The organism is Coleofasciculus sp. B1-GNL1-01 (assembly GCF_040220235.1).
Classification (GTDB): Bacteria; Cyanobacteriota; Cyanobacteriia; order Cyanobacteriales; family Coleofasciculaceae; genus Coleofasciculus.
In genome coordinates this window covers 1-115,343 of the sequence record NZ_JAVJTO010000055.1, presented here as the reverse complement: position 1 = coordinate 115,343, position 115,343 = coordinate 1, and the positions used below count along the sequence as shown (strand labels likewise).

The 115,343-nt window shown below is 45.7% G+C and carries 103 protein-coding genes, 1 tRNA gene and 4 pseudogenes (1 of these 108 running past the window's edge); 55 read left to right on the top strand and 53 right to left on the bottom strand.

The genetic code is table 11. From position 1 onward, the window contains the following. Window positions 1-2,086, bottom strand: the 5' portion of a protein-coding gene (locus RID53_RS14450; RefSeq protein ID WP_446388764.1) for a pentapeptide repeat-containing protein. It extends 1,058 nt beyond the left edge of the window; the window shows 2,086 of its 3,144 coding nt (coding positions 1-2,086); it begins with the start codon at window positions 2,084-2,086; its stop codon lies off the left edge, out of view. 350 nt (window positions 2,087-2,436) lie between these two features. Between RID53_RS14450 and RID53_RS14445 the strand changes: the two genes are divergently transcribed. Both RID53_RS14445 and RID53_RS14440 read left to right on the top strand, forming a co-directional pair. Next, the gene (locus tag RID53_RS14445; protein WP_446388763.1) at window positions 2,437-3,351 is read left to right on the top strand and encodes a ParA family protein; all 915 of its coding nucleotides are present in this window, start codon (window positions 2,437-2,439) and stop codon (window positions 3,349-3,351) included. Next, window positions 3,344-3,886 carry a hypothetical protein gene (locus tag RID53_RS14440; protein WP_446388762.1) on the top strand — a complete coding sequence of 181 codons (543 nt, stop codon included), beginning with the start codon at window positions 3,344-3,346 and terminating at the stop codon, window positions 3,884-3,886. Before RID53_RS14445 ends, RID53_RS14440 begins: the two co-directional genes overlap by 8 nt. A gap of 53 nt (window positions 3,887-3,939) precedes the next feature. Here RID53_RS14440 and RID53_RS14435 read toward each other — a convergent pair whose 3' ends face one another. The 4 genes and pseudogenes from RID53_RS14435 to RID53_RS14420 all read right to left on the bottom strand — a co-directional run bounded on the left by RID53_RS14435 (window position 3,940) and on the right by RID53_RS14420 (window position 5,038). After that, window positions 3,940-4,191, bottom strand: a complete 252-nt coding sequence (locus tag RID53_RS14435) for a helix-turn-helix domain-containing protein (protein WP_044209099.1) — start codon at window positions 4,189-4,191, stop codon at window positions 3,940-3,942. A gap of 24 nt (window positions 4,192-4,215) precedes the next feature. Continuing rightward, window positions 4,216-4,437: pseudogene (locus RID53_RS14430) on the bottom strand (helix-turn-helix domain-containing protein); the annotation flags it as partial. Between the two features lie 53 nt (window positions 4,438-4,490). Then, window positions 4,491-4,736 carry a helix-turn-helix domain-containing protein gene (locus RID53_RS14425; protein ID WP_006103275.1) on the bottom strand — a complete coding sequence of 82 codons (246 nt, stop codon included), beginning with the start codon at window positions 4,734-4,736 and terminating at the stop codon, window positions 4,491-4,493. 56 nt (window positions 4,737-4,792) lie between these two features. Then, window positions 4,793-5,038 carry a helix-turn-helix domain-containing protein gene (locus RID53_RS14420; protein ID WP_446388761.1) on the bottom strand — a complete coding sequence of 82 codons (246 nt, stop codon included), beginning with the start codon at window positions 5,036-5,038 and terminating at the stop codon, window positions 4,793-4,795. Window positions 5,039-5,387: 349 nt separating this feature from the next. Between RID53_RS14420 and RID53_RS14415 the strand changes: the two genes are divergently transcribed. Together RID53_RS14415 and RID53_RS14410 are read left to right on the top strand one after the other, a co-directional pair. Next, window positions 5,388-5,897 (top strand): hypothetical protein, encoded by a 510-nt coding sequence (locus RID53_RS14415; RefSeq protein ID WP_446388760.1) that lies wholly within the window; start codon window positions 5,388-5,390, stop codon window positions 5,895-5,897. Between the two features lie 218 nt (window positions 5,898-6,115). Further along, entirely contained in the window at window positions 6,116-7,003 is an 888-nt protein-coding gene (locus RID53_RS14410; protein ID WP_446388759.1) for a hypothetical protein, read from the top strand. Between the two features lie 84 nt (window positions 7,004-7,087). Here the strand turns inward: RID53_RS14410 and RID53_RS14405 are convergent, their stop codons facing one another. Together RID53_RS14405 and RID53_RS14400 are read right to left on the bottom strand one after the other, a co-directional pair. Further along, window positions 7,088-7,879: a tryptophan-rich sensory protein gene (locus RID53_RS14405; protein ID WP_446388758.1), complete on the bottom strand. Its 792-nt coding sequence runs from the start codon at window positions 7,877-7,879 to the stop codon at window positions 7,088-7,090. A gap of 36 nt (window positions 7,880-7,915) precedes the next feature. Then, window positions 7,916-8,470: a response regulator gene (locus RID53_RS14400; RefSeq protein WP_446388757.1), complete on the bottom strand. Its 555-nt coding sequence runs from the start codon at window positions 8,468-8,470 to the stop codon at window positions 7,916-7,918. A 302-nt stretch (window positions 8,471-8,772) separates the two neighbouring features. Here RID53_RS14400 and lipA point away from each other — a divergent pair, with 302 nt between their 5' ends. Next, complete coding sequence (gene lipA / locus RID53_RS14395; protein WP_446388756.1) at window positions 8,773-9,702, top strand: lipoyl synthase; 930 nt, start codon at window positions 8,773-8,775, stop codon at window positions 9,700-9,702. A 76-nt stretch (window positions 9,703-9,778) separates the two neighbouring features. Here the strand turns inward: lipA and RID53_RS14390 are convergent, their stop codons facing one another. From RID53_RS14390 to zds, 4 genes are all read right to left on the bottom strand, one after another. After that, window positions 9,779-10,015 carry a hypothetical protein gene (locus tag RID53_RS14390; RefSeq protein ID WP_446388755.1) on the bottom strand — a complete coding sequence of 79 codons (237 nt, stop codon included), beginning with the start codon at window positions 10,013-10,015 and terminating at the stop codon, window positions 9,779-9,781. Between the two features lie 160 nt (window positions 10,016-10,175). After that, entirely contained in the window at window positions 10,176-11,198 is a 1,023-nt protein-coding gene (locus tag RID53_RS14385) for an acyltransferase family protein (RefSeq protein WP_446388754.1), read from the bottom strand. A gap of 305 nt (window positions 11,199-11,503) precedes the next feature. Continuing rightward, a complete protein-coding gene (locus tag RID53_RS14380) occupies window positions 11,504-11,953 on the bottom strand; it encodes an SRPBCC family protein (RefSeq protein WP_446388753.1) in 450 nt (149 codons plus the stop codon). A gap of 166 nt (window positions 11,954-12,119) precedes the next feature. Then, entirely contained in the window at window positions 12,120-13,589 is a 1,470-nt protein-coding gene (gene zds, locus RID53_RS14375) for a 9,9'-di-cis-zeta-carotene desaturase (RefSeq protein WP_446388752.1), read from the bottom strand. 430 nt (window positions 13,590-14,019) lie between these two features. Here zds and RID53_RS14370 point away from each other — a divergent pair, with 430 nt between their 5' ends. Together RID53_RS14370 and RID53_RS14365 are read left to right on the top strand one after the other, a co-directional pair. After that, a complete protein-coding gene (locus RID53_RS14370; RefSeq protein WP_446388751.1) occupies window positions 14,020-14,805 on the top strand; it encodes a hypothetical protein in 786 nt (261 codons plus the stop codon). Window positions 14,806-14,836: 31 nt separating this feature from the next. Continuing rightward, window positions 14,837-14,962, top strand: a complete 126-nt coding sequence (locus RID53_RS14365; protein ID WP_446388750.1) for a hypothetical protein — start codon at window positions 14,837-14,839, stop codon at window positions 14,960-14,962. Window positions 14,963-15,380: 418 nt separating this feature from the next. Here RID53_RS14365 and RID53_RS14360 read toward each other — a convergent pair whose 3' ends face one another. Next, window positions 15,381-16,574: an extracellular solute-binding protein gene (locus RID53_RS14360; protein ID WP_446388749.1), complete on the bottom strand. Its 1,194-nt coding sequence runs from the start codon at window positions 16,572-16,574 to the stop codon at window positions 15,381-15,383. A gap of 447 nt (window positions 16,575-17,021) precedes the next feature. Between RID53_RS14360 and RID53_RS14355 the strand changes: the two genes are divergently transcribed. Beyond that, entirely contained in the window at window positions 17,022-17,423 is a 402-nt protein-coding gene (locus RID53_RS14355; protein ID WP_446388748.1) for a hypothetical protein, read from the top strand. Between the two features lie 197 nt (window positions 17,424-17,620). Here the strand turns inward: RID53_RS14355 and cobT are convergent, their stop codons facing one another. The 5 genes from cobT to RID53_RS14330 form a co-directional block, all read right to left on the bottom strand. Next, window positions 17,621-18,856: a nicotinate mononucleotide-dependent phosphoribosyltransferase CobT gene (gene cobT / locus RID53_RS14350; RefSeq protein WP_446388747.1), complete on the bottom strand. Its 1,236-nt coding sequence runs from the start codon at window positions 18,854-18,856 to the stop codon at window positions 17,621-17,623. 48 nt (window positions 18,857-18,904) lie between these two features. After that, entirely contained in the window at window positions 18,905-19,867 is a 963-nt protein-coding gene (gene cysK, locus RID53_RS14345) for a cysteine synthase A (protein WP_446388746.1), read from the bottom strand. Window positions 19,868-19,932: 65 nt separating this feature from the next. After that, window positions 19,933-20,376, bottom strand: coding sequence for a DUF4278 domain-containing protein (locus RID53_RS14340; protein ID WP_446388745.1), 444 nt, complete (start codon window positions 20,374-20,376; stop codon window positions 19,933-19,935). Between the two features lie 213 nt (window positions 20,377-20,589). Further along, window positions 20,590-21,423, bottom strand: coding sequence for a DUF2232 domain-containing protein (locus RID53_RS14335; RefSeq protein ID WP_446388744.1), 834 nt, complete (start codon window positions 21,421-21,423; stop codon window positions 20,590-20,592). A gap of 134 nt (window positions 21,424-21,557) precedes the next feature. Beyond that, a complete protein-coding gene (locus RID53_RS14330; protein ID WP_044208048.1) occupies window positions 21,558-22,265 on the bottom strand; it encodes a Crp/Fnr family transcriptional regulator in 708 nt (235 codons plus the stop codon). Between the two features lie 456 nt (window positions 22,266-22,721). On the opposite strand from RID53_RS14330, the gene RID53_RS14325 reads away from it, so the two are divergent. From RID53_RS14325 to pgsA, 4 genes are all read left to right on the top strand, one after another. Further along, a complete protein-coding gene (locus RID53_RS14325) occupies window positions 22,722-25,073 on the top strand; it encodes a hypothetical protein (RefSeq protein WP_446388743.1) in 2,352 nt (783 codons plus the stop codon). 369 nt (window positions 25,074-25,442) lie between these two features. Continuing rightward, window positions 25,443-27,173 carry a hypothetical protein gene (locus tag RID53_RS14320; RefSeq protein WP_446388742.1) on the top strand — a complete coding sequence of 577 codons (1,731 nt, stop codon included), beginning with the start codon at window positions 25,443-25,445 and terminating at the stop codon, window positions 27,171-27,173. Between the two features lie 555 nt (window positions 27,174-27,728). Further along, window positions 27,729-28,415: a sugar transferase gene (locus RID53_RS14315; RefSeq protein WP_446388741.1), complete on the top strand. Its 687-nt coding sequence runs from the start codon at window positions 27,729-27,731 to the stop codon at window positions 28,413-28,415. 345 nt (window positions 28,416-28,760) lie between these two features. Further along, window positions 28,761-29,318: a CDP-diacylglycerol--glycerol-3-phosphate 3-phosphatidyltransferase gene (gene pgsA, locus RID53_RS14310; RefSeq protein WP_446388740.1), complete on the top strand. Its 558-nt coding sequence runs from the start codon at window positions 28,761-28,763 to the stop codon at window positions 29,316-29,318. Here pgsA and RID53_RS14305 read toward each other — a convergent pair. Further along, window positions 29,264-30,199, bottom strand: a complete 936-nt coding sequence (locus RID53_RS14305; protein ID WP_446388739.1) for an NAD-dependent epimerase/dehydratase family protein — start codon at window positions 30,197-30,199, stop codon at window positions 29,264-29,266. The genes pgsA and RID53_RS14305 overlap by 55 nt on opposite strands. A 700-nt stretch (window positions 30,200-30,899) precedes the next feature. Between RID53_RS14305 and RID53_RS14300 the strand changes: the two genes are divergently transcribed. Both RID53_RS14300 and RID53_RS14295 read left to right on the top strand, forming a co-directional pair. Continuing rightward, on the top strand, window positions 30,900-31,655 hold the full coding sequence (locus RID53_RS14300; protein WP_446388738.1) for a gamma-glutamyl-gamma-aminobutyrate hydrolase family protein: 756 nt from the start codon (window positions 30,900-30,902) through the stop codon (window positions 31,653-31,655). A gap of 175 nt (window positions 31,656-31,830) precedes the next feature. After that, a complete protein-coding gene (locus RID53_RS14295) occupies window positions 31,831-32,403 on the top strand; it encodes a hypothetical protein (protein ID WP_446388737.1) in 573 nt (190 codons plus the stop codon). A gap of 202 nt (window positions 32,404-32,605) precedes the next feature. On the opposite strand, the gene RID53_RS14290 is transcribed toward RID53_RS14295, so the two are convergent. Next, on the bottom strand, window positions 32,606-32,935 hold the full coding sequence (locus RID53_RS14290; RefSeq protein WP_446388736.1) for a hypothetical protein: 330 nt from the start codon (window positions 32,933-32,935) through the stop codon (window positions 32,606-32,608). A gap of 62 nt (window positions 32,936-32,997) precedes the next feature. On the opposite strand from RID53_RS14290, the gene RID53_RS14285 reads away from it, so the two are divergent. Together RID53_RS14285 and RID53_RS14280 are read left to right on the top strand one after the other, a co-directional pair. Next, the gene (locus RID53_RS14285) at window positions 32,998-34,341 is read left to right on the top strand and encodes a CmpA/NrtA family ABC transporter substrate-binding protein (protein ID WP_446388735.1); all 1,344 of its coding nucleotides are present in this window, start codon (window positions 32,998-33,000) and stop codon (window positions 34,339-34,341) included. 336 nt (window positions 34,342-34,677) lie between these two features. Next, entirely contained in the window at window positions 34,678-35,166 is a 489-nt protein-coding gene (locus RID53_RS14280) for a hypothetical protein (RefSeq protein ID WP_446388734.1), read from the top strand. Window positions 35,167-35,330: 164 nt separating this feature from the next. Here RID53_RS14280 and RID53_RS14275 read toward each other — a convergent pair whose 3' ends face one another. Beyond that, on the bottom strand, window positions 35,331-38,396 hold the full coding sequence (locus tag RID53_RS14275) for a poly(A) polymerase (protein WP_446388733.1): 3,066 nt from the start codon (window positions 38,394-38,396) through the stop codon (window positions 35,331-35,333). A gap of 205 nt (window positions 38,397-38,601) precedes the next feature. Between RID53_RS14275 and RID53_RS14270 the strand changes: the two genes are divergently transcribed. Next, window positions 38,602-39,981: a hypothetical protein gene (locus RID53_RS14270; RefSeq protein ID WP_446388732.1), complete on the top strand. Its 1,380-nt coding sequence runs from the start codon at window positions 38,602-38,604 to the stop codon at window positions 39,979-39,981. On the opposite strand, the gene RID53_RS14265 is transcribed toward RID53_RS14270, so the two are convergent. Together RID53_RS14265 and RID53_RS14260 are read right to left on the bottom strand one after the other, a co-directional pair. After that, on the bottom strand, window positions 39,953-40,102 hold the full coding sequence (locus tag RID53_RS14265; protein WP_446388731.1) for an RNA repair domain-containing protein: 150 nt from the start codon (window positions 40,100-40,102) through the stop codon (window positions 39,953-39,955). The genes RID53_RS14270 and RID53_RS14265 overlap by 29 nt on opposite strands. A gap of 207 nt (window positions 40,103-40,309) precedes the next feature. Beyond that, complete coding sequence (locus tag RID53_RS14260; RefSeq protein WP_446388730.1) at window positions 40,310-41,002, bottom strand: histidine phosphatase family protein; 693 nt, start codon at window positions 41,000-41,002, stop codon at window positions 40,310-40,312. Between the two features lie 249 nt (window positions 41,003-41,251). On the opposite strand from RID53_RS14260, the gene RID53_RS14255 reads away from it, so the two are divergent. Continuing rightward, on the top strand, window positions 41,252-41,731 hold the full coding sequence (locus RID53_RS14255) for a GNAT family N-acetyltransferase (protein ID WP_446388729.1): 480 nt from the start codon (window positions 41,252-41,254) through the stop codon (window positions 41,729-41,731). A 152-nt stretch (window positions 41,732-41,883) separates the two neighbouring features. Here RID53_RS14255 and RID53_RS14250 read toward each other — a convergent pair whose 3' ends face one another. After that, window positions 41,884-42,741 carry a bile acid:sodium symporter family protein gene (locus RID53_RS14250; protein ID WP_446388728.1) on the bottom strand — a complete coding sequence of 286 codons (858 nt, stop codon included), beginning with the start codon at window positions 42,739-42,741 and terminating at the stop codon, window positions 41,884-41,886. Window positions 42,742-43,199: 458 nt separating this feature from the next. On the opposite strand from RID53_RS14250, the gene RID53_RS14245 reads away from it, so the two are divergent. The 5 genes from RID53_RS14245 (at window position 43,200) to RID53_RS14225 (ending at window position 46,448) form a co-directional block, all read left to right on the top strand. Then, window positions 43,200-44,570 (top strand): AAA family ATPase, encoded by a 1,371-nt coding sequence (locus RID53_RS14245; RefSeq protein WP_446388727.1) that lies wholly within the window; start codon window positions 43,200-43,202, stop codon window positions 44,568-44,570. Beyond that, complete coding sequence (locus RID53_RS14240; RefSeq protein WP_446388726.1) at window positions 44,557-45,186, top strand: TIGR02646 family protein; 630 nt, start codon at window positions 44,557-44,559, stop codon at window positions 45,184-45,186. The genes RID53_RS14245 and RID53_RS14240 overlap by 14 nt, the downstream gene beginning before the upstream one ends. 36 nt (window positions 45,187-45,222) lie before the next feature. Beyond that, window positions 45,223-45,354: an element excision factor XisH family protein gene (locus RID53_RS14235; protein WP_446388725.1), complete on the top strand. Its 132-nt coding sequence runs from the start codon at window positions 45,223-45,225 to the stop codon at window positions 45,352-45,354. Further along, complete coding sequence (locus RID53_RS14230; RefSeq protein ID WP_446388724.1) at window positions 45,342-45,677, top strand: XisI protein; 336 nt, start codon at window positions 45,342-45,344, stop codon at window positions 45,675-45,677. The genes RID53_RS14235 and RID53_RS14230 overlap by 13 nt, the downstream gene beginning before the upstream one ends. A gap of 132 nt (window positions 45,678-45,809) precedes the next feature. Next, window positions 45,810-46,448: a hypothetical protein gene (locus RID53_RS14225; RefSeq protein WP_446388723.1), complete on the top strand. Its 639-nt coding sequence runs from the start codon at window positions 45,810-45,812 to the stop codon at window positions 46,446-46,448. Between the two features lie 150 nt (window positions 46,449-46,598). Here the strand turns inward: RID53_RS14225 and RID53_RS14220 are convergent, their stop codons facing one another. After that, window positions 46,599-46,775: a hypothetical protein gene (locus RID53_RS14220; RefSeq protein ID WP_446388722.1), complete on the bottom strand. Its 177-nt coding sequence runs from the start codon at window positions 46,773-46,775 to the stop codon at window positions 46,599-46,601. Here RID53_RS14220 and RID53_RS14215 point away from each other — a divergent pair. Continuing rightward, on the top strand, window positions 46,774-46,995 hold the full coding sequence (locus RID53_RS14215) for an addiction module protein (RefSeq protein ID WP_446341623.1): 222 nt from the start codon (window positions 46,774-46,776) through the stop codon (window positions 46,993-46,995). The two genes, RID53_RS14220 and RID53_RS14215, sit on opposite strands and share 2 nt — an antisense overlap. A gap of 97 nt (window positions 46,996-47,092) precedes the next feature. On the opposite strand, the pseudogene RID53_RS14210 reads toward RID53_RS14215, so the two are convergent. Both RID53_RS14210 and RID53_RS14205 read right to left on the bottom strand, forming a co-directional pair. Then, window positions 47,093-47,347: pseudogene (locus RID53_RS14210) on the bottom strand (DUF5615 family PIN-like protein); the annotation flags it as partial. A 183-nt stretch (window positions 47,348-47,530) separates the two neighbouring features. Next, window positions 47,531-47,884, bottom strand: a complete 354-nt coding sequence (locus RID53_RS14205) for a DUF433 domain-containing protein (protein ID WP_446388721.1) — start codon at window positions 47,882-47,884, stop codon at window positions 47,531-47,533. Between the two features lie 50 nt (window positions 47,885-47,934). On the opposite strand from RID53_RS14205, the gene RID53_RS14200 reads away from it, so the two are divergent. The 5 genes from RID53_RS14200 to RID53_RS14180 all read left to right on the top strand — a co-directional run bounded on the left by RID53_RS14200 (window position 47,935) and on the right by RID53_RS14180 (window position 52,195). Further along, entirely contained in the window at window positions 47,935-48,129 is a 195-nt protein-coding gene (locus tag RID53_RS14200; protein ID WP_446388720.1) for a hypothetical protein, read from the top strand. A gap of 239 nt (window positions 48,130-48,368) precedes the next feature. Beyond that, complete coding sequence (locus RID53_RS14195; RefSeq protein WP_446388719.1) at window positions 48,369-48,995, top strand: Uma2 family endonuclease; 627 nt, start codon at window positions 48,369-48,371, stop codon at window positions 48,993-48,995. A gap of 105 nt (window positions 48,996-49,100) precedes the next feature. Further along, window positions 49,101-49,880, top strand: a complete 780-nt coding sequence (locus RID53_RS14190; RefSeq protein WP_446388718.1) for an RNA ligase family protein — start codon at window positions 49,101-49,103, stop codon at window positions 49,878-49,880. A 224-nt stretch (window positions 49,881-50,104) separates the two neighbouring features. Beyond that, a complete protein-coding gene (locus tag RID53_RS14185) occupies window positions 50,105-51,259 on the top strand; it encodes an AAA family ATPase (RefSeq protein WP_446388717.1) in 1,155 nt (384 codons plus the stop codon). Window positions 51,260-51,508: 249 nt separating this feature from the next. After that, window positions 51,509-52,195 carry an NYN domain-containing protein gene (locus tag RID53_RS14180; RefSeq protein WP_446388716.1) on the top strand — a complete coding sequence of 229 codons (687 nt, stop codon included), beginning with the start codon at window positions 51,509-51,511 and terminating at the stop codon, window positions 52,193-52,195. 441 nt (window positions 52,196-52,636) lie between these two features. Here RID53_RS14180 and RID53_RS14175 read toward each other — a convergent pair whose 3' ends face one another. Both RID53_RS14175 and RID53_RS14170 read right to left on the bottom strand, forming a co-directional pair. After that, window positions 52,637-54,283: an acetolactate synthase large subunit gene (locus RID53_RS14175; RefSeq protein ID WP_446388715.1), complete on the bottom strand. Its 1,647-nt coding sequence runs from the start codon at window positions 54,281-54,283 to the stop codon at window positions 52,637-52,639. 236 nt (window positions 54,284-54,519) lie between these two features. Next, window positions 54,520-55,884, bottom strand: a complete 1,365-nt coding sequence (locus tag RID53_RS14170) for an NAD-dependent succinate-semialdehyde dehydrogenase (RefSeq protein WP_446388714.1) — start codon at window positions 55,882-55,884, stop codon at window positions 54,520-54,522. A 495-nt stretch (window positions 55,885-56,379) separates the two neighbouring features. On the opposite strand from RID53_RS14170, the gene RID53_RS14165 reads away from it, so the two are divergent. Continuing rightward, window positions 56,380-56,697 carry a P-II family nitrogen regulator gene (locus RID53_RS14165; protein ID WP_446388713.1) on the top strand — a complete coding sequence of 106 codons (318 nt, stop codon included), beginning with the start codon at window positions 56,380-56,382 and terminating at the stop codon, window positions 56,695-56,697. A 364-nt stretch (window positions 56,698-57,061) separates the two neighbouring features. After that, on the top strand, window positions 57,062-58,183 hold the full coding sequence (locus RID53_RS14160) for a hypothetical protein (protein WP_446388712.1): 1,122 nt from the start codon (window positions 57,062-57,064) through the stop codon (window positions 58,181-58,183). Window positions 58,184-58,214: 31 nt separating this feature from the next. On the opposite strand, the gene RID53_RS14155 is transcribed toward RID53_RS14160, so the two are convergent. After that, a complete protein-coding gene (locus RID53_RS14155; RefSeq protein ID WP_446388711.1) occupies window positions 58,215-59,324 on the bottom strand; it encodes an endonuclease/exonuclease/phosphatase family protein in 1,110 nt (369 codons plus the stop codon). A gap of 602 nt (window positions 59,325-59,926) precedes the next feature. Here RID53_RS14155 and RID53_RS14150 point away from each other — a divergent pair. Then, on the top strand, window positions 59,927-61,171 hold the full coding sequence (locus tag RID53_RS14150; protein ID WP_446388710.1) for an HhoA/HhoB/HtrA family serine endopeptidase: 1,245 nt from the start codon (window positions 59,927-59,929) through the stop codon (window positions 61,169-61,171). A 57-nt stretch (window positions 61,172-61,228) separates the two neighbouring features. Here the strand turns inward: RID53_RS14150 and RID53_RS14145 are convergent, their stop codons facing one another. Continuing rightward, window positions 61,229-62,026 carry a DUF2887 domain-containing protein gene (locus tag RID53_RS14145; RefSeq protein ID WP_446388709.1) on the bottom strand — a complete coding sequence of 266 codons (798 nt, stop codon included), beginning with the start codon at window positions 62,024-62,026 and terminating at the stop codon, window positions 61,229-61,231. Between the two features lie 152 nt (window positions 62,027-62,178). Here RID53_RS14145 and RID53_RS14140 point away from each other — a divergent pair, with 152 nt between their 5' ends. Then, complete coding sequence (locus tag RID53_RS14140) at window positions 62,179-62,547, top strand: formylglycine-generating enzyme family protein (protein WP_446388774.1); 369 nt, start codon at window positions 62,179-62,181, stop codon at window positions 62,545-62,547. Window positions 62,548-62,724: 177 nt separating this feature from the next. On the opposite strand, the gene RID53_RS14135 is transcribed toward RID53_RS14140, so the two are convergent. Beyond that, entirely contained in the window at window positions 62,725-63,291 is a 567-nt protein-coding gene (locus RID53_RS14135) for a Uma2 family endonuclease (protein ID WP_446388708.1), read from the bottom strand. Between the two features lie 51 nt (window positions 63,292-63,342). Then, complete coding sequence (locus RID53_RS14130; RefSeq protein WP_446388707.1) at window positions 63,343-63,777, bottom strand: SRPBCC family protein; 435 nt, start codon at window positions 63,775-63,777, stop codon at window positions 63,343-63,345. A 242-nt stretch (window positions 63,778-64,019) separates the two neighbouring features. Between RID53_RS14130 and RID53_RS14125 the strand changes: the two genes are divergently transcribed. Then, the gene (locus tag RID53_RS14125) at window positions 64,020-65,411 is read left to right on the top strand and encodes a malic enzyme-like NAD(P)-binding protein (RefSeq protein WP_446388706.1); all 1,392 of its coding nucleotides are present in this window, start codon (window positions 64,020-64,022) and stop codon (window positions 65,409-65,411) included. A 326-nt stretch (window positions 65,412-65,737) separates the two neighbouring features. Then, window positions 65,738-66,832, top strand: a complete 1,095-nt coding sequence (locus tag RID53_RS14120; protein ID WP_446388705.1) for a WG repeat-containing protein — start codon at window positions 65,738-65,740, stop codon at window positions 66,830-66,832. 56 nt (window positions 66,833-66,888) lie between these two features. Here RID53_RS14120 and RID53_RS14115 read toward each other — a convergent pair whose 3' ends face one another. The 6 genes from RID53_RS14115 to RID53_RS14090 all read right to left on the bottom strand — a co-directional run bounded on the left by RID53_RS14115 (window position 66,889) and on the right by RID53_RS14090 (window position 73,973). Further along, on the bottom strand, window positions 66,889-67,794 hold the full coding sequence (locus RID53_RS14115; RefSeq protein WP_446388704.1) for a DUF4340 domain-containing protein: 906 nt from the start codon (window positions 67,792-67,794) through the stop codon (window positions 66,889-66,891). 214 nt (window positions 67,795-68,008) lie between these two features. Beyond that, on the bottom strand, window positions 68,009-69,820 hold the full coding sequence (locus tag RID53_RS14110; RefSeq protein ID WP_446388703.1) for a Gldg family protein: 1,812 nt from the start codon (window positions 69,818-69,820) through the stop codon (window positions 68,009-68,011). A gap of 156 nt (window positions 69,821-69,976) precedes the next feature. After that, window positions 69,977-70,777 carry an ABC transporter permease gene (locus tag RID53_RS14105; protein ID WP_446388702.1) on the bottom strand — a complete coding sequence of 267 codons (801 nt, stop codon included), beginning with the start codon at window positions 70,775-70,777 and terminating at the stop codon, window positions 69,977-69,979. Beyond that, on the bottom strand, window positions 70,777-71,877 hold the full coding sequence (locus RID53_RS14100; protein WP_446349212.1) for an ABC transporter ATP-binding protein: 1,101 nt from the start codon (window positions 71,875-71,877) through the stop codon (window positions 70,777-70,779). The genes RID53_RS14105 and RID53_RS14100 overlap by 1 nt, the downstream gene beginning before the upstream one ends. A 479-nt stretch (window positions 71,878-72,356) precedes the next feature. Next, window positions 72,357-73,016 carry a restriction endonuclease subunit R gene (locus RID53_RS14095; protein ID WP_446388701.1) on the bottom strand — a complete coding sequence of 220 codons (660 nt, stop codon included), beginning with the start codon at window positions 73,014-73,016 and terminating at the stop codon, window positions 72,357-72,359. Between the two features lie 72 nt (window positions 73,017-73,088). Then, window positions 73,089-73,973 (bottom strand): sugar phosphate nucleotidyltransferase, encoded by an 885-nt coding sequence (locus tag RID53_RS14090; protein WP_446388700.1) that lies wholly within the window; start codon window positions 73,971-73,973, stop codon window positions 73,089-73,091. Between the two features lie 68 nt (window positions 73,974-74,041). On the opposite strand from RID53_RS14090, the gene RID53_RS14085 reads away from it, so the two are divergent. Further along, window positions 74,042-74,623, top strand: coding sequence for a DUF1802 family protein (locus tag RID53_RS14085; RefSeq protein WP_446388699.1), 582 nt, complete (start codon window positions 74,042-74,044; stop codon window positions 74,621-74,623). Window positions 74,624-74,946: 323 nt separating this feature from the next. On the opposite strand, the gene RID53_RS14080 is transcribed toward RID53_RS14085, so the two are convergent. From RID53_RS14080 to RID53_RS14070, 3 genes are all read right to left on the bottom strand, one after another. Then, entirely contained in the window at window positions 74,947-76,134 is a 1,188-nt protein-coding gene (locus RID53_RS14080) for a D-Ala-D-Ala carboxypeptidase family metallohydrolase (protein ID WP_446388698.1), read from the bottom strand. A gap of 310 nt (window positions 76,135-76,444) precedes the next feature. Further along, window positions 76,445-76,600: a hypothetical protein gene (locus RID53_RS14075; protein ID WP_006103253.1), complete on the bottom strand. Its 156-nt coding sequence runs from the start codon at window positions 76,598-76,600 to the stop codon at window positions 76,445-76,447. 288 nt (window positions 76,601-76,888) lie between these two features. Continuing rightward, on the bottom strand, window positions 76,889-77,704 hold the full coding sequence (locus tag RID53_RS14070; protein ID WP_446388697.1) for a TIGR01548 family HAD-type hydrolase: 816 nt from the start codon (window positions 77,702-77,704) through the stop codon (window positions 76,889-76,891). A 147-nt stretch (window positions 77,705-77,851) separates the two neighbouring features. Here RID53_RS14070 and RID53_RS14065 point away from each other — a divergent pair, with 147 nt between their 5' ends. Beyond that, window positions 77,852-78,151 (top strand): 30S ribosomal protein PSRP-3, encoded by a 300-nt coding sequence (locus tag RID53_RS14065; RefSeq protein WP_446388696.1) that lies wholly within the window; start codon window positions 77,852-77,854, stop codon window positions 78,149-78,151. Window positions 78,152-78,200: 49 nt separating this feature from the next. Then, window positions 78,201-78,437: a hypothetical protein gene (locus tag RID53_RS14060; protein WP_446388695.1), complete on the top strand. Its 237-nt coding sequence runs from the start codon at window positions 78,201-78,203 to the stop codon at window positions 78,435-78,437. Here the strand turns inward: RID53_RS14060 and atpC are convergent. The 3 genes from atpC to RID53_RS14045 form a co-directional block, all read right to left on the bottom strand. Beyond that, a complete protein-coding gene (atpC, locus tag RID53_RS14055) occupies window positions 78,413-78,823 on the bottom strand; it encodes an ATP synthase F1 subunit epsilon (RefSeq protein ID WP_446374764.1) in 411 nt (136 codons plus the stop codon). The two genes, RID53_RS14060 and atpC, sit on opposite strands and share 25 nt — an antisense overlap. A 345-nt stretch (window positions 78,824-79,168) precedes the next feature. Then, the gene (gene atpD / locus RID53_RS14050; RefSeq protein WP_446388694.1) at window positions 79,169-80,617 is read right to left on the bottom strand and encodes a F0F1 ATP synthase subunit beta; all 1,449 of its coding nucleotides are present in this window, start codon (window positions 80,615-80,617) and stop codon (window positions 79,169-79,171) included. Window positions 80,618-80,837: 220 nt separating this feature from the next. Then, the gene (locus RID53_RS14045; RefSeq protein WP_446388693.1) at window positions 80,838-81,893 is read right to left on the bottom strand and encodes a choice-of-anchor L domain-containing protein; all 1,056 of its coding nucleotides are present in this window, start codon (window positions 81,891-81,893) and stop codon (window positions 80,838-80,840) included. A 399-nt stretch (window positions 81,894-82,292) separates the two neighbouring features. Between RID53_RS14045 and RID53_RS14040 the strand changes: the two genes are divergently transcribed. Next, the gene (locus RID53_RS14040; RefSeq protein ID WP_446388692.1) at window positions 82,293-82,850 is read left to right on the top strand and encodes a hypothetical protein; all 558 of its coding nucleotides are present in this window, start codon (window positions 82,293-82,295) and stop codon (window positions 82,848-82,850) included. Between the two features lie 123 nt (window positions 82,851-82,973). Here RID53_RS14040 and RID53_RS14035 read toward each other — a convergent pair whose 3' ends face one another. From RID53_RS14035 to RID53_RS14005, 7 genes are all read right to left on the bottom strand, one after another. Further along, window positions 82,974-84,176: an HhoA/HhoB/HtrA family serine endopeptidase gene (locus tag RID53_RS14035; protein ID WP_446388691.1), complete on the bottom strand. Its 1,203-nt coding sequence runs from the start codon at window positions 84,174-84,176 to the stop codon at window positions 82,974-82,976. A gap of 174 nt (window positions 84,177-84,350) precedes the next feature. Beyond that, window positions 84,351-86,606 (bottom strand): CBS domain-containing protein, encoded by a 2,256-nt coding sequence (locus RID53_RS14030; RefSeq protein WP_446388690.1) that lies wholly within the window; start codon window positions 86,604-86,606, stop codon window positions 84,351-84,353. A gap of 32 nt (window positions 86,607-86,638) precedes the next feature. Continuing rightward, window positions 86,639-86,776: a hypothetical protein gene (locus RID53_RS14025; protein ID WP_446388689.1), complete on the bottom strand. Its 138-nt coding sequence runs from the start codon at window positions 86,774-86,776 to the stop codon at window positions 86,639-86,641. Between the two features lie 168 nt (window positions 86,777-86,944). Beyond that, window positions 86,945-87,904: a fused MFS/spermidine synthase gene (locus tag RID53_RS14020; protein WP_446388688.1), complete on the bottom strand. Its 960-nt coding sequence runs from the start codon at window positions 87,902-87,904 to the stop codon at window positions 86,945-86,947. 85 nt (window positions 87,905-87,989) lie between these two features. After that, window positions 87,990-89,261 (bottom strand): RNA-guided endonuclease InsQ/TnpB family protein, encoded by a 1,272-nt coding sequence (locus tag RID53_RS14015; protein ID WP_446388687.1) that lies wholly within the window; start codon window positions 89,259-89,261, stop codon window positions 87,990-87,992. A 327-nt stretch (window positions 89,262-89,588) separates the two neighbouring features. Next, a complete protein-coding gene (locus tag RID53_RS14010; protein ID WP_446388686.1) occupies window positions 89,589-89,984 on the bottom strand; it encodes a hypothetical protein in 396 nt (131 codons plus the stop codon). Window positions 89,985-90,220: 236 nt separating this feature from the next. Beyond that, complete coding sequence (locus RID53_RS14005) at window positions 90,221-93,016, bottom strand: TIGR02921 family PEP-CTERM protein (RefSeq protein ID WP_446388685.1); 2,796 nt, start codon at window positions 93,014-93,016, stop codon at window positions 90,221-90,223. A gap of 92 nt (window positions 93,017-93,108) precedes the next feature. Here RID53_RS14005 and RID53_RS14000 point away from each other — a divergent pair, with 92 nt between their 5' ends. Continuing rightward, the gene (locus tag RID53_RS14000) at window positions 93,109-94,197 is read left to right on the top strand and encodes an MFS transporter (RefSeq protein ID WP_446388684.1); all 1,089 of its coding nucleotides are present in this window, start codon (window positions 93,109-93,111) and stop codon (window positions 94,195-94,197) included. On the opposite strand, the gene hemW is transcribed toward RID53_RS14000, so the two are convergent. Continuing rightward, window positions 94,181-95,443, bottom strand: coding sequence for a radical SAM family heme chaperone HemW (hemW, locus tag RID53_RS13995; RefSeq protein WP_446388683.1), 1,263 nt, complete (start codon window positions 95,441-95,443; stop codon window positions 94,181-94,183). The two genes, RID53_RS14000 and hemW, sit on opposite strands and share 17 nt — an antisense overlap. A gap of 421 nt (window positions 95,444-95,864) precedes the next feature. Here hemW and RID53_RS13990 point away from each other — a divergent pair, with 421 nt between their 5' ends. The 5 genes from RID53_RS13990 (at window position 95,865) to RID53_RS13970 (ending at window position 103,157) form a co-directional block, all read left to right on the top strand. After that, on the top strand, window positions 95,865-96,944 hold the full coding sequence (locus RID53_RS13990; protein WP_006103287.1) for a PIN/TRAM domain-containing protein: 1,080 nt from the start codon (window positions 95,865-95,867) through the stop codon (window positions 96,942-96,944). Between the two features lie 185 nt (window positions 96,945-97,129). Next, window positions 97,130-97,351: a ferredoxin-thioredoxin reductase variable chain gene (locus RID53_RS13985; protein ID WP_446377911.1), complete on the top strand. Its 222-nt coding sequence runs from the start codon at window positions 97,130-97,132 to the stop codon at window positions 97,349-97,351. Between the two features lie 256 nt (window positions 97,352-97,607). Further along, window positions 97,608-99,671 (top strand): serine hydrolase domain-containing protein, encoded by a 2,064-nt coding sequence (locus RID53_RS13980; RefSeq protein ID WP_446388682.1) that lies wholly within the window; start codon window positions 97,608-97,610, stop codon window positions 99,669-99,671. 215 nt (window positions 99,672-99,886) lie between these two features. Then, a complete protein-coding gene (locus tag RID53_RS13975) occupies window positions 99,887-101,275 on the top strand; it encodes a hypothetical protein (RefSeq protein ID WP_446388681.1) in 1,389 nt (462 codons plus the stop codon). Between the two features lie 169 nt (window positions 101,276-101,444). Then, entirely contained in the window at window positions 101,445-103,157 is a 1,713-nt protein-coding gene (locus RID53_RS13970) for a helicase HerA domain-containing protein (protein WP_446388680.1), read from the top strand. Here the strand turns inward: RID53_RS13970 and RID53_RS13965 are convergent. Further along, window positions 103,146-103,388 (bottom strand): hypothetical protein, encoded by a 243-nt coding sequence (locus RID53_RS13965; RefSeq protein ID WP_446388679.1) that lies wholly within the window; start codon window positions 103,386-103,388, stop codon window positions 103,146-103,148. The genes RID53_RS13970 and RID53_RS13965 overlap by 12 nt on opposite strands. A 416-nt stretch (window positions 103,389-103,804) precedes the next feature. On the opposite strand from RID53_RS13965, the gene RID53_RS13960 reads away from it, so the two are divergent. The 10 genes and pseudogenes from RID53_RS13960 to RID53_RS13915 form a co-directional block, all read left to right on the top strand. Next, window positions 103,805-104,950: a serine/threonine protein kinase gene (locus RID53_RS13960; RefSeq protein WP_446388678.1), complete on the top strand. Its 1,146-nt coding sequence runs from the start codon at window positions 103,805-103,807 to the stop codon at window positions 104,948-104,950. Window positions 104,951-104,982: 32 nt separating this feature from the next. After that, window positions 104,983-105,792: pseudogene (locus tag RID53_RS13955) on the top strand (serine/threonine protein kinase); the annotation flags it as partial. Window positions 105,793-105,960: 168 nt separating this feature from the next. Then, entirely contained in the window at window positions 105,961-106,722 is a 762-nt protein-coding gene (locus tag RID53_RS13950; protein WP_446388773.1) for a type IV pilin-like G/H family protein, read from the top strand. A 310-nt stretch (window positions 106,723-107,032) separates the two neighbouring features. Then, window positions 107,033-107,947 carry a histone deacetylase family protein gene (locus tag RID53_RS13945; protein WP_446388677.1) on the top strand — a complete coding sequence of 305 codons (915 nt, stop codon included), beginning with the start codon at window positions 107,033-107,035 and terminating at the stop codon, window positions 107,945-107,947. 186 nt (window positions 107,948-108,133) lie between these two features. Continuing rightward, on the top strand, window positions 108,134-109,279 hold the full coding sequence (gene gshA / locus RID53_RS13940) for a glutamate--cysteine ligase (protein ID WP_446388676.1): 1,146 nt from the start codon (window positions 108,134-108,136) through the stop codon (window positions 109,277-109,279). Window positions 109,280-109,458: 179 nt separating this feature from the next. Further along, the gene (locus tag RID53_RS13935) at window positions 109,459-109,920 is read left to right on the top strand and encodes a tRNA (cytidine(34)-2'-O)-methyltransferase (RefSeq protein WP_446388675.1); all 462 of its coding nucleotides are present in this window, start codon (window positions 109,459-109,461) and stop codon (window positions 109,918-109,920) included. 993 nt (window positions 109,921-110,913) lie between these two features. Continuing rightward, window positions 110,914-113,532, top strand: a complete 2,619-nt coding sequence (locus RID53_RS13930; protein WP_446388674.1) for a peptidoglycan DD-metalloendopeptidase family protein — start codon at window positions 110,914-110,916, stop codon at window positions 113,530-113,532. Between the two features lie 274 nt (window positions 113,533-113,806). Then, a tRNA-Met gene (locus RID53_RS13925) sits at window positions 113,807-113,879 on the top strand. Window positions 113,880-114,272: 393 nt separating this feature from the next. Then, window positions 114,273-114,854 (top strand): IS607 family transposase, encoded by a 582-nt coding sequence (locus RID53_RS13920; protein WP_446388673.1) that lies wholly within the window; start codon window positions 114,273-114,275, stop codon window positions 114,852-114,854. A 164-nt stretch (window positions 114,855-115,018) separates the two neighbouring features. Further along, window positions 115,019-115,343, top strand: a pseudogene (locus RID53_RS13915) (RNA-guided endonuclease TnpB family protein); the annotation flags it as partial.

Genomic DNA, 115,343 nt, shown 5'->3' with positions numbered 1-115,343 from the left:
CATAGCCAAGTAGGTCATAAATTTCCCAATTCATATCATCTCTCGACACCTCATACGAGGTTTGATGCTTGCCCCCTTGTATTGTCCATGCTTCTAAACTTTCTCGCAGCCGTTCAGCAAACAAAAAATCACTAAAGCTTTTGTGTACAAACTCAACTGAACCATCTCGTCCACTGGTCGGTTGTAAGTAAAAAGTGGCAAGAATATTTCTCAGAGGATTTTCCTTGTCCTGAGTCTGTGATCTTTCTAAAACTTGAGTATACTCTTCACCTTGGCGACGTAACCGTTGTTCAATCATAGCGATTGATGCATATTCTCCACCAGACTGGACGACACAGAGTCCAGCTTCAGCCAGAATTATTCGCAAATTTTGTACATCTAATTCTGTTAGTGCGGTATTTAAATTGTACCCTTGGTCAGAGCGTTGTTTAGTGAGAACCCAATCAAGAGACTGTTCATAAATCAAAATCTTGGTTTCAACACTACTACCTTGCTCAAACATGGCATTATTTAACTGATTATCCCGATGCATGGCTGCCAAGAGATATAGTAGTAACGGCTCTCTAGCCAATTCTCGTACTCGGTCTGGCAAACGTTCATCTTGTAAAAACTGGCGAAATTCCGTAGTTTTTTCAGTTCCTACCTGAATTTGCCACTTATCAAGCCATTTCTTCTGGCTTTTGTCATCCATGGGTATGATTGTCACACGCTCCAGATTATTTGGCATCGACAGCTCAATGCTTGGACTTTGTAAGGACAAGGATCTGCCAGTAATCAAAACTCTGTGTCCCTTTTCACTATTCTCGTGGCAACGTTGTTGAAATTTTGCCACTTGGGTGATGAATTGTTTTAAGCCTCTATCACTTCTCCCTTGCAATAGCAATTCATCGAAGCCATCCAGCAAAAACAAAAATCGAGTATTGCCATCTGTTAACCAACCACTATCACTCGTAGCAAAATCCCAGCCGATAGCTGTTTGTAGGGTTTTTTCTAAATCCTTGTCAAAGGTTGTGATATCGCGTAACCGGATTAAAATCGGTATCCAGATGGGATACAAGTGCTGTCTGACCCAATCGGCAAACATGCGACAAAATACACTCTTCCCCCGTCCAGGTCCACCTTCAATGAACATGACCTGGTTCTGTTTACCAGAATCTTCAAGTATCTTCTGCGTCCATTTCTCTATATCAATTGGTTTTGACCTTTCATCCAGTTCACCACTTTGCTTTACAGGTTGTACCTTCAGCGATACATAGATATCTTGGAACGTAAATTCTTCATCAAATACTCGCTCAATTGGCTTCTGCTTGATTTGCTTATCCAGATAGTTGTCAATACTCTGATATTTTGCCAAGTCTCGCCGCCAGCCATCACGATAAAAGTCGGCTAGGCGTTTGACTGAATCTCCTGCCTCAACTAAGGCTTGTATCATATATCGGTGAGTACCGTGAGCAACCCGCCTTGATAAAAGCTGGGCTTGAGTTTTATTTAGTCCTGCCTGACATAACCGAGCGGTTAACACCTTGTTGAAATCGTGCGCTAACTTGGATTCATGAAAGCACAAAAGTGCTTTTTTGGCTTCTGACTCATCCAACTCAAGCCTCTGACCTAAACGTCTAATCTGCTTGACGATTTCTGCTGAAGTTCGAGTTTTACCAATTCGGTTTAACTCTGACAAAGTGTGTTCAGGTAAAAACTCATAAGTTTTTTGTAAACTTTCTAAATATGCCGCTTGGCTCACAAATGCCACACACTCTTCTAGAGAGAGTTCTCGCTTAGTTTGTTTCAGGTAAAATGCTAGTAGTCCGGTTGCCAAGGGGATGAACGGTAAGCTTGCTCCCATAATTTGAGCTGGAGGTGAGTTTAATACCTCTAATAGTGAGGAAAATTTCCCCATCCATGGGGCTAATTGCCGGACGTTGCTCCCTTCTTCTTTGAGTGTCTTCGCCAAATCCAAAACGGCTTTTGCCGCCTCGGTTCCACTCTTTAGTGTTTCTGAACCACTCGTTACTTGATCGACTGAAAGCAACTGATCAACGTCAGTATTCAAAACCTTCAAAATGTTTTTCCAGAGCTTGCTTGCCATGGCTATTTATATTATCGATAACCCGTTCTCATAGGGTAGCTACTTTTTCTAGGGGTTGTCACCCTCTACAAACTTTGACAACCAAGAGGAGTCAAACCGAAAAATGTATCATAGAATACAAAAAAGGGGGGATTCTACCTTGTCCTCCTGATCCTCCGCTCCCCTAAAGTCTTAACCTAACACTCCTCAATCTCCTGATCTTAAGCGAAATTTTAACCTTGCTGTCTCCAGAAGTATAAGCTATAGTAAAGGGAAAATCTGTGACTCACAACCTCCATTTTGGATTACACCAGTTGTATTACACAGTTGCCGACTTTTGAAAGTACTATATATCATATCTGTTTTTTTAAATGCGTACAATTGCAATCCATACGTCAAAGGGAGGCGTTGGCAAAACTACTTTAGTGATTAACCTTGCTTATGAACTAGCCAAACTTAACTATAGGGTTTTAGTGGTTGACTTGGATGATCAAGCTAATGCTAGTCTTTCTTTAGGTGTTAACGAAGCTGATAAACTAGATAAAGCTTCTAGCTTTGAAGAATTTAAAATAATTTTAGAGACTTTCAAGCATAGAAAAGAGCTCATAGATTTTTTATGTGACTACGAGTTACCCAGCTTTGATTACCAAGAATATATAAGACCATCTGCTCTAAATGCAGATCTAGAGGATATATCTACCTGTAGTGGTATAATCGACGTATTACCGGGTAGTTATCGAACTACAGATAAGGCAATTAGTAACTTGCTAATGCCGCAAACACGATTGGATACAGCACTTCAAACACCAGGCATCGCTAGTAATTATGATTATGTAATCATTGATACACCTCCAAGTTCAACTGATATTGCTAAGGGGGGCTTAATTGCAGCTCAGTACCTACTTATTCCAACTCAGCTAGAGTATCTATCAGTATATGGTATCAATACACCACTAGATTTCATGCGGCTTGTTCGACAACAATTTGCGAATAAACGAGGTATGGTTCTGGGAATAGTCCCCATGATGACGCAAAAAAGATCACGACTTAATAGTATGGTGAGAAAGTTACTGGAAAAACGACTTGAGAAGGAGGATAACATACCGATATTACCAGAAATCCATCGCTCTGACTATATCAGCCAAGCGTCGAGGGCACGTAAGCCGATTTCTCTATTTGCTCAACAGCAATCGAAAGCTGAAAATATCGCCGAAGAATTTATAGAATTGACTCAGAAAGTTTTAGAAAGAATAGAGGTTATTGAAAAGGACAATAAAAATGATTGAAGATTTTAAACAGATTGAAACAAAACCTTATTTAGTGGCCGTGAACCAATTAGAAGTTCCTCCGGGAAAACCTGAAGTTTCAAAAGCAGAACTTGAAAATATTTCACAGGCATTACAAACATGGAGTACTAATTTCTCTCTTCCAATTGCTTGCTTAACGGATCAGGACAATAGCTATCGTCTCTTGACGGGTTTACCTATCTATCAAGCGGCTGTAAATTCAGGAATGCAGCGAATTTGGGTATTTTTGATTTCGGCAGATCAGAGGGACACTGAAAAAGCCATTGAACAAGCTCTGTTACAGTCAAAACTCAATCAAATCATTCTTGATTCTCAAGATATGACGAACTTCATCAATTTCCTCAATGATCAGAAATCGGATCTTACTCAAATTTATGGTATTGGGGATAATTATGCAAAGCAAATTATTAGTAAACGCCCTTATAAAGATCTAAAGGATTTGCAAAAAAAACATGGTAATAAGCGACCCTTGAATTGGGCAAAAGGCTACAAAAAGATGAAAAGTGCAATTTAGATTCACTTCTAATCTTTAATGCCTAATCCTGTTTGGCTTGGCTAGTCATACTACTACTCTTGGTCAACTAATTCACCCTCATCTGACTCATCCAGATACACCCGAATAAACTCCTCGGCTGCTGCTGGATTAATTTTATTCAGCCCCTTCCTAATTTCGAGAATGGCATCACCTCCTGGATCTCGACTTTCATTGACCCAATGGTGAATTGTTGATCGCCCAATACCCATTGCTATCGCCAACTTATTTTGGCTAATGTTGTAGGCTTCCAACACCTGTCTTAAAGATTTTCCTGCCTTTCGCATGGTTTCTATAGTGCCAGAGGCAAATGACTCATCTAAATACAAGCCAATAAACTCCTCGGCTGCTACCGGATTAATCGTATTCAGCCCTTTTCTAATTTCTAAGATGGCATCACCTCCTGGATCTCGATTTTCATTAACCCAACGGTTGATACTGGAACGCCCAATACCCATCGCCACCGCCAACTTATTTTGGCTAATGCCATAGGCTTCTAACACTTGCTTTAGTACTGTCCCTGCTTTTCCCATGCCTAAATTTTGTCAAAGGCTCATGAAGGCGAAATGCTAACAAAACACCTTCTCTAAGAGTGTTCCTCATCCTCCTCTGACTCATCCAGATACAAACGAATAAACTCTTCTGCTGCTGCTGGATTAATCGTATTCAGTCCCTTCCTAATTTCTAGGATGGCATCGCCGACGGGATCTGCCACCTCATAAACCCAGCGGTGAACATTAGAACGCCCCACTTGCATTACCACGGCTAACCGATTTTGGGTAATGCCATAACGTTCCAAGACTTGTTTGAGTGCTTTGCCTGCTTTTCCCATGCCTGAGATTGTGTCAAAGGCTGACAACCGGGTAAATGGTGGACAAAGCCCGTTCCCTACAACGATTCCTCACCCTCATCTGACTCATCCAGATACAACCTAATGAACTCCTCGGCTGCCGTTGGATTAAGCTTATTCAGCCCTTTCCTAATTTCGAGAATGGCATCACCTCCTGGATCTCGACTCTCATTGACCCAGTGGTGAATTGTTGATCGCCCAATACCCATTGCCACCGCCAACTTATTTTGGCTAATGCCGTAGGCTTCCAACACCTGTCTTAGCGCTTTTCCTGCTTTTCGCATGGTTTCTATGGTGTCAGATGTACATGACTCAGTAAATGTTTACAATTGCGGACATTTGAGATAAGCTAAGAATGTTTGCGATTGTAAACATCACCGTCAACTTGAAAAGCAGTTAAATCCTTATGACACAAGAGTTTCTTCCCAACCCAACCCCCAACCCGCACACCCCTCTCCCTGCCAATCCACCATCAGAACCTAATCGAGTCCCCCTAAAAGTTCTAGTCAAACGATAGACAAAAGAAGGCTTTTCTCGACTCGAAGCCATCTGGCAACAACGGCAAACTGATTTGCGCGATCGCTATGTCACAATGAGAAAATCTTGGCACACACGATGAGGACGCTAACCCTAATGTTCAGAATCGGTAAAATACTCACCGCTTTATCACTCTCGCTATTTCTACTCGTAACGGCTTGTGCCGCACCATCCACCGCACCCCCACCCTCAACCGAAGCGCCTCAAACTAGCACTCAGCAACCCACTCAGGTTCCCACAGGCGAACCTTTGGCTGGGGGGCAATTTAATAAATTCTTCCCCGACGCTAGCGGTGATTATAAACGCATATTTGCCCAAGAGAAAACTGGATTTGCCGAAGCCAAGTTGAAACAGGATGGCAAGGATGTGGCGGTGCTATCGATTAATGATTTAGCTAATAACCCCAGTGCGGCTAAGAAATTCCAGGATAGCACTAAAACAATTGCAGGCTATCCCGGTGTAGAACGGGGGAAGACACAAACCGCGATTCTAGTTGGCGATCGCTTCCAAGTCAAAGTCCAATCCCGTGACGACTCCTTTACCCCTAGCGATCGCGAGGCTTGGTTGGAAAAGTTTGACCTGCAAGGATTATCCCAACTCAAATAAAATTGGTCATTCGTCAAAACACTGATTTCACAGATTTATTGTCCAGATTCGGGTAGGGGATGAAAGCTTAGTTACACTGATTACACAGAGAGTTAGTTCTCTATCATTGATCATTGGTCATTGGTCATTTGTCATTGGTCATTTGTCATTTGTCATTTGTCATTGGTCATTGGGAACAAATTAAAGATATCATTGAAACGATTTATAGGAGAGTTTACATGAGTAAATCTATTATTGAATTAGTTGATAACTTACCTGAAGGTGGACTAACCGTTTCCGTCTTGAAAGCCTTGGACTTTGTTGCTCCCGGTGATTGGCAAAATGTGGTTGGCTTTGAAAATACCGTGCGTGAGGTTACAGGGGAAGATGATCCGGCATTAATTCAGGATATTAGTGAACGCGCTCTTTGGCTCTATAACGACAAGTCCCAAGGCTATCAACGGGCAATTTGGCTGTTCCAGTCTGTTGATAGTGCAGATTTTGCTCTCGGTGCGGCAGCTTTAGCTAATAAAATCGGTGAACGAGTTTCGTTTCTGGGATTTTTAAATCGACTTACGCCCAAAGCTGATACGGCACAAACCATCGATCTGTGTTTAAAAGTTGTGGCAGAATTGGTGGCGTTTTGTCAAATTAACGGCATTCCTGGAGACAGTATCGGGGATTTTGTCAATGCTTTAGCCGATTATAGCGGTGAGTCGATGATCCGGATGGCGGGACTTATTTGTATTGATGGTTTGATTCCTCTAGGTCCTGATTTCATTCAAGCCGCACAATCCACACTTTCTGGATTAAGTCCCTCGCGCTTAGAGCAAAATTCCACTTTCCAACAAATCAGCAGCTTGATTCCGGGAGAGAGTTCTGAAGGGAAGCTGAACTTTATTGGGGAAAGCTTCGATGCGGTGAAAGGTTGGATGGGGGGTGTGGTTGCAGCAAAAGGATTGACCCCCCAAAAGGTGGTTAATCACCTGCAAGGATTTGTGGAAATTGCGGATGATAAGTTGGATTATCTGGCTGCATTTTTAGACACATCAACGAATTATTACGAACATACTGGCACTCAAACCGTCGCCCGCCGTTTAATTGAACGAGCTGCGGCTGAAATTTGATCAATAAATTCCCCGTTCAATCTATAAAAAATAGATGGCGAACGAAATTTACGCCTACATAAACAAAGTCCGCCTGCGCGGACTTTATGTTAGTCTTGATCTCTGCTTGCGGTAACGTTTCAACCCAGCGAATAACACAAGTGCGATCGCGAATCCCCCAGCGACTCCGGAAATCAGCAGGGTATCCGTATGACGCACCGCGATCGCACCATAAGCCCAAGCAATCACGAGGGGAAAAGCAATATCCGATCGCTGAATAATCACCGTTGCTGTAATCGCCGCCCCGACAAGTAGGACAATTGCCGTCCACAGCGAGGAGTCAATCCCCCAGCCATTCCAGCCAAGGTCATAGAGTACAATTGCCACATTCAGAATTGTGGCTACGCTGATCCACGCCAAATAGATACTCACGGGAATGTGAATGTACCATTTCTCTTTCCGAGACACCCTGATAGAACCAATACCCAGCCGCCAATACACTCGAATCAGTGGCACTAAAATCCCCAGCATCGCCACCAGCGACAGCGCAAACTGGCGATACTGGAACAGAAACACCCAAACAATCTGGGCAACACTCGCCAGCACTAAACCATAGCCCATCTGACGCAGATAAGTATTGTGCCGCTGGTTGGGCAATACCTGATAAATCCCCAGACTAATCAAACTCAGATAAATGATCCCCCATATAGCAAAAGCATAGCTGGCTGGGATAATCTTAATTTCTCCAAAGAGAGTATTGGAGATGTCGCCGATTGTTAGTCCACCAATCGGCGCGATATTTGCCCAGACATTAATGCCAAAAGCGGCAAGAATAGCACTCAATGTGAGAACTTGCCGGAGGCGATCTGAGTTTAAATAGGAATTGAGCCGTTTCATAGTCTCACCGAGTTGAAATCTCGGTTATGCTGAAGGTCACTTGAGTTTTTGCTTAATAAATGACACGAGTTGTCCCATTTGTTTTTTCAATCCATCAACTTCTGACTGTAAATGTTCAATTTTTGTATTTAAGGCTTGAACTTCGTCTGATGAAACGCTAGGAGCTTCACCCGCAGGTGCTTCTTCTTTGGGGGGCGGAGCCATAACGGGGCGTTTTTTCGCCTTCGCCATTGCTTCCTTAATTGCATCAACCAGTTGTTTCTTTTCAAAGGGCTTTTCAACGAAAGCAAAATACTCAAACGGCTCCGGTATCTTCTCCGTTACTTCTTCCTTACGACCTGACATTAATACTAAAGGAATACTCTGGAGAGTCCCGTCACTTTGAATTTGTTGAAAAACATCCCAACCACTCATTTTAGGAAGAAGAAAATCTAACATAATTAGGTTGGGATGCTCCTGACGGATCTGATTAAGACCTTCAATACCATCTTTGGCTTCTAACACTTCAAAGTTACCGGGCGGCAACATTTCTTTAACACGCATCCGGATAACTCTACTGTCATCAATAACTAATATTTTATGGCTTGCCACGACTGACTCCTTTGGAAAGGTAAAAGAAAAACGTCTTCAGCCCAGGTAGACCAGACCCCATAACTCCACTCAGACAGACCTTATAGAGTCTGTTTGCGGGAAAACAACGGATGACCGACCGACACCTGTAACTCTTTTGCTGTTTTGAGATTGAACCCAAAAGCACTCGTTGTCCATGATTCTAGAGTAATCTGCTTGGTTGGTTGAGAGCAAAACTCGGATCAAATCAGAGTCAGAGTAAAATGCTTTACCATTTTTATCGTACAGAGTAACACTGTTGCTGATAGCTCACCACAATTATTATGGATTTGCCGACTCAACCCAATCTGTCTGCTAAAAACCTTTGGCGAGAGGAAATTACTGCCCTACCCAGTTGGTTGCGACGCCCCATTGGTAATGCCAGTGATATCTCCACGGTGCAGCGCATCGTTAAACAACGGCAAATTCACACGATCTGTGAAGAGGGGCGCTGTCCCAATCGGGGGGAATGTTATGCTAACAAAACGGCGACTTTTTTGCTGATGGGTCCAACTTGTACCCGTGCTTGTGCATTTTGTCAAGTGGATAAGGGTCATGCTCCCATGCCTCTTGATCCGGAAGAACCCCAAAAAATTGCTGAATCGGTTCAGTTATTGGGATTGCGGTATGTGGTACTGACATCCGTAGCGCGAGATGATTTACCGGATCAGGGGGCGGGTTGGTTTGTTGCCACAATGGATGCGATCCGGCGATTGAATCCAGAGACCCAAATTGAGGTACTAACGGCAGACTTTTGGGGCGGGAGAGGTCAGGAGAATCAAACGCCAACCGAGTTGCAGCGCCAACGGGTGAAAACGGTGGTGCAGGCGCGTCCAGCTTGTTATAACCACAATATTGAAACCGTCAAACGACTACAGGGACAAGTGCGCCGGGGCGCCCAATATGAGCGATCGCTGGATGTTCTCCGCATCGTCAAAGCCCTTGACCCGACAATTCCCACCAAGTCAGGATTAATGTTGGGACATGGCGAGACAGAAGCCGAGGTAATCGAAGCCATGGAGGATTTGCGCCGTGCTGAATGCGATCGCCTCACCCTAGGGCAATATATGCGTCCCTCTCTGGAACACCTGAGAGTGCAGCGCTATTGGACACCAGAGGAATTTGAGCGACTGGGTGCGATCGCCAAAGACATGGGTTTCACTCATGTCCGTTCGGGTCCCTTGGTTCGCAGTTCCTACCACGCAGGCGAGTGACCAGCACTAGTGAAATTCACCAGGAGGACAAGGGAACAGGGAACAGGGAACAGGGAACAGTAAGTGATTGGATTCATCAAGCCTTGTCGTGTGTCGTTCGTCCACCGAGATTCAGCCCTGGATCGAGAGGAGCACCAGTTCCATAAGATTCAGTCGCTTCCTGGGGGAGGTTGGAAATAACGGCTTCCTCAGTATCTTCATCGTCTACAGGTGTATCTGAAACCAAGTCAGTATCTTCGATGGGTACATCAGAAAGATTTCCGGCTTCTTTTTGATTGATTTCATTGTTTGCTTTAGGAGTCATATCAGCCATAATGTTTTTGTGAATCCTGCGAATACCTATAACTGCAACCTATCCTAAGATTCAAGTTAATCGAATCTGCAAATAGGAGGAAAATTCATCAGTTTCGATCGTGATTGGGTTTTGAGAAAATAGTCTTGACTCAGATACTGGGCGAACGGCACAACAGGTATTAAACGAGGCGAAACATATATCGAAGCCGACTTCGTTGGCAAATCCGATACAGTGCGATCGGCGCATAAATACCTATGGCTGTGCCAAGGATAAGGTGCGCGATCGGATTGGTAAACCCGAAGACATATTGGAGAAAAATTCGTAGTGATGCCGAAGCGATTGTATGAGCCACAAATATTTCTAGCGACAAACTTCCCCATTGTTTCACAACGTCAATTCTATTAAACCGATCCAGGAAAATCGCTAAAGCAACTGAGGCGGCGATGCCAAAGATAGCCACTATAGATGTCAGTAATTTGACCGCTATCAAATTGAACCCAACCGCTAATCCCACAGTAGAAAATCCACCAATTGTAACCATGAGCAAAGTTTGAGTTTTCCATTGACTCAACTGTGACATAAATCGACTACTGCCTACTACCGCACCTAAGGCGAGGTAGATAGCATAGCGGCGGACTGAATATAAAACCCTCCACGAACCCAAGCCAACATCAGCAATTTGCGTCAAGTAAAACAAAAACGCCAAAATTAAAAATACTCTGGAAGAAACATTGAGTTTGTGGACAATTGCATAGACCACCATGATGACAAACAAAGTGTAGAGAAACCAATATTGCATCACAGGTTGGTAGATAATTCGCCACAAGTTACTCCAGGAAACTGAACTATTGGTATAACTCGATGCTATAGCCTGAAGGACAGTCTGAAGCACTGACCAGACAAAGTAGGGGTAGGCGATAACCTTAAGCTTACTAACGACAAACTCTCTTAGCGGTTTGGAAGCTGAACGCTCAATAAATAATCCTGAGAGGTAAAAGAATAGTGGCATGTGAAAGGAATAAATCCACTGATCAATCGAGACAACTATTATTGAAGTCTCAAGGATTGAGCTATTAACTAAACCTCGGAGCGTATGACCAAAAACGACTAAAAATATTCCGATACCCTTGGCATAATCAACCCATTGCACCCGCTGTTTTGTCGCTAATGGAGTTTGGGTTTCTCTAGAGATATTAGCCATCAGCCAATCCTCAACTCAGGGTGCATATCTATGGGAATGTTTAATTGTACCGAATATCAATCATTTTTGGATTTGGGTCAGATTTTAACAGATCTAACAAATGGTTAAAGAGGAACGAGGATGCTTCGCTTTTTTTTGCACGGAAGGGGGAGAATTCAAAGCCTCTCTCCTTGCAGGAGAGAGGTTTGGAGAGAGGTTTTCCAGATTCCGACCAAAAGTAAGGTTATAAGTCAGTCCGCGCAGGCGGACGCAAGTTTGTGTAGCAGCGATTTCAATCGCCTCCTCTTGCTCAACAATCAACGTTCTTAAGTTTGGATTTTAAGTGCATAGTCCCGAAACCGCTCCAAATCGGCTTGAATCGTAGACTCGACAATTCGACCTAAAAATAAACCATCCATCAACTTACCCAAAATGCCGGGAATGTCGTAAGCCACCGTAAGTTTAACAACACTACTTCCGTGGCGATCATAAAAGCGTACTGCACCCCGATTCGGTAAACCATCAACCGATTCCCACTGAATAATCTGATGGGGAACTAATTTCAGAATGCGAGAGATCCAGCTAAATTCAAAGCCACCGCTGGCGAGTTTCCAACGGGACAAATCTGGATTATCTTCCAGGACTTTTACCGAGTCAATCCACTTCATCCAGCGAGGCATTTGTTCTAAATCAGACCAGAGGCTCCAAACGGTTTCCATTGGCACCTCAACTTCAACCTGTACACTGTGTTCTAGCCAGTCAGAGTTATTTGTCATTTGTCATTTGTTATTCGTCATTTGTCATTTGTCATTCGTCATTCGTCATTCGTCACATAATTCTTGTACTTGGTTGGGGCGGGTTTAGTTGCATCTGGGTGAGGGAAGAAACGATAGTAGTAAAACCCGCCCCTACATCCCGGATTCCCCAGTTCTCAGATATCTTTTAAATGGTACTAACTAAGGTTGGTTCTACAGGTGTTTGTGCATGTTCTAGAATCGCTTTAGCCGCACGCCGCCCGGATAGAGTCGCGCCTTCCATACTATCGATGTAATCTTGTTGGGTGTAGCTACCCGCCAAAAAGAAGTTACTCACTGGAGTTTTTTGGTTAGGGCGATAGGGGTCCATGCCCGGAGCTTCTCGGTAAAGCGATTGAGCTAATTTAACCACACTGTACCAGGTCATGTTCAATTCCCGCGAAGAGGGGAAAAGTTCGTGGACTTGCTGGAGGACATGGTGGGCGATGGATTCGTTATTTTGCCGGATAAATGGATCACCGGGCGTTAGGACTAATTGCAACAGTGACCCTTGCCCTTCTTTGTAATAGTCACCGGGACTGGTTAAGGCTAAGTCAGCGAAGCAGGAGAAGTCTGCATCGGGAGTATAGAGGAGATTATCCATCCCCGTCGCTTGTGCCAGTTGCTTGCGTTTTTGAGCATCATGGAGTTCTGTCACCCAGCCATCAAACCGCAGTTGTACGGTGGCGACAGGTACGGTATCTAGCTTGTAGATATTGTCAAACTCTGACCATTTGCGCCATGATTCTGGCAACAGACGCTGTACTCCTGGCACATCGGCGGCGCAAACGTAAGCATCAGCGGTAATGGTTTCTTCGCTTTCACCTTGGGCGATGACTAAACCTGTCACGTTAGCTGAGTCTCCTGTCTCGGTGTAGAGGATGTCTCTCACTCGTCGCCTGGTATAAATTTTTGCCCCTCGCGCTTCCAGGTAATTGATAATCGGTTGATGTAAGTATTCATTCGGCGAACCTTCCAGCATCCTGAGAACGGAAGCTTCTGTTTTTGCAGCAAAGAACTGGAAGATTGTCAACATGCAGCGGGCAGAGATATTCTCGGTATCGATAAAACCGAGGGCGTAGGCAATCGGATTCCACATCCGCTTTAAGCTGCCGTTAGACCCCCCATGCTTGCGGAACCAGTCGGCAAAGCTAATTTTATCCAAGTCGCGAATCGTTTGCATTGCCCCGTTAAAGTCGATCAAGCCGCGTACTAGGGGACTGGTTCCGAGTGCGATCGCGTTTTGTAGCTTATCCTGGGGTGATAGCTGAGAGGTGGTGAAAAAGGCTTTGAGTCCATTAAACGGCGCTCCGGTGATAAAGCGAAAGTCTAGCTCCCCCGTGCGCCCACCCCGATTAATAAAGGTATGGGTATGTTCCTTGAGACGTAGGTTCTCCAATGCCCCTACCTTCTGCATCAAGTCAAACAAGTTGTAGTAGCAGCCAAAAAAGACGTGCAACCCCATCTCAATGTGATTGCCCTCGGCGTCTACCCAACTGCCAACTTTGCCGCCCACGAATGGACGGGATTCAAAGATTTCGACCTCATGTCCGGCATCGACTAATTCTACAGCCGTCGCCATTCCGGCAAGTCCTGCCCCAACGATCGCAACGCGCATCGTAGCCCTTCCTTTTCAGTTTTCTTTACAGATTGTAATAGAATTTGGGTTCCAAATGCAGCCTATCGGCTTGCGATCGCCGTTGATCCCAGTTTTGTTTGCGGGGATGAAATCTTGATAAAGTTGGCTAAACCGACTTGCTGATGTCAGCCAATAGGAATTAGAATGTACACAGTGTCTTACACGTTATACATTGCGTATTACAGACTTACCAGTCTACAAAAATTGGGTAACGTGAATATCTCGCCAAAGAGAAAGCAGGCAAGATTACTCAATCAGAACATCAGGGTTGCTAATCAAAGGTAAAACACCAGTCACAGTCCTTTTACCGACTTAGGGTCTTAGACGTGAGCCTAAACCTAACCAAGCCGACAGGCAATAGCAGTTTTAATGTCACTGTTTTTGCTCAATCATTCTTAATGCAACTCAAATGTGTTTGAACAACAAAGAACTTAAAAGAGAGGAAGAGAAAGTATTACTATCTTCCCTAGCGGTTGAAGTCGATACGATTTTTTTGAAGCTTCGTAAAGCGGATCAAGTCATTCGCCATGAACTGAGCTTACTCGATCATCCCAACATTCAAGCATTTGAGAAGAGTCAGGTTGAGCCAATTAATGTAGAACAATTAAAAAAAATTATTTATAAAATTCCGCCTCAACATTTATTGGTGGATGAGTATGTTCTCTACATGCTTGACAGCAAGACAACGAGCATATTCGGTCTAGTTGAAGATTATAATCATTTCCTGGAACGTCGCCAGAAACTGCAACACAGCAATGATCAGAGTGATCTAAAGAATGTTGATGAAAATTTAGTTTATGCGATTCGTCGTTTGGGGGCGATGATCTATCATTTAAATATTCACTTAAATTTGCTAACGGTCTTGTTAGTTAAAGCCCCGTTTTTTACCAATCATCAGCAAATAACTATTAACGAAAGCAAAGATAAGTCAGAAAAAAAGCTGCTGGATGACTGGGATAAATGGCACGACAATGTTCGGTTTCTAGAAATCACTATTGATGAACCTTATGCGATTGTAACGTGGGCGATGGAAGAGCTTGGTGGAGATGCCATTCTCCAGCATGAGCAAGGCAATTGGCAATTGATGACGATTAGCACAAGCCGATTCGATGCTAAAGCCTTTGAACCCGTGAATATTTCCTCAGATGCAGCTCAGCGTCTGCTCAAGCGTCACTACCAAAAACTGGGATTCTAAATTGATTGGACTTTGGACAAAAACAATAAATTTGCGTAATTTATTTGCCAAGGCATTTAGGGCAGAAAAATTAGATGTAGGGGCGGGTTTAGGGACAATTGTAGGGGCGGGTTTAGGGACAATTGTAGGGGCGGGTTTAGGGACTAAAGTCAGCTAAGCTGTCATGCATTTAAAATGGCAATGGGTAGCGAGCAAGATGCTCGCACTACAAGGATTTCGCCATTATTGACATTAAGGTTTAAATGCCGAACAGCTTAGTCACCACTAACGGAACAACAAAACCCGCCCTCCCCACCAATCAATGAACAACAAAACCCGCCCATCCCCCACTGAACGGCAATCGATTAATCCCCAACTGGACAACCCAACCCACCTTATTTTCAACCGCGATGGGGGTAACTAACCCGGATTTGGTATTGTTTTCAATGACAAACTCCGCCGTTAACTTTTATTGTCCCTACCTACTTACCGTGTCAAAGCTAAAGGAAGAATCGAGCTTACTAGGGATACCTTTTCTTTGAACCCGTTTCAACGGGTTTCAGCTTTTAGCCCCAACTTTAGTTGAGGGCTTAAGTCTAAACAAATTGCATTGTGCGAATTTCTTGCCACAGTTCCTGATACTGTGCCATAGCTTTTGAGGGTAAGGGATATAGAAATTCACTGGCTTCGAGTATAGAGGGTTCGGGCAAGAGTACCGAACTCTTTCGCAGTGAGTCGGGTAGCGTAGCCGGATTCAGGGTAACCAGTATTGGTGAAGCCGCATGACTTAATAAAGAAATGTCGATCGCGGATTGTTGTCGCCAGCAAAAATCAATCCATTGCTGAGTTAATGATTGGGACGTTTCTGGTTCTGGCGATTTAGCAGCCGTCTTTTGCACAGCAGGTTGTACCCACACATCTGCCCAAAGAGAGGTTCCTGAACGAGGAATGACAGCTTGAATTTGGCGATCGCGTCCGCGCAGGGATAGGATATCGGTAGACCAACCCACCGCTAACCAGGTATCGCCTAACACTAAAGGTTCTAGATAGTGATTTGAACTGTAGAGTTTAACCTGTTTATGCAGGTCTAAGAGTTCAGTTTTCAGATTGGGGACTTGACTCAAGTTTGCGGTATTATAGGAAAATCCTAATTTTTTTAAGGTCAACCCAATCACCTCTCGCAGACTATCAAGTAACGAAATGCGATCGCGTAATTCTGGACGCCATAAGTCACTCCAATCTGTAGGTGTCCACCCTAATTCCTCAAACTTATCCCGGCGATAGGCAATTACTACTGTCCCCCAGCGATAGGGTGCGCCCCAGATTAATCCCGATTCGTCAAGTTGTCCTTGGCGATTGCGTCTGACAATCTCTTGCCAACGCGGGGGTAACTGTTGCCATCCTGGTAACGTTGACAGCTTTAGGGGTTGAATCAGTTGCTCACTGATAGCAGATTCTAACCAATAATCTCCTAGTGTGACCAAATTGGCGATCGCGGGAGGTTTGCGACTAATCAGAGGCAGGGAAAACCTAGGCGAGGATTCTGGGTTTTCTGATTGTCGTTTCCACACCCGAAGGTTCTGGTATATATCCTTAAGCTGGGCTTGTGGGTCAAACTTGAGCCTCACGGGTGACTCTAGGGTTTGGCGAAATTCAGCCAATAACTGAACCGGAATTGAATTTTGCAACAGTCCTACATTTAAAGCCGTTGACTGTCTAGTGCCACACCCAGACGCCAATTGCCCCAGTGCTAGGGCGCTAGCGCCCATAAGAAAGGAGCGTCGTTTCATCCCAAAATCTGCTGAATTGAGTAAAAATACTACATTGTATACGCTTGCTCCCAACAAACTAACACAATTTTGGTGTTCTGTGAGACTGACAGCCAAAGAATCTATTTGCTATACAAGTGACCAGTGTTCCGTAACTCGTTGAGTAAATCTGGGAACTTATCCAGAGTTCGGACTGAGTTAAAGGCGCAATTGTAAATAAAACCTTAAATAGTTAGATTGGCGACATTACAGGAAGACAAAGCGAACATCTGGAAAAAAAGGCGATAAAAGCCCCAGATAAATCATTTTGGGGGTTGACTTAATGGTTGAAACTTGTGCGCTATGAACAATTAGCAGGATATCGGGGTATGAATTGTCTCAAATCGTTAAATGAATCCGCAGGAAGGTAGCCTTTGAGTGTAAATTGACTAGCATGAAATAGAACTCGTTATGGAAATTGGTAATCAGATGGATACAGTTCAACAACAAATCAGCGCCCTAAATCATAAAGTTGATGCCATATATCAAAGTATTGAGCAACTCAACCACAAAGTTTCCCAGGGTTTACCTGAAGTCCAGCCGATGCCAACTGTAGAGTCTGAGCTACAGGCATCAACCGCCAAGGTTAATGACATCCCCGTCTATGCGAATCCCCAACTGCTTGACTCCGTAACGGAATACAAAGATATCCTGATTGAGGATACTGGTGAAGTTGCTCAATTTCATACAAATCACAACAGAAATCCTAATCCAGAGAATCCCTTGTCTGCTGATGTGCAAGTGCAACGCCTCACCGCCCAATTGACTGCTGCTTACAATCGCATTGCGGCTTTAGAAGAACAGCTTCTCGCCCGCCGCATTCACTCGTAAACCAGGTTCGGTTTGGTTAAGGAGCTGGGAAGCAGGGGGAGCAGAGGGAGCAGAGGGAGCAGAGGGAGCAGGGGGAGAGAGGGGAGAAAGCCTTTAATTTTAGCTTATCCGAGTGGAGCATTGCTGTCCCTAACATACTCCCAGATGCTTGAGCTTGAGTTGACACCAATGCTCTAAACTAAATTAAATGCTCTAAATTAATGGTGTTGAGCCAGAAGTGCTTCAATGGCTTGCAGTAATTGACTCGTGTTCCATCCTTGGTAAAGATGAGATGTGATCGCACATCCTCCCGCACCGACACCTTCCTTGACATATCCTTGTTCGTAAGCCCGTAGCTGCGGATAACGTGACTTGGCAAAACTTAAGTCGGTTGCCAAAAGGGGAACACCACCGATCGCTCGTGCTAATCCTACCGTATCACCCGTGGGATCATCTGCTACCCAGCGAGTTGTACCGATAACTATCTGCTGAGGGTGCCATGACAAAGAATTAAGACTACGACGATAAGCTCTAATTTTGGCTCCCTCAGCTCCCCTAGCTTCCCCAGCTCCCCCAGCTCCCCCAGCTTCCCCAACTTCCCCAGCTCCCCCAGCTCCCCCAGCTTCCCCAGCTTCCCTTGCTTCTTGAAGAAGCGCCAACACCCGTGCTAGTGCGTAAACTGCTAGCATTTGCGTCCCTCCAGCTAACAAAACACCGACGCTTTGACTTGCCCCTATCACCATTCCGGCGGCTGTAATTTGCATGGGATCACCTACGGCGGCAACTAACTCGAAGGGATCAATGAATTCTGCCTGTTTTGTTTCCCAACCAGCCTGTTGTAGTCCCATCCGAACAATTTCTGCTTTTTGCAGATGATTACAGTGAGGATGGCTGCTATTGACTTTACCCATGGCGGCAATACCCAAACCTGTCAACACACTCAAAGCCGTTGTGGTTCCGCCAACGACGCATTCAGCAATCATTACATATCCGCTTGGGGTCAGAGTTGCCAGCTTTTGACCCCAAATTAAGCCTTGCTCAAATAGCTGTTTTACAGTATTGATGGGCAAGGCTTTTCCGGTGGTTAAACAGTTAGCGGGTAACCCCCCTAAGTTTATGGCGGGAACAGCAGGCGGTTGAGGTAAACCCGCATTGAATAGATAAACCGGAAGCTGACAAGCCTCAACAACAGCACGAGAAATCAGGACAGGGGATGCCCCAGCATCCAAGGGAGGTAGAGGATACTGAGGATTGGCAGTAAAACCATTAACTAAGAATTCAGCATCCGCGATCGCAGTATACTTCCGATCCTCTGGAGTTGCCCCAGCCGCAGAAATGCCGGGGATCAACCCTGTTGCCGTAAATCCTAAAATACAAGCGAGTAGGGGAGGTTGCCCCCTATACTGCTGCAACCATTGATTTCCTTGAATGAATTGGGTATGGATGCGGATCAATTACAAATGACTCTTGACAAATGACAAATGACAAATGACCAATAACCATTAAACGAGGACAGGTGTTTCGGGTTGATCCAGTTCTCGAAATAAAGGTGTACTCAAATAGCGTTCGCCAAAACTGGGCTGTACCATAACAATTAACTTACCCGCATTTTCTGGACGTTTCGCCACCTGAATCGCGGCACATAAAGCGGCACCGGAGGAGATTCCCGATAATAACCCTTCCTCTCGTGCCAAACGGCGACCAAAAGCGATAGCATCTTCATCACTGACTTGAACCACTTCATCAATCAGGTCTGTACGCAAAACTTGAGGAACGAAGCCAGCACCAATCCCTTGAATCTTATGGGGTCCAGCTTGCCCGCCAGAGAGAACTGGACTACTGGTCGGTTCAACGGCGATCGCGGTAAAATCGGGTTTACGTTGCTTAAGCACTTCGGCAATACCCGTAATCGTACCACCAGTGCCAACACCAGAAATAAGAATATCGACCTGACCCTCAGTATCTGCCCAAATTTCTTCAGCCGTTGTCTCTCGATGAATTTTGGGATTAGCTGGATTCTGAAACTGTTGCAGCATAAAAGCTTCAGGAGTGCTTTCGGTAATTTCGTTGGCTCGGCGAATTGCTCCTTTCATTCCCTCGCTTCCGGGTGTCAGCTCTAGTTTGGCTCCATACGCTTTCAGCATAGATCGCCGTTCCATGCTCATCGTATCGGGCATCGTCAAGATTAGCTGATATCCTTTAGCGGCGGCTACCATCGCTAGGGCAATACCTGTATTCCCCGATGTTGGTTCCACTAACACCGTTTTTCCCGGATGAATCTGACCCGCTTCTTCGGCTGCCTGAATCATACTCATCCCGATGCGATCTTTCACAGAAGCGGCAGGGTTCATTCCCTCCAGTTTCACCACAATTTGTCCTACACATCCCTCGGCTTGAGGAATCCGGTTGAGCTGAATTAGGGGAGTGTGACCAATTAATTCTGTGATATTATGAGCAATCCGCATAGTTTCTCCTTATCAACGACTCGTCACTTCAGCTAATCCCGCAGGAGCCTCACAGTTAATCTATCTTATCCTGTTACTGTTTTGTGATCGCTAACGTTAACCCCTCGATATTTCAAGGGTAAGAGAGTTGACGTAGCCGGAGGTTTCACCAAATGGTGAACTCTCAAAGCCTGACCCCGATATTTTCCGATCACCTCATCTTCCGTTACCTCAACCTGGGCAGGGGTTAGGTCATAGTTAACGCCTCGATACACCAGCTTAACGTTATGCTCATCTGGCAATGACGACTCGGTGACGGGCTGAGACGATGAAGAACTGCGTCTATGATTGCTAAAAATGACTAATGCCAGCAGCAATAATTGAATTTGCCAGGGGGCTAAACATAACGTTACAACTAAGCTAACTAAAGCAATGGCAGCGGCAAGATAAGCCATTTCATTAGCCAATTGTTTAAAAAGATACGCAGTGACGAGGAAAATCCCCAAGGGAATGATAAACAATAAAGACATATCAAGTGACCTGTAACCTACTGTAATCTGTTATCTTAGCGAATTACCAACGTATCAACAGGTGAGCCAACTCTGTTGTAGCAATATTGACAGATAAGTAGTCGGACTTTCATTAAAGTTGATGGTAGGGAGCGTCATTCGTCATACTCGCTCCCTTGAGAAGAAAGCTACGTCATTCTTCTTATGTAAGGGTTTGAGGCGTGTTTACAAAAATTAATAATCCAGCAAAACTTGTACCCACTGAGGCGGACGAGGAATAGGATTTTTCAGGCGATCAAAGATGAGTAACGCCACCAGATGAACCACAAATAAATAAATGGCGTTATTGATCACAATTGCCACAATTGCCACCACCTGAATTAACATTAAACTGGGTTGAGCGAGTAACCCCAGCTTGACAAACCCCCATTCCACTAATTCGGTAATTTGAGTCATCACATAAACCCACAGATCCTCACTCAAAAGAATTGAGAGCAACCAAAAGCGAAAAAAGAATCCCAAAGTTCCCAGTAGCGTACCAATCCCAATGGAAAATAACCAATTGGCTTGACGTTTCCACAAGGCGCCCAACTGAACGCCCATCAAACCGTAGGGAATCAAAAACAGGATACTGCGGGTTGGTCCTTGTAGCACCGACAGCAATAACCCTGAAACCAGTGCCGCCATCCAAGAGGCTCGATTTCCGCGACGCATGTACACCAAGGCGATTGGCACCGGGAAAAACATCTTCAGGACTGGACCGAGGGGAAAATAATAATTAATGAGCCAAATCAAACTCGCTGTACTGGCGAGGAACGCCGTTTCCACCATGACGACAGTGGTATTGAATTGTCGCTGTTGTGCCTGAGATTGTTGACTCGCTGAATTTTTGTCCTGATTAGGGATTAGCCTTTCAGGTCTAGCATTGGTTGATGGTTCCGTCTCTGGCGCTAGTTCCTCCACTAAATCCCATTCGTCATTGACATTTTCTGAGTCCTTTGAGGAGGATTCAGTATTCTGATCGGGATTAGGGCGAGGCGCTTGGGCATCCTCAAAAGAATCGCTCATGCAGCTTTTATCAACGCTTGATCAACCTCCACTTTAACGCCCCTTTCACCTCGACATGATCGCCTGATCCCCTTGCGTAGGTAAATCTGCCTCAAACCTTACCAATGATGAAGAACATAAGACAAATAACACTTCTAAGCAATAATGCGTTCTAATGCCGCCAGATCCGGGATAAACATAATATCGTGTTCTCGCTTAATCAAGCCTTTTTTTTCCAGCTTCGTCAAAACTCGCGTCACTGTCTCCCGTGCCAATCCACTCAAACTGCTTAACTCGCGATGGGGTAAGTTGGGAATCTCAGTGCCTTGCTGTTTAAGTTTACCCTGACCCTCTGCCAAAAACAGGAGCGTGTCTGCCACTCGCGAGGTACTATCCGACTCTCTCAGGCGGAGACGGCGATTAACTTGGCGCAAGCGCTTTGCCATAAGCTGAGACAAACGAACCCCGGCTAAAGGTTCATCATGAATAAGCTGGATAAAATCCTGGGCAGGTATACTGCCAATCGTCGTGGGCGTTAGGGTAATCACATCGGTAGAACGAGGTACCTCATCCAGCGCCGCCATTTCGCCAAAAATTTCCCCCTTCCCTAAAATGTTGAGGGTCACCTCTTTCCCTTCCAGGTTATAGGTACGAATTTTTGCCCAGCCCTCCAAAATGAAGTAAACTGAGCCACCCCAGTCATTCTCCAGCAAAATAACTCGATCCTTGGGGTGGCTGCGAGTAACAACATGAGAAGTCGCTTGATTCACACTGGCTTCTGGTAAGCCAGAAAATAAAGGAGCAGTGCGAATCAACTCATTAACATTAGAGTTCATTTCGTGTGAGCTGTATCGATCATCCATGAAGCCAAACCACATTGTATACGCCGTGGACAAGTACGGCGATTTGTTATCCTCAAAAACTTAAGCAGGTTCCTTGCTGTTTCACAACAGACACAAAATTGAGTCTTTGTGGTACAAGCGCCCCTCATCACCCCATCCAGACCAGCCATAATGGCAGATACAAGGGACTTATGTCCTGATCGATGAACGGCGCTATACTCCCTCGAAGTGCCTTTAATTCTAATCCTATTGGAAATTCAAGCTAATCAGCCGGAGATTGGTACACAGCTATTATGCTGCATATTGAGGGAGATTTAACAACTTAGATGCCTGTAATCAGGACTTGAGAGGACATCGGTTAGCCAGAATACGTTTTCAGACTAGGCTAACGGCAAGGGTTCATGTTCCTACATAATAAAAGCAGGCGATCGCAATAACTCCTGCGAAGCGTGAACATAAGTTGTCAGGCGTTCCACCGTGACTAAACAGAAGAAAATCCAATCGCTGATTGCTGATATTGACAGTCTCCTTGCCAAGTTTGGCTCCCGTTTCCCTTGGTCTAAACCCAACGATTTAGCCCGCGATCGCGAAATCCTAAAACGGGTGCGTAGCTATCTGCTGTCGATGCAGTCAGACGAAATGGCAATGTCGCCATCCCCCGAATCAGCCGTTACACCAATTGTGCAGGCGGTTGCTCAAGAAATGGAGAGTATCCGCCAACAGGTTACAGAACCCTTGCAGACTGAATTGTCAGCATTACGTCAACAGCGAGAGTCCTTAACTCAAGACATTCAGCACCTTGAGCAGAAAAAACAGCAATTGCAAAATACTGTTACCGCGAAAGGGGGCGGACAAGAGCAACCTCTCCCAGAATTTGCTCAGGATTTAATTCACCAGTCAACCGAACGCCTGACCCAGCAACTGGCTCAAATCTTACTGAATTTAGAAGCTCAACTGCTCAACGCTTCATCAACATCGGACTCACCCGGGCAACCTGCCTCTGGAATAATGTTGCCACAAGAACGCTTGGAGCAACTGCGGCAACTGCAACGAGAGAGCGATCGCATGTTGCTCAATCTCGATGCCAACCAACGGTCACTCTTTGATGCACTTGATCGGGATCTGCATGGGTATCAGCAATCTTTGTCTCAAGGACTTGACAAAATGCATCGCTTGAGCAATCAAGGAGAGCTATTATTTACAGCCCTGGTCAATCGCCTCGCCCAGCTATTGGGACGAGAAACCTCAACCTTGGTGCAATCGTCTCAACCTTGGTCAGAGGTGACAGAATTATCCCAGTCAATGCCCGATTCAACGTCATCGACATCAAAACAAGAGGGCATTTTTGTGGGCATTGATCCGGTGTCTCAGCCTGAATTCAATGTGACCCTATCTGCCAACGCTTTAACCCCATCCCCACCAACTCAGGCTCAACTACCGTCTAAAATTGCTGATCAGCAATGGACTAAAGAACTCGAAACAGAAAATTTAGCAGACAATCCCCTAGACGCCTTGATTGGCTGGGATATGGATACCTCTATCTCAGAAAATGATTCAAACTTTCAAGACCTAGATTTCCTCTTAGGCATCGATAGTACGCCGGAGTCCACAACACCATCATCCCCCTCAGCCCCAATCTCTCAGGCGGATGACACGCAACCTGTAGAACCAGAGGTTGCCGATCAAACTGAAGTCGAGAATCGCCACCATGAAATTGATGAGTTGTATAACACCTTATTTGGCACAGACGCAGTCCTAGACTCCAATACCCCTGCTTCAGCCAATACCGTCGAAGTGACGGATGCAAATACCTCAGCAACATCAATCACCACAACGGAAGGGCAAGATGAGCGATCCTCGGATCAGGCTTTCGGTGAGACTGTATCGGTGGAGATTGCTGATTATCTATTTGACGGATTCACTGATCCCGCCGATGAACCGAGTTCAGCCGAACCCTGGATTGAAGGCATCAATCATGATCAACTATCCTGGGAAACCTTATTATTTGAAACGCCAACACCTGACGCCCCGATTGAGTCAGAGGTAGTCGCCACGCCAGAACCCGCCACTTATTTTTACCAGGAAAGGTTCAGCAAGTCTCAAGATGTTAAAACAATTACCGCCCTAACCGATTTACTCGATGAAATGGGGATCAGTTATTCCTCCCCCCTAGCCGATACTCCATCCATCGCAACGACTCGTGAGGAAGAATGGTTTTCGGAACACCCCGGAGAAACCGATTCCTCCGTTACCTCAGTTGAGGATCACTATATTCCCGCCTCACCCGATGAAGATTTGCTGGTTAGCGATGAATCGCAACAGTTTTCCGGTCAAGAGATTAGGCTAGACCAAAGTACCCTCCAGCAGCTTAGTGAAGACCTACACAGCTTTGAAGCTGAAGACCATCTGAATATTGTCCCTCAGCCGTCCCCGTCTCGCGATCGCACCGTTTCACCGCCAAACTTCGATTTGGACTCAATCCAGTCATTGCCCATGTCAGAGGAGTTGTTGGCAGAAGATTGGGAAGAGTTTGCCCTCCATGACCTATCCCAAGAGGATGTTATCTTCCCAGATTGGCAACAGACAACCCCAACTGACCGAGACTCTCGCGAACCTGATCCCTTGGTGAGTGACTCGGAGAAAACGACGCCACCACCATCCCCAGAGTTGGACGATGTTTATGATGATTTGTCTGAGGAATCGATTGACTTAGAGCAAGACAATGTGGTAGAAGAATATGTCTTGGAAGACTCCGTGACTCCTGATCAACATTCCGTGAGCCAACCTCAAGAAACGTCTTTAGAGGATGGCGAACACAATAGGGATTAGAGTAGGGACACGGCAGTGTCCATTGGTGTCAACTTAAGCTCAACCCCTCGTCCCCAGCCCCTCTCCCACGCCAGCCCTCACCCCCAGCCCCTCTCCCAAGCTTGGGAGAGGGGAGCAAGAGGGGAGCAAGAGATCCGGTTCCCCTTCTCCCGTGCAACAAAAACGAAGTATCCTCTGTCATCCCCCCTCTTGTAGGGGGGAACGAGGGGGGTCGGGAGAAGGGGTTAGGGGATGAGGGGGAAATGTCGAGAAGTAGATAGACACAGCTTAAAATCTTGCCAGCATTGGTTTTCTCGCCTGTAGTTGACACGGGTGGACACTGCCGTACCCCTATAGGTAGGTAATGTGACTTGATCATCAAATTGGCTAGTGGATACCAATAATCCTCTCTGGTACTTAGGAATTGATTTCGGCACCACGGGGCTGTCGGCTGTGGTGTTGAACAAAAACACAGGTCAGCACTACCCTTTATATTGGCAACAGGAATCGTCAACCACCAATCATGATTCAGGCGATCGCGTATTTCGCTTACCGACACAAACCTCCGCGAGTCCTACCGTGGTAAAAGCAGCAGGAATAAGGGTGTCCACGGTTAAACCCTATTTACCGTTGGCAATTCCTTACTATTGCCCAGAACATCGTCAGTGGGAACCAATGTTAGCGTTACCCGATGGACGGGTTCCTCTCTATTGGGTACGGCGATCCTTACAGGCAATGTTAGCCACTTTAACCCCAGAGACGGTTCGCACCAAGGTGTCATTGCAGGTAGGGGCGATGGGTCTAGAATCCGAATTACTAGCAGACGCTTTGGCACAACTGGCAGGTGTTATTGTCAGTTATCCAGCCGATTGGGGCGATACCTACCAGATTAATGTCCGAGAAGCCGTATTAGCTGCCAAGTTAGTCAAGGAATCGCAACAAATTGTCTTTTTAGAAGATGCGATCGCCTCCCTCTTGGCCGCTTTTCCCACGGCTGAACCCGCCTCTTCCCCCTTGAGGTCTCAATCTACTACACTTGGGCGTGGCTGGACGTTGGTGATCGATAGTGGCGCAACCACCACGGAATTGGCATTAGTGGATTTGCCTTACAATCCCCGCCAATTAACCTACGCCGATTTTAAACTTCAAAGTTGGTCTTACGCAGGTCAGGCTATTGATCAAGATATCGTTTGGCAGTTACTCTACCCGCAGATGTCTGAGGCGCAATTAGCACAACTGAATCTTAGCCAGGATTTAGAACCCCCCTTACCCGGTCAACCTGACCCCAAACGACGCGATCGCGCTTTATTCGAGTTACAGCATTCGGTGTTAGGACAGGCGCTACTGAAAGCGGCTGAATATTTGAAGCTGATTTTGCCACACAAAACTGAATTTACCCTGGAATTGGGTGCGTATCGATGGACGGTGCAGCAAAAAGACTTTAACAGTGCCGTTATCACACCGTTTATTGAACAACTCAACCAACAGGTCAACCGATTGCTGATTCAAGCCGGACAATCCCAACAGGCGATCAGTCAAGCTATCTGTACGGGAGGAAGTGCTAAGTCAAACAGGGTGAAGCAGTGGCTTCAGGACAAATTGCCTAACGCTACACTGATTCAAGACAGTGAATTTCCCCAAACTTGGGTCGCTACCGGACTAGCGAGGTTACCCCTGTATCCTCATGTCTTTAATCGCTTCCAGCAACAGTATAGTGACTACTTTCTGCTGTCAGAACTGCTAAAGGCGTTTCCCTCAACAGAGAAGGAATCAGGAATTCGAGATTACACTCTGGCAGAGATTCGGCAACGCTTAGAACGTCAAGGTCTCAACACAGTCGCCTGTAATGAACGGTTGCTGGGGTTTTTGGATGGTGAGTTACCGTCAGGGTTAATCCCGGATGGCGATCGCCTACGGGGGTTCTCTCCAGCTTCTCTCCCAGATTTTCCTGATGCTGATCTGGCTGATGTCAACCTATTTTCACCCGTAGGCGATCGGCTTTATCGTCCCAATTTCCAACAACACGAGCGTCTACGTCAATACCTTAAACTGATTGCATCCAGTCTATCTCAAACGTTTGATGAGCCTTTAATCATTAATTTTAATCATTGCTATAAATAAAAGCTATCAACATACTTTAGAGACGTTGCATATAGCGTCTTCTTATGAAACATAGATAAAAACCCTGACAAAATAGCGAACGAGACGCTCACACTACAACTGTTCTCTGTTTCCCATTCCCTATTCCCTATTGCCTCTCCCTACCACAAGACTTATTTAGCAGCCCCTACTTATTCAGTAACCTCTAAATCAGTTGTGAAATGATAACCCTTACTGGATAAGGGTTTTAGCGCCATTTATGTTCACGCCTCATTTAAACGGGCTATGACTATATAATCTACATCTTAAGATAGATGCCAAAGGTAAAGTCATTACTTAGACCCTAGATCGCGCTTTCAGCTTTGATTAGAAATTGTTAGATGGCGTAATCCTCGTTAATCTCAATCCATAATCTTCATCATATCTTCATAAAAACTGCATTCAGTCGCTATAGAATTGTAAAGAATTCGTGAAGTGTATCCAACGGACTATTTTTTTTTGGCAAACCTCTCAATAATATAGAACATGATAATCGGCTAAATAACTTACAACTTGTAATACAACTGAGTTTGCACTGTGTTTACTACATCAAACGGTTCCACACCCTTACCGGGTGATCCCCCCCAGCTCCAAAGTTCCTCTCGATTAATTGTGCAGCACCGATCGGCAACCTGCAAAATTAAACGTCTCATTGATATTCTGGGAGCTGTGGTTGGCTTGTTTCTGACGGCAATTCTCGCCATACCAATTGTGATCGCCATCCAGATTGACGATCCTGGTCCAATCTTCTATCGTCAACTTCGTTGTGGTTTACGAGGTAAATCCTTTCGCATCTTGAAATTTCGTTCAATGGTTGTAGATGCTGATCGCAGGCAACATTTGGTGCAAAATCAGGCAAAAGGTCATATCTTTAAAAATACCAACGACCCTCGCATCACTCGTGTAGGTCGGTTTTTGCGGCGCACCAGCTTGGATGAATTGCCTCAATTTTGGAATGTGCTTAACGGTGAGATGAGCTTAGTCGGGACTCGTCCGCCCACCCTGAATGAAGTACAGCACTATAAGTCGCATCATTGGCAACGATTGAGAACTAAGCCAGGAATGACTGGAGAATGGCAAGTCCATGGTCGCTCTAGTGTGATTGATTTTGAAGATATTGTGTCGATGGATCTAGCTTATCAGCGCAAGTGGTCTCTTCTCTATGACTTCCAGCTCATTCTGAAAACGATTGCTGTAGTTCTGAAGAAGCAAGGAGCGCATTGAACCGACGTGTATCTCGGTTTAAGTTGCTATTGCCGAAAAAATTCTTTGTAATTTTTCAATCCTTAATATTTAAACAACATCCAGCAATTAAGATTTTCTAATCCTAACTCGATTAAACTAAAAAAATAATGTTCAGGGACAATTGTAGGGGCGGGTTTAGGGACAATTGTAGGGGCGGGTTTAGGGACTCAATTCAGCTAGTCACCGATAACAGAACAGCAAAACCCGCCCTCCCCACCGATAACGGAACAACAAAACCCGCCCTCCCCACCGATAACAGAACAGCAAAACCCGCCCTCCCCACCGATAACAGAACAACAAAACCCGCCCTGATTCATAAATCTGATGACACTACCCACATGGATTACATTTTCTCGATTACTCGGATTGCCCTTTATTCTATACGGACTGCATGATCCCACAGATCAGACGCGCTGGATTTGTCTGGCAATCTTTCTCATCGCCGCAGGTACGGATTGGTTAGATGGTTATCTGGCGCGAAAACTGGATCAAGTTACGGATTTAGGAAAATTTCTTGATCCGTTAGTGGATAAATTATTAGTCTTAGCCCCCCTTTTAGCCTTAATCGAATTGGGTCAGGTTCCCGCTTGGGGGGTGTTTCTGATTTTAGCGCGGGAATTAGCGATCGCGGGTTGGCGAGTGAACCCCAATTTGACCCAGGAAATTAGTGGCGCAAATATTTGGGGCAAACTCAAAACCGTAACTCAAATTACAGCAGTTGCCCTATTAATTGCACCACTTCCGCAGGTGTGGGAGATGCCATCCCTTGTCCTATTTTGGTTATCGGTTGTCCTCACCCTAATTTCTGGCGGAATTTACCTTTTACCTCAACTCGCGGCTAATATTTGGTCATCTAAGGAGAAATCCACCTCCGCTTCATGACGTCCAGATGCTAGGTAATCATTTTGGAATGAGTCCTTAAGTCCCGATATCAAGTCATATTCCGGTTCCCATTTGAGTTGAGTCTTGGCTTTCTGGACATCAGCAAAAAAGTGTTGGGTTCGCAGGGGGAACGCTTTGCGCTTGCCAAAATCAAATTTTTTGGGATTGTAATGTAACAGATCGAAATCCTTGGGGGATTTGCCCGCCGCGACAATACAGGCGTTTGCCAAGCCGTCAAAGGTGACATAACGATCGCCAGATACATTGTAAATTTGTCCAATGGCTTGCTGGTTTCCTAGTACCATAGACATGGCACGGGCTAAATCTTTACAATGTCCCAGTTGTGTGATATATAGACCACTACTGGGAATTAGGATCGGGCGATCGCGAACAATGCGGTCAAAGAACCAGGCTTCTAAGTCATTATAGTTTTGAGGTCCATAAATATAGGTTGGACGAATCGCCGTAAAGGGAATTCCCTGGGCGTCTAGATACGCTTCCGTCTCATGTTTCCCTTTGTGACGACTTTTCGGATCAACAGAATCGCCTTCTACATGGGGCATTTGGTCAGATTGTAAATAGACACCTGCCGAACTCATATAGACAAAATGCTGTACTTTGTCTTTAAATATCTCAACTAGGGGTTGAGTGTCACTGAGTTCCCGCCCGTTATTATCAAAGATGGCATCAAACGTTTCTCCAGACAGCTTTTCCTTGAGTTGGGTAGCGTCTTTGCGATCGCCATGAATCTGTTGTACCCCTTCAACAGGGGCAGGTTTATTCCCTCGGTTGAACAGTACCACCTCATGTCCTTGTTCAACTAAGATTTTGGTTAAGTAGACTCCAATGAAGCGAGTGCCACCCATGATTAAAATTCGCATGATTATCCTTCGTCATTCGTCCTTCGTCATTTGTCATTTGTTCTGGGTTACGGGTTTGTCACCTCAAAAGTTCTGATCCAAACCACCACCACAGAATTAGTAATCTGATCGCCTCTGTCTGTTGAAGAGCGATCGCATTGCCTAGATTACAGCATTGCCATGGTTCAAGACTACTCTATCGATTTTACCCGCTACCTGCGATCGATTTGCTGTGTCTATGAACAGTTTTTGCTAGAACAAGCCAAACAAGCCCTTTTTAACCCCTAGAATACGAGTTCGTAGTCAGCGCTTTAGCGCTTCTGGCACGCTTCGTGCCTACTACAAACTTTTCTAACCCAAAAAAGTTCTAAAATTAGAGAGTACAATCCTAATCTATCAGTGCAGTGACTAGCCATGACTCAATAAGTTTTATTTAGCCAGAAAAAATGAGACGTTCTCGTTCTAGGGAAATAGGCATAGCCATACCCTCTACAGATTTTGCTTAAGCAAAAACCACAGTTCGATTCCCGTCAACTAAAACCTGATGGCGGAGATTAACAGCGTAGCCGTTTGGGGTTGATGCGTTCCCTTGCTCATTTTCTTCCCTGTAGCTGGAATTCATCGCTGAGAATGCAGTGATTCTATCAATTTATTCCGTAAAAATTGTATAGGCTAAATCAGAAAACCCTTATCGACACTTTCCTTGATGAATCCAAAGCCGATGACACAGCCAATCATTGGAATTACTACCTATAACGACAAGCCAACGGGAAATTTTTATTCCCCAGCGGGTTATACTCAGGCAGTCCAGTCTGCTGGAGGGATACCCATTTTGCTTCCGCCTGTTCAATCTGATCCTGCGGTTTTGCTGAACCAGGTGGATGGATTAATTTTTACAGGTGGGGGTGATATTGATCCCGATTTCTACAACGGTTCCTCTCATCCGACGATTTATGGCACTGATCCGGAACGAGATCAGGCTGAATTGGCACTCGCGAAACTAGCATTGGCGAAACACAAGCCTGTTTTGGGGATTTGTCGCGGCTTAGAAGTGCTGATGGTAGCGAGTGGGGGTGATTTAGTTCCCCATCTGCCAGATGAATTTGGGGAAGATATCTTGCATCGCGAGGAAATGCTTAAACCGAGTCAGCATACGGTGCGGATTTATGCCGATAGCCAACTGTCTGGAATTATGGGAGAGGAGGAACTTACTGTTGTCTCTTGGCATCATCAAACCGTGCGTACAATACCTTGTAGTTGGCAGATTGTCGCTAAAGCCGAAGATGGCTTAATTGAAGCATTAGAACATAAACAGCATCCTTTTGCGATCGCGCTGCAATGGCATCCAGAACTATCCCTCCCAGATTCCAGACATTTTTCCATTTTCCAAGCATTGATTCAAGCCGCAAGCTTTGATCAAGACGCATTAAACTCGAATAGTTTTCATTTGCAAACAACAGGCTGGGGATGTGGATGAACTTACCTAAACCGTGACGTTTTTTGGGATAATTGCCAATTTTAGGATAATTTATGCAAAAATAAAATAATTTTGATTCGTTAAATGCATAAATTATCCTAATTTCATGCCTAAATATACGAAACTGCAAGGTATAGCACTCTTCGATTGAGTGGCAGACATTGCAGTAGGTAATATGATTAATCGATTCATTCCGGAGGAACTGGCGATCGCGCCTGCGTATCCTGCCGGATATCCGCCCCATCTCATCTTGAGAGAGGTGTCCATTGATGGCAATACCTCCGTCCAGATTTGGTCGCCCAAATCTGACGCTATCTTGCTGCCTGAAGAGGTAAACCTACTTAGGAGCGATCGCCTGCGCGTGGAAGTGATATGCTCTAGATTAGTGTGGTTACTTGGAGCCAATTGTTCAGAAAATGATGACTATTTAGGGACGAACGACAAGTTAATTTATCAATGGGAAGATGTCACCTATTTTGCGGCTAAATATGGGTTTAAACCGAACGTTATTGACTTACTGTTTTGTCCTTCAACGATTCGCCCGATTTATGGATCATCAGTCCAACGATGCGGCATCCAGTTGCCGAACACACCGATACAGTGGGTCATGGAACCAGCGTGTTGGGAAATATTTTTCCTGGAAATTAAACCCGTGGTTGGGGGATTTAAGGCGGAACCGCGTAGCCAACTTTTATCGGTTATCGTTTGGACAGGTCAACCGATTAGTAAAACGGTAGTCGATACCTGACTGATCGGATAAGCTGTCATGCATCTAAATTGGGTATTAGTAGCGAGCAAGATGTTCAAGGTAGCGAGCAAGATGCTCAATGTAGCGAGCAAGATGTTCAATGTAGCGAGCAAGATGTTCAATGTAGCGAGCAAGATGTTCAATGTAGCGAGCAAGATGTTCAATGTAGCGAGCAAGATGTTCAATGTAGCGAGCAAGATGTTCAATGTAGCGAGCAAGATGCTCGCACTACAAGGATTTTGCTATTATTGACGTTCAAGATTGAATTTTTCTCCCCCATCTCCCCCATCTTCCCCATCTCCCTCATCTCCCCCATCTCCCTCATCTCCCCCATCTCCCCCATCTCCCCCATCTCCCCCATCTCCCCCATCTCCCCCATCTCCCCCATCTCCCCCATCTTCCCCATCTCCCTCATCTCCCCCATCTTCCCCATCTCCCCCATCTTCCCCATCTCCCCCATCTCCCCCATCTCCCCCATCTCCCCCATCTCCCCCATCTTCCCCATCTCCCCCATCTCCCCCATCTCCCCCATCTTCCCCAAACGCGGTAGATTCAAGTCAGCATCTATAATTTATTGGGTGAGAATACAAGAACATGAAGCGCCGCCATTTTCTCAAATACACCAGTCTGGCAAGTACAGGATTAGCCTTTGCAGCTTGCAACTCGGTGAATTTGTCCACTTCCGGAAAGAATAACTCATCTGAATCCTCCTCCGTCTCAGATGTTGACTTTGGCAAACTCGAAAAAACGTACCTCAACCTCGGCATTATTCCCATTATCGAAAGTGCGCCCCTCGTTATCGCCCAAGAATTAGGCTTTTTTGCTCGCTATGGACTGAATGTTAGCCTGAGTAAGCAAGAGAATTGGAATCAAATTCAGGATGGCTTACTCGACTACCAGTTAGATGCGGCTCAAGCCTTGTATGGAATGCCAATGATGGCACAATTAGGCTCAGAATCCGCCCCCATGATTGCCCTGATGGTACTCAATCTCCATGGCAGTAGCATTACCTTATCTCCCAAAGCCTGGGACGCGGGAATTCGACCAGCGATTGAATATTTCACCTTTCAGGAGTTTGCCGATTCCTATAGACAATATGTTCGCAAATTCCAGGAACCGCCTATCTTTGCCACAGAGTCGAATGCTTCGATGGATTATTACATTAGCCGCTATTGGTTAGCGGCGATGGGAATTAATCCGGAAAGCGAGGTTGAATTTATGGAGATTGCCCCCTCCCAAATGATCTATAAAATTCAAGCCGGGGTGATGGATGCCTATAGCAGCAGTGAACCCTGGAACCAACAGACAGTTTTGCAGGGAAATGGATTTATCGGCAATATCTCTCAGAATATTTGGACGGGACATCCGGGAAATGTGCTAGCCACAATGCAAGCTTGGGTGGAGGAACATCCCGCAACCGCGAGAGCTTTAGTTGCGGCGATTCTCGAAGCCTGTCAGTTTTGTGAGCAAGCCCAAAATCGCCGCGAAGTTGCCCAAATTCTTGCCCAAAGCAGGTATCTGGATACGGATCAGGAATTTATAGAACCGACTTTATTGGGTAACTATAGTTATGGTGGTTTTGATAACCAGGAACGGTTGGAAACGATTCCTAATTTCTATCGGTTTTATGGTCAAAATAGCGATGATCCAGAAAAGCCGAATCCAGTTAACTATCCCTGGCGTTCTCATGGGATGTGGTTGCTGACTCAGATGATTCGTTGGGGTCAAATTGAGCAACAAGATTATCCCAAGGATGCTGATGAAATCCTGGAGGAAATTTATCCGTTAGACGTTTATACAGAAGTGGCGGAGGCATTAAAGATTGAGCTACCCAGTGATCCGATGAAAGTAGAACCTGCTACCGTTTTTATCGATCAACGCCAATTTGATCCGAGTGATCCGATTGCTTATCTGAATAATTTTGAAATTCAGGCATAAGCATAAGGAACCCCTTTTTTGCCCTAGCGACTAGAAGTCGCAGCTACACAAACAAAGTCAGCCTGCGCGGACTAGCTTATAAGGGGGGTGGCTAACCCGGATTTGGTATTAGATGCAAAGCGCTGTGTTGACTGGGTGAACGGTACTTTTGTAGAGACTTATCACGAGACAGAAACAAGTGCCGCCTTGTCCATTTATTAAGAGGTTAATTCAGATAAAAAATTAATTGATTTTAGCTTTACAGTAAGCCGATATTTTGTTATTCTTTTTAGTTGGGATGGTAAGGCATAAAGCTCCCTACCAGCCCGTCAAATATTGATCAGGAGTAATCGGATTATGTCTACCCGAAAAGAAGGTGTTTATTGGATTTTCGCTGAGAGATGCGGTTTGAACGATATTCCAGGATCTTCTTCCTACGATAGTTATATGAAATCGTTATTGATTTGTGCCAATGGCGATAATGAGTTAACTCAGGCGGAACGAGATTGGATTGTTGGGTACGCATCAGCCCTTGGCGCCCCTGATCAAGTGGTTGAAAAACTCAAAACTTACCCGGCGGATGAGGCGGATGAAGACATTGATTCAGTTATTTCTAGAGATGCCGCAGCAAATGCGTCTCGACGCTATCTTGTCTATGACGCGATCAGGGCTTGCTCAGCGGATGGTGAATATAGTAGCGGAGAGCGGGAAACTGTTACCAAAATGGCAGCTAAAGTTGGTGTTGATGCAGAAATTGTAAAGCAGATTGAAGAGATTTGTACTGAAGAGGCTAAACTCCGGGAAAAGCGATTAGCACTGCTATTCCCGACAGGTAGTCCCCTCTAGATAGTACCCTCTTTTATCCGCCTCTATCTTAAACTACCTGAAAGCCTTATTAAACAAGGATTCTACTGTTAATATATTCCCGGCTAACTTGACAAATTTCCACAAACATTTACAGATTGTCGTAGATTCTAGTATCGATTTTGATTACTGGACTGGCGCTCTAGTTATTTGGCAGGCAGGTTTACATATTGGACAAGTGTAACGCGATCGCACGCCACACACTCCAACATACTGCCATTAGAATCAGCATTGAACTGAAGAACAAAATCTCGACCAACCTGCTCAATTGCAACATCATCAAAGTCTTGGGAAGAGTTTAATCCTAACACCGCGCAAATCCTGTTTTGCCCTTTCAGAATCCCAGTCCAAGGTCTAACATACAGATCGAGTTGCTGTTCCAGAGCGATGACCAATCCGATCGCATGACCTTCCAGCCACCCGCAGCAAGCTGACAAGCGATCGTTGTTGTCACAGGTTGCCGTCAGCACCAAGAACGAATCGGATTGCGTCGGTAAATCAGCTATCTCGAAAAGAGCGTCCCAACCTATTTTGCCAGCCAACACTTGCTCTGAAATAGCGGCCCCTCGCTCGAATTCGCGGCGCAAAATCTGGGCAGTTGATCGCGTGACATTACGAGCGCTGTTTTGACAGGGTTCAATGGAGGTGATGACAGGTAGCCAGTCATAGGGCAATTTCTGGTATTGTTTACCTGCTGGGGTCAAGGCTACAGGCTGACTCCAATCCTGTTGGTTGAGTACCTGGAAAAAATGAGCAAGTAATGCCTCAAGCCCTGTATCCGCACCCGCTTCGGGAAAACGAGTGCAACTCCAAGCCGCCAGCAATGCCCAGGAAAAGCTACCCAGAAACCCCCAAGCATTGCCGTGAATCTGGCGTGCCTTCGCCCACGCCCGCACTGCCCTCAAAAGCTGCCGGAAAGACGCTAGCGGTACAGACTGGCGTACTATAGCTGTAAGGATATCAGCTTCCAAACAACCCACCAGTGCTTTCCAACTCACTGGATCAAAAAAGGGTCGTGCTGCCTCTGTGAACGGCTCAACTGTGCCTAGATCAGAAGGATAGCGGGCATACAGGAGATCAACAGACACGCCTTCAAATCCCATCCTTAACAGAGGTATCTTGGCAGATGAGACGACTTGGGCGCGATCGCATAATCCCTCCAAGCGTTGTCCCACGCTTTCCAAAAACGCCTCCCCAGACAGATACGCGGGAATCAGGCAAAGAACATCTAAATCGCTTTGCGGACTCTGCACGCCCAAACGTGCCGAACCTACTCGATGCAGGGATACCGGGAAACCCAAACACTCGGCACAAGCTTGCTCGACTAATGCCAAAATGGTTTCGCGATGCTGGCGTTGCTCCTGACTCAGCTCGGGTTCGAGGTGGTTCAGTCGCTGCATTAGGTTAGTTGTCTCTTCCCCAGCTTCCCAGACGCGCCATGGCGCGTCTCTACAATCCTTGCTCTCTTGCCCTAAATGCACCCTGTATCGCACCTCAAACGGCTCATCACCGCGACGGCTAATCAGGGCTACGGAGTTCACGAGAAAACTCACTGGATGCCAGGAAGGAAGCTGGGTTTTGGCTTCCTGTGCAGTGGGAAACTGACCGACGCTCAGATGCGGTGTAAACCCTGCTGCTGACTTCTGGCTTTGCTCGTCGCACTGCAGGAACAACTGCTGGAGAACGGCTTGCAACTGATGGAGTGCATCTGGGGGTTGGGCAACGGGGCGCAACCATGCCGTACAGCTAGAGCGGTGCTTGAATGCCTCAAAGCTGGTGAGCGTTATCTCAAAGGGTTGCCATTGGGCAAGTGCAAGTGCGATCGCTTGCGCTGCTTCTTCAAAATACTCCTCTGGCACAAAGCCATACAGCAAATTGATGTGCGGCATCCAACGGTGGAACCTGCGATCATATCGGTGGCGAATTGCTTGAATCGCAGGTAACACATCAGCCGAGGGAATCACCACAACTGCACTCCGATAGACTGGCGGCACTGTCTGCAACGCTGCTATTGTGGGCGTTGAGTAATCCAAAACGGCACGGATGCCGAAATGATCGGAGGGGTAAAGGGTTCCTTGGGTATCCGCTACAGGTTCGCAGGCAAACAACTCCATCGAACGAGGCATCCAGCACCCATCTTCACTGCGCTGTAAGATGCGATCAAACCGCGCCGCCTCACCGTTCAAACTCATCAATGTGGCTAGCGGGTTACGTTCTGGGTCAAAGGTGTAGCCTGGATCATCAGGATGCAGCAGCGTCCAAACATCGACAAAACCGCTTTGGCTCAACTCCTCCTCTGGCTCATCCCCTCGGCTGTTGAAATCTCCAACAATGAAACTCTCTCCTGGCAGCGTCTTGAGATACTCCAGTAATACAGAACGTTGATTTGCCCGGACTTCAAGAGCATTGCGGGCGCGATTGCTGGTCAGATGCACGACGGCTAAATGTAGCGATCGCCCGTTAATCTGCCAGGTTCCCACCAGCACCCGCTTGTGCGCCGAATACTGATGCTCGACCAGCGTAAACGGCAGTCGCGATAGAAGCAAAACACCATAGGGCTTTAGAGTTTGTCCTTCGGGTGATTCAGAAATGGTGTAAGAGTGTACCCAATCCTGTTTTAACAACACGTCTAGCAGGGGTGGCGTCGCTTCTTGTAGCGCGATAATATCCGCATCGCATCGGCGCAGATGTTCTACAATCACAGGCAGGCGTTGTGCTGTCTGGATGCGTTCCTGCTCGTAGCTGTCGCACAGCACGTTAAAACTGGCAATGGTCAGCGTACCTATTGTTGTCTCTGTTGACGGTTGGTCAGTTGGTTGCCAACCTTGTGAACTGTACTGGTAGGCCGATCGTGGCTTGAATAGTAGGTGTTGGCTTTGTGCAGGAGGTGTGACTGTAGCCCAATGTGTCTCCTCTTGGGGATGCGCTAGAAAGGCAGCATCAGGCAGTTGTCCTGCCGAGAACAGATCCAAGTGCTGGTCGCGATCCCAAACGATTTCCTCCCCGCAGCGTATATAGCGGATGCGATGCAATGGGATGTCTCCATCGGTTGACCAAGAGGTAAATGGTTTTTCGCGGATACCTTCTTCAGACCTGCGCTCGATATAGCCGATGGCAAAGGCGCTGCGGTCTAGACGTGCATCCCAGAGAATGCGATCGTAGATCTCGCGAATCGTCGCCATTTTTTTCTTCTGGACTTTTTGCTCTGACATGGCTACGCCAAGGGGTGTGATGTATGCTGCCTTGTCCCTCTGGAAGCAACGGTGCTACGATTTGCCTGAGGCAAAGTCTGAGCGATCGCTAACGAAACAATGAGGGGTTCAGGTGTGTTACTAATATACTACAATAGTATTTGGTTGCCACGAAAAGCTAAGTGTCAGCCAATTTATTGCAATTTAAGGTTCTAGAGTTTCTGCAATGCACCCTATCTCTCAAGAGTACTTTAATGCTCTGTGCTATGTTCGCGATCCGCTTGTCAGAGGAATTAAGCCGGAAACAGAGGCTTTTACTATTAATAAGGAAGTCGAGTGGTACACTGACGAACGAAAAATTCTTATTGCAAATATATTCATCGATAAGTTTGATAACGATTGGAATTTTGTAATTTTTGGTCGAGACACACGCAAAAATTACCGTTGCATCTACACTGGAGTTAGCTTTAATTCTATTGAAGATGCACGCAAGGAGCTTGAAAAAAAGTTAACTGAGTTTAGTCAGGAAGAGCACGAACAATATCCTCAAGGAGATGAGGATAGTCCGCCTCAATACATCTATAAACAAATCGTTGCACCAGAAAAACTACATCCTTATTTCCGCTACTTGGTTGAAGAACCTAGATTTGAGGCGGCTCGAAATCTAATTGAAGAGATTATTTATACATTCACTGATCCCGATGGTAATTTTATTCGGGACTTTCAAACAAGTGGTTTTGATTCAAGACTCTGGGAAATTTTTCTATATGTTTATCTTCATGAGTCGGGCTTTAAAATAGATCGTTCTTTCAACGCTCCTGATTATGTTGTAGAGCGATTTAATCAGATAATCTGTATTGAGGCTGTTACCGTCAATCCTAGTAGACACAAACAAGACTTGCCAGAACCAACGAGTCAAGAAGATTTAGACGAACGGCTTAGGCATTATATGCCTATCAAGTTTGGAAGTCCTCTTTACTCAAAGCTAAATAAGAAATATTGGGAAAAGGAACATGTCCGTGGTAAGCCATTGGTAATTGCGATACATGATTATCACCAGACCGGATCAATGGTTTGGTCAAGAACTGCTTTGTCGGACTACCTCTATGCTAAACGCATCAGACTGACAAAGGATAGTAACGGCAATAGCAGCATAGTTAAAGAAGATATTGATTTTCATGAGTATGAGGGAAAAAGAATCCCATCAGGTTTTTTCAAACTTCCAGAGACCGAGAACATCAGCGCAGTTTTATTTACCAATAGTGCAACTATTACAAAGTTCAATAGAATGGGAAAGCTTGCTGGTCTTGGTAGTCAAGCTATCAAAATGATTAGAGTTGGCAAGCTCTTCGATCCAGATCCAGAAGCATTTGAACCAATTCCTTTCTCAATTGATATCGATCATCCATCATATCGAGAAACATGGTCAGAGAGTATAGTAATGTTTCATAATCCAAACGCTTTATATCCTATAGAACCAGCATTATTTCCAGATATTACACACATAAGACTTCATGAAGATAATTACCAGGAAATCACTAGACCTTATGAAGTAATGTCATCAGTAACTATAGTTATTACACCCACGGATAAGTTTGCTCAATAGACATACGCTCGATATAGCCGATCGCAAAGGCGCTGCGGTCTAGACGTGCATCCCAGAGAATGCGATCGTAGACTTCACGAATCGTCGCCATTTTTTTCTTCTGGACTCTTTGCTCTGACATACCTTCGCCAAGGGGTGTAATGTATGCGGCCTTGTCCCTCTGGAAGCAACGGTGCTACGATTTGCCTGAGGCAAAGTCTGAGCGATCGCTCACGAAACAATGAGGGGTTGAGTCGTACTACCAATATACTACAAGCTACTGTTCTAGACAAAGTTATCTATTTGGCATTTGGTAACACTTTGGTTACTTTCCCCCCTAAAAGATAGGTCATGAAGGTTGATCGCCTGCATCACTCGCCACTGTTGCATCGGGTGTTGCCGATTCTAGCTCCGGTGGCAGATGATTGGTGATGAAGGAACTCCAGTGAGGTATCCCACTTGAGTCAAATTCCATCTGCAAAATTGATGCATTCGGTACTCGAAATCCTCGGGAAAATCCTAAAAGCCGACGCATGGCAACGGCATCAATTACCGTTGGGTTAGCCAAAATCTGCCACAGCATCGCTTTGATAAAGAATCCATGTGAAAAGACAACCACAAAACCGGATTGTTGTTGCAACTGGTTCAGAGCATTTCGGACTCGTTCCATCAGTTGAACCAACGATTCAGCGTTGGCTCCATCCACATATTCAGGGTCGCAGCGATCCCAATAAGCTTTGCTCAGAGGTTTGCGAATCAAAGGTGTGGTTGGTTGGTCGAGCGGTAGGCTTAGATAGGTAAATTCCTGAATTTGCCAAACCTCAATGGGTGTATGTGGAAATTGTTCAATCAATGGCTGAGCCGTGAGTTGCGTTCTCAGATAAGGTGAAGTCACAATTAAGTCTGGAGACTGTTTCACGGTGGTTGGAATACATTTTGATTGTCGGTAGCCCAATTCACTCAAGCCATTATCATGCGGTCCGATGGTTGGCGACCCAGCATTAGAGCAACTTTCAGCATGACGAATAATCCAGATAGACACGGTTTGATATTCCCTCTTGTTATACCTAACGTAATGGGTTGTAGTTGATTGCTTCCCCTAAACCTAAGCGTTGGTGTACTCATCCTTTATCTCGTCTTTTCGGCGCTAACTGAGATGGGCACCAAGTTTCCTTGGAAGAAATAGCCGTTGCTTCTGCTAGGTAAACATTCAAAGCCAAGCTATCCGATTTTGTAGCATATTGTAGTATAACCGATAAAGCTTGCAGAGTTAACTGGAGTTCATCTGGGAATGCAAATTGAACCATACGACCCTCGCCACCTGGATGCTATTATTCGTCTTTCGCTTCGGGCATGGACTCCGGTCTTTGATTCGATTCAGAACGTGATGAACGCTGATGTGTACCAGGCATTCTATCCCAATCATTGGCGTGTGAGTCAGCAAAAAGCTGTCGAGGATGTCTGTGCTGCGGAAGATACGAATGTATGGGTTGCTATCGATGCCGATTCTACTGTGGGCTTTGTAGCTGTGAAACTACACTCAGAGGACAGCATGGGTGAAATCTACATGGTTGCTGTCGATCCAGACTTTCAAGGTCACGGCATTGGTAGTGCTTTGATAGAATTTGCTCTGGCTTGGATGAAAGATGCTGGGATGTCTATTGCTATGGTTGAAACTGGAGGCGATCCTGGTCATGCCCCAGCCCGTCACACCTATGAAAAGGTAGGTTTCGAGCTATTACCAGTTGCCAGATACTTCAAGAAGCTGTGACGTCCTCCTACACCGATCCTATGGGTACGGTTGTAGGCTTCCTTTGTTGCCGCTTTATACCAAATCCGGGGAACGCTACCCCCGTTATTACCCAGTCCGCGCAGGCGGACTTTGTTTGTGTAGCAGCGATTTCAATCGCCTCCTCTTGCTTGTCAACGTCGCGCTAACCCAGCAAAGACGGCACTTGTTGCGAACATGATTAAGCTATAGATGGCGGCTGGAATAGCCATGCTTGGCGTGTTCAAAAGAGTTGGTGCGCTGGCAATGGTAATGGCTAAAGTACCGTTTTGAATACCGACTTCTACCGTAATGGCTTTGGCGCTGCGGATATCTAGCTTAGCCAAGGTGGCGAGTGCAAACCCCAGTAGCATTGTACTCATGTTTAAAGCGAGGGTAACCCAGCCCACTTTCAAGAAGAAGCTGGCAACATTAGCGCGTTCTGCTGCCAACAAACCCACGATAATTAGGGCTAAAAAGAATAGAGAGAGCCACTTGACCCACTTTTCCACATAAGCCGCAAAACGAGGAGCGTAGTGGTGAATTACCATGCCTAATATCACTGGAATCAGGGTAATGACAGCAATTTGAATGACCGTCGTCAAGAAGGGTAGCTCTAGGATAGTAGCCTCCCCCAGAAAACGCTGCATCGCTAGGTTAACGACCAAAGGAATCGTAAATACTGTAATCACGCTGCTAATTGCCGTCAGCGTAATCGATAGGGCAACGTTACCCTGTACTAAGTAGGTTACCAGGTTGGATGTGGGTCCGCCAGGGCAAGCCGCTAAAACCATTACGCCAACCGCCAATTCTGGAGAAAGCGGGAAAAGGCTAGCCAGTAAAAAGCCTACGGCGGGCAGCATGATAAGCTGAGCAATGAGTCCAAGAATTGCGGCTAATGGTTCAACCAGTACCCGCTTGAAATCATCAACTGTCAACCCTAATCCCATACCCAGCATAATGATAAATAGGGCTAAGGGAAGAAAAATTGCGGTTAAAACGTTTGATTCCATTGCTCCTGTACACACTACTTACGTTGACAGCGCCCTTAGATAAGGCAAACTTTTTACTGTTTGCCACGAGTGAGTTTCACGTCCGTGCTACACACTCACCAGCCTGTAAAGTTTTGCAACAACTAGCGGTATTTTTGCATAAAAACCAAACGAGCGCTTCAAAAAGAGCAGTGTACTGATGACCCACTCAGGTTTAAGGCACGTCGCCGTTGAACAATACCCATGCACCCAATATGCGATCGCGCGATCTTGTCGGTTGGGTTGAAGGATGAAACCTGACACTCATCACTGCTTCTCCACCTCAAACAAGAGTGCGATCACTCAATCGAGTCATGAGACTGGGATGAAACTGGCTACGTGCAACTGTTTTGAGACCATAATAGGGGTAAGTGCCTTCAAGTACCGTTTGAGGTACTGTTGTCAATGTCGAAAACCTCAGAGGTTTGAACGTTACCGCTATGGAAATCCAACGGGTTATCTTAAATAACATTGGGCTATTTGAAAACCTGGAAATTCCTTTAGCACCCACCGAGCAAAATCCCAGCAACATCACTGTCTTTGTGGGTAATAACGGCGCGGGTAAAACCTCTGTATTGAAAGCCTTAGCTATTTCCCTGAGTTGGTTTACTGCTCGTTTACGTACAGAAAAGGGTAGTGGTAACCCTATCCCGGAAGATGCCATACTTAACACCGCCAACGCCGCCAGTATTGAAATAGAAATTTGTGATGCTTCTGGAACATCAGACAATCCGAATCAAAACGAGATCCAGCATCACTTCAAGTGGACTTTAGCCAAAAATAGAACAGGACGTAAAGCCCGGTACACTAGCCATCTCAACGACTGCACTCGCTTAGCCAATCGTTACCGTGATGCCCTTACCCGTGATCACAAAACTAGCCTGCCCATCATTGCGTTTTACCCTGTCGAGCGCGTTGTACTTGATATTCCCCTAAAAATTAGGACAAAGCATACCTTCTTGCAACTCGATGGTTACGATAACTCTTTAAGTCAGGGGGTTGACTTTCGCCGCTTTTTTGAGTGGTTTCGGGAACGGGAAGATACCGAAAATGAATCAGCAATGCCTGAAGATGTTCTCAACCAACTGAAACCACTATTGGAAACCAATCCAGACGCATGGCAACGGTTAAACGAACTCAATGCCTCAGCCAAAGATCGGCAATTAACCGCAGTTCGCACCGCCATTCGCCGATTTATGCCCCAGATGGACAACCTGAGAGTCCGTCGTAAACCCCGTCTCTACATGGCGATTGATAAAAACGGTGAAACCCTGAATGTCGCCCAACTTTCACAAGGCGAAAAATCTCTCATGGCTCTGGTTGGTGATATTGCTCGCCGTTTAGCCATGCTGAACCCTGCTTTGGAGAATCCTCTAGCAGGAGATGGTATCGTCTTGATTGATGAAGTCGATTTGCACCTGCATCCCTCTTGGCAACGCAGCCTGTGCGATCGCCTAATCGCAACGTTCCCAAATTGTCAGTTTGTGCTGACTACCCATTCACCTCTGGTGATCAGTGACTGTAAAAATGTTTTGGTTTACACCTTAACCAATGGTGAATTGCGACAATTGCCCTCTCAGTATGGGCAAGATGCTAATACGGTCTTATTAGATGTTATGGATACCAGCATCCGTAATCAGAAAATTGATGCTGAACTGAACGATCTGCTGGATGCCATACAAGATTCAAAGCTAACCGAGGCTCAACAACGACTCGCCAAATTAACTGAGGAACTACCCGCAAATCATCTGGAATTGGTCAAAGCAAAATTGCTGATCCGTAAACAAGAATTGCGTCATGCGAACCATTAGTAAAGGGACTGAACCCTCCAGCTTAACAGTTTGGAAACGAGCAAACCCTCACGGACGCTACAACCAGTTAACCGAAGAGATTCGCCGAACTATTCGGCAATATGCTCTATCAGAACAATTCTACCTTTGTGCCTATTGTTGCCAGCGCATCCAAGATATTGATGCTTGCCACAATGAGCATATAGAAGCTCAAAAATTGAATCCTAGACGCACAGTTGACTTTTCAAATATTGTCGCCAGTTGTAATACCTCTAATCAATGCGGTGATGCTCATAAATCTCAACCCCTACCCCTAACTCCTCTGATGATAGAATGTGAAACAGAACTTCGCTTTAAAATTAGTGGTCGGGTAGAAGGGTTAAGCGAGCGGGCAACCGATACGATCCGAGTCTTAAACTTGGGAGATCACGAAAAACATAACCGTGCCTTGATCGAAAAACGCAAGCAATTGTCTAATGCTTTATTATGGACAAATGGTATAGACCCCGATGAAGGCTTAGAGGATGAAGAACTTTTAGAGATGTTAATCGATGAGCTATCACAACCCCAACAGAGTCAGATGGAACCTTTTACTCCAGTGGTAATTAATATCTTGCGAAGTTGGCTTCAATCTTGAAAACAACTCTTTAAATGGTTATGAATCAGCCTATACTTGGCAGTTCCAGTTGATGTTTACCAAACGTTTTTCAATACGAATTTACTCAAACTGCACCTGCAACGGTATCAGGTCTTGATAATTGTGTATGATCCAGTTAATGAGGTGATAGTGCAATGGACAAGGTAGCTCAATATCGGGAGTACATTCAGACATTACTGAGCCAGTACGCCAAGGATGATGTTTCGGATGATGAGGTCGAAGTGCAACTTATCTTGGACACGGAGCGGGATCATTACCAATGGATGAATGTGGGATGGCAACAGCTTAACCGAGTTTATCGTTGTATTGTCCATTTTGATATCAAAGACGGAAAAATTTGGCTTCAGCAGAATCTGACAGACCAGAATCCTGCTGAGGATTTGGTTGGAATGGGTGTCAAGAGAGAAGATATTGTGTTGGGTTTACAGCCTCCTTACAAACGGCAGTACACAGACTATGGTGCTGCTTGAACAATGCCCATGCACTCAATATGCGATCGCCCGATTTTTTCGGTTGGGTTGAAGGATGAAACCCGACAAGGATACTTGAATTTTGTCCATCTACTTAATACCAAATTAAAGTCAAAAAGGTAATCTGTTATTGTGTCTTTTGAATCCTACAAAAATCTTGGGGAAGTCCTCAAAGAGTATGAGATTACTTCCTCAGAAACAAACTATATTATCGAAAGCAAAATTGATATTCGAGAATCATTTAGAGAAGATTTAGAATTTTGCCTGAAAGAATTAACCTTTGAGGAGTCAGAATATGCGATTTGTGAAACGATTATTTTTCCAGTCCTCAAAGAGCTTTATCGGCTTTATCGAGATAAGTTTACTTTGTGGAGCCACAAGTCACTAATTTATAATGAAAAATTATCCGGTGTACCTGACTATATCATAGCCAAGCGATCGCCTCTAGGAAAAGAAATATTTGAGCAGCCGTTTTTTGTCGCTGTTGAAGCTAAACGGGATGATTTTACTAAAGGATGGGGTCAATGTTTAGCTGAAATGGTGGCGATTCAGAAGATGAATGACCAATCTGAACAGCAGACGATATACGGAATCGTATCGAATGGTCAGCTTTGGCAGTTTGGCAAACTCCAAAACAATCGTTTTACCAAGAATTTTGCAGCTTATACGATATATAATCTCGAACAACTTTTTGCAGCACTAAATTATGTGTTTAGGCAATGCGAACTGGAATTAGAGGCAATAACATCTGGGTGTAGGGACAATTCATGAATTGCCTCAGAAAAGATCCTGGGTGAGCGATCGCCCGATCTTGTCGGTTGGGTTGCGGGATGAAACCTGACACTCATCACTGCTTCTCCACCTCAAACAAGAGTGCGATCGCTTAATCGAGCCATGTTGGATTTCACGTTACCGACTGATTCACAAGCAAGGACTTGACAGACTCAACCCAACTTTTCTAGATTGCTCTAACCATCGAGCCAGTTCTTGACCTGCACATTTTGCCGCCTCAAGCACATCCGCCGTTGAGGAGGAAGCAATATCGTTATCGGTGATAAACTTGAAGCAAGACACCGATTGCGATGGTGAGGTCAGCATGAACACAGAGTTCACTCAAATGTTTGAGTTAACCCTCTCGGAAAAACTACAACTGCTGGAAGATTTATGGGACAGCATTGCCCAAATTCCAGAGCAAATTCCTGTGCTTGATTGGCAAAAAGAAGAGCTGGCAAAGAGAAAGGCTTCCTATTTGCAGAATCCTGGCTCAGGTAGTTCATGGGAAGCAGCTAAGGAACGAATTCGCAACGGACATATTTAACTGGAGGAGAGCGAGAAAAAGACTTTAACTTGTTCAAACAATGGGCGTACAGTCATACTGGAACGTTTCGGCAGGTGCTGGGCGATCGCTACATCCTCTATGGCAGAGGTAAATAAATAATCCGATCCTGATACTCATGGTCTTCGGAAGCAAGAGCAGCTAAAATTAATTCTTCGAGATTTCCACCAATGCCTAGATCGGGATTGAGAATAAAAATACCAGGTATGTGGCGATTTTGAGCAAGATGATCGGCTAAATGTACAGGCATAGAAGCACGATTATTAGTCACCAAAACAAACCCATTGGCTTCACACCAGCATAAAATTTCAGGATCTGGCGTGCTTTTGGGAGGATTAAGCTGTTCGGCATTTAAACCTTAATATCAATAATCATGAAATCCTTGTAGTGCGAGCATCTTGCTCGCTACTAATACCCAATTTAAATGCATGACAGCTTACCAGGCTCTCCTACCATAAGAACAATTAATTCAGGATATTGCCGCAAAAGTTGAGTTTGATAAACTCGATCGACGTTCTCATCTAAAAGATACTTCAGTGCCACTTGCTTTCCTCATTGCTTCTCTTTCTGCTCTCAGTTTCCGCAGTTTTTCAGAAACAGGTGGAGGATTGTATTTTTGTTCCTCTCGCATCCTGCGACCATGCTCAATCCAATTAGCAAGGTAGGTACTGACTGCTTCTTTGTTGTGCAGATAGTATAGAATCGTAGCGTAGACTTGTTCTAAATCTAGGGTTCGATAACTCTGGGCAATTTCCTCTGGGGTGCGACACCGATGGATGAAATCATATAAAACAGTTTCAATCCCTATTCTTGTGCCTTTTATCCGAATGTCATCAGGACTGAGGAAATCAAAATAATCTTCTAATTGCATTTTTCCAGGCTTATAGATTCATAGGAGATAATACGAGGATAGCGTTGGCGATGCCGAAGGCGGTTCGCGTAGCGACCATCGCTCAACTCATAGAACTGCGATCTCAGGGCAAACAACTATCTAACTACCGCCATACCATACAGCAAACACGCCGTCTTGTACGACTCCTTTCCCGATTATTTCTTAGAAAAAGTCTCTTCGTCTATCGTTCAAGTTGGTTAGTCTCCGCTCAACCGGAACCTTAGATGACTGAATTTTTGGTTGGTTTCTAGTCGAAAGTTTGTCAATATTCTGGGGCAAAGCAATCAGAGGTTTGATTCGTCCTATGTATAGCAGTAGACACATCGATTAGGACTTTCGGCACCATTGTAGAGACTAAAATGCAACGTCTCTACATAAATGATGTGTCCTAACCGCCATGGCGGTTGCTATATCACATACTCGATTTGGTAGACTTAAGGCATTAATTGGACTCAGTTGACCTATGACCATTGCAGTCGATCCGGCAATTCAACAGAAGCCACTTAGCTTTGACGAGTTTCTCGCTCGTCATGGTAGCGATAACCGCTACGAACTGATCGACGGAGAGGTGTTCGATTTGGAACCAACAGGTTTACATGAAGAAATTGTAGCCTTCATTAGCGCAAATATCTGTGTCCAGATTGACGCAATAGGCTTACCTTGGTTTGTCTTTCAGCGGGGACTATTGCGCCCTTCTAACGTTGGTATGACAGCATTTCGACCTGACGTTGCAGTTGTTGATCGAGATGAACTCGTCAAAGAACCGCTTTGGTCTGAGCAATCAATCCTAACGCTAGGCAGTTCGATTAAATTTGTGGCAGAAGTAGTTAGTAGCAACTGGCAAAATGATTATGCCCGTAAGGTCGAAGACTACGCAGTTTTGGGCATTTGCGAATATTGGATAGCAGACTATGCAGGATTAGGTGGTACTCGACATATTGGAAAACCTAAACAACCCACTCTCTCTGTCTGTAGGTTAGTGGATGGGGAGTATGAAATTCAGCAGTTTCGGGGCAATCAGACTATTGTCTCTCCAACCTTCCCAGATTTAAAACTAACGGCTGAACAGGTGTTGAAGGCTGGTAGGTAATATCAAAAGTTGGGTATAAGTCCGTCTTGAAACATTCCCTCGTGAAGCCAGAAGCTCTCGGTTCCGCTACGCTAAACCTGAAGTAGTTCACGCTTCTGTTATTTGATGTACAAATTCCCTCGCACCCCTCATATCCAAGGTTCACGGCTCCAACCGGGGGATGAAGACTTGGATAACGTGCCTTTCAGCGCGATCGCCTCTCAATATGTGGTAGTCGAAGAAAAAGTAGATGGAGCCAATGCTGCCATCAGTTTTACTCCTGATGGGCAAATGCTGTTGCAAAGCCGGGGACATTATTTAACTGGAGGAGAGCGAGAAAAACACTTTAACTTGTTCAAACAATGGGCGTACAGTCATACTGGAACGTTTTGGCAGGTTCTGGGCGATCGCTACATCCTCTATGGCGAATGGCTCTATGCCAAACACACCGTCTTTTACGACGCCTTACCCCATTATTTCTTAGAATTTGATGTGCTAGATGTTGAACAGCAGCAGTTTCTCAGTACCCAACGTCGCCAGGAGTTACTCGCCGGATTACCCCTGGTTTCCGTACCCGTCCTGTTTTCCGGTGTATTAACATCCTACAAGCAGCTAATGGGATTGCTGGGTCACTCGAATTTCATTGAGTCAGGACATTTAGAACGCTTCCGTCAAGCCTGTGAGGAACGGGGATTGGATGTGGAGCGAAGTCTCAAACAAACTGACCCCAGTCCCCTGATGGAAGGGTTATATATCAAAGTTGAAGAGGGAGCGGCTGTAACGGCTCGTTACAAATACGTCCGTCCTAGCTTTTCAACCACCATCCTGCAATCGGATAGCCATTGGCTCAACCGCCCTATCGTCCCCAATCTCCTACGTCCCGGCGTCGATTTGTTTCAGTTTTGACAACTCTCGCCGTCAAGTCTACGACTATGACGGGAGATTCTTGAGCTAATCACTGCCATGAAAGAGGTTGCCCTCTACTTAAACAGTAAGCTGTGATTGGGTTTCCAGCTAAAGATGCCACTGATTTAAAGTTTGTAGTAAGCGATGCGAGCGCTTCTGGCACTAAAGTGCCTACTACAAACCCAGCTTAAGTCAGCGACATTCACCTTACGATGTAGTGTTATATGACTTCTTCTATTTCTCAATCCTTATGCTGGTCATTTCCCTGGTGTCCCACGCCTCCAGACTGGACGCTAGATTGGGCATCGCTTCAGGCTGAGTTTGACTGGCTTCAATCCCTTCAGGATTGTCCCCAAGACCCCCGTTACCATGCAGAAGGGGATGTTCTCACCCATACCCGCTTGGTTTGTGAGGCATTAATTGCATTACCCGCTTGGCAGGAGTTACCACCTATTGAGCGATCGCTTCTATTTGCGGCTGCCTTACTCCATGATGTGGCAAAACCTGCGGCTACTGAAATTGAAGCCGATGGCAGGATCACCTCCAAGGGTCATGTCCGCCAAGGGGCAAAAATGGCGCGGCAAATCCTCTGGTCACTCAACGTACCCTTTCATCAACGGGAGGCGATTGTCTCCCTGGTGCAGCATGGTAGTCTTCCTCTCTGGTTTTGGGACAAACCCAACCCGCAACGTGCCGTAATTAAAGCCAGTCAAGTGATTCGCTGCGACCTGCTGGCACTTTTGGCAGAAGCGGATATTCGGGGTCGCGTGTGTGACGATCCGCTAGAACTGCTGGAGCGTGTTCAGTTCTTTCGAGAATATTGTCAAGAGAATAATTGCTTATTTTATCCAAAACCATTCCCCTCAGATCATAGTCGATTTGTCTATTTCCAAAAAGACGATCGCGATCCCAACTATGCTGCTTTTGATGACACTCGCTTCGAGGTTGTCCTGATGTCAGGATTACCGGGTGCTGGCAAAGACTCTTGGATTCAGGAGAACCTTCCCGATTGGACAGTAATCTCCCTGGATGAACTGCGACAAGCGATGAAGATTTCTCCCAAAGATGACCAAACTGCTGTAGCGGAGCGAGCAAGAGCGATCGCGAAAGACTACATGAGAGCCGAAAAATCCTTTGTTTGGAATGCGACCAATCTCTCTCGCCAACTGCGTTCGTCCTTAATTAATCTATTTTCTGCCTACCATGCACGAATTCGCATTGTTTACCTGGAAGCCGCTTGGGAAGAATTGCTGCGGCGCAATCGTTCTCGCGCTGCCAAAGTGCCGGAAACAGTGATGCAACGGATGCGCGATCGCGTAGAGGTTCCAGATCTAACTGAAGCCCATCAGGTAGATTGGGTTGTAGATAGGGGCTGCTGAATCAGTGTTGGGGTGGGGTTAGAGAGCAGGGGAAGCAAGGCAAGCACTGGTACATTTTTCCCGATTCTATAGCCATGGTCTTGACGGATAGTCTCACATTTCCTTGAAGATTAACAACCTTAATATAGCAACCGTGGCATTGCCCGTTTCAGGAAGTTGTTGATAGACTGACGCTGGGTATCGGATAATAAGCGAATTAGGGTGTCCTGTGAGAAAAATTAACTCAGCAATAATTCAGCAGAATCCTAAATGGCAGAAAAAGTCGCAATCTTTTTGGATGTCGAAAACCTATCAGGCTGGTTGAAAGCTGATGGAGGAGAAGCGTTATTAGAACGCGCTAATGAGTTAGGGCGTGTAGTGGTTCGTCGAGCGTATGGGGATTTCAGTATTGCATCAGTCAGTGTACGTCAGCCAGAGCTGAATTTGCTCGGTTTTGAGTTTGTCCACGTTTATCATCCAGTAAAAGGTAAAAACTCCGCTGACATTCAAATTGTTGTCGATGTGATGGAGTACTTGGCTCGTATTCCTGATTTGGAATGGATTGTGCTTGCCACTGGAGATTCAGATTTTTCACCTTTGTTTAGGCGTTTAAGAGAGTTGGGTAAATCTGTAGTCGGTGTTGGACCGCGTTCTGCTCTTAGCGAGGCTGTCAAGAAATCTTGTAATCGATTTATTTACATTGATGAAGAATCAACTACTAATGGTGTATCTGCCTCGCTGAAAACAACTCAACTGCGTGAAGACGCACTAGATTTGCTGGAACGTGTACTTGGTAAATTTCCAGACGGCGTAAGCCTCTCTACACTGAAAAACGAAATGCTTGAGATTGACTCGGCATTTGATGAGCATAACTTGGGGTTTGGAGGATTCATGAAATTCCTCCAAAGCGCACCTGAGATAGTCAAACTATATCAAGTTAAACAAACATTTGATTGAAGTATTCGGACACAATCGGACTCGTGGGGAACTACGTTCGGCGATCTACCTGCTTTACAAAGCTGGTTATGTAATACAACAATCGCAGAAGCAGAATGACGAATATATTTTCATAGCCAATTTCCCTGAATCCGAGCGTGTAATGTCAAAAAAGATAGATGCAGTATTGATAAATCGACTTGTTCAACTTTGCAAATTACACAATACAGCTTTTATTCCTGAACTTGTAACTCAGCTTTTAATGAATTCCTACCATAAAGAGCAGATTAAAGCCTTGATTGTCAACACTTAAACTGGATTTCCCCCCTTCCAGGTGAGGCAGTTTTGATTTTTTGCTTGGGGGAACTTCAGCTTAGAGGTTTCAGGTCTGACTGAAACCCATCGGGTAGGGGCAATACATGAATCGCCCCTACTCCACTCAGAAAACGCCAGTTCTAAGACCTACATCTTACAACTCAAATCCCCAGCTTTTTGACTAAAGCGGAGATTTTCGCCATAGTCTACAGGGCAATCAATGACCGTCGGTACATCTTGCTTTAAGGCTTCTTGCAGCGTGGGAATAAACTCCGCCACTGAATTCACCCGATAGCCTTTTAACCCCATACTTTCGGCAAACTTGACAAAATCAGGATTGCCAAATTTAATAAATGCTGAGTCACCAAATTGATTGTGTTGTTTCCACTCAATCAAGCCATAGCCACCATCATTGAAAATCAAGGTGACAAAATTGGTACCAACTCGCAGGGCGGTTTCTAGTTCCTGGCAATTCATCATAAAACCGCCATCACCCGTCACCGCGACGACATTCCGATCCGGATGAACTAATTTTGCCGCGATCGCGCCCGGCATGGCAATCCCCATGGCGGCAAAACCATTGGAGATAATACAAGTGTTAGGGCGATCGCAGTGGTAATGGCGTGCCATCCACATTTTATGGGCACCGACATCGGAGATAACAATATCTTCAGGTCCCATCACCTGACGTAAGTCATAGATGAGTTTTTGCGGCTTAACTGGAAACGCCTCATCATTGGCATATTGTTCATAATCTGCCCGAATATCAGACCGTAATTCCACCGCATGGGGTGTCGCCTTGCCTTCCCGATCCGCTTGTTTCATAATTTCATTCAGCGAATCGGAAATATCGCCAACCACTTCCACCAACGGAATAAAGCTACTGTCAATTTCCGCATGGGCAGCGCCAATGTGAATAATCGGAATCTTGCCCTCTGGATTCCATTTCTTCGGCGAATATTCGATTAAATCGTAACCCACCGCAATCACTAAGTCCGTTTGATCAAAGGCACAGCTAACGTGATCACGCTGTTGTAATCCCATAGTCCATAGGGCAAGGGGATGGGTATAGGGAATCACGCCTTTGCCCATAAAACTGTTGATCACCGGGATATTCATCCGGGTGGCAAACTCTGTCAGGGCTTCGGCTGCATGGGCGCGGATTGCCCCATTCCCGACTAAGATTAAAGGATTTTTTGCCTTGGAGATGGCAACGGCGGCTTTGCCAATACTCCGGAATGAGGCATAGGTTTTCTCCCGTTCATCTTTATTCAGGGGTTCCCCCGAAACGGGCATGGCGGCAATATTTTCCGGCAGATCAATGTGAACTGCGCCCGGTTTCTCACTTTGCGCCAGCTTAAAGGCTTTACGGACAATTTCCGAGGTATTGCTGGGACGGACAATTTGCGTGTTCCACTTGGTAACCGGGGCAAACATTGCCACCAAGTCCAAGTATTGGTGGGATTCGATATGCATGCGATCGGTTCCCACTTGTCCCGTAATCGCTACCACCGGGGCACCATCGAGGTTAGCATCAGCTACCCCCGTCATTAAGTTGGTTGCCCCTGGTCCTAATGTCGAAAGGCAGACGCCCGCCTTTCCAGTTAAACGCCCATACAAATCCGCCATAAAGGCTGCCCCTTGTTCATGGCGGGTGGTGATGAATTGAATGGAGGAGTGCTTGAGTGCTTCTAACACATGCAAGTTCTCTTCTCCCGGCAATCCAAACACATATTCGACGCCTTCATTTTCTAGGCATCTGACTAGCATGTCGGCTGTATTCATTTCGCCCATCTCAATTTTCCCCTTAATTTTCTTTGGTTATCGTTTGATGGTTGGCGCGATGTCCTATTTCGTTGCAATTCGTGCCTGCTGAAATTTCAGCAGGACAAGTTAGAGGGGGGCTACAGCTAGGACTGGCTGTTAGCTATCCCCGGTAAAAATTCAAAGCTAAGGATCAAAATCCTATTGTTAAAATTCGGTTTTTTTAACAATAGCCTCTACTGTACTCTTCCGTCCATAGTTCTTAACTATTTCACCCAAACGGTTTTAATGTTGACAAATTCGTGAATTCCTTGTACTCCTAATTCTCGTCCATAGCCGGAGCGCTTAATCCCGCCAAAAGGTAGACGGGGATCGGATTTAACTAATCCATTGATAAAGACAGCTCCCGCTTCAATCTCATCAATGAGCCGCTGGGCTTGGGTTTCGTCCGTTGTCCACGCACTTGCCCCTAAACCAAACGGAATCGCATTGGCTTTAGCAATTGCCGCGTTAATGTCAGGAATTCTAAACAATAACGCCACTGGTCCGAAAAATTCTTCGTTGTCGGCGGGGGTTCCTGGAGGAAAGTCCGCCAAGATAGTCGGGGGATAAAAATTACCCGGACGATCTAAGGGTTTGCCCCCAATCAGAACCTTAGCACCTTTGGCTATACAAGCTTGTACCAGTTGATCTAATTCTTGCAGGATGCTTGGTGTTGCCAATGGACCACTATTGGTGGTTTCCTCCATTGGATCACCCACATTCAGGGCTTGAAATTTTTCAACCAAACGTTTTTCAAACTCATCGGCGATCGCATCGGCTAAAATGAAGCGTTTAGCGGCGATGCAGGATTGACCATTATTCAGCATCCGGGCGGTAACGGCGGTGGTAACGGCGGCGTCTAAGTCGGCGCTTTCCAGGACAATAAATGGATCACTTCCACCGAGTTCCAGCACAGTTTTCTTCAAGTGTTTCCCCGCAGTAGCGGCTAATGATGCACCTGCGGGTTCACTTCCGGTTAAGGTAGCGGCTTTAATCCGGGAGTCACTGACAATGGCTTCGACTTGAGAAGCCCCAATTAATAAGCTTTGGAATGCCCCTTCCAGAAATCCTGCTTCCTTTATAATGTCCTCAATCGCCAAAGCACATTGCGGCACATTCGAGGCGTGTTTCAATATACCGACATTCCCCGCCATTAACGCGGGTGCAGCAAACCGAAAAACTTGCCAGAACGGAAAATTCCACGGCATTACCGCTAAGATAATACCTAAGGGCTGATAGCGGACAAAACTCTGGCTGGCATCGGTGGCAATAGGATGATCGGCTAAAAACGTCGCTGCGTTTTCAGCGTAGAAACGGCAAACCCAGGCACATTTCTGCACCTCCGCGATCGCACTTTTGATCGGTTTGCCCATTTCCAAGGTCATCAGCTGACCAAACTTGACCTGATCCCGTTCCAGAATATCCGCCGCCGCGTTTAGCCAGTTCGCCCGTTGCGCCATTGGCGTTTTTTGGTACGACTCAAACACCTGTTGCCCCAGGGTGAGTTTGGCTTCTATCGACTCATGATCTAGTGGCTCAAAGGTTTTGAGCGTTTCTCCCGTTGCTGGGTTAATTGTGGCGATCCCCATAGCCTTCCTCTTCGACTCCATTACTTAAGATGGAGTTAGCAGTTTCATTCTCAAGTCTACTGCGATGGTGTCTGGTAAAAGACAATACATTTACATTGCTTTACATTTTAGCATGGGTCAGCAGAACTGGGTTTGGTTTCCAAACCCAGTTCCCAAACTAAAACATCTGCGGTGAGGGTGATGATATTCAAGAGCTGCTCCGCTGTTGAATGGTGAATCGAAGTTTGATTACTCTACCAGGGGACGGTACTGCAAACGGCAGAGCCCTCGTCCCTCGTACCCCCTGCAATCTGATGTTGAATGGTGGTCATAGCGCCAAGCCAATAAGGATAAGTGTTTTTTATAAAATGCTTCCGCTAATCTGAGTCAATCTTTCCTAACAGAGGGTAGTGGATTCGCCGATCTTTGGCATAATCTTAAAGATATGGTTCAAAGCAAAACCATAAAAAGTTGTCTTGTAATTGTCGTAACAGAACGCATCAAGAGGTAATCCACATGACCCAGAAAGCCAGCAAGCTCGTCATCGTCACGGAAAAGGTGCTGCTGAAAAAGATCGCCAAGATCATCGACGAAGCCGGAGCTACCGGTTACACGGTGGTGGACGCTGGCGGTAAAGGCAGTCGCAACGTGCGCTCGTCGGGACAACCCACCATTGGTGACACCTACTCGAATGTAAAGTTCGAGGTGCTCACCCCCAATCGGGATATGGCCGTGAAGATTTCGGATCAGGTCGCAGCGAATTTTTTCGACGACTATTCGGGCATCAGCTATATCTGTGATGTGATGGAGGTACTGCACGCGCACACGTTCTGACTCAAAACCCCAGCAATTCTCATTTTGGCAAGAAGCTGTTCAAGCACTGGGAATCTCGGTATTTTGACATTCTCCCTGGCGTGAAACGCACGGGGATTCCTACCAGTCGAACAATTTTAATTACTCGTACTCTCGGTAGGCTTCGGCGTGAGCGCGACTCGACGGCTCGACTGAGCGCTCGCCGAAGTCTGAGCGCTCGCCGAACGTCTCAGCCGAACGATTGACGGCTCATCACAAACAGCCCCAGATGAGGTCTTACACTCGCTCCCCGTCCGTTTAGAGTCCTGGATATGCCCTACCCCGACTTGTTCTAATATAGTTGTTTTATGCCTTTACGCCCTCTAACGATACTCATAACCCAACCTTGTCCCTAACCAATCCATCTGAAAAACCCACCTATACAGAAAAAACGACTCGCCTACAAGCCTGGAGTCAGTTGATTAAGTCAGTGACACCTTATATTTGGGTGGCGGTGATCCTAATTGTGATTATCCCGCTGATCGGGAGTGGTTTTATTGCCAGTTCATTATCAACCGATGCGGCGAGTCTAGAGAAGCCGAACCATGAGATTGTCACCATTGATCGGACTGTACCGGATCAGGAGAAGATTGATCGCGCGATCGCAACGGCTATCACTCATGCTCATCATACCGCCGAACAGTTCGCCTCAGACCAACTCGATGAGTGGATTGATCAACTCATGAGTCGCGTGGATGACAATTTTTTGGATTGGTATTTTGATTATTTTAATCAAAAGAAACTGGAATTTAGCGCTCCTTTTGTTTGGGTATCTTCAGCCGTCTCTCACTGGATGGATACCACGAAACCGACTCCCAATCAAGCCGTCGCTGAAAAAATTACGGAGGAATTCCAAACGGAATTCACCAAACGAGTCCTCCGCCCTAAAATTGCCCAACTCCAACTGGAACATATCACTAGAGATACGGTAAATTTGTATATTGCTGACTTAGAAAACAACATTTCCAACATCCAAACTCAGTACCAGATTCCTCAAGGACAATGGGAGCGATATTTGGATGATATTGCGGTAACGATTCGAGATACGGAAGGCAATCTTTCTAACTTATCGTTAAAGGTGTTAGTTGGCGGAAGTACGTACTTATTTGCCAAAGCCATGATTCCCGTTGTCACTAAGATTGGCAGTAAAGTGGCTGTATCCTTTGCCGGAAAAGCCTCCGCTAAAATGGCAGCAAAAACAGGTGGCGCTGTAGCTGGTAAATTTGGCGCTCAGTTTCTTGATCCGATTGTTGGCGTAGGAATTATTATCTGGGATGTTTGGGATTATCAGCATACTGTAAATGTTGAACGCCCTGTTTTGCGGGAAGCGATTCGGGATTATTTACAAGAAGTTAAAGCGTCCCTATTGGATAATCCCGACAATGGCATTATGGCAGCAATTTATCAGTTAGAGGGAGGGATTTTGAAGTCGGCTTGTAGTAAGGGCTTTAGCCCTATATTCGGTTAGGTTTCCTGTCGTAAACCCAACCTACGGGATTTTAAAGTTGGTTTAATGGGAAATAGGGAACAGGAAGTAGCGCGTCTGAAAGCAGGTGAAGATTGGGAAAGTAAGTTAGGTATAAAGATCCCCGACTTCTTGAAGAAGTCGGGGATCTGGCTGGTAACGTAGGTATCACCAAATCGATAATTAAGGGACGATGATCGGAACCAATATCTCCGCCAGTGCGAATAGCTAAGACATTGATTTCTGGACTAATCAGACAATGATCCAGAGGAATCTGTAACATTGGCGCACCTTGGGGCCAAGTGGGTAAAATCCCAAAACCCGATCGCGCATTTTTCAATCCAGTCTGATGGATAAATTGGCGGTAATAGGGAGACCACATGGTTGTATTCAAATCACCGATGACAGCATGAATATTGTTGATTGACTTTATCCCGTTTCCCAGTTCTAAAAGTTGCTGATTGCGTGACTTAAAATATTCCGCATTAATCGGTGGTAATGGATGAGTGGCAATAATAGAAACTGTTTTATCTTGCCACTGTACCTCAGCAAAAATAGAGGGAATATCATACTCGGTGAACGATTTAATATCCGTATTTCGCAGAGGAATCGCACTGTAGACAGCAATGCCAAAGTTATCAAATCTCGGATACACAATCTGGTAAGGAAGGAGAGGCTTAAGCGCTTCTAGTTGCTGTGACCACATTGGATTAACTTCTTGGACAACGAGCAGTTTAGGCTTTTCTTCTTTGACCAAGGAGATAAACTCAGCATAACGCTGGTTATCACTATGGACATTTGCCAGTAATACTCGCAACGGTTGTCCGGAAGACGTATTAATTGGCGAAAATTGGGGAATATACCAGGGAATAACGTCTACAGCATTAAGGGTTAAACAAAATAAACTTACCAACCACCAAGTTTTTCGTCGTGCTAATAAAAATAAGAGAAAAATAATACAACTAATGACGCAATATTGCACTTTAAAGTGGGAGCTTAATTCAAAATATCGGTGAACTCCGCCCAAATAAGCAGCTAAGGATAAGAGAAGACAAGGAATGAGTCCCGTGAGTCCTAAGCCAAAGGCGATATTCTTGATGTCAATTTGTCGGGATGTGGGTTGAGAGAACCAGAAGCGTTTCATATCGAGTTGCTGTAGCAGTACAGTAAGCGGTGATGAATTGAAATAGGGTATTTAGGGTATTAAGCGAGCAAGATGCAAAGCCTGCGGCATGGCTTCGCTAAACGCACTACGAGGATGGGAGGCATTATATTAAGGTTTAAATACCAAACCGCTTATCCTCGCCATAGCCAGGGACGTTGTTGTCATCTATTTCTGATTACATCTCCCTTATGCAAAAGGGAGTATTCTAAAATTACGGTCAGCACAACCTCAATGGGAGGATTTCCTCCAAAACACTGGGAAGTCTACAGCACCAATCCAGAAATCTTCACATCAGCGAAACTACACTGTCATAACCACGTCACAACGAGTATCTACATTGATAAATGTCAGCGATAGGTCATTGTGATTCCTTCCCAAGCAACGGATTCACCGACCGACGCCAGACCTGGTTAATACCTTATCAGCAAATAATTATCACAGCGTCAATGGGGGTGTTAGCCATGGGTAGGAGAAAGTTGATCCTTATTCGGGTTTTCTCGACCTGGAAATGAATTAACCAAACTCCGACCAACTGTAACTGACATCATCCAAATCAATCCTATTTCAACAGCAGAATCATTATGGTATTCAACACGAAAACATCCAAATCTCATGACAGTGACGCTTCCCCGGTAAAAAAAGCTGTCACCTATCTATCCCTGATGTTGCTAGGCGCTGGTGTTTCCTTTGGCGCCAACTCGTTCATCTCCGGGAATCCCCAAATTTCAACCAACTCCATCGTTCCTCAATCCTCTCAGGGGTTGGGAGGAATCATTCCTCCAGCGAACCTGTCCTCTCCCCAAAACAGCAACTTTATTACTAACGTTGTGGATACTGTGGGACCCGCAGTCGTGCGGATTAACGCTTCCAAAACCGTAACGTCTCAAGTTCCCGATGCATTTAACAACCCGTTTTTCCGCGAGTTCTTTGGATCTCAATTTCCGGAACAACCACAGCAGCGCGTAGAACGAGGAACGGGTTCGGGGTTTATTATTAACACGGATGGGATGATTCTCACCAATGCTCACGTTGTTGATGGTGCAGATCAAGTCGATGTGGTTCTCAAAGATGGTCGCACATTTGCGGGAGAAGTGTTAGGAACTGACCCCGTAACCGATGTGGCGGTAATCAAAGTAGAAGCCGATAATCTCCCCATTGTCACCTTAGGGGATTCAGAACAACTCAAACCGGGGGAATGGGCGATCGCGATCGGTAATCCCCTAGGATTAGATAATACTGTCACCACAGGTATTATCAGTGCGACAGGACGTTCCAGTTCTGAAGTAGGCGTTCCCGATAAGCGCGTCCAATTTATCCAAACTGATGCTGCGATTAACCCGGGTAACTCAGGTGGACCGCTGCTAAATGCGTCTGGGGAAGTGATTGGGATGAATACAGCAATTATTCAAGGCGCTCAAGGGTTAGGATTTTCTATTCCGATTAATACAGCGCAACGAATTGCCCAACAATTAATCGCCAACGGGAAAGTCGAACATCCATTCTTAGGAATTCAGATGGTCACATTAACCCCAGAGTTGAAAGAAAACATCAACAAAAATTCCAATTCGGGTCTGACTATTGAGGAAAGCAAAGGGGTGCTAATTGCCAGAGTGATGCGAAATTCTCCTGCTGATAAAGCCGGATTGCGAGCTGGGGATGTGATTCATAAAATTAATGGTGAGTCGATCAAAGAGGCGGAAGATGTCCAAAATGCGGTAGAAATGACGCCAATAGGTAGCGATTTAAACCTAGAATTACGCCGCGATCGCAAAGATATTGAGGTGACAGTACAACCCGGTGCTTTGCCAACTCAAATGCAACAGTAAGGTTCATCAAAAATAGTTGTAGAGACGTTGCATGCACCGTCTCTACAGTTCCCGGTTTCAACTCCCTTCAATCCCCTGTTGCACCATTTGCTTAGTTAGGGGAGAGGATGTTAAATCCAGAGTCTTGGGGTACGTTTTCAATATCGTTTCCACCGTCGCCTTCCATAAATCAGAGAGAACTTGACGCCAAGCCTGACGCTGTATAGTATGGGATTCCTGATTACACCATTGTGCGATCGCCTGGGATAAGTCTTCAACCTGATCCGGTACAGGGGTAATCCACTGCTGTAATTCTGCCAACTCTTGAGCTGAAAACAGGTTGCGCTGATTATTTAAGAGTTCAATAAAAGCGGCAACGTTTTGTTTCTGAAATAACTGTTCTGTCTGTTGTACAACCTCTAGCGGTAAATCTTGCAACTGGGCAATTTGCGGCAATCTTAAGCCAAATTCTATCATGCGTGGTATCGCGGCTAACTTGGCTTTAATTTCACCTTCTTCTAAGGCTTCCTGATAAACTTTAGTTTGCTTGAGTTCACTTAAGCTGAACATTGCTTCAATCTCCTCGCGGCTTTTTTGGGGTAGTTTGTAAACAAGGATTGTCTCAATTAATTTGATTAGATTGTGCTGGCTTGCTTCATCATCTATCTGTATTTGAGCTTGTGCGACTAATCGTCTTGCTCGTTCCGGTGCAGTGTCCTCATCCTCAATCACCAGCTTAACTATTTCAATCCCAAGGGAACCGGATGGGGTTTCTCCTAATTCATCAATATAAATGCGTTTGACGCGATTGAGGGTAAGGATTTCACCAAATTGAAACGCTTGTTCTCGTTCAATCCTACGAGTAGGATAGATCACGACAACCTGCCAAGGGTGAGTGGGAATTCGAGAAACAGGTTATAGAAGATGGTGTCGGTTTTCACGCTGAATTGCTGGACATGGGCGTTCTGAACATTGACCACTATGCCAGGAGCGATCGCGCAAAATTCCTATTACCGTAATCTTGACAAATTGACAGGTTTACCCCATTAGGCTACATTAACGACGGCAAATATATTTATGCTGAAGGTTCTAGGGGTAAGTATCGTGAAGAAACTACCCCAGTCGGGAGTTTCCCTGTAGCGAACACGTTTGGCTTATTTGATCTGCATGAAAATGTGTACGAATGGTGTGCTGATCATTGGCATGATAACTATATAGATGCGCCATCAAATGGTCAAGCTTGGTTAATTGATGATCATCAGAAGCATTTTAGAGTGATGCGCGGTGGTTCATGGTTTGATGATCCGTGGTTCTGTCGTTGTTCTCTGCGCTTCAGAAACGTGCCAGACTACGGGTTTCTCGATATCGGGTTTCGGGTTGTTTGTACGGCGGCGTGAATTGTTTAGCTACATCTAGGAAAAGGGCGGGTTTTGTTGAAAGGTTATCGGTGATATGTTTAATTGAATCCCTAAACCCGCCCCTACAGAATTTATTGATCGGCTACACCTAGGAAAAGGGCGGGTTTTGTTGAAAGGTTATTGGTGATATGTTTAATTGAATCTCTAAACCCGCCCCTACAGCATTTCTAATCTAAACCCTGGCAATATTTCCTCCCCTGACAACACAACAGGCATCGACACAACTTCTACCTCTGTTCCCTCTCGATAAATCTCCACTTGCCGATCCTGATAATTAATTAACCAACCCAAACGTAAACCACTTGCCAAATATTCCTGCATCTTATCCTGAAGTGGCTTTAATCGGTCGGTGCGCGATCGCAATTCAATCACGAAATCTGGACAAAGCGGCGGAAACTTTTCTCGTTCCGATTGACTCAAACGTTGCCATCGCCCCAATTCCACCCAAGCGACATCTGGAGAGCGATCGCCTCCACCAGGTAAACTAAAGACTGTTTGGGAACTAAAGACTACACCAAGCTGAGTCTGGCGATTCCAGATGATCAGATCGCCAATTAGATTTGCTTCTTGGCTACCACCTTCTCCACCAATCGGTGTCATGATAATTAACTCTCCCTGGGGCGAACGTTCTAATGGTACATCAGGGTTGGCTACACACAGTTGATAAAACTGCGATCGCGTCAATGTCGTCGTCAGTGGCTTTAAGTTTAATACGGTAGTCATAATCCTAGGGAATAGCAGAACATCTGGTCTCAAGAGCCATATTTTCCCTAATTATAAATGCTCAACATACCGCTTCAACTCCCGCGCCATGCGTTGCATTCCCCGATGCTCATCTTGCCGGATAAAGGGGACAAAAACACGAGTGAGAATACCTGAAAAACGGCTTATATGAACATATTTAGTGCGACTCAAACCAATCTCTTGTAACTCAAAGACGTACTCACTGCGAAAACCGGGAATCGATGAAACCCAGCGCAGACAAATTTCGGGTTGTAAAAGTGTGATCAGGGGTTCAAATTCCGTTTCTTCATCCTTGGGTAATCGTCGTAAAGACAGAGACACGGCTTGTCCTTTTTCCAAGGGCTGTTCGGGTTCACGGTCAAATAGAAACGTGTTCCAATACTTCCACTGCTGTTTGTCCAACAAAACCTGCCACACTTGTGACTTAGGAGCATTAATTTCGATTTCAGTATAGAGACTTGTCATAATAAAAAAGTAATAAGACAATTGTAGGGGCGGGTTTAGGGAATCAATTCAGATATCCACCGATAAATGAACAACAAAACCCGCCCTCCCCACCGATAACCGAACAACAAAACCCGCCCTCCCCACCGATAACCGAACAACAAAACCCGCCCCTACAACCCCGCACCTGTTCACCAAGAGCTTTCCCTCGGACTGGGAATTCGGTCTACAATTGAAAGCTTGAGACCCGAAATCAATCCAGCATGGCAGACCTGACACCGAATTCCAGTTTCAGTTTAACGATTCGCATCCAACTTCCCAATCGTTCTGGGATGTTAGCCACTGTTACTCACGCGATCGCACAGGTAGGGGGAAACCTGGGACAGATTGATCTGATTCACCAAACCCACAAAGTTACGACTCGTGAAATCACCATCGATGCGACGAGTACCGAACACGCTGAACAGATTGTGCAAGCGGTTAAGGAACTTACCCATATCAAGGTGATCGATGTCTATGATCGCACGTTCAATCTACATCGAGGGGGCAAAATCAGCATCGAGAACAAACTTCCCCTGAAAACCCAAGCTGATTTAGCCATGGCGTATACACCAGGGGTGGGTCGAATTTGTAACGCGATCGCCGATGAACCCCAAGATGTTTACTCCCTGACCATTAAAAGTAATACAGTAGCAATTGTTACAGATGGTAGCGCCGTATTAGGATTGGGCAACTTAGGTGCCGAAGCCGCATTACCCGTTATGGAAGGGAAAGCGATGCTGTTTAAAGAATTTGCCGGAATTGACGCCTTTCCTATATGTCTGGCAAATCAAGATACCGATACGATTATCGAAACCGTTAAAAATATTGCTCCCGTTTTTGGCGGAATTAACCTGGAAGATATCAGCGCCCCCCGTTGCTTTGACATTGAAGCCAAACTGCGACAAGTCTTGGATATTCCTGTGTTTCACGATGATCAGCATGGAACCGCGATTGTCAGTTTAGCGGCGTTAATTAATTCCCTGAAACTGGTGAAGAAATCCCTGGAAGAGGTGCGAATTGTGATTAATGGCGCTGGCGCAGCGGGAATTGCGATCGCGCGGCTATTACGTCAAGCTGGGGCGAAGATGATTTGGATCTGTGATTCCAAAGGGATTCTCTCAACCAAACGCACGGATTTAACACCCCAAAAGCAGGAATTTGCCGTTGAATCTAGTGGTACTTTAGCGGGTGCCATGGTGGGGGCGGATGTGTTTCTCGGCGTCAGTGTTCCCGGTGTTTTGACGCCAGACATGGTACATTCGATGGCAAGAGATCCCATTGTTATGGCGATGGCGAATCCAATCCCCGAAATTCAGCCAGAATTGGTGTTAGAGGATGTCGCGGTTATGGCAACGGGGCGCAGTGACTATCCCAATCAAATTAATAATGTTCTGGCGTTTCCTGGTGTGTTTCGCGGCGCCCTCGACTGTCGCGCCTCCATGATTACCAGTACGATGTATCTAGAAGCGGCAAAAGCAATCGCGTCTTTGATGTCTACGACAGATTTGGACGCTGAACATATTATTCCATCTGTTTTTGATCAGCGTGTTGTGACGGCTGTTTCCGCAGCGGTACAACAAGCCGCCCGGAATGAAGGGGTAGCAAGACGGTAAACACTGATTTCACGGATTGATGTTGAGGGATTGGAGTGGGGATATGGGCGGTTGGTAGCACTGATGACACTGAGGGGTTAAGTAGGTGGGGACAATTAAAGTTAACGGCGGAGATCGTCATTCGTCATTTGTCATACTCGCGCAAGCGAGAAGCAAGCTACGTCATTTGTCATTCGTCAGGGAACAGGTAAGGTAGAGTTTTGAGTTAACTTTCTCATCTTCCCCTGCTCCTCCAGTTTCCAGACGTGCCATGGCACGTCTCTACATTGCTCCCCCTGCTCCCCACAGCACTTATTCAACAAGCCCTAAATAGTGATTATTACCCCATGGGTAGAGGATTGTTAGATTACCAGTTTAGACATCGGCTAGTTGTTAAGATCACCAGTCTCTTCTTCGGTTTACTGGTTACTCAATTATCCGGATGTCAGATTATATCAACGATTAACAACGGTTTCCATACTTCTCGAATTTCTAGCGAAAATGCTGTTCCTGTACAATTTACTTTCCCGTTTGAGTTAGAGTCAGGACATGATTTTTCTCAGGGATTGGCTGCGGTTAAGTTGGATGGGGAGTGGGGCTATATTAATCAAACAGGTAACTGGGTAATTCAACCACAATTCGAGTTAGCTGATTCGTTTACTGAAGATGTAGCCCCAGTCAAAGTTGATGGAAAATGGGGTTATATTGATCAAACAGGTAACTGGGTAATTAAACCTCAATTCGATGGCGCTAAATCGTTCGCGGAAGGATTAGCCCCAGTTAAACAAGACGATGATTGGGGCTATATTGATAAAACTGGCACGGTAATAATTTTACCTCAATTTTACGATGCGGATTTGTTTTCCGAAGGATTGGCAATTGTCGAAAACAATAATCAGTATGGTTATGTAGATAAAACCGGAAACTGGATTACTCCGCCTCAATTTCAGGAAGCAAAACCGTTTTCTGAGGGGTTAGCTACGGTAAAATTGAATAACCAGTATGGCTATATCGACAAAACCGGAAACTGGGCGATTCCACCTCAATTTAAAGATGCGAGTTCTTTTTCCGAAGGCTTGGCGTCTGTCTCGAATCAAGCAATGAAATCGGGGTATATTAATCATCAAGGCGAGTTTGTGATTATGCCTTATTTTGATTGGGCGGGGGATTTTGTCCAAGGTGTGTCTGGCATCTCGATGAACGATAAAATTGGTTATATTGATCAGCAGGGAAATATGCTAATTGCTCCCCAGTTTGATAACACCTATGACTTTTCGGAAGACTTAATCGCGATCAAAATAGGCGACAAGTGGGGCTATATTAACAAAATAGGGAATTTAGTCATCAAGCCCCAATTTGATAGTGCTTGGTCATTTCAGCAAGGAGTAGCCAGAGTTAGAATTGATGACAGGTACGCTTTCATCAGTCATCCTTTAAAATAGGGGTTGCTACAGGGAGTTTTATGGTGAGGGGAGGGAACAGGGAACAGGAAACAGTTTCAACCCTCTGTATCAGTAGAAACATCTTCGTCTTCAGAGTCATTGGGGGTATTTTCAGGTTCTGTTTCCTCATTAGGAGAAGCCGTTTCATCCTCTATTGACTGCTTTTTGTCTTCGGAAGAGGACGTGTTTTCAGGAGAGGGAGATGGGGACGGCTTTTTGTTCTCAGATGTCGGTGTTTTTTCAGGTTCAGGGGTTGATTCCTCGGTTTCAGTATCAGAGTTGTTAGGAGTGGGTTGTGCTTGGCTTTCAGGGGATTCTTTTTCCTCTGTAGCGGGTTCGGTTTCAGAGGTTGATTCCTCGTTTTCCGTATCGGATGGCTGAGTTACTTCAGGTGTTTCCTCTTTTGTTTGCTCCCATTCTGATAAGGGGCGATTGACAGCATAGTCAAAGTCCATGGGGACTAAAAAGACGTTAGATTGCTGGGATTTGTCTGAGAATGGATCAATTTGAGCATAGAGAAAACTATTATTAAAATCTGGTTTTCCTAAAAGAATTTCATGGGTTTCATCGTTTGTAAGCCGCACCGTTACCATGGCTTGGGGTTTGTCTAAGCCATAGTCTTTCAGGTTTTCCGGAGGGACATTGGGAATTATGCGATCGCTCTTTCCTTCAACGAGTAAATTCAAGAGAAATGCAACCGATGGATCACTGGCGGGGACATCCTTCGGTTCCGTCATGCGCCAACCGGGTTCAGGTTCACTCACCCGTTCAAATTTTCGGCTTTCTTCCTGGATATAAATGTTAACCCGTTGAACCTCATCTTCTTCAAAGCTAAACAGTTGCTTTTCGGCTTCCTTCGCGGCTTCCCGTTGAGGAGTTCCAACGATTTCATAAAAGTAGACAAATCCTCCCAGGAAAAGGGCAACAATTAATAAAACCCAAGTAGTCTTCTGTAGCTTCATTTGTTATTCGTCATTGGTCATTTGTCATTGTTCATTTGTCATTCGTCATTGGTTATGACCCCTCTGCGTCCCTCTGCGTCAACCTCTGCGTCCTCTGCGTTAAAAAAACATAATTCCGATGCGAACATTTTATATCACTTAGTCGGGGCGGGTTTAGTCACATCTGGGTGACAAATAGATGATAATCGTAAAACCCGCCCCTACAGATGTACCTTTACCGCCGTAACCACCACAGCATCCCTGCGGTCAAAAAGCCAAACGCTGGAACAATTAACAGGGCTAACCATCCCAATATTCCGGATTGGACGGGTGTTAAGTTAATTCGGCGGTCTTCGGGTTCTTTGGGACTAATCGAAAGTGCTTGTTCATCTCGCTTACTTAACCAACTCACGGAATTGATAAAAATATCAGGATTGAGTTGCTGATCAAACCAACTATCTGTGGCAAAGTTTGAATTACCATACACAATTAATCGTGATTCAGCTTCGTCTTCTTGAGACTGAGACTCATCGGTCTGGATTGGTGAAGGTGAGGCTTCTGGGGATTCCTCTGGCGAAGCTGTGGGAGATGCTTCTGGAGTTTCCGCTTCGGGTTCATCGGTGTCTTCTAGAAACGCTTCGGGAGTTTCTTCCGCTTCGGGTTCATTGGTGTCTTCTGGCGACACTTCTGGAGTGTCTTCGGCTTCGGGTTCATCAGTGTCTTCACCTTCAGCTTCTGGAGTGTCTTCCGCTTCCGGTTCTGATGGTGGTGAAGCGCTGGAATCTTGACGACTTAACGCTACCCCTAATACTAAAGGACCAGGGCGATCGCCTTCTTGTTCGTTAAACTCCAACGGTTGTTGTTCTGGCGTGTTTTCCGCCCAACTTTGGGGACTTGTTATCACTAGAGGGGTTTCCTTTATCCCTTCTACAGGTTCCATGTCCACGGGTTGCGCTAAGGGATAAATCGAAAAGCCAGTTCCAAAATCTTGGGTAATTGGATGATCGCCATATTGCGTAACCAAGGGGGTTGCTGGACCTAAACCGACTAACCTCCCTTGACCCGACGCATCAATCACAATCTGATTCGTCAACGTCACTCCCCAATCTGATAGTAAGGGTTCTAAGCCGGGATTGGTATCGGGATCTATCATCACTAACAGACTTCCCCCGTCAGCCAAATAGTCTTCTAAAGCTTGCACTTCCGGTTCAAACAACGCTCGTTTGGGTCCAGCAATTACGATTAAAGAAGCATCATCGGGAACGGCTGGCTGTTCAGCGAGATTCAGGGGTTCGACGGTGAAGTTTTTTGTCTCTAACGCACTTACGGCTTGAGATAATCCACCTTCGTCTGACGCTTCTAATGGGCGTTCACCATGACCTTGGAGAAAATAGACCTTATCCGCGCGATCGCCTGTGATGCGTTCAATTGCGTTGGTTAGCTGAACTTCCGATAACCGTTCCCCTGGGCTAATGGTTTGGACTAACTCCCGTTGATTCCCATATTCTAAGTAAACCTCCCCTATGTAATTTACATTAAACTTTTGGGCTAATTCAGGTTGTAGCTGGGGGTCAACAAACTCAAATTCTAAATTTGATCCATAGCGGCGGTAGTTTTCCAGGAGTTCTTGATTGGCGGGATTAGCGGGACTCTCAAACACCCAAACTTTCACCGATTGATCTAAATTTCTCACAACTTGCTGTGACTGAGGTGAAAGGGTAAATAGCTGATTTTCGGTTAAATCAATCTGTACCCCATAACGCACGCCTAAAAAGTTAATTAACCCGATAATCACAAACATCGCTAAGGTGGCAATTATCGCATTGGTTCCCACCTGGGTAGAACGGCGTCCCCAAAAACCAGGGGCGATTTGATCTAGAAGTAGGAACCACAAGCCAATGATCAATAGTCCTGCAATTAGCAGCGCCAAGGATACAGGAGACCACTCACCCGCGACTTCTTGGGCGGTAAGTCCCATAATTGTCAGGATCGGTCCGAACCAAAATAGATATTTTAAATACGTCCACTTAATCGGCTTTGTTGTCATAGTTTATAGCGTTTTGATTGTGTAGGGGCGGGTTTTACGATTATTGTTTCTGACCTAACCCAGATTTGACTAAACCCGCCCTGACTGAGTGATAAAATAGTTACAGGTTTGTCATCAATACCAAAATGCTTAGGGCGCTAAAGCGCAACTACGAACTTAAGAGCGCTGGAATCGGAACGCTTCAATCGACTGAGCGGTGAGGAATATGCCCAGAAAGATATAACTAGCAAATAAAATAAGACTACTGGTATCTAGAACACCCCGAACTAAATTGGTATAATTCTCCATCAACGATAAATAACCTAACGCTTCCCCAAAAGCACCACCGATAATATTAGCAATTAAATCAATTACCCAGAGGAACAATATCAAAACAAATGTGAGGAAAGCTGCCAGGATTGAACTATCGGTTAACGAAGAAATAAACATTCCCAGGGAAAGCACTGATGCGGCGAGTAAAATTAATCCAGCATGGGCTAATAAAGGAACCCACGGTTGAATGGGTGGATTGGCGGCATTCAAGGCGATCACTTCATATAGGAGTAACGGTAGCACCATAATCGTAAAAAAGGTTAGCACACCTAATAGTTTTCCCAGGGCTACCGCCCAATTCGTCACTGGCGACGTTGCCAGCAGTTCTAACGTTCCCCGCTTCCGTTCCTCCGAATAGAGTCCCATGGAGAGGATGGGGAGAACAAATAAAATTAGAGACCCCATAACACTCAAAAACATATTCAAAAACTCATAGGCTACATCCACAGGGGGTGTCGGCATTCCCAGTTGATCGCGTTGCGCTACTTGCTGAATAATCCCATCGGGACTTAATAGAATCCACACGAAAAAGAACCCCGACAATAGCCAGAAAAACCCAGCCACTATATAAGCCAAAGGTGAAGCAAAATAGCCCTGCAATTCCTTGCGAAAAATTGCCACAATATTGCCAAAGAGTATACGCATTAACGATCTTCTCCTGATTGGGGAACGTCTGACTCAGGGACTTTTGATTCAGGGACTTGGGATTGAGAAACATTGGATTCAGGAACTTCTGATGGAGAATCAGAGATAGGCGATTCAGCTAAATTGTTCCCTGTCTCTATTTCCAGGTTCTCCGCCCTCCGTTCCTGAGTCGTCAGTTCTAAAAAGACATCTTCCAGGGTAGCGCGAGTGCGGCGCATTTCATGCAATCCGATCCCAGCGCCCACAGTTACAGCCGCAATATCTCGTCCCGGATCAGTACCCGGTACCGTCACAATCCGAATTAAGGAGCGATTTGGGGGTAACTGTTGAGTGGGGACAATTTCGACTAAGCAGACTCCCTGCAACACTTGTAATAGCTTTTGCAGTTGAGTTGCATCCCCATCCACTTCTAACTCATAGCCCGCCCCTCCCGTCAATTGCGCCATCAGGTTTTCTGGGCTATTGGTGGCGACGATTTTACCTCGGTTGATAATCGCCACCCGACTACAGGTCATGCTCACCTCTGGCAGAATATGGGTAGACAGGATAATCGTATGTTCACCGGCAAGGCTTTTGATCAAGTTGCGGACATCAATAATTTGCCGAGGATCGAGTCCGACGGTGGGTTCATCTAAGATAATCGCAGGTGGATCATGAACGATCGCTTGAGCAATTCCCACTCGTTGACGAAATCCCTTGGAGAGTTTGCGGATCAAGACTTTGCGCTTCTCTACAAGGTTACAGCGTTTAATTGCCATCTTCACCCGCTTAGTGCGATCGCCTGCGGATACCCCTTTGAGACGAGCGACAAAGTACAAGAACCCCTCAACCGTCATTTCTGGATAAAGGGGAGGGGTTTCCGGTAAATAGCCGATGCGTTGGCGCACCGCCAGAGAATTTTCATGGACATCATACCCAGCAATTCGGGCGGTTCCACTGGTGGCAGGTAAATATCCGGCTAAAATCCGCATGGTAGTTGTTTTCCCCGCACCATTGGGTCCGAGAAATCCCAGGATTTCCCCCGGTTCCACCTTAAAACTGACATCCTGAATTGCTGGAGTGACGCCATAGAGCTTGCTCAGACGATCCACTTCGATCATAAAGATTCCACTGGAGAGGATAGATATTTTTTAGGCTAACGTTTATCAATCATACATAGTCCGACTACTGATCAACTGTAGGGGCGGGTTTAGGGAATCTGTAGGGGCGGGTTTAGGGGCTAAATTCAGATATTCACCACTAACGGAACAACAAAACCCGCCCTCCCCACCATTAACGGAACAACAAAACCCACCAGATTACTAACCGCGATCGCACCTCAAAAATGTCGGGGTAAAAGATTTGGGCAGGGCGGGTTTTGGAGAAAGGTGATTGGTGACTCCGTTAATTTTGTCCCTAAACCCGCCCCTACATTAGATTTCCTGTCCCGATATCCGATTTTCTAACCTGAACCCGATCACCTGCGGATACAGTCATTGAGTATCACAAATGCCTGGATGATTTGGGTCGTTTTTGCCATTTTACCAAGGCTATTTTACCTCAAAGGAATCTACTCCTAAAATAGCAACCCTATCAGCTTCTACTCTGGCGATAGCTTTATCTGTTGTAATTGGCAAATAGCCTTTAGAACTTGAAGCAACTTCATAGACGATTCAGCATCCGTTAAACTTAGGAATGGCAGCAACTGATAGGTTGGCGAATTCCCTGTCTGGATATAGACAAACCGATACAGTTCTCCATTCGTGACTAAACCCCAGACTGACTCTTGAGACTCTAAGCTTTTATAAGCATACGTCAGCAATTGGGGTAAGCCTGTTGATGGAGAAACCGCGCTATTTTTTGATTCAATAACTAAGACCCAAAACGGGACATGATCTCTGGGCTGTCGAGCTTTATTAATTGCCAGGATATCAAATCGACCTGTGATTAGGGTGTCTTCAGCCGTAATGGTAATCCGGGAAATTCCTTCTTCAACAGCAATTTGTAAAGGATAGCGATAGAACCCAGCTAATCGTAACAGAGGACTAACCGCAACCAATTTAACCTGACCTTCTGAAGCAGTGGCTGAGGTAAGATGATTGTCAAATTCATGGCGAGTTTGCTCAACTTGCTGCTGTTCAAACTCGGTTACAGGTTCGAGAGATAATAATGATTCAAATGAGGTACTGTACTGTTTGTGAAAATTAAAAAGCTGATGAACATCATCTAAAGTTAAGTTTTTGGCATTGAGCGTCGTCATGGGTTTAGAATGGCAGGAAATAAGTTGGAGTGCATGTCAATTCCAGATGACATGGAATGCTGGAGTGTCAATTCAGCCGCTAAAATCTATCAGGCTTTGTCGATAAAACTCTGGCATTCCGGTATCAAAATATTGTCCTTTGACCCAATATCCCATCAATCCCTCCTCTTGGCGTAATGTATCCAGACAAGTGGTTAACTGAAATTCCCCCTTATAGCGCTGATTCTGGTTAATACTTTCAGCCAGCATCTCAAAGATTTTCGGCTTGAGGACATACATACCAAAAATCCCTAAAAACCTATCCTCCGCCATCCCTTCAACACGCAAGTGCGATCGCGCATAGTCAAGATCCGGTTTTTCACAGACTTGTGTCACCGTTAAAATAGAATTCATCTTCTGCCAAACCCCAGTCACACAACCCGCTTTATGGATAATCTCGGCAGACATTTCTGTCAAACCAATCACACTTTGATCCGTTTTTTCATAAATTTCTAGCACCTGACGAGAACAAGGAATTTCGGTATCGGAAGTATAAACATGATCGCCAAGTAACAGTAAAAAAGGCTCTTGATTCACCCAATCCTTGGCACAGAACACCGCATGACCATAGCCTTCTTGCTCATCCTGGGTTAAGATAGTAATCCGCTCTCCTAACTCTTGCAGATACTGACAATAGTCCTGATTTGCATCAGAGAGTTTATCCAAAAGTGCCTGTTTCGGTGGAGTTTTAAAGAACGCCTCAAAAATGGCGCGATCGCTCGGTTGTACCACAATCCCGATTTCTTCGATACCACCGCGCCTTGCTTCCTCCACAATCGCCAAAATTACTGGCTTCGTCCGCCCATCGCGATCGATAATTGGAAATAGTTCTTTTTTCACCACCTTTGTGGCTGGAAACAAGCGAGTACCAAATCCGGCGGCGGGAATTACGGCTTTACGAACAATCTGACTGGACATAATCTAAATTATGAATTATGAATCAAGATAAGACAATCTATTTAAAAAATTAGTTTTAATCCTTGATGATGCCATTGACAACTACAAACGCACTCAAAGAATGGGCTGTTGCCGTTGATGCCTTAGAACAGGGTAAGACGATTATGCTACTGCGTAAAGGCGGCATTCGGGAAGAAAACAATCGCTTCCACGTCACTTACAATCCGGTTTTACTTTATCCTACCTACGAACATCAACAGCCTCATTTACTCAAACCCGATTATGCCTCTCAGGTAACACCCGTCACCTCAGGTTGGCATCCGCAAACGGTACGGATTGGCAGTTGGGCAACCATTACCGATATTTTTCAAATCAGCACTCAAGCCGCAGTAGACGCCCTGTTACCCTACCACATCTGGAATGAACAATTTGCCAGTGGGCGTTTTAAATGGAAGCCACGTCAACCGTTGTATGTTCTCCTACTACGAATCTACAAGCTTCCCTCGGTTCAACGTATACCCTATCGTTCTGAATACGGCGGCTGTCGTTCTTGGATTAATATAGCTGAACCCATTTCTCTAGAGGGTGCTGTACCCGTTGTTGATGATACCGACTATAGCCAGCAAACGGCACAAATCCGTCAGATTCTGGAGTCAGGGTGTAGGGTGTAAGCATGAAATTCTTCAAGAGGCTCAAAAACCTAATAGTCCAGTAGTGCCGTGGCACAGCTTATTTGATGAATTAGAATTACGCCCGGAAACCGTAGGGGCGCAAAGACTTGCGCCCGATTCAATGGTCAAATCTATTCCACAATTTTAACTGTGCCACGCCAGTAGTAAAGGCTTTAGCCCCTAATTTCTTATGTTTTTTGAGTTTATAGCTAATCTACCCAATTAGGTGTGCCACGGCATAGGCTGATTGAGAATAGTGCAAGATGTGAGTCAATGAACAATCAACACTGAACAATAAACCCAAAATACGCATTAGATCAAACTCAGTAGCGCCACCGAGCGCGATATCCTCTCACATCAATATGGGTAAAAGAGCTAGCACTGGCTAATCCACCCCGATTTCCCCACCAGGATTCTAGGCGCTGATTAACTTGGGGTGGGGAGATTCCTTGAACCACAAAATCCACCGCATCACCCACTAAATGCCTGGATTTTGTTGCCCCTCCGACTTTACGATTAGTTACTGGATCACGATACCAAGAATTTATAGTAATCGGACGAGCGCCCAAATATTCTCTCACTTCTTCCATCACATGAGCCACTCTCAAAATCCCCTCAACCACTTCATTATTCACCGGAATCCTTGAGCCATTCATTGTCGCTTCCGCCCAACTAAAGTGTCCACCTTCGAGAATTGGATTGCCTAGATAGACTGTTCCTAATTTGGGTACGGTGATGGGACGTCCTTTATTGGGTGAAGCAATCTTAGTTTCGGGTTCTTCTGCTTTATCGCTGGGACGATTATTCGGTTCAGTTCCTTGAATTTCGATATGTTCTTTGAAAACATACCAATCACTCTGATTATTCTGCCCTAACAAAACCCCATCCGGTAAAAGGACTTTGACGTGTCCTCCCTCAGAGGGATCATCCTCAATAATTTCTAGGTGAGTCCCCCCTTTTACCGTGATTTTTTCTTCGGGTTTGAGTCGAAATGATTGATCCGGTCGCGCTTTAAATACTGTATCGGATAAGACCTTGATTTTAATGCCTGTTCCTGGTTTAGGGATATCAATGATTTTTTGGGATTGGAGATAGTAAACAATCGCCGCTGCTCCAATGGTGGTTGATGGATGCTTCAGAACAGTGGTACCCCCCCAAACCCACTCGGATTGATCTCCAACTCCATGTCTAAATCCATTCCACAAGTCAAACCCCCACAGATAAGCACCGAGGGTGCGAGTTCGGGCTTTATGGAACTCCTTAGCCAATAAAATTTCTGTCACTTTTTTCACAAATAAGTCAGGTTCGCGGAGGTTCCACTCACTGTAGTGAAGAACCGCTGCAAACCACCATGGAATGCCTGTCGCTTGTTCAACGGTTTCATAGTGTTGTCGCAGATCCTTCATGCGCTCAACAATTTGCTGAACTTCGGATTCTTGTTCTTTTTGTAAGCTACAGGTCAAGAAGGCTTTTTCGTAGTCAGGTAAGAGTGTCTTGAGGCGAAAGTCCATAGTTGTGTTTAGCCCTTTTGGAACAATTAACTCTAGTTAATATTTTACTCTGCTCTAATTTAGTCTGGTACGGCTTCGGGGGCGTAAACGTCCCTTTTGATGAGGATTTCAGCGTTTTTAGGGGATGATAAAATTACGCCCTTCAGCAAGCTGTCATGCTTTTGATTTGATAGGTAAGGTTGGCGTGAAAGTAGACGGAGAGAGGGTTTTAGGGCTACTTGCAAAAGTTAATACAGTACGGTTTTCTTTTGTCCGACTACTTATCACACCTTTTTTGTCAGACTAACGCTGAAAAATGACTCCGTTATCACTATTCTTTTTTTAAAGCTCCTAGTCCCCACAAACAGATACCATATATACCTAAATAAGCCCAAAGTTCTAATTCACCACTAACTAGCAACCAAGTCATCACTAAAGGAAACGTGATGGCTAGCATAATCACGGCAGTATCATAGTCTAAATTCATTGCTTTTATGTGGATACACCATGCTATTTTTGGCATCTAAATTGCTAATACTAAGATAGCAATACTAATATAGCTTACGGTTTTCCTTTGTCCAAGGAGATTGGGTGGAAAATGGAGGGTGTGGGGAAAATCTCCTGATGGGATGACAAGTATAGCGGTACTAAGACAGGTTAGGACATTCTTTACTGTTCCCTGTTCCCTGTTCCCTGTTCCCTGTTCCCTGTTCCCTCTTGGACTAACTGATGTCCTAACATATCCTCGTAGTGCTATAACTTGAAGCGTGGTAGTTCACACCAATTGCTGAATTTGTTCTGGGGTGATCTGCTCAACATTGCCAAAAACTTGAGCCGCCCCTGCTTTTTTTAAGGTTTGTTGATAAGCCTCACGGCGTTCTGCTGTTTCCTGAACATGGGGCGGGAGAACACCAACACCAACCCAGGTTCTGTCTGGATGAAGAGTTTGGGCTGCTTTAACTGTGTACATATCTGCCACGGTATCTCCCACATAGATGGTAGGCAATGGTTGCTCAATGTGGTGCTGTTGCTGAAGCTGGTTAATTACTGCTAATAATCCTGTTGGATCAGGTTTACCGGGGGCATCTTCCATCGCCACGAGTACGGGGGCTGGCAAACCGAGACGTTTTGAAAGAGCGTAAAGTGCTTCATTTCGCGTCGCCCCACTAAAAAAGCCCCATAAAATATCGGCTGAGGTTAGATATTCAAGATAGTTGGGGTTGAGGAGTAATGGTTCATCACAGATGTATCCTGTCCAATGATTTGGATCAGCGCCTCGGTAGCGAGCATTAAAAAAGGCAATCAGGTTATCATAATCTAGGGCAACCTGCGATCGCGCCTGACCTTGCTGCTCAAAGTGGCGATAGATAAGCTCTCGTGAGGCTTCCCAATCGTTGTTCCATAAGCCTTCGGATTTGAGGTGGTCAATCTCAACAGAAGACGGGCGATACACTCCGGCGGTAAAATGCTCGACTGTATCCGCGATCGCTCTCCGGTAAGAACCACTCACATCCCGGATGACACCATCAATATCGAAAACGGCGATCGCTAGTCTAGACCCTGATTTTGTTCTTGCTTTTAAAGTTGTCAATGTAAATACCCCCACGACTAACTCAGTTGCTTAAGTCGTGCAGTTTCATCCCCCGGATAAATCACGAGGGCTTTCACCTTTGCTATCCTGTAGAATGATTGATTGTACATTAAGTATAAGATACCTGATCTATTGTTGGAGGTTTGTTTGTCTAAATTTATCTTAAAAGTTCTCTGGTTAGAAGAGAATGTGGCACTCGCCGTCGATCAAGTCGTGGGTAAAGGAACTAGCCCGCTGACATCCTACTTTTTCTGGCCCCGGAACGATGCTTGGGAGCAAATCAAAAACGAACTGGAAGCCAAACATTGGATTAGCGAAATGGATCGCGTTGAGTTGCTCAACAAAGCCACTGAAGTGATTAACTACTGGCAAGAAGAAGGTAAAAATCGTCCCATGAATGAAGCTCAGGCAAAATTTCCAGAAGTCACCTTTACAGGTAGCGCCTAGGGGATGAAGCGGAGCTAGGGGAGCTGGGGGAGCAATGTAGAGACGTGCCATGGCACGTCTGGGAGCTGGGGGAGCTGGGGAAAAAAACCCATACAAAATAGCGAGTAATACCAAATCCGATGACCCAAACCCCTTTATCCCTGGGATACTTTTTCCTTCTACCCATCCTGACTCCTGCTGCCTTCTCCTATACAAAGGAGCTATCCAGACGTTAGTTAGCTGGATAGCTCCTTTATGTTTCAAGGGCAATGCTCTATCCCATCAAACCATACCACCCGCCGCTTGAAAGCGAGCTCTTGCTCTCTTTAAAGCTTGCGTGGCTTGAATTTTTTCTTGCCGATTCTCACTGGTTTGGACTTGGTTGAGACGCTCTTGGGCTTGAGAGAAAGCTTCTCGTGCGGCTTCCTTGTCAATCGTCTCTCCTTGTTCCGCCCCATTAACGAGAATGGTTACTTCATCATTTTCAACTTCGGCAAATCCGCCCATGAGGGCGATGGGTATCCAGTCTTTACCCGGACGAACTCGCATTACACCAATGTCCAGTGCTGACAACAGGGGGGCGTGACCCGTCAATATACCCAGTTGACCCGTCGTACTGGGCAAAATCACTTCTTCGGCATTAGAATCCCAGACAATTTTGTCGGGAGAAACAACTCGAACAGTTAAGCTCATCGAAACTCCTTTGAGTCCCAAACCCTGTCTTGATCAGACAGCTTTACAATTAAATGCTGGTTTTTAAATGGAGATAATCCCAGGAACCAGCTCGCCCTGTAATAAGTCCCTTCGCCTACCCAGTCCAAGATGTCTTGGCATTACCCAACGCCTAACCAATTAGGCTTAGAGATAGTCCGAACTAGGGAAGTATTCAGAAGTCTGTGCCAGAACTAGGCTCAAAAAGCTATTCACCGCTTACATTGTCCAAACTGGCGTCAATCCTTGTCCCTTTTAGGGCAAGGTTGGTGAATAGTCATCAGCTTAGAACAGCCTCATGACTAATGACTCGAAACACGGAAGGGATTAACCTTTCATCTTCTCAGCTTTAGCGACCACTTGATCAATATCACCAACCAGATAGAATGCCTGTTCGGGCAGGTCGTCCAATTCTCCATTCAGAATCATTTGGAATCCCTTGATGGTTTTGTCAAGAGAAACGTACTGACCGGGCAATCCTGTAAATACTTCCGCCACAAAGAAAGGCTGAGACAAGAAGCGCTCAATCTTCCGCGCCCGCGCCACCGTCAAACGGTCATCTTCGGACAATTCATCTAAACCCAGAATCGCAATAATATCCTGGAGTTCCTTGTAGCGCTGTAGGGTTGACTGAACCGCACGCGCTGTTTGGTAATGTTCTTCACCCACAATACTGGGTTGGAGCATCGTTGATGTAGAATCTAGGGGGTCTACAGCAGGGTAGATTCCTTTGGATGCTAAAGCACGAGACAATACAGTTGTCGCATCCAGGTGAGCAAAGGTGGTTGCTGGTGCTGGGTCGGTTAAGTCGTCGGCTGGGACATAGACCGCTTGAATCGAGGTAATTGATCCTTCTTTGGTTGAGGTAATCCGCTCTTGCAGTTCACCCATTTCTGTACCCAATGTGGGCTGATATCCCACAGCCGAAGGCATCCGACCGAGGAGTGCAGATACTTCTGAACCCGCTTGCACGAACCGGAAGATGTTGTCGATGAACAGCAGCACGTCCTGCTTGTTGACATCACGGAAATGCTCCGCCATCGTCAGCGCCGCTAGACCGACACGCATCCGGGCACCGGGGGGTTCGTTCATCTGACCGTAGACCAGCGCCACTTTAGATTGGCTGAGGTCTTCTTCGTTGATAACCTTTGACTCTTTAAATTCGTTGTAAAGGTCGTTTCCTTCACGGGTGCGTTCGCCCACACCACCAAATACCGACACACCACCGTGAGCTTTGGCAATATTGTTGATCAGTTCTTGAATGATAACGGTTTTACCAACACCCGCTCCACCAAATAAACCAACTTTACCACCTCGACGGTAGGGTGCCAGCAAGTCTACAACTTTAATCCCCGTTTCAAAAATCGACGGTTTGGTTTCCAGTTCGGTTAGTTTGGGCGCAGAACGGTGAATGGGCGATCGATCTTCGGTATTGACCGGACCCAATTCATCGACAGGCTCACCTAACACATTGAAAATTCGTCCCAGGGTAGCACCGCCTACGGGAACACTAATGGCAGTGCCAGTGTCTACGGCTTCCATCCCTCGAACTAAGCCATCCGTACCACTCATGGCAACGGCTCGGACTTGGTTATCACCGAGTAACTGCTGCACTTCACAGGTTACGGCAACATCCTGTCCTGCTGCATTCTTACCTTCAATTCTCAAAGCATTGTAAATCCGGGGCATTTTGCCGCCAGGAAACTCAACATCGACAACAGGTCCGATGATTTGAGTAATAACGCCGGTGTTTGTTTTTTCTGTGGTGGCTACCATGCTTGCGTCTATTATATTCTGGGATAACGAGTGTGCTTCTGACTTCATCAAGCACTCAGGTGACAAAGGGCTTGCTATTTCTAGAAGCCCACACTATGTATGCTCCATCGAGTCAGTCTGTGGAGTTGTCACAGCTTAAGAGCTTAACAATACCGCTCTCTAGATTACCACTTATGGGTATCGCAAACCCAGTAGCCCGCGAGGAACTAGCTAATCGCATTCAGTGTTCTTGTAAGTGAGCTTTCTGTTTGCGTCTAATCATTGTCCGAACCCCTAAAGTTGCCACTCCCAGCAATCCGAGTAAGCCGGATGGTTCTGGCACACTCTGGGGTTCTGGGTCATCGGGGGGAAATAAAGTTCCAGGATCGGTTACGGGGTCTTCTGGGGGGGATTGGGGTTCATCGGACGGATCATCATTCGGTTGAGTATTTAGTTGGGGATCTTTTGTGCCGAGGGACTTGCCTTTGACGAAGACAGCAGAGTCCAGTTGACCATCCGCCACATCCCAGATTTTTATTTCGATAGTGTTTCTGGCATTTTTATTGAGTAGACCTTCAAAGGTCAAGATTTCTGTGTAACCATCCAGCTTAGTATTGACTGGGGAGCCTTTTGGATTATTGATATAATCAGGATGATAGGAGGAAGAATCTTCACGATTAGGAATCAGATTGTTAATCGTAACTTCCTGCCCATCAGTCAGCAGAGCCAAGTTTTGTCCATTTAATAGTAGCTCAAAAGAGTCGTTAAATTTAGCATCTTGTTCAGGATCTCCTCCGAACTCACGAAACTCTTCTGAGCCAAATACGTACTCAAAAAATAGCTTTTCCGCTGTCTCGTCAGCGTCGAAGCTGAGTTCTAGGGTCATCTTATCCCCTCGTACTCCTGCCTGAGGGTTTTCTTCAGAACCTACAGGCTCGAAATCAGTACTTAAATCATTCGGAGGTTCACCCCCTAAAAATTCTATTCCTCCATCTTCCTCGTTTTCTCCGGGTAAATCTTCGACTTTACCCGTACTCAATACGATGCCCTCATCCAGACCGAAGGGATCATTGCTAAACAGACCAAAAGCTTTAGTATTCTGTGTGTCTGGATTGTCATCATCTAGCTCTAGAGCAAAGTTAGTCAGTCCGGTCGTATCCCCTAACAAAGAATACAGAAGTAAATCTGTATTACTCGTTGGCGTGATTGTAAATGCCATCGCTGGCAGTCCCCCCAAGCTCAGAAGAGCCGTTGTTGCAATAGTGGTCGTTGTCGTCTTGATTGGTAGAAGCCCCATTGTTTTTCCCTCCTTCAAGGAAAATAGTTGCATACTCGTCTAGTCCATTTCAAGCTCTATGGCTTGTCTTCACAGAAATAATACACTAATGTAAAGTTATGTTAAAGCTCTAGTTATAGAGAGTTTTCTGGTTATCCTCCATTTTACTATCTAAACAAAATAATTGATGGATCGCCTCTAACGTTGAGCAGAAACCCATGGGGATCAGAAACCAACGGAAATTGTAATAGATTAGTATTTACAGCCACCTTGTCTGAGGAGTATTTGTGGAGGACGGTGGTTCAGTATTAAAACTGTATGCTAAAAAGACGTGATTTAGCACATTGATTTCCAATAATAATATTTTATTTTACGCTAGTGCCTAGTGCCAGAAGGCAGAAATAAAACTACGTCACTATCATGCACAAAGCAGTTATCATTTGTCCCGGTATTCACAATTCACAGTTGACACAAGAGTTTTTAGCTGGGTTACAACGCTGTGACTCTGGCAATGTAGGGCGTGTTCAGCAACTATTACTTTTTCCCAGCCACGAGTATCCTGCTTATTCAGCGATTCATATTTTGAACTATTTACAGCGTCATCTTACTCTAATGAACACCTCTGTTACTTTTATCAGTTTTAGTGCAGGAGTAGTTGGTGCGATTGGTGCAGCATGGGGATGGCAGATGCTTGGGGGAACCGTGAAAGCGCTGGTGGCGTTGGATGGGTGGGGTGTACCCTTATATGGAACGTTTCCCATTCATCGGCTGAGTCACGATTATTTTACCCACTGGAGTTCCGCCTTATTGGGAAGTGGTGATAGTAGGTTTTATGCTGACCCCCCAGTGGAGCATCTAACGTTATGGGAAAAGCCGGATAGCTGTCCAGGGTGGGGGATACAACCCCTTAAGAATGGGGGAGAATGGCGACGTTATCTGACGGCAGCTGAGTTTGTGGTGCAACTGTTGTCGGATTAACCGTTTTTGTCTAAGACAAAATAGCGAGCGAGACGCTCGCACTACATACAACCGTTCCCTGTTCTCTATTCCCTCTTGGGATCAACTGATGTTCTAACTTCTCTCCGCAGCACTATATTTTATTCATTCCAATTGATTGACCGGAAACGCTCCCGGTTTCACGAGAATCGTTTTCGTTTTCCCCTGACGATTCACTTCAATATCGAGATTCGCGCCCACTTCACTCGCTTCTACTTCTTCTTGTACATCCGAGGCAGTTTTAATCGGTTTTCCGCCAACTTTTTGAATAATATCACCCGGTTCAAGACCCGCTTGTTGAGCTGGGGAATTAGGAACGACGCGGACGATTAAGACGCCTTGATCTTGAGTCACCTTTAAACCCGCATCTTGATCCTGATTAATTTCTTTGCGTAACTCTGGAGTCAGCGTTACCATCTGAATTCCCAGATATGGATGGTCAACCCGACCTTTTTCAAAAAGCTGTTCAGCAATGCGTTGAGCGGTTTCAATGGGGATAGCAAAGCCCAATCCTTGAGCATTGGCACGAATCGCCGTATTAATTCCAATGACTTCACCATTGGCGTTTAATAAGGGTCCGCCGGAATTTCCAGGATTAATTGCTGCATCGGTTTGGATAAAACTAACTCGTTTTTCTGGAACCCCAACCTGAGAACTCGATCGCCCTAAAGCGCTAATGATGCCCACCGTTACCGTATTATCCAAACCCAGAGGATTCCCGATCGCGATCGCCCACTCCCCAGGAATCAACTCATCAGCGTTACCCAAGCGGACGGTGGGCAAATCTTCCGCCTCAATTTTAATAATCGCCACATCGGTTACCGGATCTGCCCCTAACACCCGACCCTCTAACGTCCGCCCATCTTTCAATGTAACCTTGACGATATCCGCCCCATCGATCACATGAGCATTGGTAATAATCAGCCCATCTGACTCCAGAATAAAACCCGATCCCGTTCCCCGTTCCACACGAGGTTCCGGAACAGGCATCTCATTGCCGAAAAAGCGGCGGAAGAAGGGATTTCTAAACGGTTCGGGAACCTCTTGGCTGAGCTGACGCGCCGCATCAATCCTCACCACCGCTGGTCCAACTTGCTCAACAGCTTGGGCAATAAAATTAAGATTGGCGGGAGCGGGACGGTTGGAGCGCCGAGGTGGGGATAAGGGTTCCAATACCGCAGGCACTGCTTCTGGCGGATTGACTCCTTGGGTTTCAGCCATCAGGTAGCGACTACCTAAAACCCCTGCTCCACCGCCTAAGCCTAGCAAGGTCAGATAAACGGTTAGCTGCTTTAACGATAAACTCATGGTCTTGGAAACGGGTAGTTTTTGCAGGGGGTGACAAGCGCGATCGCAACTCGCCCATTATGCTGAGTTGCTGCCTTTAATTGTACAACCTTCCTTTTCAGAGTGCCTCAGCTTCCGTAGCTTCCAGACGTGCCATGGCACGTCTCTACATTGCTTCCCCTGCTTCCCCCGTTTCTACTGGGGAGAACTCATAGAGACATGAGTATGCTGTCGCAGCGGAATTTCGATCACAAACTCACTGCCTTGCCCCGGTTCAGAATTACACTGAAGATATCCTCCATGTTTTTCCACGACAATCTGATAGCTAATCGATAACCCCAAACCTGTGCCTTTTCCGACAGGTTTCGTGGTGAAAAACGGATCGAATAGACGTTGACGCACCATCTCAGTCATCCCCGATCCATTGTCAGTAATGCGAACCACCACCCATTGATTCACCAACAATGATTTTGCCTGGAGTTTAGGACGCTTCACCTCTTTAATCGCCGTCTGAATCACAATCGTGGGATAAGGACTAGAGGATTGTCCATCAGACAACTGGGCTTGAGCATTTAACTGCCTCAACTCTTCCAGCGCATCAATGGCATTACTCAGTAGATTCATAAACACTTGGTTGAGTTGTCCCGGATAACATTCCACCGAGGGTAAATCCCCATAGTCCTTCATCAATTGCACCTCAACTAGACCGGGCGTCGCTTTGAGCTGATTTTGTAGAATCAACAACGTATTGTCTAATCCCTCATGCAAATCCACTGATTTCATTTCCGCTTGATCCAAGCGGGAGAAATTCCGCAACGACAGCACCAAGTTGCGAATGCGATCGGCACCCAGTTTCATCGAGTTAATCAGTTTAGGCAAGTCAGTTTTGACAAACTCTAAATCAATGTCCTCAGTCGTTTCTTGAATTTCGGATACAGGCTGAGGATAGTGCTGTTCATAGAGTTCCAGCAAACCCATCACGTCCTGAACATACTGAGAAGCGTAAGCAATATTTCCGTAAATAAAATTAATCGGATTATTAATTTCATGAGCCACCCCCGCAACCAGTTGTCCCAAAGACGACATTTTTTCACTCTGAATCAACTGACTTTGATAAGAATGTAGCTGCTGGATCATGCGTGTGAGTTCGCGGGTTTGTTTTTTCAACTGGGCTTCACTTTGCCGCAGGGCTGTTTCTACCCGTTGGCGTTCTAGAATATCCTGTTGAAGCTGGACATTGGCTTGAGTAAGCTGTGCTGTGCGTTGTTCAACTTGAATTTTCAATTGGTCATGGGATTTTTGCAGGGCTAACTCCGCTCGCTGACGCTCCCCAATTTCGTGGCGTAGCCGTTCATTGGTCTGGGCTAATTCCGAGGTTCGTTCTTCCACCGCCTGTTGCAGTAGTTCGATTACCCCATACATTTCCACGGGGTTAAGCACTTGCAGTAGGCTGGTTTGGGAAACGATTCCCACTAATTCTCCCTGATTGCCGCGAACGACCAACCGTCGCACCCGATGCTGCTGCATTTGTTCATGGGCGAGCCACAAGGAATCCGAGGGACCTAGACAAAATAGGGGTGTACTCATCACCTCTTGAGCCTGTAGGCGCGATAAATCTAGTTCTAGTGCCTGAAACTGCACAATATCGCGTTCCGTGACAATACCCACGGGAATCAGGGACTGAGAATAAAGTATTGGACATGAGCAAGAGACTTTAGTCAAAGGAGCAGAACATCCGGCTGGCGTTAGGGTGGCTTGTTCCCCAGGCTGAATTTCCGAATCTCTGACTTGAGTAATCACCACGCAACTGACTTGATGCTCTGTCATGAGCTGGGCTAACTGTAACACTGACGTGGTTACGGGTGCATGAATCACCGTTCTGGTCATGACATCTTGCACACAGCGCAATCGCGTCAGCAGGTTAACGGGTTGCAACGCTTTGCGAATACTTTCATGGGTAACAATTCCCATGGGTTGCCCTTGTTCATTGACAATTGGCAGGTGACGAATCCGATGCTGGCGTAAGAGTCCTAATGCGGTAAAGATATCGTGAGACGGCGACGGTTGCAGCGTAATCGCGGGTCGGGTCATAATTTCCGAAATATTGACTCGGCTTAAGGGAAGACCCGCTGCTGCTAACTTAACAATATCGCGCTCAGTAAATACGCCAACCAGTCGCTCTCCCTCCATCACCAATACACAACCTGCTGCCGTATCCGCAACTCCAAACACAGTGTCTTCTTCCTGAGACAGACAGGAAATTTGCGGGAGATTCGCTGGGATGTGACTCATGTCAGTTCCTAACACTTGGCTGGGTAACCGACAACTGCGAAATCGACTCATGAGCGCCAAGACATCCACCAGAGGACTATCTGGTGCGACGGTCAAAAAATTGGCATCAATTGCTGGTTCTAGAGCTAAGGAATGAAACGGCAGACCACTAGGCTGCATGAGCAATGTCTCTGGGGTGAGTATTGGCGTAGCTAGGCAGAGTTATAGCAAAGGTCACTGATTCGCTCAAACTTGACAGATTGGCTTTGTTCGGGTAAACCGATTTGATAGCTATGACAGCTATCTGCCTGCCAAGGAGAAGCATCAGCTAGGAAATATGAGAGTTGCACCCTGGAAGTCTTGAGAACTTCAGTTACTTGGTTTTACTGGCAATTTTACGCTGTTGTTTTCCCTTTTTCCGTCTATTTTTTTTAAGGCTGCAACAAATCATTACATTTACTGTAACAAAATTTTACATTTAGATCTCGTGGGTCAGGTAGGCATTCTCCGGCAGTTGATCACGATTGAGAGGATGATTGACTCAATGCCCCCTTACCAAAGAATTTTGGCGGTTCGTTTAAGGTATAGACTTGAGTTTCCGAGGCGATCGCACGACGGATATAGGCAGGGGTTTGTAACAGTCCTAATAACGCCACACCGTCGATTAGGCGCAAGCCCCCCGTTGTCTTGTCTTGCAGGTGTTGGTCAACGGTAGCCGGATTGGGTTGAGAATCAATGGCTTGGGCAGACGCGATCGCAAATCCCCAGGGTTCACCGTAGGTGGGGGTGTAGCAACAATAGGAGTGTATCTGTGGAAAAACAGCATTTAAGGTGTTCACTAGACGAGCATGGGCTTTGACCGCGAACGTTCCCACCGGTCCAGCTTGCAGGACTAAAAACCCATTGGGTGTGAGAACGCGCTGAACTTTCTCAAAAAACTCTTTGGTAAACAGCTTATAGGATGGTCCTTCTTCAATCGGATCAGACAAATCGGAGATGACAATATCCCACTGCTGTTCCATGTTGTCTAAAATCTCTAGAGCGTCACCAATAACCAGTTGAGTTCGAGTATCATCAAAGGCATTTTGATGCATTTCTGGCAGGTGTTGTCGGCAAGCCTCCACAACCTCACCATCAATATCCACCATCATCACCTGCTCAACGGTTTTCCAGCGCAGGATTTCGCGTACCGTTGCTCCTTCACCCCCGCCCAATACAAGAACACGACGCGGATTAGGGTGACTAATCATAGCGGGCTGAACCAAGGCTTCATGATAAATAAACTCATCCCCTGTACAGGATTGCCATTTACCGTCTAAAACTAAGCCTTTGCCATAGGCTCCTGTTTCCACAATATACATTTCCTGATAGGCTGTTTTTTTATAAGCTAAAACCTTGGTAATCCCGTGAATATAGATATCCCAAGGTGTGATATACTCGCTTATCCACAAATCGGCATCAACCTGACTACCAGCCATACAGTCTCCTTCTTCCTAATTACACAAAATTACACCGATCGTCATTATTACAGAATTGACATCCTCCCCTACTTAAGCCATCTCGCTATGCTCGATGTCTTTGAAGTAGGGGATTCCAACACCTTGCGATGCTGGGTTTCTGCTTCGTCCCGTGCCAAAAGCGAGCATCGTGACCGATACTCCCCGTCGCTTCCAGTCCACAGACATTTTCTACTACCGTCTGCCCGACGGCTGCTATTCCACGATTTCTGATTTCTTGAGAGCTGGCTACATCTCTTGTAGTTTTGTATCCACACTCATGGCAATGGTGAAATCTGATATCTAAAGTTTTCTTGCCTGTATGTGTACCACAGTTAGGACAAGTTTGACTTGTACCATCCTTGTTGACTTTGGCAAAATACACATTACGGCGAAAACACACCCATTCAAGAATACTGACAAACTGACCAAAACCAGCATCAGCACTGTGTTTTGACAGCATTCCTCTTTGCCAACTAACAAAGTTGATATCCTCAACAAATACCATGCCAGCACCATCGCAAAGATGATGGCTTAATTTATAGTGCCAGTCCTTTCTGGTGTCAGATATTCGCTGATGTAGCCTAGCTATTTTTTGGTTTAGCTTATGTCGATTATTTGAGCTTTTTTGCTTATTCTTTAACCTGCGTTGTAGCAATTTAAGCTTACGCTGCATGGTTTTCAGGAATCGAGGTCGCTTAATCTCTTCACCGTCACTAGTAGCTACAAATTTGTCGTAACCCAAATCTAATCCTCGCGGATGACCGTGAGGCATGGGACTGGGAACATGGACATTTAGCTGTAAAGACAGCATGACAAAGTAACCAGATGCTTTTCTAACAACCCTTGCTTGCCTGACTTCAAACCCTTCTGGAATTGGTCTGGACCCTCGCCATTGAACCCATCCCAATTTAGGGAACTTGATCGCATCATTTCTAATTGGGTCTTTCCCTAGCTGAGGAAAAACAAACGAACGCATCCGATACTTATTTTTGAAGCGTGGAAAACCGAATCCCCTGGTTTTCATATCATCCCATGCTCTATCCAAGGTTCTTAGTACCTGTTGTAGAACCTGAGAATGAACTGTTTTTAGTTGAGGATATTGGTTCTTAGCTTCTGTGAGCTGTTTGGCTGATAAGTGATAGTTAGGAAAAGGTTCATTGGCTGAAATGATGTACTCAGATTGAATCGAACAAGCATTAACAGGTGACTTACGAGAGTTACACCAATCTTTACGCTGACGAAGCGCAAAATTCCAAACAGAACGACATACATCTAGCGTTTGCTCGATGGTGGCAATCTGTTCGGCTGTTGGTTGTAACTTGTATTCGTAGGTCATTGTCAGCATGAAAACATGATAACTTACATGAGCTATAATGTTGTGTCAAGTTTTCATGTATTTGCTTATCTCATCCCCATCGAGGGGAATCGATAAGCTTGAGGGAGTCCATGTATCCCCGCCCTATAACATCGTGTTCTGAACGAACACTCGTTATTGAGGACGGAGTTTTATAGCTCCCTCAAACTCCCTCACTTGATAAGCTGTTCGGCATTTAAACCTTAATATCAATAATGGCGCAATCCTTGTAGTGCGAGCATCTTGCTCGCTACTAATACCCAATTTAAATGCATGACAGCTTATCCAGGTTTAGTTTATCCCAACCCTCTAAGCCGCATCGAACAATGTCAGAATTTGGTGGAAGATAGGTTCATCGGCGCGAGTTTTTAGAATAGCGCCAGCTAATTCAATAAATTTATGATCTTTTTGATTGTTATGTTCAATCAATTTGCTGGCTGGATGAAACGTCAGGTCATCAGTTTGCAATTCATTCGTTTTTCCAGTTTGTAAACCCAAAAACCCCGGTTTCCAGGAGATCGATTTACCCCGCAAGGTAAATTGAAACCACTCAATTTTGCCGTGGCGAAGTTCTACCACTACATCAAAATAAGGCTCGCCTCCTTGATACCAAACTTTGGTAATCCCCTCTTTCGCTGGGCTTAATATCCCTGGATCGATCTGCCTGAGGGAAGCTCCTAATCGTTTAATTTCATCTTGATCCATCTGCGTCACGAGTTTGAGTCTCAGCTCCCTGGTATGTCCGCATGAAGGTAAGCTGATCGCTAAAACTATATACTGGATACGCCAATATCGCCAATGACTCCGGACTTCTAGGTGGGGAGAGGAAATTTACCACCGCCGACAATATGGATGTTGAACCTTTAGCAAGCCGACCATTCAATGAGAATGAGTAGGAAGGCTTGTCCGGAAATATCTAGAATTTACCTTGAAATCGCCCTCTAATCATGAACCCTCTGATTCAATTCTTGCTGACGCTTGAGAAATAGGATCAGCGCGATCGCGAGTGAACTGACAACCATACCATTTATAGGTTCAGGCACAGGGGTGGAAAAAGGATTGTTTGGCTGATTAAGCTGTTCTTGTCCATCTTCCACCTTACGATCAAAACGATCCGCTTCGGCTTCCGCTTGCTTGAGTGCCTCTCGCTGCTGATCATTGACTAGGACAATCATTGATGAGTAGGGTGTCACCAATTTATAGGTTTTGGCGATCGCATGAATGGCATCCAGTTGAGCCAGATTATTTCCCTGTATCTGTTGACTCAATCCGTTCACGAGTTGCCTTGCGGCTAATGGCTCAAAACCGTTGTTAGCCGTGGTTTCACTGGGAGTTTTTGTCATCGACCAAGCATAGCCATCCACAACACTCACCACCGATGGGGCTAATGCCGCCTTTGTTGCCAGTCGCTGCAAGACCTCTGGGAGTTCTGTAGACACACCCCCCCCACTATCTTGAATCGCTTTTAAAGTCGCATCATCATAGGCAGGTGGTAATGCCCCCAGATGCACCATCCATAACGGTGCAGGCATGTCTAGCCCATCTTTACTGTCCTTGGATAATTCATAACTCCCCTCATCCGTTACCAGTAAAATGCCGTCATAAGGCGTATCACCTTGCAATTGGAGAAACTGTTGCAGCATCTGTTGATATTGAAGTGTACCATAGAACGTGATCTTTTCCGGATTAAACATCCGGATATCGTCCATACGCTGAGGTTGTTTCCCAGCAGCAGCCGTGATGTACAAATCGGCATCATTGTTGGCAAAGCTGTTATCCGCGAACCCCTGTTGTTTTAACCAGTTGAAGGTTTTTATCAGTGCTTTAACCTGGGCTGACATACTGCGCGAACTATCCACCACAATAGCAAACCGTTTACCTTGGGGTGAGGTGTAATCCTCTCTGGCTAATGGCTTTGCTGTAATCTGGTAACCCTCTGGGAAATTCACTTGATGGACTTTTGGCTGCTGCTGATCGGTTGCTCTTAAAAATGCAGGAAGCCACTCATCTTCAGATGTTGCGATCGCGCCTCCATTTCCCAAGCGTTGGGTGTCCTTTGTCCAGAAGATATTCCGTTTTTCTGCTAATCGAGGTAGCGCCCATCCCTGTGCTTGTCGCATCACGTTATAAGTTAACCACAGATGCATTTGCGTGGGGCGTTCGGTTGAGTTTTGTTGTTCCCGAAATGATAATTTGGGTGGAACTGGGAAGGCTCTGAGGCGATAAAGGCGCGGTCCCACCTGTTCGAGTAACGCCGGATCAACGGGTCGCGATCGCCTGACTTGGGAATTATAGACCTTTTGTGCCGCCCCCCGTGGTGAAACTTGAAACGGGAAGCGCTGCGATCGCTTATCGGTGTCTCCCAGCCATACGCCTGTAATTGTGGCGCTTTCGGGTAAGGAAAAATAGTAGAGTATTTCCTCGACATCATTGGTTTGGTTTTCATACACCTCATAGAGTTCCACCTCCGCCCAATCCCTGTGTTCGGTAACGCTAACTTGTTGCGATCGCAGCCATACCTTTTTCTGGTTAATATTCAGGACACCTGCCTTTGCCTGGTCTATAATTGCCGTGGATTGCAAGGCGTGTTGTACTGCCTTGCGCTCGGCTTTTTGGATGGGAGTGTCAAAGAATTCGGCGTAGAGTTTTTCGGCTTTTTCAATATCTGAACCCGAACCGTTGTACAAAAACGGCGACATCAGTTGGTTATAACTCTCTTGTAAAAATAGGCAAAGCGACTCGGGTAAACCAAAGACGCTACGATACATCGCCTGGATATGGTTATTGTCTTCCTTAGGACTGAGATAGCGATAAGAGGACAAATAGGCGTTCAGCAGTCCGGTGCGAATCGCCTCGGACTGGTCTAAGAGGGCGGTTCTGGCGCTATCGGTTTGGGCGGGTTGAGCTAACAGCTTAAATGCCTTAACCTGGGGCTGTGTCGTGAACGAGATAAACAGAATCATCCAGACGCTGATTACCGCAACCGTACCCTGAACCGTGCGTTTTTTGCCATACTGGGAGGCAAATTTGTTGATAATACGATACCCGGATTGAACATATAAGGCGGCTAGTGCCGAGGGCATCCCTAAGAATAGGGTACAGCTAAAGCCATAGAGGAGAAGCGCCAGCACTCCCCAGACAGCGAAAGATGGGTCATACTGTAAAATTGACCACAGTTCGTCTACCCAGTCAAAGGCAAAGAACTGACCGACTAAAACCGCCGCCGCAGGTACGGCATAGAACAGCAGCAACAATCCGGTGAATACACCAACTAACAGCATCAAGCTATGAGTGAACAGTTGTAGCCATGCTAATTTTTGATTCCGTTGAGCATAGCCACGCAGCACTTCCAGGAAAAATGCCAGCATGCACGCCACTCCTGTTCCCAGGATCAAGGTACTAGCAGGAGTGAGTTCTCGCAGCAGGAACAAGCGAACCAAGCACAGGGCAAATAGGGGAGCTTCTACGCCATAGAATAGACGCATTAGTTCCAACGGTTGTCGGCGCAAATGCCACCCTCCAATTAGAGTACAGACGGTGGGTACGGCGATGAGACCGACCAAGGGGAGAAGGAATTCAGGTTCAATCTCACCAGACAATATGGCGACGACCAAATCACCCCCAATCAGGGGCAATAGACCCAAATAAACGACCAGCAAAAAGGTAAGATTCCAAAGCCAGAAGATAGCATGGCTGGTCGTATGGAGTAGTGTTTTCAGGGTTGTCTTTTTTTTCATAAAACCCAATGATATAAGTTAGGCAATTGTCGGAAGACCGGGGATTGTTGTTTAACCTTCAAATATATCTGCCATTTTATGCCGAAAAATTCATGACCGTTCAAAAATTAGCATCCCTGCGACTAACTACTGCCGGATTTATGGGATTATTTTTACATGGCATCATTGTGGCAGCACCCGGGGCGTTTCTGCCCCAATGGACGGCAACATTTGGTGAAACCGTGAATATCGGACTCTTCTACACGGCGTTTTTGCCCAGTAGTTTAGTCGGACTGGTATTAGCATCGCGGCGAGTTGAACGTCATCCGTGGTTTGCTCTGGCATTTGTTACGGTTACGGTAGCCTTCGCTCTTATCTGCCTATCCCCTACATTTATCTGGATTGGACTAGCCGCACTCCTGATCGGATTTGGAGACGGAATTCTCAATCTCCAATGCAACAGCTTAGTTGGCGAACTTCATCCCCAACGGCGAATTGTGCTGCTCAACTGGGCAAATGCGACGTTTGGACTCGGAGCATTAAGTGCGCCTCTGATGGGAACATTTCTCCCTTGGCGATTGGCGTGTGGACTGGTGGCAATTTTGGCGCTGGGTTCCGTTGCTTTAGCCTGGAGAGCGCCCCATGTTTTGAACTATCAACCCCAGCGCGATCGCATGCCTTGGAAACAGGCTACCCCCTTTCTGGTGGTGATTTTTCTCTATGTCGGGTTAGAGAGTGCGATCGGTACCTGGAGTGGCGCTTACTTGAGAAGCTTGGGTGAGAGTGTTGTTTGGAGTGGCACCCTGCTTTCTCTCTATTGGGGAGGATTAACCGTGGGGCGTTTAACGTTGAGCATTTGGGTCAATCCCCAACCGATTCGACGATTGCAATGGTTGCTGCTGGCTGGATTAGTCGTGGTCAGTTTGACGAGTGTTTTCCCCTTGGGTATCTTGTTTGCTGTCGCTGCCTTTCTCTATGGTCCTACCTTTGCCACCGTATTTGCTCTAGTTCAACACAAGTGTGGTCATGTGGCAATAGGCTATCTATTTTACGCCGCTTACCTGGGCAAAACCTCTGTTCCGGCACTCTTAGGTCAAATCGGTAACCCAGCCTATTTCCCTTACGGGTTTATCACACTGGCACTACTTCTCTATGGGATGAGCCGAAAAATTTCTGTACCCTCACTCACGTACAGCGACTAAACAAATCAGCCAGAATCTGATTAGAAAACAAAAACCCGTCTGGATCACTTAATCTCAGCCGCCCAGTCATCGGTAGTTTCTGGGCATTGTGCCAATCCCAGGCTTTTCCATCTCGTTCTACAACTTCTACCCAGCCTTGCTGGTAGTAGGGCTGCAAAATTGTCCCAATCTGTTCGAGAGTCTTCTCGCCAAACTGCTGCACCAGTGTAGATAGACTCACACCTTCTGCCAAGCGTAGTCCTAGCATCAGGGTTTCTAACAAAATATCCACGTCCGAGAGTTCTGGACTTTCCCAGATCCCATTCGCTTCAATGAACTGTCGCACCCAAGCATAATACTCTCGCCGGGTGCGGGGTCGCGTAAACCGCCGCCCCTGGACATAACTAGCCGCCCCCATACCAAATCCATAAAAAGGACGATTTTCCCAATACACCCGATTATGTCGGCATTGATGAGTTGGTAAAGCATAGTTGGATATCTCATAATGTTCATACCCGGCATCAGTAAGGAGTTGCTGGGCAAGGTAATACATTTGAGCGGTTGTCTCGTCAGTCGGTAAGGGAGAAATGCCGGGGCTGTACTGCCGTCCAAAGGCGGTGACGGGTTCTATGGTTAGGTCATAGCAGGAGATATGGGTAGGGGCAAGCTGAATGGCAGCATTCAAGGATTCTTGCCACTGTTCTAAGGTTTGAGTGGGTAATCCAGAAATCAAATCTAAACTCCAGTCGGGAACCTCTACTTGGCGGAGCAACTCAACAGCGGTGAAGATATGATTAAGCTGGTGCGATCGCCCACAAATGCCTAATAGTTCATCCTGAAAGGCTTGAACTCCTAGGCTCACTCGATTCACGCCCGCATCCCGGTATCCTTTGATCTGCGACAGGTCGAATGTGCCTGGGTCTATTTCCATGGAAATCTCAGCATCGGTAGTTATGCCAAACTGCTGTGCTAAGGTATCCAGAATGCGGTTTAACTGTTGAGCGGATAACAGAGAGGGGGTGCCACCACCAAAGAAAATAGTTGAGAGAGAACAAGTCGAGGCTGGTGTTGTTTGAATTTCTTGAGCTAAGACCTCAACATATTCCTCAATCGTGCCGGACGTGCTGCCCCTGGCTTTATCGCCGACTACAGAGACAGGAAAGTCACAGTAGTAGCAGCGGCGTCGGCAGAAGGGGATATGGATGTAGGCAGAATGGGCAATTCCCATCTCGATGATTTTCTCAGATTTGTTTGAAAAATTTAACATATTAGGCGAAAATTTTACGAATAATTCTTAACGTATGATTAACAAGTAGTAGATCGATGGAAACAAACCCAACAAAATTACGTTTTGTAAAGGTTGTTTAATTTATGACCACCAATGATATCCGAATTATGAGTTATGAATTATGAAGCTGATTTTTCCGGTTCCCTGACCCATAATGATCCTCACCATTTAGGCTGACAGACTTATTATTTCAAGATATTTTTAGAAAAAATCTTGAGTTATTAACAAAAAAGGGCTAGAACTGTACTCGCTTATACGAAAACCTGAAGATTTGAGCTAAGCCGATAGGTATAGGAAAACAAAAAGGAGGGAAAGATATAATAAATGTGATTAACCTCTATCATTATAAATCTTGAATAGAATCGAAAGATTTGCCAGATAAACCACTTGGATTGGAACCATGCTTGATTTTGTCATTATTCTTTTATTCATCCTAGGAGGAGCAGGTGTAGGGTTCGACATTGTTGAACTGCTTCCGCCTTCCGTGCAAGAACAGATTACCAATCTGGAGGCGCTACGCTGGATTTTAGCCAGTTTTACCGCCATTATCGGTTTTGCGGTTGGGTTAACAGTACAGGTGACCTATCGTCGTTTGGAAAAGCAGGTACGCCAACTGCCCATTGAGGTAATTTTAACCCGGGCAGTCGGTTTGGTGTTGGGGCTGCTGTTAGCGAATTTAATGCTAGCCCCGATTTTCTTTCTACCTTTTCCCTCGGAGTTTGCCTTTATCAAGCCCCTGGCGGCAATTTTGGGCAGTGTGATGTTTGCCTTTCTGGGAATCAGTCTGGCAGATACCCACGGTCGGACTTTTTTGCGACTGATTAATCCAAACAGCTTGGACACGATGTTGGTAGCAGAAGGGACGCTCAAACCAGCGACGAGTAAGGTACTCGACACCAGTTGTATTATCGATGGTCGCATTGAGGAACTGTTGAATACAGGGTTTGTCGAGGGTCAACTCCTCATCCCCCAGTTTGTGTTGCAAGAGTTACAGCAGTTAGCCGATGCAGCGAATGATCAAAAGCGGATTCGGGGACGGCGTGGGTTAGATATTCTCAAAGCCATGCAAACCGCTTATCCGGAACGCCTGATTATTCACCCGGCTGATTATGAGGATATTCAGACGGTGGATGCCAAATTGGTTCGGTTGACTCAGGAAATTAATGGCACGCTTTTGACGAATGACTACAATCTGAGTAAAGTGGCTAATTTGCAAAAAGTTCCGGTACTCAATGTCAATGACCTGGCTCACGCTGTACGTCCAATTTATCTGCCGGGTGATAGCCTGGAACTGAAAATCCTCAAGGAGGGGAAAGAACCCTCTCAAGGCGTAGGTTATCTAGACGATGGCACGATGGTGGTTGTGGAAGAAGGACGTAACCACCTCGGCGCTGAAATGCGAGTTGTGGTCACTTCGGCTTTACAGACATCTGCTGGACGGATGATTTTTGCTCGTCCTCAAGCATCTGTGGCGGCGTAACCATAAGAATTGGCTGCGGTTGAGGTGGCTACAGGTCTGGAAACGGTGCTGGAAAATCAGCACCGTTTTTGATCAGTTGCCAAACTAATCTCTAGGAAAGAACCTTGCTGTGTAAGAATGGTTTAGGATTGCCAGAGTAATTTCTGGCAAGATGTAGGCTGTTGGAGAGAAAACGAGCTTTTTGTATGAAAGTTGGCGATCGCGTTCGAGTTAAGACATCTGTTATTGTTTACCACAATCCTGCCCACCGCAATGAGCCGTTTGATATCAAGGGTATGGAAGGCGAAGTCATTGCTATCGTTACAGAATGGCAAGGGCGACCTGTGAGCGCTAACTTACCGATTCAGGTTAAATTTGATAAAAAGTTTCGCGGTCACTTCCGGGAAGATGAGTTAGAAGTGGTTTGACTTCTCCCTTTGATATACCGTAGGGTGGGTTTCGACTTCGCTCAACCGACTTCGCTCAACCCACCAGCATACCAGTCAGTGGCATTCATTTTGGATCTACTGGTTTTGCATGTTGAGTTCTTGTCACCCCATCTTGGGATCATCATCCTCTATGTAGATTTCTGCTATTTCACACCTGGGTAAACTACCAAGGTGAGGATACTCATTCTGTGATATTCTCACCCGATTTCTGCTGCCGACTCCATCGTTTTGAAGAATGACCCCACAGCAGGCTAACAAAACCCAGCATAGATTACCCTTGAAGCAATGGTTTAAGGGAATTATTAGCGGACTACTTGGATTCATCCTGTTTCTGTCCCTGTCGGGGTTTCCCGCATTGGCGAAAAAAGAACCCTTGCAGTTTCCCATTTTAGATCGCCAACCGCAGGAAGCGATTGAAACAGAACCCCCGGTTTCCCCAGCACCAGGTACGCCTGGAATTATTAGCCAACAAGAATTTGCCAATTATGTAGATAATTTCTTTGACCAAGAGATGTCCAAATCTCACGTTCCGGGTGCAGTCATTTCTGTGGTCAAAGATGGGACTGTTTTTTTTGCCAAAGGCTATGGCTATGCCAACCTGGAGAAAAAAACTCCCGTTGTTGCCGATCGCACGGTGTTTCGGGTTGCCTCTTTGTCTAAAGTCTTCACGGCTACCGCCACAATGCAATTATACGAGCAGGGACGGATTGATCTAGAGGATGATGTTAGCCAATACCTGGAACGCTTTCAACTCGACAACCCCCATTCTCAACCTGTGACCTTTGCCCAGCTAATGATGCATACCGATGGTAGCACAAAGCGTCTGGTGGGACTCGCCGCTCGCACTGAACAGGAGATGACACCTCTAGGGGATTATCTGGCTGAGTATATGCCACCGATTGTCTGGCAACCGGGAAGATTTTACAGCTATTCTAACCATGCGATCGCGTTATTGGGTTACTTGGTGCAACAGATATCAGGTCGTCCTTATATGGACTATATCAACGCCAATATTTTACAACCCCTAGATATGCAGCGCAGCAGCTTTGCTCAACCTCCACCACCGGATTTAGCGGATGATTTGGCAGTTGGCTATCAGTATCAAAAAGGTAACTACAAAGCGGTTCCCTACCTCTACCTTAATATTGCACCCGCCGCCTCCCTCAGTGCCACCGCCACGGATATGGCACATTTTATGATTGCTCACTTGCAACAGGGGCGTTATCAAAACCAGCGTATCTTAGAGGCGGATACGGCGAAACTCATGCACCAGACTCACTTTAAACCTCACCCAAAATTACCTGGAACCGGTTACGGGTTTCGGGAACGTCTGGTTAATAATATGCGGGCGATCGGGCATTTAGGCAGCTTACGGGGGTATTCGAGTTCGCTGACGTTAATTCCTAGCCAAAATATTGGTATTTTCATTGCCTCTAATAGTTTTAGCGGAATTCATAGTAAATTCCTTACTCAGTTTTTCGATCATTATTTTCCAGTTGACCAAGAGTCTACAGCGACTCAATCCCTTGATGCTTCCCAGGTAGAACTGGATCGGTTTACGGGGACTTATCGAGATATGGAATATCCTCGCCATACGTTGGCAAAACTAGCAGGATCATTCAAACATATCCAGATTAAAAAAGGTGATGACAACCGATTGCAAATTCAGACGCCCAATCTCTTCTTTTTGAATAAAATTAAACCCGTTCAACTCGAACCTGTAGCACCCCTGTTATTTAAACGAGTGGATACGCCGACGTTTACGGCGTTTGAGGAAAATGAGGCGGGAGAGATTACGTTTGCCTACAATCCCCTGTTTCCTAAAATTGGCACGTATGAGCGTATATCCTGGTATGAAGGGATTTGGGTGCAGTTTGGACTCGTCAGCTTTTGTGTTGTGGTGTTCCTATCCGCCATGATTAGGGGAATCATACAACCCTTAATTCAATGGTGGCGGGGTAAGCCTAGTTCAGATAAACAGCAGTATAACTCAGCTTGGCTATTGGGAGGCGCGATCGCAACGTTAAATCTAGTCTTCCTGATTGGCTTACCCTTGTCACTCTGGCTAATCGGCGTCTGGAAGTTAGTCTATGGCGTTCTTCCTGTGGCGATCGCATTCTTGGCAATTCCTATCTTAACCGCTTTGGCTAGCGTGGGATTACTGGCTTTTACGGTGTTAGCTTGGAAAAATCACGATTGGTCGTTTGGGGCGCGATCGCATTATTCTGTGATCACATTAGCCGCCTTCGTTTTCATTGGGGTGTTAGCGTACTGGAATTTACTCGGATTTCAATTCTAATCTGGAAGTTCCGATTCCCCTTTCCCTTAACATCCGTAGCCTGACACCTAAAAGTATATTTTTCTGACGTTTTATCGGGAAATGTAAATAATTATCACAAAAAGGGACATTTGGCGTAGAATATGCCGCTAAATCTAGAGTAATCTGTGAAGGTTAGTTCCTATCTGCTGACCGCTTCGATCTAATCCCAACTTACCCCAACTGGAGACAGGGCTATGGCTGAGCCAAACGTGTTAAAGCTTGCGAAGCAAGGTAATCCGAAAGCAATTGCAGCAATGATTAACCGCTCACTGCGAGCCAAGCATATCGTCGCCAAGGTTAATCGCAAAGAAGATTGTTTGCAAATCTTGCTGGAATCAGCGCAAGTTCCCAACCAAAAGGCGACAGTTCCTTTTATTCGTCAGGGTTTAACCAAGCTAGGCGTTAAAACAATTAAAACGGTGCAAATTTATGGGCGTCAGCAAGGACAAGACTCTTTTGCTTGGACACAAAGCTTTGAGATGGATTCCTCACCCGTTCAAGTCACAGATGTTCACGATGCAGATCCCGATTTAAATCTGCATCCAACTCCCCCAGATATGGCGGCTGAAAATGATACATCTTCCAATTCCCAATCTCCGGACTTAGAACCACCACCGGGTTCAAATTTTGCCAAAGTTCCTCGACACGCTTCTGCTGGAGGATATACATCCTCACACAATCGACAACCGAGGGACTCTACTCCACACCGTAGCACTCAATCCCGCCATTCCCAACCTCGCCAACCCATGAAACCCCTCAGTGTGGGTAATGTGGTTAGTGCGGGTCTGCGTTTGTATCGCGATCATTTTAAACTCTACCTTGGTATAGCTTTTCGAGCCTGTCTGTGGGCATTATTACCGATTTATGGCTGGGCTAAGTTCTCGGCTAACTCAGCGCTAATCTCTCGTCTTGCCTTCAGGGAATTAAGCGAACGTCCAGAGACAGTTACTCAAGCTCGTCGCCATATCAATCCTCGAATGTGGAGTTTCTTCTTCGCCGGAATTTTGGTGATCCTGATTTTTTGGGGAGCAATGATCGGGTTCAGTGTCTTGTTTGGTATTGTTGCTAGTGTATTGCCAATACAAGCAATGGTGATGGGTTTTCTGTTCAACCCAGATCCGGTGAAGATTGGTATATTCTTATTACTGGCATTGGTGATTGGGATAGCCTTGATGTTTGGATATATCTGGCTTTATTCGCGCCTGTCAATTGTTGAACTTCCCCTAGCCATTGAAAATAATGTAGATGCGACTTCAACCATTGGTCGGAGCTGGCTCTTGACCAAGGGATTTGTCTTACGTCTTGTGGGGATATTCTTTGTTGCCTATATCATTACCATTCCCATCGCTGCTATTGTTCAGGTGGTGAGTTGGATTGTTCAAGTTGTTTTCGCTGCGATATTATCGGATTCTGGCTTCTTCGGCTTGTTGTATTTCTTACTCAATCTTGCATTGTTTCTCGGTGGTCTAGCTTTTCCTATACCCTTCTGGCAAGCCATAAAAGCCGTAATTTACTATGACCTTCGTAGTCGTAGAGAAGGGATGGATTTGCAGTTAGGGAATTCCCTGAACCGATTTCAATAAGCTAAGAGGCATTAAAATTATGTATTATCTGTTTCCTTTGCCCAAATCTTATTTATTCATCTGGTTTCCTGAAAAAAATTGCTAATTTACTCTTGAATCGAGGCAAAACGCCCAATAACCCAGAAGAGAACGATAAGATAGGCTTGGCTTCGTTCAAACCCTAACAGTGATGGATGTAGATAAACCCTTAGGTTCAGTCATTCAAGGTTCTCTTTCCGGCGGATTGGAAGTGCGATTACACGCGGATGTCTCCGTCGAAGATATGCGTGTGGGTAAGTTTCTGGTGGTTCAAGGGATGCGATCGCGCTTTTTCTGTATGCTGACGGATGTGGCGCTAGGAACCTCTAGTCAGCGGATTTGGGCGAATCCCCCCCATCCCAACGATAGCTTTTTACGTGAGGTTCTTGCCGGAAGTGGCACGTTTGGGACGATCAATTTAACTCCGATGCTGATGTTCACGCCAACGGAGGGAAAACGGGAAACACCTAACCTGAACCTGAATGGCAAAAGTCCTTTAGCGTCGTTTCAACCTCAAAGTAGCGAGGATATGGAATTGCTTCCGGTGAAAACAATTCCCAGTCACTTCTCCCAAGTCTATGACGCCAGTGAACGAGATTTCCGGGCGGTGTTTGGCTGGGAAGATGACCCCCATCGACGGAATTTTTCGGTGGGTCAACCCCTTGACATGGACGTGCCAATCTGCTTAGACCTGGATCGGTTTGTGGAACGCAGTAACGGTGTGTTTGGCAAATCGGGAACCGGGAAATCCTTTCTGACTCGCGTATTATTATCCGGGATAATTCGCAAGCAAGCGGCGGTTAATTTAATCTTCGATATGCACTCCGAATATGGATGGGAAGCGGTATCAGAAGGAAAACAATTTAGTACCGTTAAAGGATTACGCCAACTCTTTCCCAATCAAGTCCAAGTGTACACCCTTGACCCGGAATCCACCCAACGCCGAGGGATTCGAGACGCCCAGGAATTGTATCTTGGTTTCGATCAAATTGAAGTCGAAGATATCTCCCTGGTGCGAGGCGAATTAAACCTGTCTGATACGAGTTTAGAAAATGCGATTATTCTCCGCAACGAATTTGGCAAAACCTGGATTACTCACCTCCTAAATATGACGAATGAGGATATTCAGACATTTTGCGATGAGAAGCGGGGACATAAGTCCTCAATTATGGCATTACAGCGCAAGTTACTGCGTCTAGAGGAGTTAAAGTACATACGAAGTACTTGTCCCCAAAATTATATTGACCAGATTCTGCAATCCTTAGATGCGGGGAAGCATGTGGTAGTGGAATTTGGCTCTCAATCGAATATGCTGTCCTATATGCTAGCCACGAATGTGATGACACGCCGCATTCATGGTAAATACGTGCGGAAGGCGGAGAAGTTTCTGCAAAGCAAAAATCCATGCGATCGCCCGCGCCCATTGGTGATTACGATTGAAGAAGCGCACCGTTTCCTAGATTCAGCCACAGTGCGTCAAACCATCTTTGGCATTATTGCCCGCGAGATGCGGAAATATTTTGTTACATTACTGATTGTCGATCAGCGTCCATCGGGGATTGATAATGAGGTTATGTCCCAGGTTGGCACCCGAATTACCTGTTTACTGAATGATGATAAAGACATCGAGGCGATCTTTACCGGGGTTTCGGGGGGTCAAAGTTTGCGATCGGTTTTAGCTAAATTAGATTCCAAACAACAGGCATTAATATTAGGACATGCCGTACCCATGCCCGTTGTCGTGCGAACTCGTCCCTACGATCAAACATTCTACACAGAAATTGGCGAACCCTCCTGGGATGAAAAGTCAGATGAAGAAGTATTTGCCGCCGCCGATGCCGCCAAAGCCGATTTAGGCTTTTAAACGTTCGTAGTTGCGCTTTAGCGCCCTAAACGTTAAACACCCATAATAAACGCTCAATTCAGCGACATTGATTATCTGCATGACATCCTTATTGTTCCAGGGATTTATTAGGATAAGATTCAGGTACAGCAGCATCATTTGCAGTCGTTGGTGCAGGAGAAACAGCCTTTTTCTCATCCCTATTATTGGGCAGGTTTTTTTTCTCAGGGATTGGCTTGATTTATTTGTCATTTGTCATTCATCATTAGTCATTTGTTTTACTCGCTTCCCTTGAAGATATTACTGGTGAATTGGAAAAACCTAACCCTCTTCGTTTCCCCTTTTTAGATTCCCCTTCCGTCCCCCTTCAAAAGGGGGAGACTAGCGGATACTTCGCTTTTTGTTATGCGGGGAGACCAGAGGATACTTCGCTTTTATTGCACGGAAGAGAGAGAATTCAAAGCCTCTCTCCTCGCAGGAGAGAGGTTTGGAGATAGGTTGTCCACATCCCGTTATGAGTCACGTATATCAAGGGTTTTGGCGCTTCCAACGGGCTAGCAAAGGATTGGTGTAGAGGCGAGACATTCCATGGAACGTCTCTACAAACTGCATAAGCTTCCTAGATTCAGAGATAGGTCTGAGTAACCCCATTCTGGAAGCGCCCTTCTATGCTACAAGCCAAACAACTCTTACAGAATCGCTACCAACTACAACAATGCTTCTCCCAAAATGCGGGGCGTCAAACCTGGCTGGCTGAAGATACCACCCAAACACCACCACAACAGGTAATCGTCAAGCTACTGGCGTTTAGTCCTCAGATGGAGTGGGACGAGTTTAAACTCTTTGAACGCGAGGCGCAGGTTCTCAAAGCGCTGAACCATCCGCGCATCCCGAAACATCGGGATTATTTTTCCTTAGATGAACAGATGGGTCAAGGATTGTGCTGGTTTTGTTTAGTACAGGATTATATTCCCGGTCAATCGCTTCAGCAATTACTTAATCAGGGGAAGCATTTCACACTTGCTCAGGTACGCTCCATTGCGATTCAAGTTTTAGAGATTTTGAGCTATTTACATGGGTTGAATCCACCTGTACTGCATCGCGATATTAAACCCAGTAATTTAATTTTTCAAGAGAATGTCGATGCGGCTGAAGGTACATCTGTCTATTTAGTTGATTTTGGTGCCGTCGCTGATCCCACTGTGGTTGAAGGAGTCACGTTTACGGTTGTCGGTACAGCAGGTTATGCCCCCCTCGAACAATTTTGGGGTAAAGCAGTTCCCGCCTCAGATTTATATGCATTGGGCGCTACATTAATTCATTTATTAACGGGGACAGCACCCGCTGATTTACCTCAGCAAAATTTACGTATTCATTTTCGCGATAGAGTCAGTTTAAGTCCTAGTTTTGTGAATTGGCTGGAATCCCTCACTGATCCAAATTTGGAGCGGCGATTTAATTGTACGTCTCAAGCCTTGTCAAACCTGAAAAATAGTAATCGGCACTATGTTGATAAGACTCGGCACATTCATCGCACACCCAAAAAATGCTTATCCAGGAAAAACATTTTACGCTCATGGACTATTTCAATGCCAACAAAGATTATAGTTGATATTTTTTTGCTGATAATCTTGATTATTTATTTGATCACCACATTAGTAGTTGCCTTTTATATGTTGGGTCTTGGACTCTGTTTTCAGGATTGTGAAGGTGGGCAATTCTTTCTAATGTTAGCATTATTGCCTTTCCTTTTTGTTACATTCAAAATAGCCTCAAAAATAGCTGTAGAACTTTTTCAAAATCAGCCTGATTAGATCAAAATTTATAAAACAGGTAAAAAAACATTATGTTCAATACAATGTGTCAGTTGAAGAAACGCTATCAACTTCAAGAAAAACTTAGCGAAAGACCGAGTCGTCAGACTTGGCTAGCCCTTGATTTAGCCTCCGAATCTAAACAACAATTAGTCATTATTAAATTACTCCCCTTTAGTCCTCAGATGCAATGGGAGCATCTCAAATTATTTGAACGGGAAGCTCAGGTTCTCAAAAATATCAATCATCCCCGGATTCCTCGCTATCTCGACTATTTTTCAGTGGACGAAGAAGATGGTACTGGATTACGTTGGTTTGCCTTAGTACAAGAATACATTCCTGGTCAGTCTTTGCAACAGTTGCTTGATCAAGGTAAACGTTTTCCCGAACATCAAGTCCGTTGCTTTGCTGAAGAGATTCTGACTATTTTAACCGACTTGCATGAACTGAGTCCCCCTATTATCCATCGCGACATTAAGCCAAGTAACCTAATTTTAGGAAAAAACAATCAAATCTATCTAGTTGATTTCGGTGCGGTGCAAGATAAAGCTAAAGCTGAAGGTGTCACGTTTACTGTCGTCGGAACTAGCGGCTATACGCCACCAGAACAACTCTGGGGGCGTGCTGTACCCGCCAGTGATCTTTATGCCTTGGGAGCAACATTAATTCATCTATTGACAGGTATTGCTCCTGCTAATTTACCGCAGTCTGATATGCGACTGGACTTCCAGAAAAATATTCAAGTTAATTTAAATCATGTTTTTGCAAAATGGCTTGAGATGATGACTGAACCAGCGCTAGAAAAACGGTTTACTCAAGCCAGAAAAGCTAAATCAGCATTGCTAGAAATTGATGCGATTCGTCGAGAAATAATTGCTAATTTTGTGCAAGATATTCACCGAAAAAATAGACGTAAATCTCGCTATCTACGTCTCTTTGTTTTAATAACACTTCAGTTTAGTATTACTGCTGGGGTTGTTTTTGGCTTAATCTTGCCTACGATCAAGAAGATGGGTACAAGTCCCTATGAATCAGAAGCAAAGCAGTATGTTGCTTCAATGAATCGGGCGCAACAATCTTATTTTCGGGATAAAAATTACTTTGCTGATTACATGGGTGATCTTGGTTTAGGAATAGCACTGGAAACACAATCTTACATCTATTCAACTCATACTACTTCCTTATATGCTTTTAACTATGCAATTCCAAAGAAAAGCCACATTAAAAGCTTTGTTGGCGGTGTATTTATAAAATTCAATAACCAGGATAAGAGTAAGTTAACAACAGTAGCCATTTTCTGTGAATCGCAATCTCCTGGGATGAAATATCCTACTCCTCCAGCTTTAAGCAATGGTGTACTAGAATGTGGAGTGGGGACAAAAAGAGTAGATTCTGATTATTCAGAAATGTCTACGACTTTGGGAGAAGACGGAAAAATAATTTATGAATCGTTAAATTATGCCCAAAATAGCAAATATACCCAAGCGCTAAATAGGGCTAAAACTATACAAAATGACGTGGCTAAAGATAAGGCATTTGCTGCAATTATATACGAGTTAATAGAAGCAAAACAGTATGAACAAGCCATTCATCTTGCTAAAACCATTGAAAACTTCTGGGTAAAAGCCAGTACCTTGGATACAATCGTGCGCGAGTTAGCGGTTGCGGGTAAGTCTGATCGCGCCATGGAAATCGCTGAAACCATCCAATCGTACTATGGTGGTAGGGAGAAAATGTTAGACGCGATCGCGAACTATGAAAATTCTCAGTAAGCAACACCAGTCAGGTTTACATTACCCTAAGCCTCTTCCTTCTGAAGGAGAATTAAGCCCTGAACTAAAGTACTCGAAGAGAAGCCGCTCCGCATCTACCGGCTAAAAGCTTAAACCCGTTTTAACGGGTTCAAACGCTTCCCTAGTAAGCTTTAGCTTACTTTAGCTTTAGGTTCCGGAAATTTATTTCCAGGCTCTTAATGTTAGCGACATTCTACAAAGAGGCGAGAAATAAGCCTATACAGCGGTCAATGAAACGGGGAGGAACCAATCAATGACAATAGTTCATGACTGAGTAGCTACCACCGTCATGAACCTGCCAATCGTCTATCACCCCGACTACGTTACCCCCCTTCCACCTGGACATCGTTTTCCCATGTCCAAATTTGGCAAACTTTGTGAACTCCTCCTCGCCGATACGATTGTCACTCCTGAAAACATCCACACTCCCAATCCTCCACCCACAGAATGGATTCAACTGATCCACACCCCTGACTACATCCAGGCTTACTGCAACGGCACACTTGACCCGAAAGCCCAGCGCCGGATTGGATTACCCTGGAGTCCCGGCTTGGTGACGCGAACCTGTACGGCGGTTGGGGGGACAATCCTGACAGCTCAACTTGCCCTGACTCATGGTATTGCTTGTAATACGGCGGGAGGAACTCATCATGCATTTCCCAGTTACGGATCAGGTTTTTGTATCTTTAATGATTTAGCGATCGCGACTCGTGTTCTCCAGACTCTGGGATTAGTCCAAAAAATCCTAATTCTTGACCTCGATGTTCATCAAGGAGATGGTACAGCGTTTATTTTTCAAAATGACCCCACTGTCTTTACCTTCTCGATGCACTGTGAGGTCAACTTCCCCGCCACTAAACAAAAAAGTGATCTTGACATTCCTCTCCCGGTGGGTATGGATGACGATGCTTACCTACAAACCTTAGCCCACTATCTCCCTGATATCTTGTCTGAGGTTCAGCCTGACTTGGTTCTCTATGATGCTGGAGTAGACACCCATGCCTGCGATCGCTTTGGTAAGCTAGCCTTAACCGATACGGGAATTTACCGCCGTGAAATGCAGGTACTCAGTACCTGTATCGCCGCAGGCTACCCTGTCGCTACGGTGATTGGAGGTGGCTATGGAGATGACATGAAAGCATTAATCTACCGTCACTCTCTCCTCCATCGTGCCGCTAATGATGTTTATCGTCATCGGGTGTGAACAGAACCGGGAATGGAAGCTTTGACTCGATAGGACATAGGCAAATTGGTGGTTCTGGCGTTACCTGTAGGGACACGGCATTGCCGTGTCCCTACCTACTAGAATCTTTAAAATTTATAGTCAATCTCTTTCCACTGATACACTTGAAGAGTTAAGAGGTTGCTCTACCCAGCTCTAGGAGATACCGTGCTGCTATCGAAAGGCTTTGAAATTGAAATGTATACTGGCACTCCCCAGGGGGAAATTGTCGGTCTTTCTGATCGGATTGTGGCATCCTTGGATGGCTTCATGCGGGAACCGGATACCCGCAATGTCGAATATACCACCGCTCCTTTCTGTGGCTATGATCGCCTCTTATGCGCTTTAGTACGCCCGCGCCAACAACTCCGCGCTTATCTGAAAACCCTGGGAAACTACACCCTGATTCCCGGCAGTACCCTGTCTCTAGGGGGGAGCGATCGCTTCTACCGCTCTGACCCGCAAAACCCTTATCATGACTACATTGAGCAAACCTACGGCACTAAGGTGGTCACGGCGAGTGTTCATATTAATGTGGGCATTGCTGACCCAGAACTGCTGATGCAAGCCTGCCGTCTGGTACGGGTAGAAGCCCCCTTATACTTGGCGTTAAGTGCATCCTCTCCCTTTCTCGATGGAAAAGCCACAGGGTATCACTCCACGCGCTGGGCAATTTTTCCCAAAACCCCGTCTCAGGTTCCTTTATTTGAAAGCCATGCTCATTTTATTGAGTGGACAGAAGCCCAACTCGAAGCGGGAACCATGTGTAACGTTCGCCATCTTTGGTCATCGGTTCGTCCCAATGGTAATCGACGCCCTTATGATTTAAATCGTCTGGAATTGAGAATTTGTGATTTAGTCGTTGATCCGATTGCCCTGCTGGCGGTAACTGCTTTACTAGAAGCCCGTTTGATCCAGCTTTTAAATGATCCGAGTCTTGACCCTCTCTACGGAGGTCAAACATCGACTCGCGCTGCTAACTTAGTCGCCCTCACCGACGCCAACGAAATGGCGGTTGCTCGTTCTAGCTTAGATGCAAAACTCACCCATTGGCAGGATGGCAGAACGATTTCGGCACGGCAATGGATTGATGAACTCTATCAAGAGGTTTTACCTATTGCCAAAGCGAAAGGCTTCAGTTGTTTCCTTTCTCCCCTGAAAAAAATTCTCCGCCAAGGGAATACAGCCGGACAATGGTTACAACTGCAATCTGTGGGCTTTGATACCCAGCAAATTCTCAACCGAGCGATTCAAGACATGGCGGAACAAGAAAACGAACTTGAAGATAAGTTGTGTCAGGCTTTAGTGGCTTAATAACCAGGAGGGATGATTTGTCAAGACTGTTCGGGCTAAAAATTAAAATATCTAATCAGCTTCTCCCCAAAAGCTGATATTAAAAAAACATATACTATCACAATTTCCAATGGGTCTAATCCAATTCATTCAGTTTCCCTGAGTGTGTAGGGTAAGATTGACAAGAGGTTTGAGGTTTTATGCTTAGGGTTGTCTTAGTTTGCCCCCAAATTCCGCCCAATACAGGCAATGTCGCCCGTACCTGTGCCGCTACAGACACGGAGTTACATCTAGTTGGACCCTTGGGATTTGAAATTAGCGATCGCTACCTCAAGCGAGCCGGACTTGATTATTGGCCCTATGTCAAGTTTCACTACCATGAAACCTTGGAGGCATTTAATCAGGTTTCCCAAAAGCTGGGAGGGCGATGGATTGGTTTCAGCACTTCTGGGCAATACAGTTATGTTCAATTCCAATTTCAACCCAATGACTGGTTGTTATTTGGCAGCGAAACCCAAGGATTGTCCCCATCTGTTTTAGCTCAGTGTGGCGCAACTGTGGTTATTCCAATGACACAACCCGGTGTTCGCAGTTTAAATCTTTCCGTCAGCGCGGCTTTGGGTTTGTTTGAAGCACGGCGTCAATTGGGATACCTGATCTAGGAAGACCATTCCCTGATAGCGTTCAAGTATTTAAAAAGAATAAACCTCCACCTTCAGCAGCCGCTAATTCCTGAGACTTGGCTTGACCTGAAGCGTTTAAACGTACAACAAGATACTACATTTATGTATACTGCCGTATATATAACTTTATTTAATCGGATCAATGTTTAATTAAAATTAATTAAAATTTAACAAGTTCCCCCTTTGTGGAGATGGCATGTTCTTTATTTATCTCTGCCAAAAAATTAATGACGCTGAATTCAGCTATCTAGAATACGGAAAAGCCACTCCTTTGATAAGAAATTTCTATACAGAAGAGTCCTGCCCAATCGAGGCGGATTGATAGATTTTAATCATCCTAAGCAGGTTGCCTCAGGAGCCTCAAACCCTATATCCGTAAGAGAAAGCGCGATTTTAGCAAAGGAGAAGTCACCGACAACAGCGTTCCTAAGCCGGGAAAGCTTGGGTAGACTGTACGGTTGTTCTTTACCAAAAATTCACGTAAAGTGCCGTCTGTAATCGTTAACTGCTAAACTATCGGTTGCTAGACTATGAGCTTGAGCTCTATACAGTTGCTAAATCCTGCGATCACCGGATAGTCTAGAAGGCTGAGAAAGCAACAAACCAACTTTAGAGTTCGGTTTGAAACTCTAGCCCTCTTCCGGAGAAAAGCCTGTCAAGTCTGTATGTTCTATGCACAACCCTTGGCAAAAACCGCCCGACTATCAACCGTGTCTCGTTTATCAAGTATGAAAATATATTCGTCCAGAGACAGCGAGTTATGGCTTCATAAAGGGTGAATCGAGCGGTGATCGTCAACAACTAGAAATTTATCCAGTCAGATTAGCTTGTCTAAATCAAAAAAGCAGGGTACTCTTGCCTAAGTATGTTCACTGTCCGTGATCTAAATCACATTTTAGGGTGAGATCCCTTATTGACTGGGAAAACCATTTAGGAACTGTTAAGTGCTCGTCACACACTAGGAGGTCGTTTTTGAAACGGACATTTACGCAGAAGGTTAAACAGGTTCCTTCGTGTGCAGCCAACTCCGCCCACTCCTTTGAGGCTTTGTTAAAGCTTTCTGGGGAGAAGCCGCCAGTCGGCGCAACCATTCCGACCGAAGGTAACCGCAGAGCTAGGACTTCTGCTGCCATGATTGGATTGGCAATTTCCATGGGAGCTTCCAGCTTGTTGTTACCCCAACAAGGTGATGAAGCCGTAGCCTTGGAACCCATTGCCTCTGAGCCAACGCTGACAACTTTGCCTGTTGGCGTGTCAACGCCTGCGTCTGTGCCAACAGAAAGCGAACCAGACGTTGCCCAGCGCTCGAAACTGCCGCTAGCTACACCAGCTCCAACCCCAGCCCAATCGCCAGCCCAATCGAAACCTGTCGTACAACACAATGTACAGGAAGGGCAAACGCTATGGGAGGTTTCGCAAACCTATAAAGTAGCTCCAGAAGCGATCGCGGCGTCGAATCCTGTCCAACCTAACGCCAATCTTGCAGTTGGACAGCAGCTAAAAATCCCGACTGTGAACGGTATTGTTCACGAGGCTAAACCGGGAGAAACGGTCGAATCCGTATCCAAATCTTATGGAGTCGAGCCAAATCAGCTACGGAACTCCACTGGGGTATCCGCATCCGGTCAGCTCAAAACGGGTGAATCTGTCACCGTTCCGGGTCAGGTCGATGACCTGCTTAAGGCGAGACAAGATGTTGCTGTTGATAATTTAAAACACAAACGGAACCGCTTAAATGACAGTCTGGCGGAGTTGAGGTCTGAGGAGTCCATCAACCGAACAGCAACAGCAGCGACGCCCTCCGCGTCAGCAACCCGTCTCCCAGGGGCAGAACGTATCCCAGCGTCAGCGGCGACGAATTCTAACAGTCCTATTGGTATCCCAGTTCCCACTCCGGAAATTGCGGCATCACCGACAGTAGACTCAACGGCGGTCAATCAATCTCAATCTCCTGTCGTTATTCCGGTTCCCACTCCAGAAATTGCCGCCTCACCGACGGTGGAGTCCTTAGGGGTTAATGGATACCAGTCACCCGTGGTGATTCCAGTTCCCACTCCAGACGCCGAAGCCGCCTCAGGGTCAGAATCCAAAGCGGCTCGCTCATCGGAATCGTCTGTGGTGATTCCGGTTCCCACTCCAGACACAGCCGCGTCTCTGGCGATTGAGGAAAACACACCGAAGCCATCACCCTCATCCGTGGTGATTCCGGTTCCTACGCCAAGTCCAGAGCATTTGACCTCACCAGAGGTATCGGAAGACCAAACACCGATCACCTTCCCCAATTCAAAGCTGGAACCCGTCACAACGCCAGAAATCACTGCTCAACCCCCAACACCGCAGCCCGTGGTGATGGAAACGGTGGTAGCCAATAGAGCGGCGACGAGTACTTACGCGGTTAAACCTGGAGATACAGTAGACGCGATCGCACGTCGTTATGGTTTATCCCGTTCTGAATTAATTCAAGCGAACGGCTTAAATAATCCCAACCTGATTCGGGTCAATCAACAGCTCACCATTCCCACGCCGCCATCGGCTGAGTCATCTGAGCAACGAGTCACGTTTTTACCGGGGATTCAGGAGCAATCCAACAATTCGGTGACTCGCTCAGTCCAACCAGAGGTTGAAGCACCCAGAGTCGTTGTTCCCACCACAGCAACATCCGCCTCACCGATTACCCCAACAGTACCAACATCTCAACCGCCAACCGCTTCATCAACTGTTCTTACCCAATCCTCCGTTGGTGAAAACGCCCCAACCAATACCCCTATCGCGTTAGAGGCGAAACGGAATCAGCCCGCTAACGCCGGGGACAACCCCTACGTTGAACGCTTGAGGGCGGATATTCTGAGAATGCGGGCAGAATATCGCCGTCAGCAAACCACGGGTCAGACCAGTTCACCGAGCGAAGTGGTAGTTCCATCTGCGCCAGTTGCGCCGAGTGTAGCTGAGCAATCAATACCCGTTAGGGTCAATCCGGAATTCAATCCGCAGCGGTATGAACAGGAAACTCAAGCCACTTCAGTTCCCATCGCAGTACCGCCACCTGCGGCAACCCCATCTGAACCGAAGGAGCAGGTTGTAGCCGCCGCCCCAGCCCCACCAGCAAGTTATAACCCGATGCTGCAAACCCCGGTTGGGACAACAGTTGCACCTCAATTGCCTCCTCTGTCCGCTCCGGATATGTACTTGCCGGATAGCCCTGCGCGATTTAATGGCTATATTTGGCCCAGCAAGGGGGTTTTGACCTCTGGCTACGGGATGCGTTGGGGACGCATGCACAAGGGGATTGATATTGCAGCTCCTATCGGTACACCGATTGTGGCAGCTGCCCCTGGTGTTGTCGTTACCGCTGGTTGGAATTCCGGTGGCTACGGCAAATTGGTGGAAATCAAACATCCGGATGGTAGCTTGACCCTCTATGCCCACAACCATCGAATTTTGGTGCGCCGGGGTCAAGAGGTTGACCAAGGTCAACAAATTTCGGAAATGGGTAGTACGGGTTACAGTACCGGACCCCATTTGCACTTTGAGGTTCATCCAGGAGGACGCGGAGCCGTTAATCCCATGGCTTTTCTACCTGATAAGCGGTAGTTGATTTGCTGAGTGACAGAACTTTGGAGAGGCGTTGCCAGCAACGCCTCTTCTAACGGAACACAGCTTAAATGGTATAGGGGGGTTGGGTTGAGCGAAGTCGAAACCCAACCCAATCTAGGGCTCAGGTTCCCTGACTACGAACTGAATGAGTAGGCATCAATATAGGTGTCTTACCCATTACCGAATTGATAAATTGATTGGGGATAGATGTTGGAAAAAAGCTTGTCTTCACGTAAGCGTTATGCTAAATTAAGGAGGCTGTAAAAAAAACGGCTCAGTAGCTCAGTGGTTAGAGCAGGGGACTCATAAGCCCAAGGTCGTTGGTTCAAATCCGACCTGAGCCATTTATTAGAAACCTTATAGAGTAAGTTTTTCAGGGGAATAGCCTTACTTACGGTGGCGCTGTTCCTCTAAATTTTTGTCGATTTGACTATTGACTTTGACTATGAATTGACTAAGGGTTAGAGCAATGGTTACACAATCAAGAGAGAGCCAAGGTAGTTCGAGGATACTCTTCTGATCCGTGCCGACAGTTCATGCAAGCAGGAGCAAGGATAAGAGCGACACTTCAGCGCATTGAATGCTAAATGGCTATCTTTTTTTATTATTAGGTAGACTTAGTAACCCCTACAAAGTCCATAAAATCAAGACTCTGAGCAGGATATAGCCTACTCAGGGTATTGTAAACTTTCAATAACAATATAGTCAGATATAGTCATGTTTGGTAATATATAAACATGAAACTATCAGACTATGCCAAAAAAGCAGGAATCAGTTATCGGACTGCCTGGAGGTGGTGGAAACAAGGAAATTTGACGGGTTATCAATTGCCGTCTGGTACGATTATCATAACTTCAGAGGCGATTGAGGACAACTTGAAACCTGACTTGATAGCTTGTATTTATGCAAGAGTTTCCAGCGCCCAAAACAAAGATAATCTAGATCGACAAGCAGAGCGGTTAAAAGATTATGCAATTGCCCGAGGCTACAAAATTTATAAAATTGTCAAAGAGATTGGCAGTGGTTTAAATGACAATCGAAAACAATTAGCAAAAATCCTAGTAGACCCAAACTACAATATTTTGATTGTAGAACATAAAGATCGTCTCGCTAGATTTGGAACGAATTATATAGAGATCCTCCTCAAAGAATTAGACAAGAAAGTTGAAATTGTCAATCAAAGTGAGGATAAAACAGATGAATTAATGGAAGACTTAATCGCCATTATCACTTCCTTTTGTTCGCGGATGTACGGATTAAGAAGGTCGAAACGAAAAACCGAAAAGATTATAGCCGAGTTAAAATTTCACGGACAATAATGCTACTATCGGAAAGACATATAATCAAAAAAGGTCATCGTTTTTGGAGATCGATAGATCGCTTGTCTTGGCAGTCTAAAAATCTTTATAACTCAGCCAATTATCTCATCCGTCAAAACTGGATTTATGGTCATGGGTATTTGACTTATAATCAGATGGCTACTATGATGAAAAACACAGAGCCATACAAAGCCTTACCCGCGAAAGTATCGCAGCAAGTTTTAAGGGGATTAGAGCGGAACTGGAAATCTTTTTTCGCCGCGAACTCTGAATTTAAAAAGCATCCCGATAAATTTATAGGTAGACCGAAAATACCTGGCTACAAAGATACAAAAAAAGGACGAAATCTTCTAATTTATACAATTCAAGCGATCAGTAAAGTAGCCAGAAGAAAAGGATTAGTCAAACTATCAGGAACTAATATTGAGTTGACCAGTCAAGTGGCTAACCGTATAGTAGAAGTGAGGATTGTCCCCAAGTGCGATTGTT

What these genes read in the sequence shown, in the direction of transcription:
- RID53_RS14445 (WP_446388763.1), top strand. Translation starts at nt 2,437, where the DNA reads ATGCGTACAATTGCAATCCATACGTCAAAGGGAGGCGTTGGCAAAACT.
- RID53_RS14440 (WP_446388762.1), top strand. Translation starts at nt 3,344, where the DNA reads ATGATTGAAGATTTTAAACAGATTGAAACAAAACCTTATTTAGTGGCC.
- RID53_RS14435 (WP_044209099.1), bottom strand. Translation starts at nt 4,191, where the DNA reads ATGCGAAAGGCAGGAAAATCTTTAAGACAGGTGTTGGAAGCCTACAAC.
- RID53_RS14425 (WP_006103275.1), bottom strand. Translation starts at nt 4,736, where the DNA reads ATGGGAAAAGCAGGCAAAGCACTCAAACAAGTCTTGGAACGTTATGGC.
- RID53_RS14420 (WP_446388761.1), bottom strand. Translation starts at nt 5,038, where the DNA reads ATGCGAAAAGCAGGAAAAGCGCTAAGACAGGTGTTGGAAGCCTACGGC.
- RID53_RS14415 (WP_446388760.1), top strand. Translation starts at nt 5,388, where the DNA reads ATGTTCAGAATCGGTAAAATACTCACCGCTTTATCACTCTCGCTATTT.
- RID53_RS14410 (WP_446388759.1), top strand. Translation starts at nt 6,116, where the DNA reads ATGAGTAAATCTATTATTGAATTAGTTGATAACTTACCTGAAGGTGGA.
- RID53_RS14405 (WP_446388758.1), bottom strand. Translation starts at nt 7,879, where the DNA reads ATGAAACGGCTCAATTCCTATTTAAACTCAGATCGCCTCCGGCAAGTT.
- lipA (WP_446388756.1), top strand. Translation starts at nt 8,773, where the DNA reads ATGGATTTGCCGACTCAACCCAATCTGTCTGCTAAAAACCTTTGGCGA.
- RID53_RS14390 (WP_446388755.1), bottom strand. Translation starts at nt 10,015, where the DNA reads ATGGCTGATATGACTCCTAAAGCAAACAATGAAATCAATCAAAAAGAA.
- RID53_RS14385 (WP_446388754.1), bottom strand. Translation starts at nt 11,198, where the DNA reads ATGGCTAATATCTCTAGAGAAACCCAAACTCCATTAGCGACAAAACAG.
- RID53_RS14380 (WP_446388753.1), bottom strand. Translation starts at nt 11,953, where the DNA reads ATGACAAATAACTCTGACTGGCTAGAACACAGTGTACAGGTTGAAGTT.
- zds (WP_446388752.1), bottom strand. Translation starts at nt 13,589, where the DNA reads ATGCGCGTTGCGATCGTTGGGGCAGGACTTGCCGGAATGGCGACGGCT.
- RID53_RS14370 (WP_446388751.1), top strand. Translation starts at nt 14,020, where the DNA reads ATGTGTTTGAACAACAAAGAACTTAAAAGAGAGGAAGAGAAAGTATTA.
- RID53_RS14360 (WP_446388749.1), bottom strand. Translation starts at nt 16,574, where the DNA reads ATGAAACGACGCTCCTTTCTTATGGGCGCTAGCGCCCTAGCACTGGGG.
- RID53_RS14355 (WP_446388748.1), top strand. Translation starts at nt 17,022, where the DNA reads ATGGATACAGTTCAACAACAAATCAGCGCCCTAAATCATAAAGTTGAT.
- cysK (WP_446388746.1), bottom strand. Translation starts at nt 19,867, where the DNA reads ATGCGGATTGCTCATAATATCACAGAATTAATTGGTCACACTCCCCTA.
- RID53_RS14340 (WP_446388745.1), bottom strand. Translation starts at nt 20,376, where the DNA reads ATGTCTTTATTGTTTATCATTCCCTTGGGGATTTTCCTCGTCACTGCG.
- RID53_RS14335 (WP_446388744.1), bottom strand. Translation starts at nt 21,423, where the DNA reads ATGAGCGATTCTTTTGAGGATGCCCAAGCGCCTCGCCCTAATCCCGAT.
- RID53_RS14330 (WP_044208048.1), bottom strand. Translation starts at nt 22,265, where the DNA reads ATGGATGATCGATACAGCTCACACGAAATGAACTCTAATGTTAATGAG.
- pgsA (WP_446388740.1), top strand. Translation starts at nt 28,761, where the DNA reads ATGACACTACCCACATGGATTACATTTTCTCGATTACTCGGATTGCCC.
- RID53_RS14305 (WP_446388739.1), bottom strand. Translation starts at nt 30,199, where the DNA reads ATGCGAATTTTAATCATGGGTGGCACTCGCTTCATTGGAGTCTACTTA.
- RID53_RS14300 (WP_446388738.1), top strand. Translation starts at nt 30,900, where the DNA reads ATGACACAGCCAATCATTGGAATTACTACCTATAACGACAAGCCAACG.
- RID53_RS14295 (WP_446388737.1), top strand. Translation starts at nt 31,831, where the DNA reads ATGATTAATCGATTCATTCCGGAGGAACTGGCGATCGCGCCTGCGTAT.
- RID53_RS14290 (WP_446388736.1), bottom strand. Translation starts at nt 32,935, where the DNA reads ATGGGGGAGATGGGGGAGATGGGGGAGATGGGGAAGATGGGGGAGATG.
- RID53_RS14285 (WP_446388735.1), top strand. Translation starts at nt 32,998, where the DNA reads ATGAAGCGCCGCCATTTTCTCAAATACACCAGTCTGGCAAGTACAGGA.
- RID53_RS14280 (WP_446388734.1), top strand. Translation starts at nt 34,678, where the DNA reads ATGTCTACCCGAAAAGAAGGTGTTTATTGGATTTTCGCTGAGAGATGC.
- RID53_RS14275 (WP_446388733.1), bottom strand. Translation starts at nt 38,396, where the DNA reads ATGTCAGAGCAAAAAGTCCAGAAGAAAAAAATGGCGACGATTCGCGAG.
- RID53_RS14270 (WP_446388732.1), top strand. Translation starts at nt 38,602, where the DNA reads ATGCACCCTATCTCTCAAGAGTACTTTAATGCTCTGTGCTATGTTCGC.
- RID53_RS14265 (WP_446388731.1), bottom strand. Translation starts at nt 40,102, where the DNA reads ATGTCAGAGCAAAGAGTCCAGAAGAAAAAAATGGCGACGATTCGTGAA.
- RID53_RS14255 (WP_446388729.1), top strand. Translation starts at nt 41,252, where the DNA reads ATGCAAATTGAACCATACGACCCTCGCCACCTGGATGCTATTATTCGT.
- RID53_RS14250 (WP_446388728.1), bottom strand. Translation starts at nt 42,741, where the DNA reads ATGGAATCAAACGTTTTAACCGCAATTTTTCTTCCCTTAGCCCTATTT.
- RID53_RS14245 (WP_446388727.1), top strand. Translation starts at nt 43,200, where the DNA reads ATGGAAATCCAACGGGTTATCTTAAATAACATTGGGCTATTTGAAAAC.
- RID53_RS14240 (WP_446388726.1), top strand. Translation starts at nt 44,557, where the DNA reads ATGCGAACCATTAGTAAAGGGACTGAACCCTCCAGCTTAACAGTTTGG.
- RID53_RS14230 (WP_446388724.1), top strand. Translation starts at nt 45,342, where the DNA reads ATGGACAAGGTAGCTCAATATCGGGAGTACATTCAGACATTACTGAGC.
- RID53_RS14215 (WP_446341623.1), top strand. Translation starts at nt 46,774, where the DNA reads ATGAACACAGAGTTCACTCAAATGTTTGAGTTAACCCTCTCGGAAAAA.
- RID53_RS14220 (WP_446388722.1), bottom strand. Translation starts at nt 46,775, where the DNA reads ATGCTGACCTCACCATCGCAATCGGTGTCTTGCTTCAAGTTTATCACC.
- RID53_RS14205 (WP_446388721.1), bottom strand. Translation starts at nt 47,884, where the DNA reads ATGCAATTAGAAGATTATTTTGATTTCCTCAGTCCTGATGACATTCGG.
- RID53_RS14200 (WP_446388720.1), top strand. Translation starts at nt 47,935, where the DNA reads ATGCCGAAGGCGGTTCGCGTAGCGACCATCGCTCAACTCATAGAACTG.
- RID53_RS14195 (WP_446388719.1), top strand. Translation starts at nt 48,369, where the DNA reads ATGACCATTGCAGTCGATCCGGCAATTCAACAGAAGCCACTTAGCTTT.
- RID53_RS14190 (WP_446388718.1), top strand. Translation starts at nt 49,101, where the DNA reads ATGTACAAATTCCCTCGCACCCCTCATATCCAAGGTTCACGGCTCCAA.
- RID53_RS14185 (WP_446388717.1), top strand. Translation starts at nt 50,105, where the DNA reads ATGACTTCTTCTATTTCTCAATCCTTATGCTGGTCATTTCCCTGGTGT.
- RID53_RS14180 (WP_446388716.1), top strand. Translation starts at nt 51,509, where the DNA reads ATGGCAGAAAAAGTCGCAATCTTTTTGGATGTCGAAAACCTATCAGGC.
- RID53_RS14175 (WP_446388715.1), bottom strand. Translation starts at nt 54,283, where the DNA reads ATGGGCGAAATGAATACAGCCGACATGCTAGTCAGATGCCTAGAAAAT.
- RID53_RS14170 (WP_446388714.1), bottom strand. Translation starts at nt 55,884, where the DNA reads ATGGGGATCGCCACAATTAACCCAGCAACGGGAGAAACGCTCAAAACC.
- RID53_RS14165 (WP_446388713.1), top strand. Translation starts at nt 56,380, where the DNA reads ATGACCCAGAAAGCCAGCAAGCTCGTCATCGTCACGGAAAAGGTGCTG.
- RID53_RS14155 (WP_446388711.1), bottom strand. Translation starts at nt 59,324, where the DNA reads ATGAAACGCTTCTGGTTCTCTCAACCCACATCCCGACAAATTGACATC.
- RID53_RS14150 (WP_446388710.1), top strand. Translation starts at nt 59,927, where the DNA reads ATGGTATTCAACACGAAAACATCCAAATCTCATGACAGTGACGCTTCC.
- RID53_RS14135 (WP_446388708.1), bottom strand. Translation starts at nt 63,291, where the DNA reads ATGACTACCGTATTAAACTTAAAGCCACTGACGACGACATTGACGCGA.
- RID53_RS14130 (WP_446388707.1), bottom strand. Translation starts at nt 63,777, where the DNA reads ATGACAAGTCTCTATACTGAAATCGAAATTAATGCTCCTAAGTCACAA.
- RID53_RS14125 (WP_446388706.1), top strand. Translation starts at nt 64,020, where the DNA reads ATGGCAGACCTGACACCGAATTCCAGTTTCAGTTTAACGATTCGCATC.
- RID53_RS14120 (WP_446388705.1), top strand. Translation starts at nt 65,738, where the DNA reads ATGGGTAGAGGATTGTTAGATTACCAGTTTAGACATCGGCTAGTTGTT.
- RID53_RS14115 (WP_446388704.1), bottom strand. Translation starts at nt 67,794, where the DNA reads ATGAAGCTACAGAAGACTACTTGGGTTTTATTAATTGTTGCCCTTTTC.
- RID53_RS14110 (WP_446388703.1), bottom strand. Translation starts at nt 69,820, where the DNA reads ATGACAACAAAGCCGATTAAGTGGACGTATTTAAAATATCTATTTTGG.
- RID53_RS14105 (WP_446388702.1), bottom strand. Translation starts at nt 70,777, where the DNA reads ATGCGTATACTCTTTGGCAATATTGTGGCAATTTTTCGCAAGGAATTG.
- RID53_RS14100 (WP_446349212.1), bottom strand. Translation starts at nt 71,877, where the DNA reads ATGATCGAAGTGGATCGTCTGAGCAAGCTCTATGGCGTCACTCCAGCA.
- RID53_RS14095 (WP_446388701.1), bottom strand. Translation starts at nt 73,016, where the DNA reads ATGACGACGCTCAATGCCAAAAACTTAACTTTAGATGATGTTCATCAG.
- RID53_RS14090 (WP_446388700.1), bottom strand. Translation starts at nt 73,973, where the DNA reads ATGTCCAGTCAGATTGTTCGTAAAGCCGTAATTCCCGCCGCCGGATTT.
- RID53_RS14085 (WP_446388699.1), top strand. Translation starts at nt 74,042, where the DNA reads ATGCCATTGACAACTACAAACGCACTCAAAGAATGGGCTGTTGCCGTT.
- RID53_RS14080 (WP_446388698.1), bottom strand. Translation starts at nt 76,134, where the DNA reads ATGGACTTTCGCCTCAAGACACTCTTACCTGACTACGAAAAAGCCTTC.
- RID53_RS14075 (WP_006103253.1), bottom strand. Translation starts at nt 76,600, where the DNA reads ATGAATTTAGACTATGATACTGCCGTGATTATGCTAGCCATCACGTTT.
- RID53_RS14060 (WP_446388695.1), top strand. Translation starts at nt 78,201, where the DNA reads ATGGCACGTCTGGGAGCTGGGGGAGCTGGGGAAAAAAACCCATACAAA.
- atpC (WP_446374764.1), bottom strand. Translation starts at nt 78,823, where the DNA reads ATGAGCTTAACTGTTCGAGTTGTTTCTCCCGACAAAATTGTCTGGGAT.
- atpD (WP_446388694.1), bottom strand. Translation starts at nt 80,617, where the DNA reads ATGGTAGCCACCACAGAAAAAACAAACACCGGCGTTATTACTCAAATC.
- RID53_RS14045 (WP_446388693.1), bottom strand. Translation starts at nt 81,893, where the DNA reads ATGGGGCTTCTACCAATCAAGACGACAACGACCACTATTGCAACAACG.
- RID53_RS14040 (WP_446388692.1), top strand. Translation starts at nt 82,293, where the DNA reads ATGCACAAAGCAGTTATCATTTGTCCCGGTATTCACAATTCACAGTTG.
- RID53_RS14035 (WP_446388691.1), bottom strand. Translation starts at nt 84,176, where the DNA reads ATGAGTTTATCGTTAAAGCAGCTAACCGTTTATCTGACCTTGCTAGGC.
- RID53_RS14030 (WP_446388690.1), bottom strand. Translation starts at nt 86,606, where the DNA reads ATGCAGCCTAGTGGTCTGCCGTTTCATTCCTTAGCTCTAGAACCAGCA.
- RID53_RS14020 (WP_446388688.1), bottom strand. Translation starts at nt 87,904, where the DNA reads ATGGCTGGTAGTCAGGTTGATGCCGATTTGTGGATAAGCGAGTATATC.
- RID53_RS14015 (WP_446388687.1), bottom strand. Translation starts at nt 89,261, where the DNA reads ATGACCTACGAATACAAGTTACAACCAACAGCCGAACAGATTGCCACC.
- RID53_RS14010 (WP_446388686.1), bottom strand. Translation starts at nt 89,984, where the DNA reads ATGGATCAAGATGAAATTAAACGATTAGGAGCTTCCCTCAGGCAGATC.
- RID53_RS14005 (WP_446388685.1), bottom strand. Translation starts at nt 93,016, where the DNA reads ATGAAAAAAAAGACAACCCTGAAAACACTACTCCATACGACCAGCCAT.
- RID53_RS14000 (WP_446388684.1), top strand. Translation starts at nt 93,109, where the DNA reads ATGACCGTTCAAAAATTAGCATCCCTGCGACTAACTACTGCCGGATTT.
- hemW (WP_446388683.1), bottom strand. Translation starts at nt 95,443, where the DNA reads ATGTTAAATTTTTCAAACAAATCTGAGAAAATCATCGAGATGGGAATT.
- RID53_RS13990 (WP_006103287.1), top strand. Translation starts at nt 95,865, where the DNA reads ATGCTTGATTTTGTCATTATTCTTTTATTCATCCTAGGAGGAGCAGGT.
- RID53_RS13985 (WP_446377911.1), top strand. Translation starts at nt 97,130, where the DNA reads ATGAAAGTTGGCGATCGCGTTCGAGTTAAGACATCTGTTATTGTTTAC.
- RID53_RS13980 (WP_446388682.1), top strand. Translation starts at nt 97,608, where the DNA reads ATGACCCCACAGCAGGCTAACAAAACCCAGCATAGATTACCCTTGAAG.
- RID53_RS13975 (WP_446388681.1), top strand. Translation starts at nt 99,887, where the DNA reads ATGGCTGAGCCAAACGTGTTAAAGCTTGCGAAGCAAGGTAATCCGAAA.
- RID53_RS13970 (WP_446388680.1), top strand. Translation starts at nt 101,445, where the DNA reads ATGGATGTAGATAAACCCTTAGGTTCAGTCATTCAAGGTTCTCTTTCC.
- RID53_RS13965 (WP_446388679.1), bottom strand. Translation starts at nt 103,388, where the DNA reads ATGACAAATAAATCAAGCCAATCCCTGAGAAAAAAAACCTGCCCAATA.
- RID53_RS13960 (WP_446388678.1), top strand. Translation starts at nt 103,805, where the DNA reads ATGCTACAAGCCAAACAACTCTTACAGAATCGCTACCAACTACAACAA.
- RID53_RS13950 (WP_446388773.1), top strand. Translation starts at nt 105,961, where the DNA reads ATGGGTACAAGTCCCTATGAATCAGAAGCAAAGCAGTATGTTGCTTCA.
- RID53_RS13945 (WP_446388677.1), top strand. Translation starts at nt 107,033, where the DNA reads ATGAACCTGCCAATCGTCTATCACCCCGACTACGTTACCCCCCTTCCA.
- RID53_RS13935 (WP_446388675.1), top strand. Translation starts at nt 109,459, where the DNA reads ATGCTTAGGGTTGTCTTAGTTTGCCCCCAAATTCCGCCCAATACAGGC.
- RID53_RS13920 (WP_446388673.1), top strand. Translation starts at nt 114,273, where the DNA reads ATGAAACTATCAGACTATGCCAAAAAAGCAGGAATCAGTTATCGGACT.